Source organism: Pseudomonas sp. Marseille-P9899 (assembly GCF_903166565.1).
Classification (GTDB): Bacteria; Pseudomonadota; Gammaproteobacteria; order Pseudomonadales; family Pseudomonadaceae; genus Aquipseudomonas; species Aquipseudomonas huaxiensis.
In genome coordinates, this window is record NZ_CAESCG010000004.1 from 224,282 (window position 1) to 335,883 (window position 111,602).

Genomic DNA, 111,602 nt, shown 5'->3' on the forward strand with positions numbered 1-111,602 from the left:
TCGCTCTGGCGCAACTGCACGTTGGCCTGGGCGGCGGCGTAGTTTTCGCGGGCGCGGGTCACTTCGGCTTCGGCCTGGGCGCGCTGCGCTTCGAGGGTTCGGGTATCGATGCGGGCGAGTAACTGGCCGCGACTGACTTTATCGCCCTCGTCCACCAGCACTTCGGCGAGACGCCCAGGCACCTTGCTGGCGATCTGGACTTCGGTGGCTTCGAGCCGCCCGTTGCCCATGGCCAGGCCTTCGGGCAGGCGGTCATGCAAGGATTTCCAGTAGCCCAGGCCACCGGCCGCCAGCAACAGCGCAATCAGCGCGCCGGCGAAAATCTTGGGGGTGTGTTGACTCATCGACATGGTCCTGCATCCTGCTACATACGCGTCAGATTGTGACGTCCCACCAGCCTTGGTGGTTTGATTCGCGTCAAATGACCCCCGATCCTACGCCGATCAGCGAAGATTGAGTATTGCTGCCCACTGTTCGGCTGTGACCGGCATCACAGACAGGCGACTGCCTTTCTGCACCAGCGGCAGTTCGGCGAGGGCGGTTTGCAGCTTCAGGTAGCCGAGCCCCAGCACCTTCGGGAAAGTTTCCACATGGGCGACGTCCACCGCGCTCCACGGGTTCTTGTCAGCGTTGGCCTTGGGGTCGTGGTAATGGCTTTGCGGGTCGAGGGCGGTCGGGTCGGGATAGGCCGCGGTGCTGATCCGGGCAATACCGGCGATACCCGGCTCGGGGCAACTGGAGTGGTAGAAGAAAAACTCGTCGCCCACCGCCATCGCGCGGATGAAATTGCGCGCCTGGTAATTGCGAACCCCGTCCCAGCGCGCCTCGCCGAGGCGGGCGAGGTCCTCGATCGAGAGTTCGTCGGGTTCGGATTTCATCAGCCAGTAGGCCATGGGCTCAGCTCCAGTCAGTCTCTGAAACAACCTGTTGCATCAAACCGACAGCCGGTTGGCGTCAAGGTTTGCTTGTGGACGAGTGTTGTCGGAAAATGCGCCACCTTTAAGCTTGACGCTGCTGCACGGCCTATAAAAAGAACCGTCGCGGACATCGTGATCAGTTTGCCTTCGGGGGGCAATCGATGAATCGCAAAAAACCGGACCTGCTCTGGATTCTAGTTTTCGTGTTTGGTCTGGGCGTTGTCACGACCGGTTATGCGCAAAGCTTCTGGGAACGCAAAGTTGAAACCGCTTATCAGCAGATGCCGGTGAATCCCGCTCAGCGTTGATGCTGCGGCGCCGTTCAGTGCGCCAGATACCAGCTTTTATCCGACACAGTGCCTTGTAGCGGCACGTCCCAACTGGCTTGCGCCAGGCGTTCCACCTTCTGGCATTCATGGGCCAGCCCCAGCAGCAGGGGTTTTTTCCAGGCCTTGCGCCGGCCTTGATACGCCAGGCTGCGATCATAGAAACCGCCGCCCATTCCGAGGCGACCACCCAGCTCATCGAAACCCACCAGCGGCAGCAGGATCAGGTCCAGCGCCCAGACCGGGCGTTGCCGCGCCAGGCGGATGCTCGGCTCGGGGATGCGAAAGCGGTTGGGCCGCAGTTTTTCGCCCTGTTCGAAGCGCTGGAACGCCATCTTGGTCTTCGGCCAGGCATGCAGCACCGGCAGGTAGGTGCGCTTGCCACGGCGCTGGGCCTCGCGCAGCAGCAGGCGCGGGTCGATTTCGCTGTCGTTGGGCAGGTACAGGGCGATGTGGCGGGCGCGCCGGAACAGTGGGTGCTGTGCCAGTTGCCGATACAGGCCACGGGCGGCCTGACGTTGCTCGGCTGGGCTGAGTGCGCGGCGGGCATCACGAAGCAGGCGGCGAAGTTGAGGGCGGGTAAGCGGCGCGGTGTCGGTCATGGCACGGGCGATCCCTGGGGGCGATCATCACGCGGTGATGTCGCGGGTGCAGGCGCGCAAGGAAGATAAAGGCGCATGCAGATAGAAACAGGCTCCCCGACGAACCGCTGTCGGTGTAGCCCTTGAACCCGAAAGTTCAAGGTGGAGATTGCAGGAGGCGTTAAGGCTTTCCGTCAAGCGGACATGCACACCGGCCCCAACGTGCAACCCCCGTGGTTGTGCGTATCGGCTCAGGGACATGACCGACTGGCAAGCACTCCAGGGAGTGGGCGGGAGTATACAGAAACTCAGTTGGCTTTTGTATCCGCGTCGTCGATCAGGGCCTGGTCGACGCGGTCGAGCAGCTCGCGTACCTGCTCACGGGTGGCGCCGCCGCTCTGGGCTTCCGGGCGCTCTTGATTGTGCAAAAGGTCGTGGGTGATGTTCAGCGCGGCCATCACGGCAATGCGGTCGGCGCCGATCACCTTGCCGCTGCTGCGGATCTCGCGCATCTTGCCGTCGAGGTAGCGTGCGGCGCTGACCAGATTGCTGCGTTCTTCCTGCGGGCAGATGATCGAATACTCTTTGTCGAGGATCTGCACGGTGACGCTATTGGTAGAACTCATGAGTCTTGCTCCAGGGACTTGAGCCGCGAAATCATCGATTCGACCTTATGTCGCGCGATTTCGTTTTTTTCAATGAGGTGGGCACGTTCCTCGCGCCAGGATTTCTCCTGCTCGGATAGGAGTGTATTTTGCCGTTTTAGTTGCTCGACCCGCTCAATCAGCAGTTCGAGTCGGCTCTTCAGCGTTTGCAGCTCATTATCTTGCATTGCTCGCCACTCGATTCGGTCTGACTGTGACTGTCTGGCTACTGCGCCTCATGCGCCGGAATTGCCGCGTCGATGGTCTTGGCGCGCCTGCCGGTGCTAGGATACAAGGCCTTCATTCTAGTCATTGCGCCGTCTGGCGCCTAGTTGCCCATGCCCACTACCAATTCGCCGTACCCCGCCTTCGCCAACCTGCTCAACAGCAACGGTCATCCTGTTTCCCCCGCCGAACTGCACGGCCTGTTGCTCGGTCGTAGCTGCGCCGGCGCCGGCTTCGATGTTGACGGCTGGCTGGCCGACGCCGCTCATCTGCTGGAGACCGAACCAGTAGACAACGTTCGCAACGCTTTGATCGGTCTCCAGGAAATGGTCAAGTCCGAACTGACCGGCGAAGACATCGCCATCGTCCTGCTGCTGCCGGGCGATGACCTGCCGCTCACCGAGCGCGCGGCTGCACTGGGCCAATGGTGCCAGGGCTTCCTCAGCGGCTTTGGCTTGAACTCCGGCGGCAAGGACCTCAGCGACGAGGTCAATGAAGTACTTCAGGACCTGAGCGCGATTTCGCAAGTTCAGGACGCACTGGAAGAATCCGAAGACGGCGAAAGCGACTATATGGAAGTGATGGAGTACCTGCGCGTCGCACCGCTGCTGCTCTTCACGGAATTGGCCAAGCCGGTCGCGCCTGCCGCCAAACCTTCCTTGCACTGAGGCCAAACAGGGGTTCCCCGTGGCAACAAACCATATCCCGAAAGCGGAATACGCCCGGCGCCGCAAGGCGCTGATGGCGCAGATGGAACCCAACAGCATCGCCATCCTGCCGGCTGCCGCGGTTGCCATTCGCAACCGTGACGTCGAGCACGTCTATCGCCAGGACAGCGACTTCCAGTACCTCAGCGGTTTTCCCGAGCCCGAGGCGGTGATCGCCCTGATCCCCGGCCGCGAGCACGGCGAGTACGTGCTGTTCTGTCGGGAGCGTAATCCCGAGCGCGAGCAGTGGGACGGCCTGCGCGCCGGCCAGGAAGGCGCGATCCGCGACTTCGCGGCCGACGACGCCTTCCCTATCGCTGATATCGACGACATTCTTCCTGGTCTGATCGAAGGGCGCGACCGCGTCTATTCGGCCATGGGCAGCAATGCCGAGTTCGACCGCCGCCTGATGGAGTGGATCAACGTGATCCGTTCCAAGGCGCGCCTGGGGGCTTCGCCGCCGAACGAATTCGTTGCCCTGGATCATCTGCTGCACGACATGCGCCTGTATAAATCGGCGGCGGAAGTGAAGGTCATGCGCGAAGCCGCGGCGATCTCCTCGCGGGCCCATGTGCGGGCCATGCAGGCCAGCCGTGCCGGCCTTCACGAATACAGCCTGGAAGCCGAGCTGGACTACGAGTTCCGCAAGGGCGGGGCGAAGATGCCGGCCTACGGGTCGATCGTCGCCGCCGGGCGCAATAGCTGCATCCTGCATTACCAGCAGAACGACGCGCCGCTCAAGGATGGCGACCTGGTGCTGATCGACGCCGGTTGCGAGATCGACTGCTACGCCAGCGACATCACCCGCACCTTCCCGGTCAGCGGGCGTTTTTCGGCGGAACAGAAGGCGATCTACGAACTGGTGCTCAAGGCTCAGGAAGCCGCCTTCGCGGTCATCGCCCCCGGCAAGCACTGGAACCACGCCCACGAGGCGACGGTTCAAGTGATCACCGAAGGGCTGGTGGAACTGGGCGTGCTCAAGGGCGATGTGGCCGAACTGATCGAAACCGAGGCCTACCGGGCCTTCTACATGCACCGGGCCGGACACTGGCTGGGCATGGATGTACATGATGTCGGCGAGTACAAGGTCGGCGGTCAATGGCGCGTGCTCGAACCGGGCATGGCCCTGACGGTCGAACCGGGTATCTACATTGCCGCAGACAACCAGAGCGTCGCCAAGAAGTGGCGCGGTATTGGTGTACGGATCGAGGACGACGTAGTGGTAACCAAGCAAGGCTGTGAAATCCTGACCTCCGGTGTGCCGAAAACGGTCGCCGAAATCGAAGCCCTGATGGCCGCCGCCAGAAGCCAGGCCGCATGAGCCGGGTCAATCTGGCGATCATCGGCGGCGGCCTGGTCGGCGCCAGCCTCGCGCTGGCCCTGCAGGCCGGCGCCAAGGCCCGGGGCTGGAAGATCCTGCTGATCGAACCGTTCGCCCCGGGCGACAGCTACCAGCCCAGTTATGACGCGCGCTCTTCTGCGCTGTCGTTCGGCACCCGGCAGATCTATGAGCGACTCGGCCTGTGGCAGGTCATCAACCGCCGCGCCGAGCCGATCCGGCAGATTCAGGTGTCCGACCGCGGGCGCTTCGGCGCTACCCGCCTCGATGCCCTGGAAGAAGGCGTTCCAGCGCTGGGCTATGTGGTCGAGAACGCTTGGCTCGGTCAGTGCCTGTGGCAGGGCCTCGATCCCGAAGTGGTGAGCTGGCGCTGCCCGGCGGAAGTCACCGCGATGCAGCCACTGGGCGATGGCTATCGGTTGTCGCTCAATGACGACACCGTGCTCGAATGCGACCTGGCCGTGCTCGCCGATGGCGGCCGCTCCGGCTTGCGCGAGCAACTGGGCATTCACGTCAGCCAGCGCCCGTACAACCAGAGCGCGCTGATCGCCAACATCACCCCGAGCGAAGCCCACTGCGGCCAGGCGTTCGAGCGCTTCACCGATGAAGGCCCGATGGCCCTGCTGCCGCTGCCGGAAAACCGTTGCGCGCTGGTCTGGACCCGCGCCGGGATGGATGCCAAGCGCTTGGCGGAGCTGGACGAACGACGCTTCCTCGACGAGCTCCAGAGCATCTTCGGTTACCGCCTCGGCGCTTTGCGCCAGGTTGGCGCGCGGCACCTTTATCCGTTGACGCTGGTGGAAGCGCAGGAGCAGGTGCGTCCGCATCTGGTGGTGCTCGGCAACGCCGCCCACAGCCTGCATCCGATTGCCGGGCAGGGCTTCAACCTGTCGCTGCGCGACGTGCAATCGCTGGCCGATGGCCTGCTTGCCGGCCCCGAAACACCCGGCGACCTCGGCACGCTGTTGGCCTACCGTGAACGCCAGCGTCTGGACCAGGACCTGACCGTCGGCTTCTCCGACAAGATCACCCGCCTGTTTGGCACGGCCCAGCCGTTGATCGCCACCGGCCGCAACCTCGGCCTGCTTGGCCTCGATCTGCTGCCCCCGGCCAAGCGCTGGTTCGCCCGCCAGGCCATGGGCCTCGGCACTCGCCCTGACCTTCAAGGCAAGGCATGACCCCTTTTTTCTATTACCCGGAACAGGCTTGAAGCATGGACATGCGCGCGGATCTGTTGATTGTCGGTGCCGGTATGGTCGGCAGCGCTCTGGCCCTGGCCTTGCAGCACAGCGGCCTGGAAATCCTCTTGCTGGACGGCAGCTCCCTGTCCGTCCCGCGCTTCGATGATGCCGCGCCGTTCGAGCCCAGGGTCAGCGCCCTGTCGGCGGCCAGCCAGCGCATTCTCGATCGCCTCGGCGCCTGGCAGGGCATTTCCGAACGGCGTGCCAGCCCTTACTCGGACATGCAGGTCTGGGACGGCAGCGGCACCGGGCAGATCCACTTTTCCGCCGCCAGCGTTCACGCCGATGTGCTGGGTCATATCGTCGAGAACCGCGTGGTTCAGGACGGCCTGCTGGAACGCCTGCACGACAGCGAAATCGGCCTGCTGGCCAATGCCCGCCTGGAACGCATGCGCCGTTCCGGTGACGAGTGGCTGCTGACCCTCGCCGACGGCCGCAACCTGCGGGCACCGCTGGTGATCGCCGCCGACGGCGCCAACTCGGCGGTGCGCCGCCTGACCGGTTGCGAAACCCGCGAATGGGATTACCTGCACCACGCCATCGTCACCAGCGTGCGCTGCGCCGAGCCGCACCAGAACACGGCCTGGCAGCGTTTCACCGATGAAGGTCCGCTGGCCTTCCTGCCGCTGCAGCGCGACGGCAAGCAGGATTGGTGCTCGATCGTCTGGTCGACCACGCCCGAGCGGGCGGAAAAACTCATGGCATTGCCGGACGAGGCGTTCTGCGCCGAGCTTGAGCGCGCGTTCGAAGGCCGCCTCGGCGCGGTGCTGCACGCCGACCCGCGCGTCTGCGTGCCGCTGCGTCAGCGCCATGCCAAGCGTTACGTCGCCGAAGGCCTGGCGTTGATCGGCGATGCTGCGCACACCATTCACCCGTTGGCCGGCCAGGGCGTGAACCTGGGCTTTCTCGATGCCGCGGTGCTGGCCGAAGAACTGCTGAAGGCCTACGAGCGCGGCGAGCGACTGGCCGACGTGAAGGTGCTGAGCCGCTTCGAGCGCCGACGCATGCCGCACAACCTGGCGCTGATGGCCGCGATGGAGGGCTTTGAGCGCTTGTTCCAGGCCGACCCGCTGCCGCTGCGCTGGTTGCGTAACAGTGGCCTGAAATGGGTCGAACAGATGCCCGAGGCCAAAGCGTTGTTCGTGCGTCAGGCGCTGGGCTTGAGTGGTGATCTGCCGGAACTGGCGAAGGCCTGAAAGGCCGGCAACATCTGGTAACTCCTCGGTGAAGCGTTCGGTTTGTGATGCCAAATGACATTAACTACCATTTGCGCCTCATTTGAATTTCCGAGGAGCGCTACCGATGTCGCCACGCAAGCATTTACTGGCCGCCCTGACCCTCACGCTGTTTGGCGGTGCTGCCCAGGCGGCGGACGAGGTGGTGGTGTACTCCTCGCGCATCGATGAGCTGATCAAGCCGGTCTTCGACGCCTACACCGCCAAGACCGGGGTGAAGGTCAAGTTCATCACCGACAAGGAAGCCCCGCTGATGCAGCGGATCAAGGCCGAGGGCGAGAACGGCGTGGCCGACCTGCTGCTCACCGTCGACGCCGGCAACCTTTGGCAGGCCGAGCAGATGGGCATCCTCCAGCCGATCAAATCCGCCGTGATCGACGCCAACATCCCCGCGCAATACCGTGCTTCGTCCCATGACTGGACCGGCCTGAGCCTGCGTGCGCGGACCATCGTCTACTCCACCGACCGGGTCAAACCCGAAGAACTGAGCACCTACGAGGCGCTGGCCGACAAGCAATGGGAAGGCCGCCTGTGCCTGCGCACGGCGAAGAAGGTCTACAACCAGTCGCTGACCGCCACCATGATCGAAACCCATGGTGCCGAGAAAACCGAAGAGCTGGTCAAGGGCTGGGTCAACAACCTGTCCACCGACGTGTTCTCCGATGACAACGCCGTGATCCATGCCATCGCAGCCGGCCAGTGCGACGTGGGCATCGTCAACACCTACTACTACGGCCGCCTGCACCAGGAAAACCCGAAACTGCCGGTCAAGCTGTTCTGGCCTAACCAGGCTGATCGCGGCGTCCACGTGAACCTGTCGGGCATCGGCCTGACCAAACACGCACCGCACCCGGAAGCTGCCAAGGCGCTGGTCGAGTGGATGACCGGTGAAGAAGCACAGAAGATGTTCGCGGGCATCAACCAGGAATTCCCGGCCAACCCGAAAGTCGCGCCGTCCGACGAAGTCGCGGCCTGGGGCAGCTTCAAGGCCGACAGCCTGCCGGTGGAAGTTGCCGGCAAGCGCCAGGCTGAAGCGATTCGCTTGATGGATCGGGCTGGCTGGAACTGAGTTTCAAGCCTTATTCTTGCTGCGCCCTCAAGCCCGCCCTGGCATCGCGCCGGGCGGGCTTTTTCATTGACTGCCGCCCGTAGAGACTTTCTCCTTGCCGCACCCCGTCCAACGCCGCTGGTATCCCCTGGTCTACGCCATCGCCGCGCTGGTGATGCTGCCGCTCAGTGTCTTGTTGTTGTCCTGGCAAAGCGTGGACATGCAGATCTGGTCGCACCTGCTCGATACCCAGATGAGCCGCCTGTTGAGCAACACTCTGACGCTGGTGGTTGGCGTGGGGGTGGGCGTTACTCTGCTGGGCGTCAGCCTGGCCTGGCTCACCAGCCTCTGCGAGTTTCCCGGCCGGCGCTGGCTGGACTGGGCGCTGATGCTGCCGTTCGCGATTCCCGCCTATGTGCTGGCCTTCGTGTTCGTCGGCTTGCTGGATTTCTCCGGGCCGGTGCAAACGCTGCTGCGCGAGTGGTTCGGGCCGATGCGCCTGCCGCGGGTGCGTTCCACTGGCGGGGTGATCATCGTTCTGGTGCTGGTGTTCTATCCCTACGTCTACCTGCTGGCGCGCACCGCGTTCCTCGCCCAGGGCAAGGGCCTGATGGAAGCGGCGCGGGTCCTCGGGCTGTCGCCGCTCAAGGCGTTCTGGCGGGTCGCGTTGCCGATGGCGCGTCCGGCCATCGGTGCGGGCGTGGCGCTGGCGTTGATGGAGACGCTGGCTGACTTTGGCGCCGTCTCGGTGTTCAACTTCGATACCTTCACCACGGCGATCTACAAGACCTGGTACGGCTTCTTCAGCCTGTCCAGCGCGGCGCAACTGGCCAGCCTGTTGCTGCTGGCGGTGATCCTGGTGCTCTACGGCGAACACCGCGCCCGTGGTGCGGTGCGCGGCAGCAACGAGCGCCCGCGCGGCAAGGCGCTGTATCACCTGCGCGGGGTCAAGGCGCTGTTAGCCAGTGGCTGGTGCCTGTTGGTGTTCGCCTGTGCGTTCGTCATTCCGGTGCTGCAATTGCTGGCGTGGTTCTGGCAGCGCGGGCGCTTCGACCTCGATGAGCGTTACACCGGCCTGATCCTGCACACGCTGTACCTCGGCGCCATGGCGGCGCTGATCACCGTCAGCGCGGCGCTGTTGCTGGCCTTCGCCCGCCGCCAGTCCTCGGCACGGGGCATCCGCGTCGGCGTCAGTCTGGCCAATCTTGGTTACGCGTTGCCCGGCTCGGTGCTGGCGGTGGCGATCATGCTGGCGTTCAGTTACCTCGATCGCGAACTGGTGATTCCGCTCTCCGGCTGGCTCGGCGGGGCGGGCAAGCCGCTGTTGCTGGGCAGCCTGTCGGCGTTGTTGCTGGCGTATCTGGTGCGCTTCATTGCCGTGGCCTATGGTCCGCTGGAAAACAGCCTCGGGCGTATCCGCCCATCGTTGCCGGAAGCGGCGCGCAGCCTTGGGGTCAGTGGCCCGGGATTGTTTTTCAAGGTGTATCTCCCGTTGCTGGTGCCCGGTGCGTTGAGCGCAGCGCTGCTGGTGTTCGTCGATGTGCTCAAGGAAATGCCGGCGACCCTGCTGATGCGCCCGTTCGGCTGGGACACGCTGGCGGTGCGGGTCTTCGAGATGACCAGCGAAGGCGAGTGGGCGCGGGCGTCGTTGCCAGCGCTGACACTGGTTCTGGTGGGGCTGCTGCCGGTCATCGGACTGATTCGGCGTTCTGCCCGTCACCCCGGTCAAAGTCGCTGAGGATGTAACCCGGCCGCCTTGCGGATACAATGCGCGGCATTCGCTGCGGCCGGCCACTGGCTGGGTAGCAGGAACGCTGCCGTCTGCCGCAGCTTCGCCACGCCCGGAAGGAGAAACCCATGGGACAGCGTACGCCTCTGTATGACCTGCACCTGGCGCTTGGCGCCAAGATGGTCGATTTTGGCGGTTGGGATATGCCCCTGCATTACGGTTCGCAAGTCGAGGAGCACCATCAAGTGCGTCGCGACTGCGGAGTTTTCGACGTTTCGCACATGACGGTGATCGACATCAGCGGTGTCGATGCCACCGAATGGCTGCGTCATCTGCTGACCAACGATGTCGCCCGCCTCGGCGAGATCGGCAAGGCCCTCTACAGCACCCTGCTCAACGATGAAGGCGGTGTGATCGACGACCTGATCGTCTATCGCCTGGCCGACGGCTATCGCCTGGTGGTCAACGCCGCGACCCGCGACAAGGACCTGGCCTGGCTCGAAGCGCACAAGAGCGGCTTCGAAGTGCAGTTCCGCGAGCGCCCTGAGCTGGCGATCCTCGCGATCCAGGGCCCGCAGGCGCGGGAGAAGGTTGCCGAGCTGCTCAGTTCCGCACGCGCCGAGCTGATCCGCAGCCTCAAGCCGTTCGAAGGGCAGTTCGAAGGTGACTGGTTCATCGCCCGCACCGGCTACACCGGTGAAGACGGTCTGGAAATCATCCTGCCGGCCTTGCAGGCGCCCGCATTCTTCAACGATCTGGTCGGCGCCGGCATCGCCCCGAGCGGCCTCGGCGCCCGCGACACGCTGCGCCTGGAAGCCGGGATGAACCTGTACGGCAACGATATCGACGAGGCGCATTCGCCGCTGACCTCGAACCTGGCCTGGAGCATCGCCTGGGATCCCGCAGGGCGTGATTTCATTGGCCGCCAGGCGCTGGAAGCGGAAAAAGCCCGTGGTATTTCGCAGAAACTGGTGGGCCTGGTGCTGGAAGAACGCGGCGTCCTGCGTGCCCATCAGGTGGTTCGTGTTGCTGAAATTGGCGAAGGGGAGATAACCAGTGGTAGTTTCTCTCCTACGCTGAGCAAGGCAATTGCTCTGGCGCGCCTTCCAATGGCGACCGCCGACCGTGCCGAAGTGGAAATCCGCGGCAAGTGGTACCCGGTGCGGGTGGTCAAGCCGACGTTCGTGCGTCATGGCAGGATCCTGATCTGAATTCATTCCGGCGGGCCGACCGCTGACCTGTTGAGGAAAAACAATTATGAGCAATGTTCCCGCCGACCTGCGTTTTGCCGAAAGCCATGAATGGGCGCGGCTTGAGGCCGATGGCACCGTGACCGTCGGTATCAGTGATCACGCCCAGGAAGCCCTGGGTGACGTGGTATTCGTCGAGCTGGCGGAAGTGGGCAAGGTGTTTGGCCAGGGTGATGCGGCTGGCGTGGTGGAATCGGTCAAGGCCGCTTCGGACATCTACGCCCCGGTTGGCGGCGAAGTCATCGCCGTGAACGAAGACCTGGCCGACAGCCCGGAGCAACTGAACGAAGACCCGTACGGCGCGTGGATCTTCAAGCTGAAGCCGTCCAACCCGGCTGAGCTGCAAAAGCTGCTGGACGCGGCGGGCTACAAGGCTGCTATCGGCGAGTGATGTTTTGGGGGAGGCTGATCGCGGCGGACCGTCGCGATGCGCTCCCCAAAATTCCCACGCAATCGGTAATCCCTTCCTAGACTCAATAGGCCCCGGCCTACCTCGGGGCTTGGTCTAGGAAGAGAGAGCCGCTATGTCCTTGTTGCCGTCCCTGAGCCAACTGCAAGACCCCAATGCTTTCCTGCGCCGCCACCTCGGCCCCGATGCCGCCGAGCAGCACGCCATGCTCGATGTGCTGGGCGTTGCCAGCCGCAGTGAACTGATCGAACAGACGGTGCCACCCGGCATCCGTTTCAATCGCCCCCTCGAGTTGCCACCGGCCCTGGATGAACAGGCAGCGCTGGCGCGTCTGCGTGGTTACGCCGAACAGAACCAGGTGTGGACCAGCCTCATCGGCATGGGCTACCACGGCACGCGCACGCCCACTGTCATTCTGCGCAACGTGCTGGAAAACCCCGGTTGGTACACCGCCTACACGCCCTATCAGCCAGAAATCGCCCAAGGTCGCCTGGAAGCCTTGCTGAATTTCCAGCAGATGGTCATCGATCTGACCGGGCTGGACCTGGCCAATGCCTCGTTGCTGGACGAAGCCACCGCCGCGGGCGAAGCCATGGCCCTGGCCAAACGGGTGGCGAAATCGCGCAGCAACCTGTTCTTCGCCGACGAGCACTGCCACCCGCAAACCCTCTCGGTGCTGCAGACCCGCGCCGAAGGCTTCGGCTTCGAACTGATCGTCGACTCGCTGGAGAATCTGGGCAAGCACCAGGTGTTCGGCGCGCTGCTGCAGTACCCCAACACCCACGGCGGCGTGCATGACCTGCGCCCGGCCATCGAGCATTTGCACGGGCAGCAGGCGATCGCCTGTGTCGCCGCCGACCTGCTCAGCCTGTTGCTGCTGGCGCCGCCGGGCGAGCAGGGCGCCGATGTGGTGCTCGGCTCGACCCAGCGTTTCGGCGTGCCCATGGGCTACGGCGGGCCGCATGCGGCCTATTTCGCTTGCCGTGACGAATTCAAGCGGGCCATGCCCGGGCGCATCATCGGCGTGTCGAAGGACGCTCGCGGCAGCCTGGCGCTGCGCATGGCCCTGCAAACCCGCGAACAACACATCCGCCGCGAGAAGGCCAACTCGAACATCTGCACCGCGCAGGTACTGCTGGCCAACATCGCCGGCTTCTACGCCGTCTATCACGGCCCCGACGGGCTGCGGCGCATCGCCCAGCGCGTGCACCGGCTGACCACCATTCTTGCCGCTGGCCTGGAGCGCAACGGCGTCCAACGGCTGAACGCGCACTTCTTCGACACCCTGACCCTGGACGTCGGCGGCAGCCAGACGGCGATCATCCAGAGCGCCGAAGCGGCGCGGATCAACCTGCGTATTCTCGGTCGCGGCCACCTCGGCGTGAGTCTCGACGAGACCTGCGACGAAACCACCGTGCTGCGCCTGTTCGACATCTTCCTTGGTGCCGACCACGGCCTGCAGGTTGACGCGCTGGACGGCGAAGACCTGCCCGCCGGCATCCCCGCCGCGCTGCTGCGCCAGTCCGATTACCTGACGCACCCGGTCTTCAACCTGCACCACAGCGAAACCGAGATGCTGCGTTATCTCAAGCAACTGGAAAACAAGGACCTGGCGCTGAACCAGTCGATGATCCCGCTGGGCTCCTGCACCATGAAGCTCAACGCTAGCAGCGAGATGATCCCCATCACCTGGCCGGGGTTTGCCGACTTGCACCCGTTCGTGCCGCTGACCCAGGCGGCGGGCTACAAGGCGATGATCGATGAGCTGGAAAGCTGGCTGTGCGCGATCACCGGTTTCGATGCCATCTGCATGCAGCCCAACTCCGGCGCGCAAGGCGAATACGCCGGCCTGCTGGCGATCAGCAAATACCACCGCAGTCGTCAGCAGGGGCAGCGCGATATCTGCCTGATCCCGGCCTCGGCCCACGGTACCAACCCGGCGTCGGCGCAGATGGCCGGCATGCAGGTGGTGATTGTCGCCTGCGACACGGCCGGCAACGTCGATCTGGAAGACCTCAAGGCCCGGGCGGCGGAGGCCGGGGAGCGGCTGTCCTGCCTGATGGCGACCTACCCCTCGACCCACGGCGTGTACGAGGAAGGCATCAGCGAAATCTGCGAAGTTATCCACAGCCACGGTGGCCAGGTTTACATGGACGGCGCCAACCTCAATGCCCAGGTCGGACTCGCGCGGCCGGCCGATATTGGCGCCGATGTATCGCACATGAACCTGCACAAGACTTTCTGCATTCCCCATGGCGGTGGCGGTCCGGGCATGGGTCCGATTGGCGTACGCGCACACCTTGCGCCGTTCGTCGCCAGCCACCCGGTGGTGCCGGTGCCGGGGCCTGATCCGCAGAACAGCGCGGTCAGCGCTGCGCCGTGGGGCAGTGCGAGCATCTTGCCGATCAGCTGGATGTACATCGCGATGATGGGCCCGCAACTGGCCGATGCCAGCGAGGTGGCGATTCTTTCCGCCAACTACCTGGCCCAGCGCCTCGGCGGGGCATTTCCGGTGCTCTATCGCGGGCGCAACGAGCGGGTGGCCCATGAATGCATCCTCGACCTGCGGCCGCTGAAAGCGCAGACCGGGATCAGTGAGGAAGACGTCGCCAAGCGCCTGATGGATTACGGCTTCCATGCCCCGACCATGTCGTTCCCGGTGCCGGGAACGTTGATGGTGGAGCCCACCGAGAGTGAGCCGAAGGCCGAGCTGGACCGTTTTGTCGAAGCGATGCTGAGCATCCGTGCGGAAATCGCCGAAGTGCAGAACGGCAACTGGCCCGCCGAGGACAATCCGCTCAAGCGTGCGCCGCATACCCTCGCGGATGTGCTGGCGCGGTGGGATCGGCCCTACAGCATCGAGCAGGGCGTGGCGCCCAGTGCCCACGCCAAGGCGCACAAGTATTGGCCGGCGGTGAACCGCGTAGACAACGTCTACGGCGACCGCAACCTGTTCTGTGCCTGCGTGCCGGTGGAGGATTACCGCTGAAGGAAGACGGGCGACCCGGCCGGGTCGCCCGCAGATGTCACTCGGTGATTGCGCTGTTGCGCGCGAGGATGGCGTTGGCCAGTTCCATGTCGCTGGCGTTGAGGCTCGGGTTTTCCACGCGGGCCTGGCGCAGGGCGGCTTCAAGGAACGGACCGCGGATCGCGCCTTCGCTGGCGACGAAGCTGCCGGCATCATCCTGCGCGGCGGCGACCAGCTTGTGGTCGCGGGAGGTCAGGTAGGTCGAGGCGGTGGTCGCACCCGAAGAAATCACGTTGCGCCAGAAGGGATCGGCCATGGCCGAGGCCGAGGCGAGGGACAGCAGGGTGAGGGTGGCGATGGCAAAGGGGCGACGCATGGTTCCAGGGCTCCGGGGGATTTTGGGTAGGTCATCGCGAGCAAGCTCGCTCCTACGGGGGTGGTGTTGCTTTATGAGGCCGAATTTGGACATCGGCCCCGCAACAAGTTCCCGATGGCACTACGCCGAAACCCGATCCACCTCCACCGCGGTGGTCACCCCCGCCGCCACCTTGCGCAGCCCGTTCTCCCGCAGGTCGAACATGCCCTCGGCCCGTGCCCGCTGGCGCAAGCTCGTCAGGTCGCAGTCCCCGCTGATAAGCGCCTTGAGCCCGTCACTCACAGTCAGTACTTCATACAGGCCCGTGCGCCCCTGATAGCCGGTTTGCCGGCACTCCTTGCAGCCCACCGCGCTGGCCTCGCCCGGCGCCTTGCACGCGACACACAGCGTGCGCACCAGCCGTTGGGCGACCACGCCCACCAAGGTCGACTTGATCAAATAATGTGCAACGCCAAGCTCCAATAACCGGCCAATCGCGCCGCTGGCATCGTTGGTGTGCAGCGTGGACAACACCAGATGCCCGGTCAGTGCGGCCTGAATCGCCACTTGGGCGGTTTCCAGATCGCGGATCTCGCCGACCATGATGATGTCCGGATCCTGGCGTAGCAGCGCACGCACGCCGTTGGCAAAACCAAGGTCGATGCCGGGCTGCACCTGGGTCTGGTTGAAGGCCGGCTCGACCATTTCGATCGGGTCTTCCAGGGTGCAGACGTTGACCTGCGGCGTGGCCAGTTGCTTGAGGGCGCTGTAGAGGGTGCTGGTCTTGCCCGAGCCGGTCGGGCCGGTCACCAGGATGATGCCGTGGGGCTGGCGCAGCATGGCTTGCCAGCGGGTCAGTTCGTCGCCGTCCAGGCCCAGGCCGTTGAAGTCCTGGCGCAGCAACTGCGGGTCGAAGATGCGCATTACCAGCTTCTCGCCGAAGGTGGTCGGCAGGGTCGACAGGCGCAGTTCCACCTCGTCGCCGGCCGGGGTGCGGGTTTTGATTCGGCCGTCCTGCGGGCGGCGTTTTTCCGCAACATTCATGCGCCCGAGGCTTTTCAGGCGGCTTGTGATCGCCAGGGTCACTGCGGGCGGGAAGGGATAGGTGTCGTGCAGCACGCCGTCGATGCGCAGGCGCAGCCGGCCTTGGTCGCGGCGGGGTTCGAGGTGGATATCGCTGGCGCGTTGCTCGAAGGCGTATTGCAGCAGCCAGTCGACGATGCTGACGATGTGTGCGTCATCGGCGTCGTGCTGGCCATCGCCCAGTTCCAGCAACTGCTCCAGATCGCCGCTCGCGGGCGCGGGCATGTCCAGGTGGCTGGCGCCGCTGACCGAATGGGCGAGGCGAAAGAAGTCCTGGCTCAACTGGCGAATCCGTTCGGGGCTGGCGACAACCCGCAGCACCCGGCGCTTGAGTACCTGGGCCAGGTCCGTCTCCCAGCCGCACACATACGGCTCGGCGCTGGCGACGGTGACGCTGTCACGGTCCTGGGCCACGGCAAGAATGCCGTGCCGACGGGCGAAGGCCGCCGACATCAGCCCGGTCATTCCGGCGAGATCGATGCTTAGCGGGTCGAGGCGCAGAAAAGGTTGTCTGGCCTGCTCGGCAAGCCATTGGCAGAGGTTGTCCAGGTCGAGTGTGTGGCCGGGACGCTGCAGATCATCCAGGCGCTGGCGGGCGATGCATTCGAGGGGATGGTCGGCGTGCGTGGCACCGCTGAAGTGCTGGCGGGCCTGGGGCGCGATACGCCGTTGGGCGATCAGTTCATCGAGCAGGCTGGGAAGGGCCAGCGTGCGGTCGGGGGCGGGGGCGGGCATGCGACGTCCTTGTGTGCGCTTCGTAGCAGCCAAGGCTAGCCGTCGTGGCGCGCACCGTCGGGACGCAAGCGTTGCCGGATTTATCCGTGCCAGCCGACCCGCTGTGGGTTGGCCGGCAGCAGCGCGGTGAGCACGGCCACTTCGCAGACACACACCAGGTTGCGCATTTTTTGCGCAATCAACTGGGCGCGGTTCCAGTTCAGGCCGTCGATGGCGATATCGATGTGCAGCAGGTCGGCTTCCTGACGCATGTTTACCCCGTGCGGCATCAGGCATTGCAGGGCGAACAGGTTGAGCACCCGGCACAGGCTGTCCGACTCGGCTTCGGCTTGCAGCTGGTAGTGGTAGCGAACCTTGTTGTTCTCGTTGCAGGCAACTGTGGGTTCGAAAAGCTGCGGGGCGGCGAAGTGGTCAGGCCGTTCGAGTACGGTCATGGGTGTTCTCCAAAAACGATGGAGGAATTTTTACACGGCGTGTCGGAGATTATTTTCCTATCATTGGCCGATACGAGCTTTTTTCGAATTGTTCAATTCGTCCATGTGCAGATGAGAGAAATAATCATGCAAATCGAGCTGGACACTTACGACCGCCGCATCCTCGCCGTGCTGCAAGAGGACGCTTCGTTGTCCAGCGCGCAGGTGGCAGAGCGGGTCGGGCTTTCGCAGTCACCGTGCTGGCGACGTATTCAGCGCTTGAAGGAGGAGGGGGTGATCCGTGCGCAGGTGAGCCTGCTCGATCGCAAGAAGGTGGGGCTGAATACGCAGATCTTCGCCGAGGTGAAGCTCAATGCCCACGGGCGCTCGAACTTCGCCGAATTCACCGAGGCGATTCGCGGGTTTCCGGAAGTGCTGGAGTGTTATGTGCTGATGGGGGCGGTGGATTTTCTGCTGCGGATCGTCACCTCGGATATCGAGGCCTACGAGCGCTTCTTCTTCGAAAAGCTGTCGCTGGTGCCGGGGATTCAGGAGGTCAATTCGACGGTGGCGCTGTCGGAGATCAAATCCACCACCAGCCTGCCGCTGATGCGGTGAAGATTGGGGCCGCTTTGCGGCCCTTCGCGAGCAAGCTCGCTCCCACAGGGTTCTAAACAAGGGAACACATGTGGGAGCGAGCTTGCTCGCGAAGGGCTGCAAAGCAGCCCCAGCATAATCCGCGACCCTGGCTTATTTGCGCGCCAGTTGTTTCCAGCCGCGGCACTGGGCAACGGCGAAGGCTTGCTGGACGCGGGCGTCGAGCACTTCGTCGCTGATCGGCAGGCAGGCCAGTTGTTGCAGCTTGCTCAGCTCGCCGTAGAGGCGGTCCAGTTCTGGCACTTCCAGCACGTCGCGGGCGTGGTGCAGCCAGGCCAGCAGGCGCTCGATGCGCGGCAGTTGCTCGGCGAGGTCTTCCGGCTGCTGCTGGTACAGCGGCAGTTGCAGGGCCTTGGCCTCGTCGCCGAATTCCACGGTCAGCCAGTTGGCCAGAGGTGCTGCGCCCTGGCGGTCGCCGCGCTTGTTGCGGTCGACGGTCCAGGCACGGGCCAGCAGCCAGCGCGAGGTGTCCAGGGAGAACTGGCCCCAGCGGGTGTCCAGCAGTTCTTCGGCGAACTGCTCAGGGGCGGCGCGGCGGACGTCTTCGTCGTCATTGCCGGCCAGGACCACTGTGCGCCAGTCTTCCAGCAGGGCGTCGAGGCTGCCGCGCAGGGCACGGGTGGTGGCGCGCGGTGCCGCCTGGCCGAGGCTGCTGGCCAGGCCGCGCAGTTCGGCGAGGCACTGCACCCAGTCCTGCAGCAGGCGCCAGTGGCCGTTGTAACGGTATTGCTCGGCCAGGCGCTGGCTGCTGCCGAGCAACTGCCAGGCGATGGCGGCAAAGGCGTCGTCCAGCGTCATTTCCGGGGTCAGTTCGGCGGCGGGCAGGCTGAGCTGATAGCTGGCCGGATCAAGCAGACGGTAGCCGCGCTCGGCCTTGCTGATATCGCAAGGGAACAGCGGCAGCGTCGCCGCCAGTTCGGCAGCCAGTTCCAGCAGGGCTGCTGGCTCGCCTTCGCGCAGTTCCAGCTCCAGCTCGCAGATTTCTTCCTTCTGCTTGCCGACGATAACGGTGCCGAGGTCCAGGGCGGCCTCGATCACCACTTTGGACTTGCCGCGGCCCCAGGCGATATCAGCGTATTCGCGGACGAAATCGGTGGTGAACAGCGGCTTGATGGTTTTCTTGTCCAGCTCCGCCAGTTCGGCGGGCCAGCACTGGTCGTCGAGCTTCTTCAGGTCCAGCTTGGCCTTGGGCAGCTCCCACTGGAACTCATTGCGCTCGGACAGGCCGGCAACGCTCTGGCCGCGGGTTTTCAGAGTCTGGATCACCACGTCGCCGTCGCGGCGCAGGCGCAGGGCGACTTTGGCTGCAGCAAGATCGCGCTCTGGGGTGTCGAAGTACTGGTTGAGCAGCTCACGCTGCTGCCAGCCGGACTTGTTGCGCTTCTTCAGCAATGGGTGCTCACGCAGCGCGGCGAGGGTCTCGCGGCTGATCCGCAGTTTGATTTCGGTTTCTTTGTTCATTGCTGGGTAACCAGAAGGGCGGGGACGTCTTGGCCGTGCAGTGTACAGGACTCGACCGCTCGCGGTTTATTCAAGGTGGCCGATGGCCCTATGATGGGCCTCGTTTCCAGGAGAACGCGCATGCCGCTGCCATCGCTCAAGGACCAGTTCGCCGCGTTGATCGCCGCGCCCTCGGTCAGTTGTACCCAACCGGATCTGGACCAGTCCAACCGGGGGGTGATCGATCTGCTTGCCGGCTGGCTCGGCGACCTGGGTTTCACCTGCGAGATCCAGCAGATCACGCCGGGCAAGTTCAACCTGCTCGCCAGTTACGGCAGCGGCCCCGGCGGGCTGGTGCTGGCCGGGCACAGCGACACGGTGCCCTACGATCCGCAATTGTGGAAAAGCGACCCGCTGACGCTGACGGAAGTCGGTGATCGCTGGGTCGGACTCGGCGTGTGCGACATGAAGGGTTTCTTCCCGTTGATCATCGAGGCGGTCCGGCCGTTGCTCGATCAGCCGTTCCGCCAGCCGCTGCTGATCCTGGCGACCTGTGATGAAGAAAGCTCGATGTCCGGCGCCCGCGCCCTGGCCGAGGCGGGTCGTCCGCTGGGTCGCGCCGCGGTGATCGGCGAGCCGACCGGGCTGAAGCCGATCCGTCTGCACAAGGGCGTGATGATGGAACGCATCGATATTCTTGGGCGCAGTGGCCATTCGTCGGATCCGTCCCTGGGCCACAGCGCCCTGGAAGCGATGCACCAGGTCATGGGCGCCTTGATGGAACTGCGCCAGCAATGGCAGCGCGAGTACAACAACAGCCAGTTCAGCGTGCCCCAGCCGACCCTGAACTTCGGCTGCATCCACGGTGGCGACAACCCCAACCGGATCTGTGGTCAATGCGCCCTGGAGTTCGACCTGCGCCCGCTGCCGGGCATGGACCCGCAGGTGCTGCGCGCGGCGATTCGCGGCAAGCTGGCGCCGCTGGCCGAGCAGCATCAGGTGACGATCGACTATGCGCCGCTGTTCCCGGAGGTGCCGCCATTCGAACAGAGCGCCGATGCGGAACTGGTGCGACTGGCCGAACGTCTTACCGGTCATGTGGCCGAGGCAGTAGCCTTCGGCACCGAAGCGCCTTATCTTCAGCGCCTGGGCTGCGAGACTCTGGTCCTCGGCCCCGGTGACATCGCCTGCGCCCACCAGCCCGGCGAGTACCTTGAACTGTCACGCCTGGACCCTACAGTGCGTGTGTTGCGTGAGTTGATCCAACATTACTGCCTCAGCCCGGCCACCGGCCGCTGAGCCACCTTGCCTTGCATAGGAGAACGCGTGTGACGCCTTGCCTGCTGCGACGATAACCCTTCGAGCGCTGTTGCTGTTCCGTTCTTGTCTTCATTTCTACAGGCTCAGGTTATGCCCGAATACGTCAATTGGCTGCGTCATGCTTCGCCTTACATCAATGCTCACCGGGACTGCACTTTCGTGGTCATGCTCCCGGGCGACGGGGTCGACCACCCCAACTTCGGCAATATCGTCCACGACCTGGTGCTGTTGCACAGCCTCGGGGTTCGTCTGGTGCTGGTGCACGGTTCCCGCCCGCAAATCGAAAGCCGCCTGAGCGCTCGCGGTCTGAGCGCCCATTACCACCACGGTTTGCGCATCACCGACGCGGCGACCCTGGAGTGCGTGATCGATGCGGTGGGCCAACTGCGCATCGCCATCGAAGCGCGGCTGTCCATGGACATGGCCGCCTCGCCGATGCAGGGCTCGCGGTTGCGGGTGGCCTCGGGCAACCTAGTGACCGCGCGGCCGATCGGCGTGCTGGAAGGCGTGGACTATCACCACACCGGTGAAGTGCGCCGGGTCGACCGCAAGGGCATCAGTCGCCTGCTGGACGAGCGCTCCATCGTCCTGCTGTCGCCGCTGGGCTATTCGCCCACGGGTGAAATCTTCAACCTGGCGTGCGAAGACGTCGCGACCCGCGCCGCCATCGAACTGGAGGCGGACAAGCTGCTGCTGTTCGGTGCCGAGCCGGGTCTGCTGGACGCTACGGGGCGTCTGGTTCGGGAAATCCGTCCGCAGCAGGTGGCGCCTCACCTGGAACGCCTCGGCTCCGACTACCAGGCCGAGCTGCTGGATGCCGCCGCCGAAGCCTGCCGGGGCGGCGTGGCCCGCAGTCATATCGTCAGCTACGCCGAGAACGGCGCGCTGCTCAACGAGCTGTTCACCCGCGAAGGCGGCGGCACGCTGGTTGCGCAGGAGCAGTTCGAACTGGTGCGGGAGGCGGCGATCGAGGATGTCGGCGGCTTGCTGGAACTGATCAGCCCGCTGGAAGAGCAGGGCATTCTGGTGCGTCGTTCCCGCGAGGTACTGGAGCGCGAGATCGAGCAGTTCAGCGTGGTGGAGCGCGAAAGCGTGATCATCGCCTGTGCGGCGCTGTACCCGATTGCCGATTCCGATGCGGGTGAGCTGGCGTGCCTGGCGGTGAATCCGGAGTACCGCCATGGCGGTCGCGGTGATGATCTGCTGGAGCGCATCGAGACGCGGGCGAGGGCGTTGGGGCTGAAAACGCTGTTCGTGTTGACGACCCGGACGGCGCACTGGTTCCGCGAGCGCGGGTTTGTGCCGAGCGGGGTCGAGCGGCTGCCGGCGGCGCGGGCGTCGCTGTACAACTATCAGCGCAATTCGAAGATCTTCGAGAAGACGTTGTAGGTATTGCGCCCATAAAAAAACGCCGCCTGATCAGGCGGCGTTTTCATTTACACGGTATGCAGGTACCAGTTGTACTCGAGGTCGGAGATGGAGTGTTCGAACTCCTCCAGCTCGCTTTCCTTGCACGCGACAAAGATGTCGATGTACTTCGGATCGATGTACTTGTTGAGGATCTCGCTGTCATCCAGCTCGCGCAGGGCATCACGCAAGTTGTTCGGCAGGCTCTGCTCAACCTGTTCGTAGGCGTTGCCTTCGACCGGCTTGTTCGGCTCGACCTTGTTGGTCAGGCCGTGGTGCACGCCCGCCAGCACGGCGGCCATCAACAGGTACGGGTTGGCGTCGGCACCGGCTACGCGGTGTTCAAGACGCACAGCGTCCGGGGTGCCCGTCGGAACGCGCAGGGCCACGGTGCGGTTGTCCAGACCCCAGCTTGGTGCGTTCGGCACATAGAACTGGGCACCGAAACGACGGTACGAGTTGACGTTCGGGCAGAGGAACGCCATTGACGCTGGCAGGGTCTCGAGCACACCGCCGATCGCGTGACGCAGCGCGGCGTTCTGCTCGGGATCCTCGCTGGTGAAGATGTTCTTGCCATCTTTGTCCAGCACCGAGATATGAACATGCAGACCGTTGCCCGCCTGGCCCGGGTAAGGCTTGGCCATGAAGGTGGTGTCCATCTCATGGTCGTAGGCGATGTTCTTGATCAGGCGTTTGAGCAGAACCGCGTAATCGCAGGCCTTCAGCGGGTCGGCGACGTGGTGCAGGTTCACTTCGAACTGCGCCGGGGCGCTTTCCTTGACGATGGCGTCAGCCGGAATGCCTTGTTCCTTCGCACCCTCGAGGATGTCCTGGAGGCAGTCGACGTATTCGTCGAGGTCGTCGATCAGATAAACCTGGGTCGATTGCGGACGTTTGCCGGAAATCGGCGAGCGTGGCGGCTGTGGACGGCCGTTCACGTTCTCCTGGTCGATCAGGTAGAACTCCAGCTCGAACGCGGCGCAGATGGTCAGGCCCATCTCGTCGAACCTGGCCACGACCTGACGCAGGACTTCCCGCGGGTCGGCGAAGAACGGTGCACCTTCGATTTCGTGCATGGTCATCAGCAACTGCGCGGTAGGGCGCTTCTGCCAAGGCTCGTTGGAAAGAGTGTCGGGGATCGGATAGCAGATACGGTCGGCGTCGCCGATGTCCAGGCCCAGGCCAGTGCTTTCGACCGTGGAACCGTTGATATCCAATGCGAAGAGGGAGGCCGGCAGGTTGATGCCTTTCTCGTAAACCTTGTGGAGGCTGGTGCGCTCAATGCGCTTGCCGCGCACCACACCATTCATATCTGCAATCAGAAGGTCAACGTAGAGAACCTCAGGATGTTCCTTAAGGAACGCGTTCGCTTCGTTAAGCTGAACGGCACGCGGGGGTACCGACATGATGCAACACCTTTGTTGTTAAAAATATCAATCAATGGGGGCTTGCAGGCCCAGTCAATCGGAAAGCCCGAATGAAGTCAAGCAAGCCCCATGATGCCCTAAAAGGGCGCCATAGCGGCATTTTTGCTGCAATTCAGGGCATCCACAAGCGCTGCTTTCGTCGTGAAAGGGGTGAAACGAGTAAGCCGTATTTTATTTTTTACGGGGTGGTTGTGTAAAAAAATGAACAAGGCTAAGCTCGGTCGCAACCCATAACATCAATAATACCGGGGGTTACATGTCACGCCTGTCGATCATTGGCGACACCGGCTGCCCTGTGCGGGCGGGTCTGGATGCCATTTCCGCGAGCAGCGAACGCTATCTGTCAGTAGCGTTGGCGCCGGCCAAAATAGTTGACGGCCAAGGCGACGTGTTCCCGATCGTTTCATCTACTCATACTGCCTTTCATCACTATAGCGGGCTCCTCTGCATCACGGGCAATGCCGGTGACGCATTCTCCTCGCGCGCCTTTTGCTTTGGGCCGTCCGGGGATCCAGAATGCTGGAGACGGCCTGACATAGGCGTCTTGACTACAGTCCAGGCATTTACCTGCTGAGGTATTTATGAGTAGCAGCAATCTCGACCAGCTCACCGATTGGCTGAAAGAGCACAAGATCACCGAAGTCGAATGTCTGATCAGCGACTTGACCGGTATCACCCGGGGCAAGATCTCGCCAACCAACAAGTTCATCGCCGAAAAGGGCATGCGCCTGCCCGAAAGCGTCCTGCTGCAGACCGTGACCGGCGACTACGTCGATGACGACATCTATTACGAGCTGCTCGACCCGGCCGACATCGACATGATCTGCCGCCCCGACGAGAACGCCGTGTTCCTCGTGCCGTGGGCCATCGAGCCGACTGCCCAGGTAATCCACGACACCTACGACAAGAAGGGCAACCCGGTCGAGCTGTCGCCGCGCAACGTGCTCAAGAAAGTGCTGAAACTCTATGCCGACAAGGGCTGGCAGCCGATGGTGGCGCCGGAAATGGAGTTCTACCTGACCAAGCGCTGCGAAGACCCTGACTCCCCGCTGCAGCCGCCAATCGGCCGCTCCGGCCGCCCGGAAACCGGTCGCCAGTCGTTCTCCATCGAAGCCGCCAACGAATTCGACCCGCTGTTCGAAGACGTCTATGACTGGTGCGAACTGCAGAACCTCGACCTGGACACGCTGATCCACGAAGACGGCACCGCGCAGATGGAAATCAACTTCCGTCACGGCAACGCCCTGTCCCTGGCCGACCAGATCCTGGTGTTCAAGCGGACCATGCGTGAGGCAGCGCTCAAGCACAATGTCGCCGCCACCTTCATGGCCAAGCCCATGACCGGCGAGCCTGGCAGTGCGATGCACCTGCACCAGAGCATCATTGACGTGAAGACTGGCAAGAACATCTTCTCCAATGAAGACGGCAGCATGAGCGAGCTGTTCCTGTACCACGTCGGTGGCCTGCAGAAATTCATCCCCGAAGTGCTGCCGCTGTTCGCGCCCAACGTCAACTCGTTCCGTCGCTTCCTGCCCGACACTTCGGCGCCGGTGAACGTCGAGTGGGGCGAGGAAAACCGCACTGTCGGCCTGCGCGTCCCGGATGCCGGCCCGCAGAACCGCCGCGTCGAGAACCGCCTGCCTGGCGCCGACGCCAACCCTTACCTGGCCATCGCCGCGAGCCTGCTGTGCGGCTACATCGGCATGGTCGAAGGCATCAATGCCAGTGCCCCGGTCGTGGGCCGTGGTTACGAGCGGCGCAACCTGCGCCTGCCGCTGACCATCGAGGACGCCCTGGAGCGCATGGAAAACTGTCGTGCGCTGGAGAAGTACCTGGGCAAGAAATTCATTGCCGGCTACGTCGCCACCAAACGGGCCGAGCACGAGAACTTCAAGCGCGTGATCAGCTCCTGGGAACGTGAGTTCCTGCTGTTCGCGGTCTGATCAACCCCGGGGCCGCAGGAGCGCGGCCGCCAGAAAACGGAGAAGCACATGAGCGTCAAGAACCCGCAAACCCGCGAGTGGCAGGACCTGAGTCGTGATCATCACCTGGCGCCTTTCAGCGACTATAAACAGTTGCAGGAAAAGGGCCCGCGGATCATTACCAAGGCCCAGGGCGTGCACCTGTGGGACAGCGAGGGCAACAAGATCCTCGACGGCATGGCCGGCCTGTGGTGCGTGGCGGTTGGCTACGGCCGTGAAGAACTGGCCGATGCGGCGAGCAAGCAAATGCGCGAACTGCCGTATTACAACCTGTTCTTCCAGACGGCTCACCCGCCGGCGCTCGAACTGGCCAAGGCGATCTCCGACGTGGCCCCGGAAGGCATGAGCCACGTGTTCTTCACCGGCTCCGGCTCCGAAGGCAATGACACCGTGCTGCGCATGGTCCGTCATTACTGGGCGCTGAAGGGTAAGCCGCAGAAGAAGACCATCATCGGCCGCGTCAACGGCTACCACGGTTCCACCGTGGCCGGTGCCAGCCTGGGCGGCATGTCCGGCATGCACGAGCAGGGCGACCTGCCGATCCCGAACATCGTTCACATCCCGCAGCCATACTGGTTCGGCGAAGGTGGCGACAAGACCCCGGAAGAATTCGGGATCTGGGCGGCCGAGCAACTGGAGAAGAAGATCCTCGAAGTCGGCGTCGACAACGTCGCCGCCTTTATTGCCGAGCCGATCCAGGGCGCGGGCGGGGTGATCATTCCACCAGAAAGCTACTGGCCGAAGATCAAGGAAATCCTCGCGCGCTACGACATCCTGTTCGTTGCCGACGAAGTGATCTGCGGTTTCGGCCGTACCGGCGAGTGGTTCGGTTCCGACTATTACGACCTCAAGCCCGACCTGATGACCATCGCCAAGGGCCTGACTTCCGGCTACATCCCCATGGGCGGCGTGATCGTCCGTGACGAAGTGGTCAAGGTGCTTAACGAGGGCGGCGACTTCAACCACGGCTTCACCTATTCCGGCCACCCGGTGGCAGCGGCTGTGGGCCTGGAAAACCTGCGGATTCTGCGCGACGAGAAGATTGTCGAGCGCGTCCATGAGGAAACGGCACCCTATTTGCAGAAACGTCTGCGCGAGCTGAACGACCACCCGCTGGTGGGCGAGGTCCGCGGTCTGGGTATGCTCGGCGCGATCGAACTGGTCAAGGACAAGGCCACGCGTACCCGTTACGAAGGCAAGGGCGTCGGCATGATCTGCCGCCAGTTCTGCTTCGACAACGGCCTGATCATGCGCGCCGTGGGCGACACCATGATCATCGCTCCGCCGCTGGTGATCAGCCGCGAAGAGATTGATGAACTGGTTGAAAAGGCTCGTAAATGCCTGGATCTGACCCTCGAAGCACTGGGCTGATCAACTGCTAGGCTGGCATGGTGGCTTTGCGGCATTGCCGAGGCGGCTCTTTCCTTGAAAGAGCGCCTTGGATCTTGCCAGACTAGTGCCTGTTTCAGCCGGGAGCCGACAGGGCCGGCCGCTGAACAGATGGCTTTATAAAAATTCTGGAGCAATAACGCATGAAGAAAATGGGCAAGACGCTGTTGGCCGTTTCCCTCGCGGGGATGATGGCTAGTGCTGTTCAGGCGGACAACAAGGTCCTCCACGTCTACAACTGGTCCGACTACATCGCCCCGGATACCGTCGCCAAGTTCGAGAAGCAGACGGGCATCAAGGTCGTCTACGACGTCTTCGACAGCAACGAGACCCTGGAAGCCAAGCTGCTGGCGGGCAAGTCCGGCTACGACGTAGTGGTTCCGTCCAACAACTTCCTGGCCAAGCAGATCAAGGCCGGCGTTTACCAGGAGCTGGACCGTTCCAAGCTGGCCAACTGGAAAAACCTCGACGAAGACCTGCTCAAGGCCGTCGGCGACGCCAGCGACAAAGGCAACAAATACGCCTTCCCGTACATGTGGGGCAGCATCGGCATCGGCTACAACCCAGAGAAGGTCAAGGCCGCACTGGACGTCGACAAGATCGACTCCTGGGACGTGGTGTTCAAGCCTGAGAACATCGCCAAGCTCAAGAGCTGCGGCGTGAGCTTCCTCGATGCACCGACCGAGATGATCCCGGCCGCGCTGCACTACCTGGGCAAGCCGACCGCGAGCAAGGACAAGGCTGACCTGAAGGCCGCCGAAGACCTGTTCATGAGCATCCGTCCTTCGGTGACCTACTTCCACTCCTCCAAGTACATCTCCGACCTGGCTAACGGCAACATCTGCGTCGCCGTCGGTTACTCAGGTGATCTGGAGCAGTCCAAGGCCCGCGCCCACGAAGCCGGCGACAAGGTCAAGCTGGACTACGTGATTCCGAAAGAAGGTGCCGGCACCTTCTACGACATGGTCGCCATTCCGAAGGACGCCGAGAACGTCGACGCCGCCTACCAGTGGATGAACTTCCTGCTGCAGCCGGAAATCATGGCCGAGATCACCAACTCCGTGCGCTTCCCGAACGGCAACAAGGCCGCCACTGCGCTGGTAGACAAAGACATCTCCGGCGATCCGAGCATCTACCCGTCGGATGAAGTGAAGAAACAACTCTATGCGATCAGCGACCAGGACCCGGCCACCCTGCGCCTGGTGACTCGTAGCTGGACCAAGATCAAGTCGGGCAAGTAACCCGGCCTGACGCCCCCAGGCGCGGTGAAAGCCGCGTCCTGTGGGGGCTGCAATGCAAAATTCTTTTGCTGGTCAGGTGTATCGAAGGTAAGTTGCGCGCCGGTTTGCATGGCCGGCAGGTATTTCTGCCGTATGCCACGGGCACTAATGTAGAGGACCTCCCACTTGTCTATTTCCGTATTTCGCAAGGCCGTCATGGCTGGTGCGGGTCTGACGCTGGCTTGCAGCGTCCAAGCGGCGCCAACGGTGCACATCTACAACTGGTCGGACTACATCGGCCAGACCACACTCGCGGACTTCGAAAAGTCGACCGGCATCAAGCCGCTGTACGACGTGTTCGATTCCAACGAAACCCTGGAAGGCAAGCTCCTGGCCGGTCGCACCGGCTATGACGTAGTCGTGCCGTCCAACCATTTCCTCGGCAAGCAGATCAAGGCCGGCGCGTTCCAGAAACTCGACCGTGCGCAGTTGCCGAACTGGGAGAACCTCGACCCCGCCCTGCTCAAGCGCCTGGAGCGCAACGACCCGGGCAACCAGTACGCCGTGCCGTACCTGTGGGGCACCAACGGCATTGGCTACAACGTCGAGAAGGTCAAGGCGGTGCTCGGCACCGACAAGATCGACTCCTGGGCCATGCTGTTCGAGCCGGAGAACATCAAGAAGCTCTCCAGTTGCGGTGTCGCCTTCCTCGACTCGGCGGATGAGATGCTGCCGGCCGTGCTGAATTACATGGGGCTCAACCCCAACAGCGAAAACCCCAAGGACTATGAAGCCGCCGAGAAGAAACTGCTCGCCGTGCGTCCTTACGTAACCTACTTCCATTCCTCCAAGTACATATCCGATCTCGCCAATGGCGATATCTGCGTCGCCGCGGGCTTCTCCGGCGACATCTTCCAGGCCAAGGCCCGTGCTGAAGAAGCCGGCAAGGGCGTGGAAGTCGCGTATGTGATCCCCAAGGAAGGCGGCAACCTCTGGTTCGACATGCTGGCCATCCCCAAGGATGCCGGCAACGTCAAAGAGGCCCACACCTTCATCAACTATCTGCTCAAGCCTGAGGTCATTGCCCAGGTCAGCGATTACGTTGGTTATGCCAACCCTAACCCCAAGGCTGGCGACCTGATGGACCAGGATGTTCGCAAGGACGCGGCGGTTTATCCGCCGCAGGAAGTGCTGGACAAGTTGTACGTCAACTCTGAGCTACCGCCCAAAGTGCAACGTTTGATGACCCGCATCTGGACCAAGGTCAAGTCGGGCAAATAAAAATCCGTACCCGTCACGGCAGGGGCGGGTACAGAACATTCTGTTGGGAGTTTCACACATGGCAGTTGCCTCCGGCGCCTACAAAAAAGCCCTCGAGGGCGATCAGCAACCTAAACAGGTGCTGGTCAAGATCGACCGGGTCACAAAGAAGTTCGACGAAACCATCGCGGTGGACGATGTCTCGCTCGAAATAAAAAAGGGTGAGATCTTCGCGTTGCTCGGCGGCTCCGGTTCGGGTAAATCCACCCTGCTGCGCATGCTGGCCGGTTTCGAGCGTCCGACCGAGGGGCGTATTTTCCTCGATGGCGTCGACATTACCGACATGCCGCCCTACGAGCGGCCCATCAACATGATGTTCCAGTCCTACGCGCTGTTCCCGCACATGACCGTGGCGCAGAACATCGCCTTCGGCCTGCAGCAGGACCGGATGCCCAAGGCCGAGATCGAAGCCCGCGTGGCCGAGATGCTCAAGCTGGTGCACATGACCCAGTACGCCAAGCGCAAACCGCACCAGCTCTCCGGCGGTCAGCGTCAGCGCGTCGCCCTGGCCCGCTCGCTGGCCAAGAGCCCCAAGCTGCTGCTGCTCGATGAGCCGATGGGTGCACTGGACAAGAAACTGCGTTCGCAGATGCAGCTCGAACTGGTGGAAATCATCGAGCGGGTCGGCGTGACCTGCGTGATGGTGACCCACGACCAGGAAGAGGCCATGACCATGGCCCAGCGCATCGCCATCATGCACCTGGGCTGGATTGCCCAGATCGGCAGCCCGATCGACGTTTACGAGACCCCGACCAGCCGCCTGGTCTGCGAGTTCATCGGCAACGTCAACCTGTTCGACGGTGAAGTGGTCGACGACGCCGAAGGCCACGCGCGCATCGCCAGCCCCGAGCTTGAGCGCCACATCTACGTCGGCCACGGCATCACCACCTCGGTGGAAGACAAGCGCATCACCTACGCCCTGCGCCCGGAAAAACTCCTGGTAACGGCTCAACAGCCTACCTGCGAGTACAACTGGTCGCGCGGCAAGGTCCACGACATCGCCTACCTGGGCGGCCACTCGGTGTTCTACGTCGAGCTGCCGAGCGGCAAGATCGTCCAGTCCTTCGTCGCCAACGCCGAACGCCAGGGCTCGCGCCCAACCTGGGGCGATGAAGTGTACGTGTGGTGGGAAGACGACAGCGGCGTGGTACTGCGGTCATGAACATGCGCAAGCTCAAGCGAGCCCTCAATCGCATAACACCCGAGGGGCGCCACCTGGTCATCGGCGCCCCGTTCCTGTGGCTGTTCCTGTTCTTCATGCTGCCGTTCTTCATCGTTCTGAAGATCAGCTTCGCTGAAGCGGATGTGGCGATCCCGCCGTATACCGAGATCTACAGCTACGTCGAAGACAAGATCCAGGTGGTCCTCAACCTGGCCAACTATGGCCTGCTGACCCAGGACGAGCTGTACATCTCGGCCTACCTGGGCTCGTTGAAAATGGCCTTCTTCAGCACACTGCTGTGTCTGCTGATCGGCTACCCGATGGCCTACGCCATTGCCAATGCGCGCAAGGACATCCAGACCGTCCTGCTGCTGCTGATCATGATGCCGACCTGGACCGCGATCCTGATCCGCGTCTACGCCTGGATGGGGATCCTCAGCAACAACGGCCTGCTCAACGCCTTCCTGATGTGGCTGGGGCTGATCGACGAACCGCTGCAGATCCTCAACACCAACCTCGCGGTGTACATCGGCGTGGTCTATTCGTACCTGCCGTTCATGATCCTGCCGCTGTTCGCCAACCTGGTGAAACACGACCAGAGCCTGCTGGAAGCCGCGTCGGACCTGGGTTCGAGCACCTTCAACAGCTTCTGGAAGATCACCGTACCGCTGTCGAAAAACGGCATCATCGCCGGCTGCATGCTGGTGTTCATTCCGGTGGTGGGCGAGTTCGTCATCCCTGAGCTGCTGGGCGGCCCGGAAACCCTGATGATCGGTAAGGTGCTCTGGCAAGAGTTCTTCAACAACCGCGACTGGCCGGTGGCGTCCGCCCTGGCGGTGGTCATGCTGGCGATCCTGATCGTGCCAATCCTCCTGTTCAACCGCAGTCAGGCCAAAGAGATGGAGGGCAGGGCATGAAGCGTTTCGGATTCTCCAAGCTGATGCTGGTGCTCGGCCTGCTGTTCATCTACCTGCCGATGCTGATCCTGGTGATCTACTCGTTCAACGCCTCGAAGCTGGTGACGGTCTGGGGCGGCTGGTCGATCAAGTGGTACGTCGGCCTGCTCGACAACACCCAGCTCATGGGTTCGGTGATGCGCTCGCTGGAAATCGCCTGTTACACCGCGGTTGCCGCCGTGGCGCTGGGCACGCTGGCCGCCTTCGTGCTGACCCGCGTGACCCGCTTCAAGGGCCGCACGCTGTTCGGCGGCCTGGTCACCGCGCCGCTGGTAATGCCTGAAGTGATCACGGGTCTGTCGCTGTTGCTGCTGTTCGTGGCCATGGCACAGATGATCGGCTGGCCGCAGGAGCGTGGCATCGTCACCATCTGGATCGCCCACACCACCTTCTGTGCCGCCTATGTCGCGGTGGTGGTCTCGGCCCGCTTGCGCGAGCTGGACCTGTCCATCGAAGAAGCGGCCATGGACCTGGGTGCGCGGCCGTGGAAGGTGTTCTTCCTGATCACCATCCCGATGATCGCGCCGTCGCTGGCGGCGGGCGGCATGATGTCCTTCGCCCTGTCGCTGGATGACCTGGTACTGGCGAGCTTCGTGTCGGGTCCTGGCTCCACTACCTTGCCGATGGAAGTGTTCTCGGCGGTGCGTCTGGGCGTGAAGCCCGAGATCAACGCCGTGGCCAGCCTGATCCTGCTGGTGGTGTCGTTTGCTACCTTCCTGATCTGGTACTTCAGCCGCCGTGCCGAAGAGCGTCGCAAGCGCGCGATTCAGCAGGCGATCGAAGAGAGCGCTGCGGATTCGTGGAAACAGCCGGATGTGCGTCGCCCGGCGGCGGCTCAGGCTTGATCTGAGACCGTGATTGGGGCCGCAGAGCGGCCCCAAACTCTACCTGCTTGGTACCAACCGCAACGTCCCCTCCGTCTCCCCCGCCAGCCCCAACCACGCCCGCTGGTATTTCCCCTCGATATACGCCTTCGCCTGATCCGCATAATGCCGATCAAACAACACCCCACTCTGCCCGACCGGATTGATGCTCAACGCCGTCCCCGCATCGGCGAAATCGATCAGCCGCCGCGTCGACGGTCCATAGGTCACCGGCCATGGCGCCGCGCCGATCTTCGCCGACAGGTTGTTCGGCACCTCATGGGTCCCGGGCGCCGCGAATGGTCCGACGTTGAACAAACGGTCCAGCGGCTTCTGCATGCCTAGCGGATGGCCGTGGGTCAGGGTGTGCGCCTTGCCCCACTGCCAGCTCGCGGGGTCCGTGCCGAGGGTGTCGCGCAGGTGCGCCAGGGTCTTGTCCCAGGCGCGCTTGACCACCGCCGCGCGACTGCCGCGCTCGCTGCTGCCCTGGCTGTCCCACCACGGCGAATCGACGTCGGCGGCGAGGCGCGGCAGGGCGGCATCGATCACCCGGGTCGACAGCAGCGTCTGGAACCAGCTATCGCCCAGCTCGTCGTGCATCGCCGCGTAGGCCAGTTCATAGAGAAACTGGTTGAACAGCGTGGCGTTGACCGAAGCCAGCGGGTAGTCGCCGCGCCAGCCGGCCAGTTGCTCCACCAGCTCGCGTCCCTGCTCGTCCTGCACCACCTGGCGCAACACCCCGAGCAGCGGCCCCAAGGTGCGCGGGCCGTAATCGGTGCTGGTCCCCAGTTGCAGCGCCTGACTGTTTTGCAGATCCCATTTGACCTGCGTGTCGGCCAGTTGCCGGTCGAGTTGCTGACCACGGTCCGCGAGGTTGTAGTAACCGGGAACGACCATGCCGCTGGGTGACAGCGGCTGGAAGTTGGCGGAGACGATATAGCCGCTGGCCGGGTTCTCCGATTGCGGGTTGGCGCTGAACGGGTAGAAACCGGATTTGTCGGCCTGGGCGGTGCTGCCGTCGAGGATGAAGGCCGGGTTTACGCCGTCCGGTCGCACCGGCAGCGCTGCTGCAGCCCACCAGCCGATATCGCCCTTGGCATTGGCCCAGATGAAGTTCAGGCCCGGCGCCTGGACTTTCTGCACGGCGTTGCGCATGGCGTCCAGGGTGCTGGCGCGGTTGATCGCGTAGAAACCGTCGAGAATCGGGTTCTCGGTTTCCAGAAAGGCCCACCACATGGCGATCGGCGTCGGGCCCGCGTCCTGGCCGATCACCTTGTTGACGATGGGACCGTGGGGCGAGCGCAGCAGGGTAATGGTCTTGTCCGCCTCGCCTTTGACCTTGAGGGTCTGTTCGGTGCGGGTCAGCGTCTGCCACTGGCCACCGACCATGACCTGATCGGGGTTGTCCGGGTTGACCCGCTCGGCGATCAGGTCGATGTCGTCGTTCTGGAACATCGTCAGGCTCCAGCCGAATTCGCGGTTGTGCCCGAGGGACGCAAAGGGGTTGAGCGCCTGGTAATAGCCGTACAGGTGGAAGCCCGGCGCCGACAGCTCGGCCTCGTACCAAACAGCCGGCACCGAGAAGCGAATATGCGGGTCGCCCGCCAGCAACGGCTTGCCGCTCTGGGTGCGACGGCCGCTCACGGCCCAGGCATTGCTGCCCTCGAACTGCGGCAGGCCGGCTTCGCCGAGGGCTTGCTGGCTGACCAGCGCCAGGTGGCTCAGGCTGTTCCAGTCGGCGTCGGCCAGTGCTGGCGCCTTTTGCAGCACGCCGTCCGGGTGCCAGTCGAGGTCGAAGACCTTCAGGTAGTCGGCGCCGAGGTGGTCGCGGATGAAAGTCAGCAACGGCTCGGTGCGAAACGCCGCGGCGAAGCTGTACGCCATGAAGCCGGCGATGCTCACCGTGTCTTGGGCCGTGAACGGGCGCGGTGTGATGCCCAGCGCATCGAACTCCATGGGTTTCGGATGCGCGGCCTGCCAGGCATTCACGCCGTCGAGGTAGGCCTGCAGCGCTTTCCAGGCTGGAGACTGCTTGTCCTGCCGATCCACGTAGACCTGCGCCTGCTCGGCAATGCGCAGGCTGCGGAACAGGGTGTCGGTGTCCACCAGCTTTGGCCCCAGCACTTCGGCCAACTCACCCCGGGCCAGGCGCCGGGTGATTTCCATCTGGAATAGCCGGTCCTGGGCGTGAACGTAGCCGAGGGCGCGGTACAGGTCATTTTCGTTCTGTGCCTGGATATGCGGGACGCCGCGCTCGTCGTAGCGCACGCTGACCGGCGCCTGAAGATTCGCCAGAACCAATTCGCCGTTGCGCAGCGGCTGTTTGCCCTGCACATACCAATAGCCACCACCTGCGGCCACGGCGACGATGGCGACGGCGAGAAGGGAGAGACTGCGTTTCATCGAAGCTCCTTGCAACGGGTCCGGAGGATCTTTCTTCCAGTGAGTCGGTCATCTTTCGGACAGAGGATAGACTTTTGCAACCTAACCCATCAGCCAGGAGTTACGGCCATGGATCTCAGCGAAAAACAGAAAATGCTCACAGGCCAGTTGTACCGGGCCTCCTGCGCGGAATTACAGGCTGAGCAGATTGCCAACAAGCACTGGATGCAACGCTACAACGGCTCCGCCGACCTGCTCAACGAACAGCGCCATGAACTGCTGGCTGCGCATTTCGCCACGGTTGGTGCGGATGTGGTCATCCGTCCACCGTTCTATTGCGACTACGGCTACAACATCGACGTGGGCGCGCGGGTCTTCATGAACTTCAGCTGCGTGATCCTCGACGTCTGCCCGGTGAGCATCGGCGACGACTGCCAGATCGGCCCGGCGGTGCAGATCTACACCGCCGACCACCCCCGCGACCCGGAACTGCGCCGCAGCGGCCTGGAAAGCGGCAAGCCGGTGAAGATCGGCCGCAATGTGTGGATCGGCGGCGGGGCGATCATCCTGCCTGGGGTGACCGTTGGCGATAACGCTGTGATTGGCGCTGGCAGCGTGGTGACCCGCGATGTGCCGGCGGGAGCGACGGTGGTGGGGAATCCGGCGCGGGTGCGGTGAGGCAGGGACATCAGCGTCCTGGGCCCCAGGAGCATGTATGAGCAGCCTGACAGACCTGCCAGTTTGGTCGATGGCTTGGACGCTGTCAGGGCCAGTCCCGAACGGGGGGCTGAGGGATGATCGGGGGTGAATCCAGGTGATCCGGGAGGTGACAGCATGATTGACGTAGTGATTATGGATTGACTACTATTTGATCGTCTGCGCCTAGGCGTGAACAGGGTGGTTACAGGGATCTTCGGATCGCACCCCGCTTCTGATGAATGTCAGATGGCCCAGAGCCAGGTAACAGCGTCCTGCCCCGTCGAACGCATGCAATCGACGGCTGAGAGTCCCGCCTAGAGCGGGATTCGCCGTTTCTGGCCCTTCACTTTTACGGTTTCGGCCGATTCCGTACTTCCTTGGGGCATTGGCCCTTGGGCTTTCTTTGCGTATCCATCGCGACCTTGAAGACACTGAACCCCTTCTTGTTGATCGGGGTATCCGGTGAGCCTTCGCCAGTGCGTGCGAAATACGCGCTGGTGACGTGAATTCGCAGCAAGCGATGTTCGCGATAGAACGCCAGGCACACTTTGTACGGTTCCAGCAGGCCGGTAGCGTTGTTCAACACGCTCATGGTGAAAAACCGCTCCCCTTCCGTGTGGTAGATCGTAGCGGCGCCCAGCTTCTCTATCATGCCCTTGAGCTGCTTGGAGGCCTCGTAGCGTTCCAGGCAGACCATTTGCCCATGCCGACCGTCTTCGTACCGGTACGGGATGTTGGTGCCGCTGCCGTCTTTCGTGAAGCAGTGGAGGCCGTAAGTCACAACGAATTCATAGTCTTGTCTATCGGCCTTGAAGACCACCAGATGCGACGACAGGTGGCCGAGACCGAACTCAACGCCGTCGTGTTCGAACGACTGCCACTCTTGGATAGAGTCGACGTGAAATTTAGCCAAGCTCAGTCCTTGAGCGCATAGTAAGAGCTCGACTTCACACGAAAAAAACCGTTCCTCTGGCGAGTTGACGCGCAAGCAAAAACGTCGTGTCACTCTCAACGAATGTGGGCCAAGGCGGATGTTATCGAGCCGCCATACCTATTCCGGGCTTTGGGGAACAATGAAAAAGGAAATGCACATAGGCGCAGCAGGCTTGGCGTGCGATTTATCGAAGTGCTTGCTCAATTCTGAATCCGCCGCGATGGTCTACCCGAGCGCCTCACGCATCCTGCCCCATCGACCGAAAGTCCGTCCCCTCGACTGGTCCGCGATGCGCGTAGGAAGTGGAGCATCTGAGGCGCTGTAGATGGCGCCTTCCTAGTCCGAAATGATCCGCCCGCTTCTTGGCCTGACCCGCATAGCCTCGCGAGTTTTGAGGTAAATATGGCTGGGTAGAGTGAGGCCGGGCGTAGCGCTGTTGGCAGGCTGCTGGAGCTGTCTGCGGATGAAGCGGTTAGGCGTCCGGCGTGTCGTTCTAACCGTCGGCTAGATGATCCAGACAGAGAAGCGCCGCTATCGCACGGGGGCGACAGCGGCGTTGGGTCAGGCGGGTTTGAAGCCGGGTTTACTGTTGGCGGTGCGCCATTCCTTTATGCGTTTGACGACGCCCTCGGGGCTGTCTTCCTCGCCAGCAAGTGGGAAACAGATGAGGTTGAAGCCGTTGGGGTGCTCTGAGATAGATACCAGATGGAGCAGAATTCTGTCTTTCCAGGCACCGTACGCTTCGCCTTGCAGAGGGGAATCATTCCGGAACAGTAAGCTCACGCAGGCCAGAAATTCGGCTTCTGTGTAGTTTTCAATATTTGGCTTCAGGTCCATTAGTTTTTCCCCTTGTGAGCATCCTGATGTGCCCTTGGTGTCATGATGGCAAGGTTGTCCAAGTCATAAACTGCACCGCCTTTGGCAATCGGATGAATATGGTGCAGTTCGAACGTCAGGTGTTTTCCAACTTGGCCTGAACTTGCATAGGGTGCTTTACCTTTGCGCATGTTATCGAGGCTGATTTCAGGAAAGCTCTTGCTCAACTCTGGATCGGCAGCCGCTGCTTTCCAGATGGCCTCACGCAACTTCCCCCATCTGCTGAACTGCTTGCCCCGTAACTGATCCGCAATCTGCGTCGGAATCGGTGCTCCCTCTGGACTGGTCATTGCATCTCGCCAGCCAGGAATCGTCTGCCCACTCCCAGCGCCAACCCCCGCATAATCCCGCGGGTCCTTGAACATGACATAAACAGGCTCAAGTCCCGAGTCCGCCGGGAAGGTGATGATGTAGTCGTCGAAATGGACGTCATCCTCAGCAGGAAAAGGGAGGAACGGCGGTACGTGATCGAGGCTGATATCGCCGGGATAGAGCGGCGACACCGGTTGTTGCACCACTGGCAGGCTGGTGGAGCTGTCCGTAGGCGGTGCGCCAGGTGTCCACAGAATCGTGATCGGACCGGGGCCCTCGGTAATGAATGTGTAGGCGCCCTTTTCGGCATCCCAGGTCGCGGCCCGAACCGGTACGTCGGCGGACACCCCATCGTTGCTGGTGGGGATGATGCGGATCGTGGAATCGTCCCCGACCAATCCGGAAATCAGCCGCATCGGTAGCGCAAGGTGCTCGCCCATGCCCTCCAGCAACTGCTGGGGATCGAAATCCAGCTTCATGCTGGTGAGCGGCACGCTGAGCCCGTGACGTCCGCCTTCCTCCAGCTTCAGGGAAAACACCACCAGCGCCGCGAAATACAGGCCCGCGCGAGGCAAGCCGCCGACACGGCGGCCGGCAGAAAGCAGGGCCTTGGCTAACGCGGGACGTACCGATTCAAACGCCGCCATTGAAGACGCTTTGGGCGTCATGACCTGAGGCGCGCCCAGGCTGGCGACGGTCAAGGCATAGGTGGCCGGGCGTTGGGACGGCTCGGTGCCGCCAAGCGCTGCCAGGCGCACCAGTTCGCTGCGGGCGTCGACGAGGGCGCGTTCTATCTGCGCCTCATAGGTGGCCATCCGCTGCTGCTCTTCGGGCCAGCTTTCCTGGTGCGCGTCGAGGGTGTGCACCACCGTCTGCAACAGGGCTTCGCGATCCACGCGGTTTTGTTCAGAGGCCGACTCCGGATTGCCTGACGTGAGGCGTCTGTGCAGGAAGTTGCGTTCTATATCGAGCTTTTGAGCCTGAATCTCGGCCTCGGCGCGCGATGAGCGCGCCGCATGTCGGGCCATGAGCAGGGCGTTGATTTCTTCCGCGAGGTCTTTGGCATGAAGGGCGGCGGTCTCCTGGGTGACGCCGTCTTGCTGATGGCGCGAGAAGTGTTCGAGGCGCTCCTCCATCTCGCGCAGGTCGACATGGTGCTGAAACCTCGCCTCGTCCAGCCTCACTTGCGCCAACTCGACCCCCTGCGCCTGTTCGGTGAGGCGCTGGTCGGCGCTTTGGTGAAGACGGGCCTGCGCCTTGACCCGCTCCACCGCGACCTTGTTGGCTCGCGCGGTCAGCACATCGATGGATCGGGTCAGCAGCCGTGCTTCAAACGCGGCTTTGTAGGAGACGAACCAGGTTTGTTTCGGATCAGGGAAGCCGCCTTCACGCGTGGCAATTCGAAGAAAATCGACGGTGGTTTTGTTGACGGGATCTTCGCCGTAGAACGCCCGTGCGCTTTCCCAGATCGGGGGCAGTGCTGCGCGCTTTTCCTCCAGCAGGCTGTTGATCGCGGCGGTTTTATGGTCGTACGGCTGGAACGGGCCGCTGGTGCTCGGCGGCGCGGTGCGAGCCTTCAACTCTTCAGTCAGGCGGGTGTTCAGCTGCTTTTAATTGTCGGCGTGTTGTTGCTCGACGCTTCGCTTGTCGTCCTGGAACTCCTTGGCCAGTTCGAGAACCAACTTGCCAGGTTCAAGCTCGGTCGTGATGTAGTCGGCGGGGTTGAAGCGTTGGGGTGCGAAATGGCGGGGAAAAACGAGGTAGCGGGGGGTCAGGGTGTGTTCCAACCGCCATGGAATCCGCGTGCTGTGAACGGTTTGTGCGGGCAAAACGATAGTTTGTCTCGACATACAGGCGCTCCTTTGCGTGTATGTGCGAAACCTACGGAGCGTTGCTCTCCTGCAAGATGTAGATAGTTATCGACGTGATGCCGGGTGTTTCAGCCCTGTTCACTCATTCCACGGGCAATAACACCCCACCGCCATGGTCTGGGTCACTTTCACCGGCCGGCCTTGGGTCAGCGCCTGCAGGATCGGTTCGATAAAGCTGTTGTTGGCGTTGCAGGTCGCGCCTTCGCTGTAGGGGCCGAAGTAGGCGAGGTCGCCGTTCTGGTCCCAGATCGCCACGGCGGGACTGGCCGGCAGGTGTTCGGCGCCGGGCAGGCTGGCGATCGGCTGGAGGGCGGCAAGGGTGTTGGGCAACTGGCCGTGGCTGCCGGGTTTTTGCAGGACATGGAAGGACACGCCCTGCGGCGCGTAATGTTCGATCAGTTCGCCCAGGTGCTGCTGGTTGCCGACGTTGCACGGGCAGGCCGGGTCCCAGAAATGCACCAGGCGGATCGGGCCGGGGCCGGCCAGTTCGGCGGGCAGGCGCAGGTGGTCGCCGGCGAACAGCGCGGTCTGGTTGTCGAAGGGGCGCAGGTAGCGACTCTGGAAGCTGTCGTACGCCCACCACAGGCCGGCGGCGCAGAGCAGCAGGGTCAGGGCGGCGAGCAAATTTTTCCCAGACATCGAACACACCGGCAATCATGGAGGGCGGCTAGCTTGCCATGCCCCCGCCGACAGATGAATATCGCAGATCAATCCTTTGCACTCTCACCGGAAGCCTTCCATGTCCGCCTCGTTCCAAGCCGATTCCCTGCGTGCCAGCCTGCAACCGCTGGCGGCCCGTCAGCTGCTGTCGAGCGCGGGGCAGGCGTATCAGCGTTTCTACGGCCTGGACCTGCCCCAGCGCAAGGACGTGCAGAGCTGGCTGGGCCGCTGCGACTGCGCCGGTTTCGAGGTGGTGAGCCAGGTCTGGCTGCCCGCCGAGCCGGTGGCGACGCTGGTGTTGCTGCATGGTTTCTACGATCACATGGGGTTGTACCGGCATGTCATCGACTGGGCGCTGGAGCAGCGCTTCGCGGTGATTTCCTGCGACCTGCCGGGGCACGGGCTGTCCAGCGGAGAGCGGGCCAGCATCGATGATTTCGCGGTGTACCAGCAGGTGCTCGACCGGTTGTTCGAACAGGCTGGCGAGTTGAATCTGCCGCAGCCCTGGCACCTGTGCGGGCAGAGTACGGGCGGCGCTATTGTGGTCGATCATCTGCTGCATTGCGGGTCGGACAGCCCGGCGCAAGGCCAGGTGATCCTGCTCGCGCCCTTGGTGCGGCCGCGGGCGTGGCTGTGGTCGAGGCTCAGCTACTGGATGCTGCGGCCTTTCGTGACCGGCATCGAACGGCGCTTCAGCGAAAACACCCATGACCCGACCTTCCTGCCATTTCTCCAGGCCGACCCGCTGCAGCCGCGGCGGCTGCCCACCGCTTGGGTTGGCGCGTTGCTGGCGTGGGTCAAGCGTATCGAGGCGGCGCCGGGCAGTTCGCGTCGGCTACTGATCGTGCAGGGCGAGGGCGATATGACGGTAGACTGGCGTTACAACCTGGAAGTGCTCAAGCGCAAGTTCGATGCGCCGCAGATCTTGCTGCTGCCGCAGGCGCGGCATCATCTGGCCAACGAGCTGCCGGAGATTCGGCAGCGCTATTTCGACTTCATCGGCCAGCAGTTGGGCTGATTATTTGAGGTCAGAGGTGCTCTGGCCCACGGCCAGGCCGGCACGAATGGCGGACAGGGCGGCCTTGTAATAGGCCTGACCCTCGTTGGACTCGGCGAAGGTGGAGAACTCCTCCAATTCGGCGTCAGACAGGTCGCGGTAGACATACAGCAGGGTGTTGTTGAGGTCTTCGCCGATCTGTTCCATCAATCGCTGGCGTTGGCCATCGAGCAGGCCCTGGGCCTGACCGCCGCCAAACAGGCCGGGAATCATCTGGCTGAGGCTGTCGGCGGCGACGCCGGCGATCGCCAGGCTGACCTCGGCACCGGCCTCGCGGGCCGGCAGCGCCTGGGCCAGGTGGCCGATGATCAGCAGGCGAGTATCACTGGCCTCGACTTTCGGCAGGCCCTTGGCGTTCTTCGCCAACTGGTCGCGGCGGGTGGCCATCAGTTCGGCGGCCACGACCTTGCGGCCCAGTGGCGACTGGAAGAAGGTCAGCGCGGGCGCAGGATTTTGCAGATGGGCGCGCAGCTGGGCTTCGGCGCGTCGGTCGACGGCCTTGGCTTCGAAGCGTTGGTTGCTGTTGTCGACCAGCGCCTGGAATACCGCAGGCGGCAGGCTTTTCTGATAGCGCTGCTGGGCGGCGGCGATGGCATCGGAGAAGTGGGCGCGCTGTTCAGGCCAGCCGGCAACTTTGTAGAGCTGATCGAGGGTGTCTGCCCAGACAGGCGTGGTGCAGATCATCAACAGCAGAAAAAACAAACGGCGCATTCAGGACTCCTGTCGGCAGGCCGCTATTGTCCGTGGCCTTGCGGGGCTTTGTCGAGACGCCTGTGCAGCCATGCGACCAAGTGGCCCTGTCGAATTTTCCGACAGCCCGATACTATGCGCGCCATGCACATATCCTCCGAACACCCGCAATTGCTCAGCATCGTCGATGACCTGGCCGGCCAGGGCTGGTCGCGGCAGGAGGTTTTCCTGCCCGAGGCCCTGACCCGCGCATTGGCGGCCGAGTGCCGCCAGCGCGCGGCCGAAGGCGAGCTGGCGCCGGCGGGGGTGGGGCGAGGTCAGGGCCAGGACGTGCGCGAAGGTATTCGCGGCGACCATATCCTCTGGCTCGAGCCCGGACAGTCGCAGGCGTGCGACCAGTATCTGGCACTGATGGACAGCCTGCGTGAAGCGCTCAACCGCGACTTCTACCTCGGTCTGGAAGACTTCGAGTGCCATTTCGCGATGTACCCGCCGGGCACCTTCTACCGCAAGCACCTCGACCGCTTCCGCGACGACGACCGCCGCACCGTCTCGGCGATCATCTACCTCAATGAACAGTGGTTGCCGGAAGACGGTGGCCAGTTGCGCATGTTCCTCCAGGACGGCTCGGAGCGGGACGCATCGCCGGTGGGTGGCAGCCTGATCGTGTTCATGTCCGCCGACCTGCCGCATGAAGTGCTCCCGGCCAGCCGCGAGCGCCTGTCCGTCACCGGTTGGTTCCGCCGCCGTGGCAATGACCCGTTCTGAATTGCCGAAGGTGCTGGTGAGCGCCTGCCTGCTCGGCCAGCCGGTGCGCTACGACGGCCGCGCCAGTGGCCATCCTGATTTGTTGCAAGCCTGGCAGCGCGAAGGTCGCGTGGTGCCGCTGTGCCCGGAAGTGGCCGGCGGGTTGCCAACGCCGCGTCCGCCCGCGGAAATTCCCGGTGGGCAGGGTGGGGCGGTGCTGGACGGGGATGCGCAGGTGGTGACCATTGTCGGCGAAGATGTCAGCGCAGAGTTTCTGGCGGGGGCCCGGCTGGCGCTGGAGCTGGTGCGGCGCCACGGGATTCGGGTGGCGGTGCTCAAGTCCGGGAGCCCGTCGTGCGGTAACCGGCTGGTCTATGACGGCACGTTCAGCGGCAGCAAGGTCAATGGCGAAGGTGTGACCAGTGCCTTGCTGCGGCGTGAAGGGGTGCTGGTGTTCAGTGAGCTGGAACTGGACGAGGCTGCAAAAGCACTAGGCCGGTAAATTCAGCAGCCGTTATTACTTCGGCGCCTCGCTCGCATCCACACCGAACCACTTCTTCGACAGCTCGCTCAACCGCCCATCGGCCTTGATCCGTTGCAGGGCGTTGTCCACCGCGCTCTGGAACGCCGGGTTGCCTTTCTGGAACGGAATCGCCAGGTTCACCACCGGGCCGAGGGTGGCGCCTTCGGTCACTGGCAATTTGCTTTCGCGGATCGCGTACGGCACCAGCAGGCGGTCGCTGATGGCGGCGTCGATCTGGTCGTCGGCCACTTCCTTGATCGGCTGGATGGCGTCCTTGTAACTGCGCAGGTCCACGCCTTCCACATCTCGCGCTTGTTCGGCGAAGCTGCTGCCCTGAACCGCGCCGAGGCTGTGGCCCTTGAAGGCTTCAAGGCTGCGCAGCGGGCGTTTTTCTTCCTGGCGCACGATCAATTGGGCGCGGGTGTAGCTGTAGGGCGTGCTGAAATCCAGGCGCTCTTTCAATTCGGGGGTTGTAGCAATCTGATTCAAGGCGATGTCGTATTTGCCGCTTTCCACGCCGCTGAACAGATCGGCGGGTTCAACCACGACGAAGTCGGCATTGACGTCCAGTTCCTTGGCCAACGCCTCGCCAAGTTCCACTTCAAAACCGCTCAACTGGCCGGCGGTATCGCGGAAGTTGAAAGGTGGCGTATTGGCTTCGATGGCAATACGCAGTTCGTTGCGGTCGCTGATGTCATCCATCAATTCCGCATGTGCCCATGGGCTGAGCAGGCTGGCGGCAAATAGTGCCCCGGTAATGAAACGCATCTGAGCCCCTTTTTATCATTGGCAATTCACACAGTGTTGCCGCGACTTTCTGGAATTGCCACGGTCAAGTTGCCGCTTGTGACCGCATCGAGTGCGGAATGTTTGATTGGCCGGTAAATATTTCTGCCTTTTTTCGGCAACTTTCGCAACGCGCGGGCAAACAAAAGGGAGGCCACCAGGGCCTCCCTTTTTCACAGCATGAAGCGCTTAGAACAGAACACGGGACCGGATGGTGCCCTTGACCTGTTGCAGCTTCTCTTGCGCCAGATCCGAGTACTCGGCGTCGACGTCGATAACCACGTAACCCACTTTCTCGTTGGTCTGCAGGAACTGACCGGAGATGTTGATGCCGTTTTCAGCGAAGACTTTGTTGATCTCGCTGAGCACGCCCGGGATGTTTTCGTGGATGTGCAGCAGGCGGTGCTTGCCAGGGTGCGCCGGCAGGGCAACTTCAGGGAAGTTGACCGACGAAACGGAAGTACCGTTGTCGCTGTACTTGACCAGCTTCTCGGCAACTTCCAGGCCGATGTTGGCCTGGGCTTCGGCAGTGGAACCACCGATGTGCGGAGTCAGGATCACGTTGTCCAGGCCGCGCAGCGGGCTTTCGAACTCTTCGTCGTTGGAACGCGGCTCGACCGGGAACACGTCGATGGCGGCGCCGATCAGGTGCTTGTCCTTGATCGCTGCGGCCAGGTGATCCAGTTCGACCACGGTACCGCGGGCGGCGTTGATCAGGATCGAGCCCTTCTTCATCGCGCGGATTTCTTTCTCGCCGATCATCCACTGGGTGGACGGCAGCTCAGGCACGTGCAGCGAGACGATGTCGGCCAGGCCGAGCAGTTCGTTCAGGCTGGTGACCTGGGTGGCGTTGCCCAGAGGCAGCTTGGTCAGCGGGTCGAAGAAGAACACCTGCATGCCCAGGCTCTCGGCCAGGACCGACAGTTGGGTACCGATCGAGCCGTAGCCGACGATGCCCAGCTTCTTGCCGCGGATCTCGAAGGAGTTGGCCGCGCTCTTGATCCAGCCACCGCGGTGACAGGAAGCGTTCTTCTCGGGGATGCCGCGCAGCAGCAGGATGGCCTCGGCCAGCACCAGCTCGGCAACGGAGCGGGTGTTGGAGTACGGGGCGTTGAACACGGCGATCGCGCGATCGCGAGCGGCGCTCAGGTCAACCTGGTTGGTACCGATGCAGAAACAACCAACAGCAACCAGTTTCTTGGCGCAGTCGAAGATCTCTTCGGTCAGTTGAGTGCGGGAGCGGATGCCAATGAAGTGGGCATCGGCGATCTTTTCCTTCAGCTCGGCTTCCGGCAGGGAACCGGTGAGGTACTCGATATTCGTGTACCCGGCGGCCTTCAGGACGTCCACGGCGTTCTGGTGGACGCCTTCAAGAAGAAGGAACTTGATCTTGCTCTTATCGAGAGAAGTCTTGCTCATCTGCGTAAACCTGTGTCCCGGAGAAAAATGGCAGGGAAGTGAAGCTCTCGCGAATCGGCCGTCAGCACGATTGGCGGGGGGCGTATGCTAGCATATCGACCCCTCGCTACGCCCATCCCTGCTGCGTGAAGTGTGCTCAGGGTGACTATGAATAGTTCGAGAGTTCTATCGATGACCGATCCTGTTCTGATTGACGAGCTGATGACCCTGGTCGAGCCCGGCAAGGTACTCACTGACGCCGCTTCCCTCGACGCCTACGGCAAGGACTGGACCAAGCACTTCCCGCCAGCGCCTAGCGCCATTGTCTTCCCGAAAAACATCGAGCAGGTCCAGGCCATCGTCCGTTGGGCCAACACCCACAAGGTCGCGCTGGTGCCTTCGGGCGGGCGCACCGGGTTGTCTGCTGGCGCGGTAGCGGCCAACGGCGAGGTCGTGGTGTCGTTCGACTATATGAACCGCATCCTCGATTTCAACGAATTCGACCGCACCGTGGTCTGCCAGCCCGGCGTGATCACCGAGCAACTGCAGAACTTCGCCGAGGACAAGGGCCTGTATTACCCGGTGGACTTCGCTTCCGCCGGCTCCAGCCAGATTGGCGGCAATATCGGCACCAATGCCGGCGGGATCAAGGTCATTCGCTACGGCATGACCCGCAACTGGGTCGCCGGCCTGAAAGTGGTCACCGGCAAGGGCGATCTGCTCGAACTGAACAAGGACCTGATCAAGAACGCCACCGGTTACGACCTGCGTCAGTTGTTCATCGGCGCCGAGGGCACCCTGGGCTTCGTGGTCGAGGCCACCATGCGCCTGGATCGCGCGCCGAAGAACCTCACGGCGATGGTGCTCGGCACCCCGGACTTCGACTCGATCATGCCGGTGCTGCACGCCTTCCAGGGCAAGCTGGACCTGACCGCCTTCGAGTTTTTCTCCGACAAGGGCCTGGCCAAGATCCTCGACCGTGGCGATGTGCCGGCGCCGTTCGAGACGCCGTGCCCGTTCTATGCCCTGCTGGAGTTCGAAGCCACCACCGAAGAGGTGGCCAACGACGCCCTGGCGCTGTTCGAGCATTGTGTCGAACAGGGTTGGGTGATCGACGGGGTCATGAGCCAGAGCGAGCAGCAGTTGCGCAACCTGTGGAAACTGCGCGAATACCTCTCCGAAACCATTTCCCACTGGACGCCGTACAAGAACGACATTTCGGTAACGGTGTCGAAAGTGCCGGCATTCCTGCGGGATATCGATGTCATCGTCAGCGAAAGCTACCCGGACTTCATCGTCGTCTGGTACGGCCATATCGGTGATGGAAACCTGCACCTGAACATTCTCAAGCCGGATGACATGAGCAAGGACGAGTTCTTCGCCACCTGCGCCATCGTCAACAAGCAGGTGTTCGAAACCGTCGAGAAGTACAACGGTTCGATCTCTGCCGAGCACGGCGTGGGCATGACCAAGCGCGATTACCTTGGTTACAGCCGGTCGCCGGCCGAAATCGAATACATGAAGGCAGTCAAGGCGGTGTTCGATCCCAACGGAATCATGAATCCGGGCAAGATCTTCGCTGTCGAGTGATAACACGTCACAGATCCAACCAGCGCTCCAGGAGTCGGCAATGAGCTATCAGCACCAATACGTAGACGGAACCCGCATCCATTTCGCCTTGGGCAAAGTGGTGTGCATTGGGCGCAATTACGCCGAACACGCCAAAGAGCTGGATAACCCGATCCCCACCGAGCCCCTGCTGTTCATCAAGCCGGGCAGTTGCGTGGTCGCGCTCGAAGGTGGTTTCAAGATCCCGGCCGAGCGCGGCTCGGTGCATTACGAAGCGGAAATCGCGGTGCTGCTGGGCAAGTCGCTGTCGCCCCAGCCTTCCGAAGAAGAAGTGCTGGACGCCATTTCCGGCTTCGCCCCGGCACTGGACCTGACCCTGCGTGACCTGCAGGCGCAGTTGAAAGAAAAAGGCCTGCCGTGGGAACGCGCCAAGTGCTTCGACGGCGCCTGCGTCCTGCCGCCGTTCGTCGCTGGCAGCACCTTCAATGACCTCGCGGATATCGGCATTCGCCTGACCATCAACGGTGAAGTCCGCCAGGATGGCAACAGCGCGCTGATGCTCAATCCCATCGTTCCGATGATTCAGCACATGGCCTCGCAATTCTCGTTGCAGGCTGGCGATGTGATCCTGACGGGTACGCCAGCGGGCGTCGGCCCGTTCAATCCGGGCGATGAGCTGGTGCTGGAACTGCCAGGCGTCAGTCGCTTCGAAAGCCGCGTCCTGTAAGTGCGCAAGGGCGGCTGGTGAGGCTAATGCTGGTCAGTTAAACCTAGTGGGGCCGCAAAGCGGCCCAACATAGGCGCCAAAACGCTAACTGACAGGCATTAGCCGGCGAGTTTGCCCCTTTGCTTTGTCAAACCACTTCGTCGGCTTTTGGCATTTTTTTCACAAAATATCCGGATAATTCTTGCGCGGCCCGACCGCTCCGTCTCTCAGGCTGGAAAACAACAGGAATTCTCCAATGGCCACCCCTCTTCCTACAGGCGGTTCCTTGTCGCCCGTGCACAAGCGTCCGATCGCCCTGCGCCGTTCCACCTGGCTGCTGTTTGCGGCCGTGATCGGTTATGGCGTAGCCATCGCCATGCACTGGGATGATCGAGGTTTTCTCTGGGTGCAGGAGCGTTTCGAGTCGCAGGTTGAGCAGAAAGCCAGCGTCTGGCTGCCGGACTATCACGTCGATATCGATGCCAAAGTGCTGCCAGGCATGGAGAAGGACGAGGCCTCCGACCTTTCCTATGATCCGGTCCGCAAGACACTGTTTTCGGTGATGGGCAAGAACCCGTTCCTGGTCGAGTTGACCCTTGATGGCGACGTGCTGCGCAAGATCCCGCTGGTCGGCTGGGCCAACCCTGAAGGCGTGGCCGTCATGGCAGATGGCCGTTTGGCTATTACCGACGAACGGCAACACAACCTGACCTTCGTGACCCTTGATGACGCGACCCGCGAGCTGAACATCAAGGACTTCCCGCAATACGACCTCGGCACCTCGGAAAACCAGAACAAGGGCTTCGAGGGTATCGCCTGGGACCCGGCCCAGCAGCGCCTGGTACTGGGCGAGGAGCGCCCGCCGCGCCTGTTCGTCTGGCGTACTGATGGCAGCTCGGCGCTGACCGGCACCAAGCAGGAACTGCCCAACGACGATCTCGACCTGCGCAACCTGTCAGCCCTGGGTATCGACCCACGCACCGGCCACATGCTGGTCCTGTCGGCAGACTCCAACATGCTGCTGGAACTGAACGAGCAAGGCGAACAGGTCAGCTTCATGACCCTGCTTGGCGGGTTCAACGGTCTGAAGAAGCGTATCCCGCGTGCCGAAGGCGTGGCGATGGATGAGCAGGGCACGCTGTATATGGTCAGCGAGCCGAATCTGTTCTACCGCTTCAAAAAGGACTGATCGGCAGATTTTTCCGATAGTGGCGTTAAGATTCGATTCAGCTCGCCATGGTTGAATGCTCGACGTTCCGTTTCCCGTCGAGTCCTGTCGAATGCGTCGTTTTCTACGCCTGCCCCTGATTGCCCTTTCCGTTGGCCTGCTGCTTGCGTTGCTATTAGCGGTGGCGGGCCAGGAATACCGGCTGTTCGAGCGCGGCTGGTTCAATCTCAAGACCTGGTGGCAGCCCGCCGAGCAGAGCATCGGCCTCGACCGTTACCAGGTGGTGATCGAAGCGCGGCCGATCGAAGGGCTGGATGAAGACATCTCCGCGCTGACCTTCGATCCGGACCGCAACAGCCTGTTCACCGTCACCAACAAGAACCCCGAACTCATCGAGCTGTCGCTGGAAGGTCGGATTCTGCGCCGGGTGCCGCTGACCGGCTTCGGCGATCCGGAGGCAGTGGAGTACGTCGGGCGCGACAGCTATGTGATCACCGACGAGCGCGAGCAGCGGCTGATCCGCGTGCGTCTGACCGCTGACACACCGTTTCTCGACGCCAAGGACGCCGAACAACTGACCCTGGGCATCGGCCTCAACGGCAACAAGGGTTTCGAGGGCCTGGCGTACGACCAGAAGGGCAAGCGCCTGTTCGTCGCCAAGGAGCGCGACCCGATGCTGATCTATGAAGTCCACGGTTTCCCCCATGACAATCCCGAGCAGCCCTACGCCGTGCATGTGGTCCAGGACCGCAAGCGTGATTCGAAGCTGTTCGTGCGGGATCTGTCGAGCTTGCAGTTCGATGAACGCAGCGGTCATTTGCTGGCGCTGTCGGATGAGTCGCAACTGGTGCTGGAACTGGATGTGACGGGCAAGCCGCTGGCGAGTCTGTCGCTGCGCAAGGGCTTTCAGGGCCTGAGCCAGAGCGTGCCGCAGGCGGAGGGCATTGCGATGGATGATGCGGGGACGTTGTATCTGGTGAGCGAGCCGAACCTGTTTTATGTGTTCAGGAAGGCGGCTGATTGACCGGGGCCTGCACGGCAGGCCCCGATTTGTTCGTCAGGCCTTGAGGGACTTGACGCCTTCGGAAGTCCCCAGCAACAACAGGTCGGCTGGACGCGCCGCGAACAGGCCGTTGGTGACCACGCCGACGATAGCGTTGATCTGTGCTTCCAGCTCCACCGGGTTGGTGATCTGCAGGTTGTGCACGTCGATGATGATGTTGCCGTTGTCGGTCACCACGCCGTCGCGGTACACCGGGTCACCGCCCAGCTTCACCAACTGGCGCGCCACGTGGCTGCGGGCCATGGGGATGACTTCGACCGGGAGCGGGAAGTTGCCCAGCACCTGCACCAGCTTGCTGCCGTCGGCGATGCAGATGAAGGTCCTGGCGACCGCGGCAACGATCTTCTCGCGGGTCAGGGCAGCGCCGCCGCCCTTGATCAGGTTCAGGTGCTCGTCGCTCTCGTCGGCGCCGTCGACGTAGAACTCCAGTTCGCTCACGGTGTTCAGTTCGTAGACCGGGATACCGTGGCTCTTCAGGCGCGCAGCGGTGGCTTCGGAGCTGGCGACGGCGCCGTCGAAGGCGGTCTTGTGCTTGGCCAAGGCGTCGATGAAGCAGTTGGCGGTCGAGCCGGTGCCGACGCCGACGATGCTCTTGTCATCGAGCTTGGGCAGAATGAAATCGACAGCGGCCTGGGCAACAGCCTGTTTGAGTTGGTCCTGGGTCATGCGGGCTCCGAAGCGGGGAGTATCGTGAGGGCGCGTAGTATAGCGGCTAAAACCCCGGACTTGCTGTGGTCGCCCGACCGGGCGCTGGGGTAGACTCCGATCCCCCGTCCAGCCGCCCGTGATGCTTTCCCGATGCTCGAACAGTACGTCAAGAAGATCCTCACCTCGCGCGTTTATGACGTCGCCGTGGAAACCCCTCTGCAAGCCGCCGGGCAACTCAGCAAGCGTCTGGGCAACAACGTGCTGCTCAAGCGCGAAGACCTGCAGCCGGTGTTTTCCTTCAAGATTCGCGGCGCTTACAACAAGCTGGCGCAACTGACCCAGGAAGAACGGGCACGCGGCGTGGTCACCGCCTCGGCCGGCAACCATGCCCAGGGCCTGGCGCTGGCGGCGCGGGAAATGGGGGTCAAGGCGACCATCGTGATGCCGCGCACCACCCCGGAAATCAAGGTCGAGGGCGTGCGTTCGCGTGGCGGCAAGGTCGTGCTGCACGGCGATTCCTTCCCCGAGGCGCTGGCCTACTCGCTGAAACTGGTCGAGGAAAAGGGCTTCGTTTATGTCCATCCCTATGACGACCCGCACACCATTGCAGGCCAGGGCACCGTGGCCATGGAGATCCTGCGCCAGCACCCGGGCCGCCTTGATGCGATCTTCGTGCCGGTGGGCGGCGGTGGCCTGATTGCCGGGATCGCTGCGTACGTCAAATACCTGCGTCCTGAAATCAAGATCATCGGCGTCGAGCCAGACGACTCCAACTGCCTGCAAGCCGCCATGGCCGCGGGCGAGCGCGTGGTGTTGCCGCAGGTCGGATTGTTCGCCGACGGCGTCGCGGTAGCGCAGATCGGTCAGCACACCTTCGACATCTGCAAGGACTACGTCGATGAAGTGATCACCGTCAGCACCGACGAAATCTGTGCGGCGATCAAGGACATCTACGACGACACCCGCTCGATCACCGAGCCTGCCGGCGCCCTGGGCGTTGCCGGGATCAAGAAATACGTGGAGCAGCGCGGCGTATCCGGGCAGACCTTGGTCGCCATCGAGTCCGGTGCCAACGTCAACTTCGACCGCCTGCGCCACGTGGCCGAGCGCGCCGAGCTGGGTGAAGGCCGCGAAGCCATCATCGCCGTGACCATCCCCGAGCAGCCGGGCAGTTTCAAGGCGTTCTGCGAGGCCATCGGCAAGCGTCAGATCACCGAATTCAACTATCGCTACCACACCGGCAGCGAAGCGCACATCTTCGTCGGCGTGCAGACCCACCCGGATACCGATCCGCGCAGCGCGCTGATCCAGCACCTGACCGAGCAGGGTTTCCCGGTACTGGACCTGACCGACAACGAGCTGGCCAAGCTGCACATCCGCCATATGGTTGGCGGTCATGCGGCGGGGGTCAGCGATGAACTGGTGCTGCGTTTCGAGTTTCCCGAGCGGCCGGGTGCGCTGTTCAACTTCCTCAACAAGCTGGGCGGGCGCTGGAATATCTCCATGTTCCACTACCGCAACCACGGCGCGGCGGACGGCCGTGTGGTTGCCGGCCTGCAAGTGCCCGAGGACGAACGTCATCTGGTGCCCGCGGCGCTGGCGAAAATCGGCTATCCGTACTGGGACGAGACCGAAAACCCGGCCTACCGGCTGTTCCTCGGCTGAGCGGCTACGCTTTGAGCAATGCCTGAGGAGTTGAATCCATGGAACCGCTGATTGCCCTGAAAACCGCCCATGTCCTGGCCACTGTGCTGCTCTTGGGCAGCGCTGTGGGGCTGGCGTTGTGGACCTGGCGCAAGCGCCGCGCGGGGGATGCGGCGGTTTATGGCCAGCTGTTGCGGCGGCCGCTGGTGTTTGTCTGGCTGTTGATGGGCATTTGCCTGGTGAGCATGCCGTTCACCGGCTGGTGGCTGGTGCACCTGGTGGGCTGGCCGTTGGGGCAGACCTGGGTGCTGGGTTCCAGCGTGCTCTACACCGTCGGCGCGCTGGCCTGGTTCTGGCTGCTGGCGCGGGTCAATCGCCTGCGCACCGCGCCGGCCGTGGGTAAACCGGGGTTTACCCTGGCCCTGGCGCTGTTCAGCGGGGTGTGTTTCATCGCCATCGCCGGCTTGATGGGCGCCAAGCCGGTCTGAGGCGACTCAGCCGCGCAGGTCGAGTATCGGCCAGCCGCGTTTTTCGGCTTCGGCGCGCAGGTTCGGGTCGGGGTTGACCGCCACCGGGTTATCAACCTGCTCCAGCAGCGGCAGGTCGTTCATCGAGTCGCTATAGAAGTAGCTGCCTTCCAGGTTCAGCCCATTCTCGTCCAGCCAGCGGCGCAGGCGCGTTACCTTGCCTTCGCGGAAGCACGGCACGTCGGTGCTGCGGCCGGTGTAGCGGCCATCGACCAGTTCGCACTCGGTGGCCAGCAGGGTTTCCACCTCCAGGCGCTTGGCGATCGGCCCGGTAATGAAACGGTTGGTAGCGGTGATGATGACCAGCTTGTCGCCCGCGTCGCGGTGCTTCTTCAGCAGGGCCAGGGCCTTGGGCAGGATGATCGGTTCAACGCAGTCGCGCATGAACTCGCCGTGCCACTGGTCCAGCTGGGCCATTTCGGTGGTGGCCAGGATTTCCAGGCTGAAGTTCAGGTAGGCCTGCAGGTCTAGCTTGCCGGCCAGGTAGTCCTGATAGAAGGCGTCGTTGCGGTTCTGGTACTCCACGGGGTCGAGAATGCCGCGGGCGCAGAGGTAATCGCCCCATGCGTGGTCGCTGTCGCCGCCGAGGAGGGTGTTGTCCAGATCGAATAAAGCCAGGCGCATTGAAGAGTCACTCGCATAACATCTGAAAAGTCCCACAGAATACGGACTTTTCACAACGCTGCACATAAGGTATGGCCGGCGCGTTGCTGGCCTTGCAAGCTTTGTGGAACAATGCGGCGACATGCGTTTGCGAGGCTGCTGCCGTGATCGACCCCGATGGTTTTCGCCCCAATGTCGGGATCATTCTTACCAATGATCTTGGACAGGTGCTATGGGCTCGGCGAATCAACCAGGATGCCTGGCAGTTTCCCCAGGGGGGCATCAACCCCGATGAGACCCCGGAAGAAGCGTTGTACCGCGAGCTGAACGAAGAAGTAGGACTGGAGCGGCAAGACGTTGAAATTCTTGCCTGCACCCGTGGCTGGTTGCGTTATCGTTTACCCCAACGCCTGGTGCGGACCCACAGCCAGCCGCTGTGCATCGGCCAGAAACAGAAGTGGTTCCTGCTGCGACTGGTTTCCAACGAGCAGCGGGTGCGGATGGACTTGACCGGTAAACCGGAATTCGATGGCTGGCGCTGGGTCAGCTATTGGTATCCGCTGGGCCAGGTGGTGACATTCAAGCGCGAGGTGTACCGCCGCGCGCTCAAAGAGCTTGCCCCGCGCCTGCTGGCGCGCGACTGACGACGGAGTTCGACCCCGAGCCATGCTCAATACGCTGCGCAAGATCGTCCAGGAAGTTAACTCCGCCAAGGATCTCAAGACGGCGTTGGGGATCATTGTCTTGCGCGTCAAAGAGGCCATGGGCAGTCAGGTCTGCTCGGTCTATCTGCTCGACCCGGAAACCAACCGTTTTGTCCTGATGGCCACCGAGGGCCTGAACAAGCGCTCCATCGGCAAGGTCAGCATGGCGCCGAACGAGGGCCTGGTCGGCCTGGTCGGCACCCGGGAAGAACCGCTGAACCTGGAAAACGCCGCCGATCACCCTCGCTACCGCTACTTCGCCGAAACCGGTGAAGAGCGTTTCGCTTCCTTCCTGGGCGCTCCGATCATCCACCACCGTCGCGTGGTCGGGGTGTTGGTCATCCAGCAAAAGGAGCGTCGCCAGTTCGACGAGGGCGAAGAAGCCTTCCTGGTCACCATGAGCGCGCAACTGGCCGGGGTTATCGCCCATGCCGAGGCCACCGGCTCGATCCGCGGCCTGGGTCGCCAGGGCAAGGGCATCCAGGAAGCCAAGTTCGTTGGCGTGCCGGGCTCGCCGGGTGCGGCGGTCGGTACTGCCGTGGTCATGCTGCCGCCGGCTGACCTGGACGTGGTGCCGGACAAGACCGTCACCGATATCGATGCCGAACTGAAACTCTTCAACAACGCCCTCGAAGGCGTGCGCGGCGACATGCGCACCCTCTCGGCGAAACTGGCCACCCAGTTGCGTCCGGAAGAGCGGGCGTTGTTCGACGTCTACCTGATGATGCTCGACGACGCCGCGCTGGGTGGCGAAGTGGCAGAGGTCATCAAGACCGGCCAGTGGGCCCAGGGCGCCCTGCGCCAGGTGGTGGTCGAGCACGTCAACCGCTTCGAACTGATGGACGACGCCTACCTGCGTGAGCGCGCGTCCGATGTCAAAGACCTCGGCCGGCGCCTGCTGGCCTATCTGCAGGAAGCCCGTCAGCTTTCGCTGGTCTACCCCGACAACTCCATCTTGGTCAGTGAAGAACTGACCCCGGCGATGCTCGGCGAAGTGCCGGAAGGCAAGCTGGTCGGGTTGGTGTCGGTGCTGGGTTCGGGCAACTCCCACGTGGCGATCCTCGCCCGGGCCATGGGTATTCCCACGGTGATGGGCCTGGTCGACCTGCCGTATTCCAAGGTCGACGGCATCCAGATGATCGTCGACGGCTACAAGGGCGACGTCTACACCAACCCCAGCGAAGTGCTGCGCAAGCACTACGCCGATGTGGTCGAGGAAGAGCGCCAGTTGGCCCAGGGCCTCGACGCCCTGCGTGAACTCCCTTGCGAAACCACCGACGGCCACCGCATGCCGTTGTGGGTCAACACCGGCCTGCTGGCCGATGTGGCGCGGGCGCAGCAGCGCGGCGCCGAGGGCGTTGGCCTGTACCGCACCGAAGTGCCGTTCATGATCAACCAGCGCTTCCCCAGCGAGAAGGAACAACTGGCGATCTACCGCGAGCAACTGGCGGCCTTCCATCCGCTGCCGGTGACCATGCGCAGCCTGGATATCGGCGGTGACAAGTCGCTCTCCTACTTCCCGATCAAGGAAGACAACCCGTTCCTCGGCTGGCGCGGCATCCGCGTCACGCTCGACCACCCGGAAATCTTCCTGGTCCAGACCCGCGCCATGCTCAAGGCAAGCGAAGGCCTGAACAACCTGCGCATCCTGCTGCCGATGATTTCCGGTATCCATGAGCTGGAAGAAGCGCTGCATCTGATCCACCGCGCCTGGGGCGAAGTGCGTGACGAAGGCACCGACGTGCCGATGCCACCGGTGGGCGTGATGGTGGAGATTCCTGCGGCGGTCTACCAGACCAAGGAACTGGCGCGCCAGGTGGACTTCCTGTCGGTCGGTTCCAACGACCTGACCCAGTACCTGCTGGCGGTGGACCGCAACAACCCGCGGGTCGCCGACCTTTACGATTACTTGCACCCGGCGGTGCTGCAGGCCCTGCAACACGTGGTCACCGCGGCCCATGCCGAAGGCAAGCCGGTGAGTATTTGCGGTGAAATGGCCGGTGATCCGGCGGCGGCGGTGCTGCTGATGGCGATGGGCTTCGACAGCCTGTCGATGAACGCCACCAACCTGCCGAAGGTGAAGTGGATGCTGCGCCAGATCAGCCTCGGCAAAGCCAAGGAAATGCTGGCCCAGGCCATGGACATCGACAACCCGCAGGTTATCCACAGCACCTTGCAACTGGCCCTGAAGAACCTTGGGCTGTCGCGGATGATCAATCCGGGGCCGACGCAGAATCTCTGAACTACTCAGGGCCTGATCGCATCGATCAGGCCCTGAGCTTCACAACACCAGTTCGACCTCTCCCAGATGCCCTCCAAGCGGCCCGAAACTCCGCTCCACCAGCCTGCGCTTCCCGTCCGCCTCGACGATCAGCACCGTACTCGCCCGCGTTCCGTAGTTCTGGCTGGCAATGAACACGCTCGACAGCAAACGCTCGGTCGCCAACCCGACACGGGTATCCGGCAGCTCGCTGTCGGCAGCCTGATTATTGTCCGCCAACAACTCGAACAGCCGCGCCGGGACTGGATCGTCCAGCCGTTCGCGCAAGCCTTCGCGGGCCTTGATCAGCTTGGGCCACGGCGTATCCAGCGCGGCATTCGACAGGCCATAGACGCCCGCCTCGAGTAGCCGTGGCGCTGCATCCCCTCCGTGCAGATAACCCAATTGATGGCTGTCCCCGACCAGCAGATTGAAGCCGGAATAATGCAGCGCCTCGCCCGCGACCCGTTCCAGATAAGCCTCGACCGAAAGCTCCCCGCGCAGATAGCCCGCCACCAGTTCACCCCGCGAGCGGGCGCCCGCTGGCTGGCCGGGATCACGGATATTGGTCAGCGCGGCGAAGCGTCCCTGCGGGCCCAGGCCCAGCCAGGTGCCGCCGGCTTCGAGGTCACGCCCGGCATGCACGCCGGGCGCCTCGTCCCATTGGCTCAAGGCTAGGGTCGGGCGGGCATAGAACTCGTCACGGTTGGCCGCGACGATCAGCGGCCGGGCATTTCCCGGCCGCCAGGCGAAAACGATCAGGCACATCGTGGTTCTCGTCGATCTTGTCGGTAGTGGCGCCACTGTACCTCAGGCGACGCTGACAAGGTCTTCATCTGCCATGAGTAGAGGCAAAGGCCCACCTTCCGTTACCATGCCGGACTGATTTTTCCGGGGGCGACAATGGAATTCGTGCTCTATCTGCTGCTAGGCGCCTGCGCGGGCGTGCTGGCCGGACTGTTCGGCGTCGGTGGCGGCATCATCATCGTGCCGGTGCTGGTATTCAGCTTCACCCTGCAAGGCTTCGATGCATCCGTCCTGACTCACCTGGCGGTGGGCACTTCGCTGGCGACCATCGTCTTCACCTCGATCAATGCCGTGCGCGAGCACCATCGCAAGGGCGCGGTGCAGTGGCCGATCTTCGCCTGGATGACCCTGGGCATCCTGATCGGCGCCGGGGTTGGCGCCAAGACCGCCTCGCTGATCCAGGGCCCGCACCTGCAGAAGATCATCGGCACCTTCGCCCTGATCATCGCCGTGCAGATGGCCCTGGACTTCAAGCCCAAGGCCAGCCGCAGCGTTCCCGGCAAGGCCGGGCTGACCGTTGCCGGCAGCGTGGTCGGCTGGGCGTCGGCGATCTTCGGCATCGGTGGCGGTTCGCTGACCGTGCCGTTCCTCACCTGGCGCAGCCTGCCGATGCAGCAGGCGGTGGCGACGTCCTCGGCGTGCGGCCTGCCGATCGCCCTGGTCAGCGCCCTGAGCTTCATGATTCTGGGCTGGCACGACGAGCACCTGCCGCCCCATAGCCTGGGCTTCGTGTACTTGCCGGCGATGATCGGCATTGCCGCGACCAGCATGTTTTTCGCCCGCTTCGGCGCGCGCCTGGCGCACAAATTATCGCCACGCCTGCTCAAACGCCTATTCGCCGCGCTGCTGTTCTGCGTCGGCCTGAGCTTTTTGCTTTAACGAGAGGAGACACCATGCTGCCTTACCCGCAGATCGATCCCGTGGCATTGGCCATCGGGCCACTGAAAATCCATTGGTATGGCCTGATGTACCTGGTCGGCATCGGCGGTGCCTGGGATCTGGCTTCGCGCCGGCTCAACCGCTTCGACCCGACCTGGAGCCGCGAAAAGCTCTCGGACCTGATCTTCTGGCTGTCCATGGGGGTGATTGTCGGCGGGCGGCTGGGCTACGTGCTGTTCTACGACCTGAGCGCCTACCTCGCCAACCCGACGCTGATCTTCGAAGTGTGGAAGGGCGGCATGTCGTTCCACGGTGGATTCATCGGGGTGATGCTGGCGGCGTTGTGGTTCGGCAAGCGCAACAACAAGTCGTTCTTCGAGCTGATGGACTTCGTCGCACCAATGGTGCCGATCGGCCTGGGCGCCGGGCGTATCGGCAACTTCATCAACGCCGAGCTGTGGGGCAAGGCCACTGACGTGCCGTGGGCCATGGTCTTCCCGCCGTTCAGCGACCCGGCGCAACTGCCGCGTCACCCGTCGCAGCTTTACCAGTTCGCCCTTGAAGGCGTGGCGCTGTTCCTGATTCTCTGGCTGTATTCGCGCAAGCCGCGGCCAACCATGGCGGTGTCGGGGATGTTCGCGCTGTTCTACGGCATCTTCCGTTTCATCGTCGAATTCGTCCGCGTGCCGGATGCCCAGCTTGGCTACATCGCCTGGGGCTGGCTGACCATGGGTCAGATTCTTTGCGTGCCGATGATCGCCGGCGGCCTCGGCCTGATCTGGTGGGCCTATAATCGCAAGCCGACGGTAAAACCCGCGGTCTGAAATTCCACGGCAGGGGCGATCCCCCTGCCGTCTTCGTTACAGGAACGCTATGAAACAGTATCTGGATCTGGTCCGCGACGTTATCGAGAACGGTACGTTGCAGGAAAACCGCACCGGCGTGCGCACCATCAGCCTGCCTGGCGCCATGCTGCGTTTCGATCTGCAGAAGGGCTTCCCGGCCATCACCACGCGCCGGCTGGCGTTCAAGTCGGCGATTGGCGAGATGGTCGGCTTCCTTCGCGGCGTGAAGAACGCCGCGCAGTTCCGCGAGCTGGGCTGCAAGGTCTGGGACCAGAACGCCAACGAAAACGCCCAGTGGCTGGCCAACCCGTTCCGCCAGGGGCATGACGACCTGGGCGAGATCTACGGCGTGCAATGGCGCCAGTGGCCGGCTTACAAACGCATCCCGCTGAGCAATCCGGCCGCGATCGAGCTGGCGCAGAGCCAGGGCTTCGCCCAGATTGCCGAGTCCGAGGAAGACGGTGAAGCCTTTGTCGTGCTGTACAAGGCCATCGACCAGATTCGCCAGTGCGTCGACACCATCATCAAGGACCCGGGCAGCCGGCGTATCCTGTTCCACGGCTGGAACTGCGCCCAGCTCGATGAAATGGCCTTGCCGCCGTGCCACCTGCTTTACCAGTTCCACCCGAATGTCGAGACCAAGGAAATCTCCCTGACCCTCTACATTCGCTCCAACGACCTGGGCCTATTATACCCCCTCGACGAAACCGCACATTACGCAATGGCTGCGTAGTAAGGCTTTACCTTCCAAGCTCATTTATTGTGCCCCAATACGAAATGCACATTGTGTATAGTACGGGCCGCTTTGAAGAGAGAGGAAGCCGTGAAGGTCATCGCAGTTAGGGGCGCCCCCCTAGATTTCAGAGAGTCCCCAACCAGGCGGGACGACTCATCCGAAGAATCCCCAATTCAGGAAGCCGTGAACGTCACAGGGACAGCCGTCTTTGATGATGATGAGCGCCTCATGCCTTTGATTTCGGGTTACCTATCCCACGCGCTTCAGAAAGCCTATATATCCCAGCAGACGGCCATCACCTATGGTCGCAACCTTGGGTACACCTGCGAGTACCTGACGAACCGCCGTGAGTTTCGTGATTGCGAGCGTGACTCGGCGTTCTTGGAAATCCGCACCCACGTGATCGAGGAGTACTTCGCTCACCTGCGCGAGGACGAGGAGCTTTCCAAGAAGACGGTGCGCAACCGGGATTCGTCTTTGATGGCGTTTTTCAATGATTCTCTATGCCGGGGAGTGGACGACGCACCCGCGCCTCGTACCGCGCCTAACCCCTACACTGCCGGCTACCTGTCCCCCCGTCCCAACAAGAGCTTGGTAGTGGCTTGTTCCCTGAATGATCTCAGAGAGCTCATCCTGGCTACGCAGAGTGAGCGTGAGCGCTGCTTGCTCCAGTTCATGTACGACGCAGGCGTGCGCCGCTCAGAAGTCCCGCGAGTGACCCTCAAGGCCATTGATGATGCCCTTCGATTCCAGGACACGTTGTTCATCTCGCCTGGTGTTTCAGAACCGGTAAACGCGGACTACTGCCCGCTGCATATTGATGGAAGCAAAGGCCCTGCGGACTCATTTAAGCCCCGCCAGACGTTGGTCAGCCGCGCCACGCTGCTGCGCATCAAGAAGTACCATGCTTCGCCGCTGTACAAAATGACTAAGCGTCAATTCAAGGGGGCTGAGAACACCCCTGCTTTCCTGAATGCGGAAGGGGGTGAGTACACCCCTCGCTCGATCTCCAAGCTCTTGGAGCGCACATCCGAGCGAGCGCTGAACCTGCTGAAAATCGACAGGATGATCTCTCCCCACAAGTTGAGGCACGGGAATGCTTATGCCCTGTTGAGAACGCCAGACATTGGTAGTGATTACCTTGACCGGCTAGTGAGCGTGCAGAAGACGCTTGGTCACTCGCGCCTCAGCACGTCGGAAACCTATACCCAGATCCCCTACGACCTCTACCAGAAGCTCGTACGCCCCGGAACTGAAACCAAGACGAAAGCAGGCGAGATGGCTGAGCTTTCCCAGCAGACGCGCCTGAAAATTGATGCGGGAGATATGAAATGAGTCGGTTGACTAGCGCTCAGGCAGACGCCGTCATTGAGTCATTTGTGGCCCGCGCCACTGATGATCGGGAGTCGTTGCTGAAGGTATGTCTGAGCAGGGGGGACGAGTTGGCGGTGGCTCCTAAATACCTCATCGAACAGACTAATCTGAACCCAGGTACGATCTCAAAGCGCGTCTCAAGCTTTGAGCCGATCTTCGAGGCGATGCGCGCCGAAGGAATTATCGTACCTGGCCATCCGTCTGGCGCCTGCGATTGGCGCCGTAGGCTGCTTGCCTGGTACGAAGGCATGTCTATGGAGGAGAAGCTGGCGATTCCAGTGGCTGCCAATACCATCAGGGATCGTGGCTTCATGAGCGAGATTCCTGAATTGGCTGGCTTCAAATCAGCCAGGGCGAGCTTCGAACTGGTGCGGATCACGTTTGAGGAGATTCTCGATGATCTTCGCAAGCTTGGTGTTCTTGACCCTAACTATCAAACCGTCGAGCAGCGTATCGCCTCGAAGACGGTAGTCGAAAAGACTGAGTCATTGCGAGACGGCTTCAACGCTTTGCGCTCAGTCCGCATCCATCGCCTGTCCGACCTCGTAAGCCCGGAACCGGAGCGCCCCTTCCAGCACCTGCTGCACCTCTTCAGTGCTTCATCAATGAAGAGCAGTAGTGCGTCAGGGCAGTCGAATTTCATTGAGGCTTTCAAAAACTTCCGAGCCTATCTCAAGGATGCCAACTACACAGGCTTGGAGGACATTAGGGAGCTCGTAACCCCGTATTCCCTCCCCAAGTTCAGGGGATATCTCCAGGAAAAGATCTTGGAGCGTTCGCTGTCGACCAGCCACAGCAGTTCGATGATGAGCTCTGCTCGGAAAATGATGGCGCGCGCAGTCCAAATCGAGGGTCTCGGGCTGAGCAGCTACGTCGCAGCTACAGGCTTCGATGCTGAGCGTGAAACTGACCAGTACAAGCCTTATCCCCAGGCTGTCCGAAACCGTATTTCGCAGGTCATTGAGCAAGAAATTGATGAAACCAATCGCTTGGCCCAGGCTTACGTTCCAAGCCAGGTAGGGGAAGATCCGCTGAACGCTGACGGAAGAGTACGCCGAGGCTTTAACACTCTGGATAACGCACGGTGGATTTTTGAGAACAAACTCAACTGCAAGCCCCTAAACTTCGAATCCGTAGATAAAAACGACCTTTATCAACGGGCGTTTATGTCGATTATCTCGGCTTCGCCAATTTCGATCTTCGAGGTTTATAAAAGCTGGGGCGTGCAGTATCAGGTTGATGGTCGAGTCATTGCGCCGTACATCGCTCGGCTTGCCCAAGTTACCGGGATGAATGCTGACTCGCTGCTGGGACTGGAGCTGGATGATTTCATTGAGCGCCATGACTTAACGGATCGGCCTTGCTTGCTGTATTGGAAAGAGCGTTCTGAAGGCGCGAAGATGCTTCATCTAGATATCTTCCATGCGGAGATCTCTTGGCTGACCACCTCTCAAGGCCGTGTGGTCAAGAAAATCTTTGACGATGTGAAGCACCTGACCCGTGAGATTCGCTTGAGTGCGCCTGTCGAAGCCCAGAACAAGCTCTTCATTTACCGCTCAAGCTCTCCCAGGAAATACGGGGTTGTAGATTCCTTTGAGAACTCAGGTGGCAACCAGCTCAATAAGACCCTGGACAAGTTCTCTCAGGATCACGGGCTGCTTGACGAAGATGGTAATCCTCTCAAGCTCTCACCGTCACGTTTCCGACCTAGCTTCGTAAGCGAACTGATCGAGCGCGGCGTCTCTCCACGTGAGATCCAGGTTCTCCTGGGGCATAAGAGCCTAAGCACCACCATGGCCTATCTGGATCAGATGGACTTCAACCCCATGGCGCGCCGAATGCTGAATAAGGTTCTCCATGAAATGCAGCAAGACACGTTAGAGGAGGCTCCGAAGCTGATCCCGACCAAGACTATCGAGCCCACGCCCGAGGCGATGCCACTGCGTTCTGGCCTTGCCACATGCATGAACGTTTTTGACCCACCTGCTTTCATCAAGGCGTTGGCAAGCTATGACCCCAGCAAGCCCTGCACGCTGTTCAACATGTGCCTTTCATGCAGCAACAGCATCATCACGGTATCGCACCTGCCGGAGCTCTTCGCCATGCGGCGTGACTACCAAAGGATGATTGAAGTCAACCGGGTGCTCGATACGCCCTACGGAGCCGTCATCCTGGACAACCTTGATGTGCTAAACAACCTTCTAGATCCTGAGACATCGGACTTTTCCGCAGAAGAGCTGACCAAGGCTGAGCGCCTCTCTGAAAACCTGCAGGTCAGTGTTTTGACCGAGGGAGTAACGCTATGAACCATGCTCTGATCCCTGAACTCGCTGCGTACAAACAGTGGCGTACAACTGCTCACACCCTGCTGCTTGAGTTGCGCAGAAACATCGCCGATCCGACTCCTGTGTCGCTGGAAGCACTCTCTTGGTACCAGGCGCTGATGGCGTTGCCTGTCAGTAAGACATCCGTCTTGGGCGACGCCGTCTGGGACTTCAATGACGATCATCCGAACGCCGCCAGGAATGTCCAAGGAGCCAAGCTACGGCTCAATTTTGACTCGTACCCATTGCTCAACCAGTCGGCGGTCTTGGAGGTCAAGGTGGCCCTGTATTGCTGGCTGAAGATGCCAGCGGCAACGCGCTCGTTTGCCTCGCCAAGGAACATCAAAGCCAACACCGCCATTTCATGCATGAAGGCTGGATTGAGCTTCCTGGATACGATGTCGGGGCAGGCGCGCCAGCTGATGACGGATGAGTTCTTCGAGGTTGGACACCATGGTCTGACGTACTTTGATGCGGGTATGTACCGGGAGGCAGCGCTCATTCATCCCTACGCCTTTGGCCCTGATCTCAAGAAGTTCTTTACCTTGGTCAGGTCGCCATTTTTCGAGGAGCAGATTTTCGAAGAGCCACTGCCTTACGTTCAGCTGGAATCGCTCGCCTGGGCCAAGGTACTCAAGCACGTCCCTGATTCTGAGCGCACATACCGTATTCTGCCGAACGATGTGTTCGAGAAGGCTTCTCGCGAGGCGTCGTTCGCAGTGGTCGACTTCCTAAGCACTCTGGGGGAGCCTGTGGATGACCTGGTTGCCCTTACCCGCCAAAACGCTAGCGGCTACTCGTTAGCCAACGCTCAAGAGCTGTCGCGTTACAATTTCGAGTTGTACGTAGCGCTGAGGCTGCGGAGAAAAGGCTATGACTCCGGTGCGATGGCGAATGCACTGTCCGCAGCTTTTGGCTGCATTCCATCTACGTTCCAATCTGGCTCTGGTCGACATGATTTTAAGGCGACCGAAACGTTACTCAAGCTCTCAGATTCCAAACTGGACGATGATTTCCGTAGGTACATCAATTTCGTCTCGTACAGTGCCTGCTATCTCGTGGCGCAGTACACCGGCATGCGGCCCTCAGAGCTCTCCGAGATCCTAGTCGAGTCGTGCATGGAGCAAGAGAGCGACTACTGGTTGCTGATCAGCAACGTGATCAAGCATCGCCAAGGCTTGGCCAAGCTGTTCGACGACAAGTGGATCGCGATTCCGATTGTGCGTGACGCCATCCGTGCCGCTTGCCTCATCGCTAAGGTAAAGCAGAATCCTTACCTGTTCTCCAATGTGGATACTGTCGCGCAGGACGCCGAACCAAACTCAATGTCCTCGCTTGGAATCACTCACCAGTTCAGAGCTTTCTTCGAGGATATTCTGACGGACGAGGAGTTCGAGTCGCTGGAATTCTCGCCTTACACGTTGCGACACACCCTGGCTTACCAGATGGCCAGGGCTGAGCTTGGGCTCCCATTCATCTCTCACCAGCTAAAGCACTTCGGTGACCTTATCGGTGGTGCTGGCCAGAACAAGGCGTTCAGTGCGGTGACGCTTGGGTACGGAGCGATCGCTGAGATCTTGTCCAAGGGTGGGCGTTCATCTAGCAAGACGCCGACGCAAATGGCAGAGGAGGAGTACATCCAGAGCTACTGCGATCCCGACGGAAACTACGCCGGCCCCAATGCGGAGAGCCACAAGGCGCGGATGAAAAAGGTGTTCAGCGGGTACATGGCGGCTGGCTACACCAAAGAGCAAATCATCGCCCAGATGGCCAAGAAGCGCATGGCGATCATCAACGTGGGACAAGGCTTCTGTTATGGCGGTCAACGTGAGGTATTTGACGAGTCTCTGCCCTGCATCGGATCGCTGCGTTGCAATCCGAATCGGTGCAAAAACGCCGTGGTCACCAAGGCTCACGCTCCTAAATGGCGGGAGATCTATGTGCAGAACAGCTTGGCCTTGAGCTCTCCGAACTCAGCAGGCTCTGAGGAGGAGTTGCGAGCGGCGATGGAGGAAGCCAAGGGTGTGTTGGAGCATCTGGGTGAGGAGGTCGAGGTATGACAGTCCAGGCGTTTGATGCCAAGAATAAGCTCGACTACGACCGGAACACTGAGCTGCTGGCTCAGGGGCTTATGCAGATTGCCTCTGATCCGAAACTGAAGCCGACGATGGCGGAGCTGAGCCGCATCACAGGCATTCATCGCAACACTATCCGACAGCGCGACTTCCCGGCGCAGCGGCTTGAGGCGATCAAGGACAACCGCCGCATTGCAGTGCTCGCTCAGAGGGTCAAGGCTGAGAAGAAGCAGGATCCCAAGACGATTCTGATGCAACGCCTTGAAAAGAGTCGATTGGAAGTGCTTTATTGGTTCAATAGGTATCAGGATTCTGAGAACTCTTGTGCCACGCTCGACAAGAGATTGGACACTGTCCGCGAGTCTAGGGACTACTACCTCCAGCTCGCAGATGAGCTGCGTCAGAAGATCAAAGAGCAAGATACTGAAATTTTGAAATTGCGTGACGCACTGGATTTGGTCAGCGCGAACCTTGAGGAACCGAAATGAAGATGTACCACGATTTGCTGGCCGACGTGCTAGAGAATGGCGTCGAGAAAGGCGATCGCACCGGCACCGGCACGCTGAGTGTCTTCGGTCGCCAGTTCCGCCACAACCTGGAGGATGGCTTCCCGCTCCTCACCACCAAGAAGCTGCATTTCAAGAGCATCATCAACGAGATGATCTGGTTCCTGAATGGTGACACGAATACCAAATGGCTGAAGGAGCATGGTGTCAGCATCTGGGATGAGTGGGCAACTGAAGACGGTGACCTCGGCCCGATCTACGGCAAGCAGTGGACGGCCTGGCCTACCCAGGACGGCAAGGCCATCAATCAAATCGACTACGTCGTTCATACGCTCAAGACTAACCCAAACAGTCGTCGGATTCTCTTCCATGGATGGAACGTCGAGTACCTTCCTGATGAATCGGTGAGTCCACAAGAGAATGCCCGGAATGGGAAGATGGCATTGCCACCATGCCATTTGCTCTATCAGTTCTATGTAGCCAACAATAAGTTGTCGGCGCATCTATACATTCGGTCGTCAGACTTATTGCTCGGAAATCCCTATAACCTAGCAGGGGTTAGTTTTTTAACTCATATGTTGGCGCAGCAGTGCGATTTGGGAGTTGGCGAGGTTGTAGTTACAATGGGTGATGCGCATATTTACTTGAATCATATTGAGCAAGTTAACCTGCAACTGACTCGTGATCCGCGCCCTCTGCCTAAGTTGCAGTTCAAGCGCAAGCCGGACAGCATTTACGATTACAAGTTTGAGGACTTTGAGATTGTGGGCTATGACCCACATCCTCATATTCCTGCTCCTGTATCGATCTAACTGAGTCGATGCCTGGCTAGCCAAATTTTGGTTGGCCAGGATGGGAATTTTGAATGGTAAGCATAGGCCTCGCCTCATCGCTTTAGGCTTCGGGTTTTGCAGGACGCAATCAGGCAACCGCCAAGGAGTTCAAATGTACCTCACGATCATGAAGCCACAAGCGCTTCAGCAAATCGCTGTCTTAGCCCGTGGATTATGGATCGTTGAAGGCCCTGAAGGGTAACCGTCCGGCCATGTCATCTACCCAGCCCCGCAAAGCCAAGACATCGTGTGCACTCAAATTTAAGTGAGCACCAGATCTAGCCTTTTAAACGGGTATTTCATGCAGCCAACACTCGGTTCCTATTCCAAGGCCTTCAAAGCCCAGGTCATTCAATATGGGTGCCCAGCACGGCACTACAATTTCCAGCATCGCATTCAGCCGTAAGCGTGCCCGTGGAAGTCGCAAGGCTGGCATGACGCTTTTTTTTGTAAAATTTTTGACGATAGGATGAAGCGTACTCTTCAGAAACTGCTCGTGCCGCCGATGGCCCAGAGGAGCCAAATTCAACCTTCGGGGTTTCAATGCTAGTAAGCAGCTATAACAGCGTGTATGTGCTGTTTTCCTTCGCCGTAGCGATCCTGGCGTCTTATACCGCGCTGGACATGACTGGTCGAGTCACCCGTACCGAAGGCAAAGCATCGGCACTTTGGCTTGCCGGTGGATCTTCCGCCATGGGCACGGGCCTCTGGTCGATGCATTTTATTGGCATGTTGGCCTTCCAACTGCCCATCGAGCTGGGTTACGACCCGACGCTGACTGGCTTATCGTTGTTGATCGCCATCGCCTCCTCCGCCTTTGCTTTGTGGCTAGCATGCCAGACGGAAATGCCACTGCCGCGTTTGCTGCTTGGTGCGGTGCTCATGGGTATCGGAATTGCATCCATGCACTACGTTGGAATGGCGGCGCTGCTGATGAATCCTGTAGTGGAATACGTTCCGTCTTTGTTCGCGCTATCGGTGCTGATTGCTATCCTTGCTTCGGGCGTGGCTTTGTGGATCGCTTTCCGCCTGCGTGGCGAAGGTCAGTACATCAATCGTACACGCATCGGCGCCTCGTTAATTATGGGGTGTGCCATTGTTGGAATGCACTATACCGGAATGGCGGCTGCCCAATTTCCTATCGGGAGCGTGTGCGGAGCGGTCAATGCAGGCATTGATAGCAACTGGCTAATGGTTTTGGTGATTCTGATCACGCTGGCTGTCTGCGCTATTGCCTTGATCGTATCAATGCTTGACGTCCGCACCAGCATACTTGCCAGCTCCCTTGACCTCGCAAACAGTGAACTGGTGCAGCTAGCTCTTCACGACAATCTTACTCGCCTCCCTAACCGTATCCTCCTAAACGACCGTCTTCAGCAAGCGATTCATAAAGCCATCAGGCAGAAGAGCCACTTTGCCGTACTCTTCATGGATCTGGATGGTTTCAAAGCTGTTAACGATACTTACGGTCATCACACTGGCGACCAGTTGCTTCTGCAAGTAGCAAAGCGAATCAACGACGCCAAACGCGGCGAAGATACGGTGGCTCGCCTCGGAGGCGACGAGTTCGTTCTGCTTATCGATCCCGGCGAACCTGAAGACGCTGCGATGTTGGCGCAACGCTTGGTGGAAAATATTCGATTACCTTACGTACTTGGGCGGCAGACAGTGCATGTGTCCGCTAGCATCGGTATCGCTATATTCCCAGAAAATGGCCTAACCGAGCATGAGCTGATGGTCAATGCCGATGCGGCTATGTACCACGCCAAGGAGCAGGGCCGCGATGGCTACTGCTTCTTTGAAAAAGCTATGAACGTTAACGCTCACCTGCAGTTGGAAATGCAACAGGATCTGCGGTGCGCACTGGATCGGAATGAATTTATCCTGCACTTCCAGCCGAAGATGCTCGCCCCAAATGGCCCTATGATCGGCGTTGAAGCTTTACTGCGTTGGAACAAGCCAGGTTTTGGCTTGGTGCCGCCCGTCCGTTTCCTGCCCTTGGCAGAGCGTACTGGATTGATCGTGCCAATCGGTAGCTGGGTAATCCATGAGGCGTGCCGGCAGATGGCCGAATGGCAAGCGTTAGGCGAAGGTAAAGACGAATGGAGTATTGCGGTCAACATTTCGACGGTACAACTGGCCCATGCAAAGCTCGTTGATGTCGTGCGCAATGCCCTGCAAAGCAGTGGCCTGCCCCCCCGTTTCCTGACACTGGAAGTTACCGAATCTACGGCGATGCGGGACGCTGAAGCTGCTTTGATTGCTCTTGATCAATTGGCAGCATTGGGCGTGAATATCTCCATCGACGACTTTGGTACCGGTTATTCCAGCCTGCTTTATCTTAAGCGCCTACCAGCCAACGAACTGAAGATCGACCGAGGTTTTATCACCGAGCTGGCTAAGTGTAACGATGACGCGGCTATCGTTTCGGCCATAGTAGCGCTCGGTAAAACGCTGGGGCTGAGGATCGTTGCAGAGGGTGTGGAAACCGCTGAACAACAACAGATGCTTACCGAGTTGGGTTGCGACATTTTGCAAGGTTACCTGCTGGGCAAGCCGATGAGCGCAGAGAGGATGCTGGAAAGCTTAAGCGCGACCAAGACTCTAGCGTGATACTGCACAAGCCATAGATTCAAGTTGGTGCTTGCTGGTGCAATTTGCAGACCCGCTACATCACCTGATTTAAGCATCAGTTAAACATTCGAATTGGGATTTACGGCTTCTCCTCATTCGTCCGATAGTAAAATTCACTCTAAGGCTAATCAATGTTCAACAAGGCAATCAAGCAGACCTTGGCTGAGGCTCTGCAAAAGCTTCAGGCCGCAGAAGCAAGGGCCGTGGCCGTTGACCGTTCGACGGCAACAATTGAATTTAAACCCGATGGCACCATCATAGGTGCCAATGAGAACCTTCTTACCACCATGGGCTACCGACTGGAGGAGATCGTCGGACAGCACCATCGTATTTTCTGTTTTCCTGATTACCAGGCGAGTGCCGACTATCGTAAGTTCTGGCAGCGCCTGGCTGGTGGCGAGTACATACGTGAACGTTTCCTGAGGCGTAATAAGCAAGGCCTGGAGGTCTGGCTCGAAGCCAGCTACAACCCTATCCGAGGCGCCGATGGTCGCGTCGAAGGCGTGCTGAAGCTGGCCACCGACATTACTACTCAGGTGATCCGTGAGCAGGAGCAGAGCAGCATGGTTCAGGCCATCAGTCGCTCGATGGCTGCGATTTCCTTTAACTTGAAAGGTGAGGTTCTCGACGCCAACGAAAACTTCGAGCAGGCCATGGGCTATCGCCTGGATGAGATTCGGGGAAAGCACCACCGCATGTTCTGCACACGAGGTGAAGCGGACTCTCCTGAATACCGCGATTTCTGGGAGCGACTGAACCGTGGTGAGTTCTTCTCTGGACGCTTCCAGCGACTCAACCGGCATGGCGATACCGTCTGGCTGAGCGCAACCTACAACCCGGTATTCGATGCCAGTGGCCGGCTTTACAAAGTAGTTAAGTTTGCCCGTGATATTACGTCCCAAGTGCGCCAGCAGCAGGCAGAATCCGATGCAGCCACGCTCGCCTACAATATATCCCAGCAGACGGACAGAAGCGCTCGCCATGGTGCCAAGGTCATTAGTGAAACGGTCGAGGTGGTACAAGGCATAGCAGCCGAGCTCTCACGAGCGGCTGAAGGCATCACTGCAGTCAATCAGCAGTCAGAGATGATCCGCAGCATCGTGCAGACCATCCGAGGTATCGCCGAGCAGACCAACCTACTTGCTCTAAATGCTGCTATCGAAGCTGCAAGGGCGGGTGAACAAGGCCGAGGTTTTGCGGTGGTCGCCGATGAAGTACGAAACCTTGCAGCCCGCACGGCGCAGGCCACCGTGGAAATCGTCGATGTTGTGAAGCGCAACCATGAACTAGCGCAGGATGCTGTGGAGAGCATGCAGGCTAGTCGCCAAAAGGTCGATCAAGGCGTCGATTTGGTCAGCCAAGCCGGCTTTGTGATAGAGGAAATTCAGAGCGGAGCACGGCAAGTAGTCGACGCCGTGCGCCAGTTCGCCGAGGCAAAGGAAGAGCTCTGATGTAACTGTATCGGGCACAACCTCGTAAGGCTGTTCCAATTTCTCACGATAAGCGTGCTTGTCCAATATGACATCATCGCTGCTTACTGGGCGCAACTGAACGTTTGCATCCGAGCATCACGTCTTACGCAATTAGACCGGTTGCCAAATATGCGGCAGCAAATGATCGATTTCACTCGCCCGCTGCGTCGGCAGGCGTGTGAGCACGTCCTTCAAATAGGCATACGGATCATGACCGTTGAGCCGCGCAGACTGGATCAAACTCATGATCGCCGCCGCCCGTTTTCCGCTGCGTAGCGACCCTGCGAAGAGCCAGTTCTTGCGTCCAAGAGCCCATGGTCGGATCTGGTTCTCTGCCCAATTGTTGTCTATGGGTACAGCCCCGTCATCGAGGTAGCGCGACAGCGCTGCCCAGCGTTTCAGGCTGTAATCGAGTGCTTTGCTGATGGCTGAGCCTTCGGGCACAAGGTCGCGCTGGGCGCTCATCCAGACATGTAGCATGTCCATTACCGGGACGGCTTTTTCTTTCCGTATTCGCCGCCGTAAATCCGGCTCCAGATCGCGGACTTCGCTCTCGATTTCGTACAACAACTGGATATAGCGCAGGGCTTGCTCAGCAAGCGTGCTTTTATTCGTAGCGTGCAGCTCGAAGAATTTGCGCCGTGCATGGGCCATGCAGCCGATTTCGGTCACGCCGAGTTCGAAGCTGGCTTTGTAACCGCCAAAATCGTCACAGACCAGCTTGCCCCTCCAGCCTTGCAGGAAGTTGCGAGCATGCTCTCCGGCACGGCTGGGGCTGAAGTCATAAACCACCGCTGCCACATCCGAGAACTGGCTGGTGGCGTAGGCCCAAACATAGGAACGGTGGGTTTTCTTTGTTCCCGGCATGAGCATTTGCACGGGTGTTTCATCGGCATGAATAATCTGCTGCCCGAGTACCACTTCGCGCAGCGCATCGACCAGCGGCTGCAACTGAACCCCAGTCACGCCAACCCATTCGGCCAAGGTTGAGCGTGGAATCGCCAGGCCCGCTCGACCGAAGATCGATTCCTGACGGTAAAGCGGTAAATGGTCAGCAAACTTGGCAATCATGACGTGGGCCAGCAGCCCAGCGGTTGGGATGCCCTTGTCGATGATCTGAGCCGGAACCGGTGCCTGGATAAGCGTTTCGCAGTCATCGCAGACCCATTTGCCACGTACATGACGCTCGACGGTGAACACGCCCGGTGTGTAATCCAACTTCTCACTGACATCTTCACCGATGCGTTTCAGCGCGCAGCCGCATGGGCAGTGAGTGTTGTCAGGTTCGTGATGGATCAGTGTGCGTGGAAACTCAGCCGGCAATGCAGTGCGCTTGGGCTTCTGCTTTTTCTCGGTCGCCGCTGGCACTGTTTGCAAGGCCTGAAGCTCTGCTTCAATCGCTGCGATATCTGTATCGATCAGGTCATCGAGCAAACTGGCCTGCTCAGGATTCATCTGCTCGCTGCGCTTGGCAAATTTCAAGCGCTTGAGCTGCGCAATTTCGAAGGTCAGCTTCTCGATCACCGTCTGATCGCGGTTGATCTTCTTGCCCATGGTTTCGACCGTCTTACCCATTGTTTCGACTTGCGAGAGCAATTGCGCAGCTAAGGCACGCAGTTGGTCGGGAGTCATTTGGTCGAGATTGGGAGAAGAAGTCATGCGCCGAATTTTGCCAGAGCAGGCGCTTCGCGGCGATAGACCGATAGGCTAATGGCAGCCGTTAAAGCAGTGTGATCGAGCCGCCGGAACCTGCTCGTTGCCATGGCAGGCCCAATACCAAGGCTTGGAGTTGCTCGGTGTCCAACTGCATTTCAGAGCCATGACGAATGCTTGGCCAGTGGAACTTGCCCTGGCTCAACCGGCGCGCCGCCAGCCATATGCCGAAGCCGTCATGCACCAGCACTTTCATGCGATTGGCGCGGCGGTTGGCGAAAAGATAAGCACAGTGCGGCTGCGCCGCACCGAACACCGCAATCACCTTGGCTAATGCCGTTTCGGTACCAGCGCGCATGTCCATCGGCTCGGTGGCGAGCCAGATGGAGTCGATGCGAATCATCGCAGAAGGTCTCGAAGAAAGGTCGCGCAGGCAGCAGCATTTTCAGTGGGCCAGTTCACTGTGACGGTGCCACGCGGGTGCTGTATTTCAACGCAAATATTCGATGATGATGTGTGGGATTTCGCCCCTGCCAGCGGCACGGGTAACGGAATAAATGCAGGTTGCAGCGCTGTGCTTTTCTGCGCTTGCAGGCGAATCCATTTGTGGACGAGGTTTGCGTTGAGGTTATGGCTGAGTGCGATGCTGGCAATCGAAGCACCGGGCTGGGCACACTCTTGAATGACCTGAGCTTTGAAGGATTTGGAATAGGAACGGCGTGTTGGCTGCATGAAATACCCGCTTAAAAGGCTAGAACTGGTGCCCACTTAAATGTAAGTGCACACCATGTCTTGGCTTTGCAGGGCTGGGTAGATGACTTGGCCGTACGCATACCCTGAAGGCTTCGTGCTGGTAATCAAGGCAGGGAAAGAGCTGATCTTGGCCGCTCAGCAAAGGCGTGAATTGAAGCTTTACCTTGCGCCATACAAGGCAGGCGAAACGACGGGGCTTACGCTTCTCACAGCCTGCTTTGATGACCCACAAAGTCCGCTATTGATCAAAACCCCACTCATCCCTGGTGACCCTCTCACAGAGGCACTGCAGAGCTTCCCTGACGAATTCAGTGTGTGCTTTTTCGACGAGCACAACCGCGAGCTGTTCAGTTGTAAGGCCCAGGCGAAGCTTGGTCAGCTCCGCAAGGAGCTCGGTACACTCAGCCCCATTGGAGCAGATCACTGGCCCAAGATGTATGAGCAGGCGGAAAGATGGTTCAGCCTCACGACCTATGAGGACGACGCTCGTGCCACAACGGTGTTCCTGCAGGAAGATCTGTTCCCCTCGGACTATTTGATCACCGACCTGACCCGCCAGGACTTTCGAGGCTCCCAAGGCTTCTCCAATACGCAGTTAGAGCGCACTGAGCCGGGCACGTTTCAGGAGTTGGACATCATCTATCTTCTCCAGCGCGCATACACCTCCGAGCGGATCATCCATGGCCCCTTGAAGGTTTCCGATGGCGAGGAGCTGGCTGACGTAGTGGTGATGGGCGATGAAGTGACTTTGCTGCTGCAGGCGAAGGACAGTCCCAATACGCCAGCAATGATGAACACAACGCTTGAGAGAAAGCGAAAGAAGGCCATAAGTCAGTTGAAGAACGGCCTGCAGCAACTACGTGGCGCCATCTCAACGATCAGGCGAGAAGGCAATCCAGCCTTAGCGCTTGTGGACGGCACGCCCTTGGACATTGATCTTGCTGCACGCCCCCTGGTGGGAGTTGTCGTGGTCAGAGAGCTTTTTATCGACAACTACGATGAATACAGCGCCATGATTTTGAAATTCATGGATGAGGTCGGAATTCGCGTCCTAGCCTTCGATTACAACGAGTTCGAGGTCATGACCCGCCACTGCCCTTCGGAAGATGCACTGCTGTCAGCGTTCTTGCAGATTTCCAAATGCGCTGAGGAAAGGCGTATCTATCCCCGGCTGCGCTTCACGGATCTGCCGCCGCGCTAAATCGAATTGGAAAAGTGGAGAGCTTCTCTGCTCTCACCCCACAACTCCCTTTCTAGCCAGGCAGTTCTTTGAGCCAGTAACGCCTGACAGTCGCTTCAGGCAACCCCAGCGCTCGACCCACCTCCGCCTTCGACATGCCACTGGCCTTGAGCTCTAGTACTGCCCGGATTCGATCTGGGCTGCTGGGTTTGCCTCGCGTGCGCTTCACCAGCCCTTCACCAGCGTCCCAATGCCTCTTCAGGCCCTGCAACCCTCCCTGGGCTACGAAGCCTTCCAAGTCCTTTGAAGCCTTCGCCATGACATCGATAGGTGATGACCCATCCTGGAGGGCCTGACATAGCGCGACGAGAGCCACGAGGTCGAAATCCAGGGTGCGCGCGATCTTGCTCAGCTTGACCAAAGAGACCTGCGTTTTCCCTTGCTCCAATCGTGACAGATTGGCTTGGGAACTGATCTCGGCAAGCTCCTCCTGAGCTGATCCTCTCAGGTCGCGCAGAGCTCGGACTATTGCTGCTATCTCGTTCTGCATGCTGAGCGCTCAAAACGAAGAATAGGGCCACAGCGCCATGCGTCGATAAATATCGAAAGCTAGCAATAATGGCGATCATCGTTTATCGTGGGCCTACTGATGGCAGCTTCGCCGCGTCCGAGCGACCGGGCCAGGGAATGATCAATTTATTAGAAAGTCGACGTCAGCAGGCTTGGGATGAAGCTTCATATACTGTCTGATCTGCATTGTGAGTTCGCCGATTTCGTCCCCCCTGTGGTGGACTGTGACGTGGTCGTATTAGCCGGTGACATCCACGTGAAGTCCAGGGGGGCCATGTGGGCCAGCCTGACCTTCAGCACGCCTGTCATATATGCCATGGGCAATCATGAGCACTACAGCGGGAATATAGATCGAACCCACAGCAAGCTGCTTGACGCTGCTGAGGCGCACGTCCACGTATTGGAAAATCAGGTTTTAGAACACCGTGACGTGCAGTTTCTCTGCGCTACGGGTTGGACGAGCCTGGCCGCGACCGGAGACCCAGTAGCTGCTTCTTGGTGCGCTCGTAACTCACTGAATGACTTTCGCGCAATCCGTGTCGGTGAACAGTATCGGCGTTTGCGCCCTGATGATCTGATCGCGAGAAATCGAGAGACGAAGGAGTGGTTGGAGGGCCAGCTATCGCTGCCATTCAACGGTAAGCGTGTAGTTGTGACTCACTATCCGCCCCTTATGAAGTTCGTGAGTGACCAAGGAGCCGATCCTCACTTGCGAGCAGCCTATGGAAACAATTGGGATGGCCTGATGGATTTCAAGATCGATCTATGGATCTTTGGCCATACCCACGAAGCTGTGGATGAGGTGGTTAATGGCGTTCGGTTTGTGAGTAATCCTCGTGGTTATCCCACCGAAGAAACTGGCTTTCGGCCAGACCTAGTTGTCAGTGTATGAAGACTGATTGGGCTGCCGTCGTTTAGCTTTTTCAGTAAGTGAGTAGGTTTCAAATTCGAACGTGATGGAGAATCCATGAGTTGTCTGAATTCCCAGGACTGGATGGTTGAGGGCGTAATACGACTGCCCAGTCTGGTGTCAGCTAAGTTGGCGATCGCGCAGGCCCATGATTGGGGTGCACTAGTGGACGCGTACCTGGTAGATGCAGCTGAAGTTGGCGATCGTTTCGTTGCGTATGTGTATGGCGATCTTTCAGGGCAACTGGCTGATGGGATGACAATTGTCACACCCCCTAGTGAGGTGATAGCGGAGGTCGAAGGCATGGCGTTATTGCGGACAGTGTCAGGCAACGATCATTACGTCATGGTCAGCCGATTGCCTGCCGCCGCTTGATTGCCCCCGCGTTGTCGAGGCCGCTGTCTCAGCCTGCTTAATTAGGCCCCGCCGTCATCTAATCCATTAATAGTTAATGTGTGTTTAAGGGAGGAAGCATGTCCGAGTTAAAGAAACTGACATTGACTGTTAAGAACTATGATGCTCAAGGGAGCGGTGATCTAGACGCTCTCTATCGACGTGTTAGATACGAAGATGAGCACGGCGCTACTCTCTATTTCAAAGAGGTTGTGATGCTGAAGTACCTTGTGAAGCATGGTGCTTTGGCGACTGATGTTCCGCGAACTTGGTACTATAAGCATACCTCAAAGAAATCGATAATTGTTGTCGCTTTTGAGAAGGCTGGTGGGAAAGTTGAGTGCGACTTGGATGATCTGCGAATTATTGCAAGGTCGACTTTGGTAAAGGGTGTGGTTATTTCGCTAGCAGCGGTTCCAGCTGGGATTATTGCTGCAACGGCAACCTTTGGAGTTGGGCTTGTCATTATTCCTATGTTTTTGTGGTATGGGTACAGGAACGTCTTCAAGCTTCCGAAAATGCTGGGTCGAAAAACGCTGGTGGATGATTTTTCAAAATTTGGCGTTACTCTTCGATAGCTTAGTTTTTTGGTTGTTGAACTTGATTCTCGTTAGAGTGGCTGTCTTGCGGACGGTGACCAGCGAAGGAAACTCAGATGAAGACCAATGCCGTTATCTTTGACGCCTTCGGAACGCTGGTCGAGATTCAGCAGCCGACACATCCGTTTCGACAGTTGCTTCGAGAGGGGCGACGCCAAGGCCGCTTGCCTCGCGCTGATGACATTCGAGCGATCATGACCCGTTGCCTTTCCCTAAGCGAGGCTGCGCTGTACTTTGGTATCAAAATCTCGCCCTCCCAGCTTGCATTTCTCGACCAATGCCTGGAGGAGGAACTGGCAAGCATTCGGCCTTATCCAGACGCGGTTGAGGCCGTTGGGCTACTGCAAGCTGCAGGGCTGAGACTGGCTGTGTGTTCAAACCTGGCCATGCCTTACGGCCCCGTAGTGGAAAGGATTTTCCCGCACCTTGGGGCCTATGGTTTCAGCTATCGCATTGGTGTTATGAAACCGCAAGCGACCATCTACCAGCACATCTGCGATCTACTTGATGTTCGGCCAGGAAATGAGCTCAGTAGTCAGAGGCGGATTGTCATGATTGGCGACTCAGAAAGGTGTGATCGGGATGGGCCTGGCCAGGTTGGTATCAAGGGTTATCTGTTGCGCAGGAATGGAGGCGGGGCTTCCAATCTTTCCCATTTTGCACAATCAGTGCTGAGTGATAGGTAGCTGGGAGCAGATCTTCAATTCGATGGAAGCGTTGCGTCTGAGCTAAAGGGCCGCGCCACGAGGTGGCCCTGTCGGGATGCCCCCTGCACAGAGTACGAGCGGCGACCAGACCAGTATCACCAGAGGGTGAAGCATGAATGAGCTTAGGATTGTCGGGCGATGCGTTCGCTCCCCGATCGGCTGCTGGAGTGCTAGGCATCGCTGTTTTGAAACGCGTTACGAGCAGGTCTTCTCAATCGCACTTGAAGTGTTTGGAAGCCGAAAGAAGGCGGAGCGATGGCTCGTAAGATCTGTAGTAGGTGTAGGCCGTCAGGCACCCTGCAGGGTGCTGTGCACACCTATGGGACTCACAATTATCCATGACGAGATTATACGGCTTGACCACGGCATACGAGCCTAATGCCATCTAGCCTGTCGTTGCGTTCTATCGAGTGAGGGCCGCCGCACCAGAGACTGTGCGATTCGTGGTCTTGTGTGCTGAGCTTCACTGCCACATTTTTCCGATCTGGCTTTTCAGACTATCGGGTGGGCAGACTATAAGCCATTGACGAATGGTAACGCCTTGCACATGTAGCAAGCCGAGCCAGGGCAAAGCCCCCTGAACTGCTCCGTCTGTGAGATCAGATGCGTAATTGCATGGACTTGACCACCTGTTGCACTCGACTTGACCAGTTGTTTGCATCGAATTTGACCGGCGCACGGGTACGCCTTGACGGGCAGAAGTCGGCCAAAAGCGTACGTAGCTAATAGGCCACTGCTTTCGGTCAGTGTGCGGTCATGAAAGCAAGTAGCTGGTCGCAGGCACTCCGGTTAAGACCATCAGCGTCCTTCGATTAACTCGCCGAACAACTCCCTAACCTTCACCTTGGCATCTGCCAGCGCGGCTCGGCCTTCATCGGTAATCTCATACATGCGTCGCTCGCGGCGCCCAGTGCGTTCATGGTGCGAGCACAGATAACCCTTCTTCTCCAAACCGTGCAGCATCGGATACAGCGTGCCCGCGCTGAGCTTGTAACCGTGGTGGCTCAGCTCCTCGATGACGGCCAGCCCGAAGATGGGAGCCTCGGCAGCGTGGTGCAGGATATGCAGGCGGATCAACCCGCCGTAGAGGTCTTTGTCGGTCACTCGATGTATCTCACAGTGCAATGCTCAACAGCCCGCCCAGGACACCGCTGCCCAGCACGACCATCCACGGCGGCAGCTTCCAGAACATCAACGCCACCAGTGCCACGAGGGCCAGGCCAAAGTCTTGCGGGCCATGAATCGCACTCGTCCATACCGGCTGGTAGAGAGCAGCAAGCAGCAGGCCGACCACGGCCGCATTGATGCCCAGCAGTGCTGCCTGCGTACGCAGGTTACGGCGCAGGTGCTCCCAGAATGGCAAGGCCCCCACCACCAGCAGGAAAGACGGCGCAAAGATCGCCAGCAGGCAAATCAGCCCGCCAAGCCAGCCAGTTGGTGCTTGGTTCATCGAGGCACCGAGAAATGCTGCAAAGGTGAATAGAGGCCCCGGCACGGCCTGCGCCGCACCATAGCCCGCGAGGAATGCTTCGTTGTCGACCCAGCCTGTTGGTACGACCTCAGCTTGCAACAGCGGCAGCACCACATGCCCGCCACCGAATACCAGCGAGCCGGCGCGGTAGAAGGCATCCATCATCGCCAGTGTCTGGCTCGGGAACACAGCTGTCAGCAACGGCAGCCCAAGCAGCAGGGCAAAGAACAGGGCCAGCCAGAACAAGCCAACGCGACGCCGCACGCTGATCGGTAGTGGATCATGGGCCTCGCCCTGCTGTGGTTTGAATAGCAGCAGGCCGACGATGGCTGCAAGGATGATGACACTCACTTGCCCCCAGGCAGAGGGTACGAGCAGCACGAAGCAGGTCGCCGCTGCCATGATGGAAATACGCGGCGCATCGGGACAAAGATTGCGCGCCATGCCCCAGACAGCCTGGGCGACCACCGCCACGGCCACCACCTTCAGACCGTGCAGCACGCCAGCAGGCATGGCATCACCATAACTGGCGATGCCGAGTGCGAAGAGGATCAAGGCGATTGCGGAGGGCAAGGTGAATCCCATCCACGCGGCTAGTGCCCCGGCGTAGCCGGATCGAGACAACCCGAGCGCAATCCCGACCTGGCTACTGGCTGGCCCCGGTAAGAACTGGCAAAGGGCGACAAGATCCGCATAGCTGCGCTCGCTCAACCATTGTCGACGCACCACGAACTCATCGCGGAAATAGCCCAGGTGTGCGATTGGGCCGCCGAAGGAGGTGAACCCCAAGCGGAGGAAGATCAAAAAAACAGCCCAAGGGCTACGGTCAGTCTTGGTTATTTCAGTCATGGTCAATACCTGATCTCTGACAAGGCTGGATGAAATTATCGATATACGATAGCGTAAATCGATAATTGAGGTCGACCATCATGGAACTCGTTCTGATCGGCTTACGCCGTGCTTCAAGTGGTCAGATCCAATGCAATTGGCTGGTCAAGTCCGATGCAAACAGGTGGTCAAGTGCAATGCAAACGATTGGTCAAGTGAGGTGCAATTCCCAATCAGAGGCGGCTCAGAGTCTCGCTGGTTAGTGCGTATCCCTGCTGTTCAAAAAAGCCTGATGCAATTGTTGTCAGCAAATGAAATCGAGCGTTTCCCTGCTTCGCAGCTATTGCTTCAACGACTCGAAGCATTTCAGCTCCAACCCCTGTCGATCTGTATGCCGGCTCCACGACCAGGGAACGCAGCAATCCATCTGCCCCATGCGTTTCAAACCCTCCCCACCCAACAGTCTCACCATCCCGCGTGAATTCGAAAAAGGTTCGGTTCGGAAGATCCACATCGTCTGATGGAAGGTCAGCAGACTCCAAGGCGTCGCGAAAGCGCTGCCATTGCCCTCCGGCTATTTGCATTGTCTGGATCATCATCTCCGTCTCCACCCTGTCATTCCCTATGCCTTGCTTTGCATGACCGCTATGGCTCAAGCCTGAGCAGCGGTCATCATATTCGCTTTACCGAATATCTGCCAAAGCGTATATTCGATTTTCCATATGCATCGAGTTCAGTCATGACCCCTGCTATCAAAGTTCTTTTCGTGTGCGTTGCCAACTCAGTCCGCTCCCAGCTTGCAGAGGCGTTACTGCGGCACACCGACCCGCGCTTCGAGGCCTTCAGCGCAGGATCCCAACCGTCTGAGATTGATCCGCGCACGATTCAGGCATTGGAGGCAGTTGGAGTCGATACAGCGGGCCTGCGAAGCAAGTCCATCAGCGAGTTTCAAGCTGATCGATTCGATTACGTCATCACTCTTTGCGATAAGTCCGCCAGCGAGTGCCTATCAATGCCCAGTGCAGGTGAAGTCATTGCCTGGGATTTTTCTGACCCAGTAACGAGCGATGATCCCGGCGCATTTCGCCACACGCTCCACGACATCCATGAGCGCATCAAGCTCTTCGTTTTGGTCAAGACCAAACACCTGGAGGATCTATGACAGAACCCATGAACCCCACCACGTTATTCAAGTGCTTGGCGGATGACACCCGAGCCAAAATTTCCCTGCTTGTCGTGAGCGAAGGCGAGCTGTGTGTCTGCGAGCTGACGGCGGCACTCGACCTGAGCCAGCCGAAGATTTCTCGTCATTTGGCCCTGCTGCGTTCTGCTGGTTTGTTGATGGATCGTCGGCAAGGTCAGTGGGTGTACTACCGCCTGAACCCCGACTTGCCTGCGTGGGTAACTGCGGTTTTGAAAGAAGTCGTAGACGCCAATCAGCATTGGCTGGAAACCGAGGCTAAACGCCTGTGCGGTATGAACGACCGCCCTATCAATCAGGGCGTGTGCAGCTGATTCACGCCCCAACCGGATTACTGAAATGCTGATTGCCGTATTGATCTTTATCGCCACTATCGTGCTCGTCATCTGGCAACCCAAGGGGCTCGGGGTAGGTTGGAGCGCGACGTTGGGTGCCATCGTGGCGCTGCTGGCAGGCGTCGTTACCCTGGCTGACATACCAGAGGTTTGGCGCATTGTCTGGAATGCCACCGGGACGTTTATCGCAGTCATCATCATTAGCCTGCTGCTTGATGAAGCAGGCTTTTTCAAGTGGGCTGCGTTGCATGTAGCGCGGTGGGGTGCTGGAAGCACTCGTAAGTTGTTTGCGTTCATCGTCTTGCTGGGCGCAGCTGTGTCGGCACTGTTCGCCAATGACGGAGCAGCGTTAATCCTCACACCCATTGTGATCGCGATGTTGCTGGCGTTGCGTTTTTCTCCTGCTGCTACGTTGGCATTCGTCATGGCAGCCGGTTTTATCGCCGATACGGCGAGCTTACCGCTGGTGGTTTCCAACCTGGTCAACATCGTTTCTGCCGACTACTTCGATATCGGCTTCAACGAATATGCTTCGATCATGGTGCCGGTAAACATCGTCAGCGTGGCAGCGACATTAGCCATGCTGCTGTGGTTTTTCCGCAAAGATTTACCAAAGACCTATGACCTCGACCAACTGGACAACCCGGACGAGGCAATTCACGACCGCGCCACTTTCGTAGCCGGCTGGTGGGTGCTGGCACTACTCCTGATCGGATTCTTTGTCATTGAGCCGCTGGGTGTGCCAATCAGCGCCATTGCTACGGTCTGCGCATTCGTCCTCTATGTCATCGCGGCTCGTGGTCATGCCATCAACACAAGCAAGGTGCTCAAGGAGGCTCCATGGCAAGTGGTGATTTTTTCCCTGGGTATGTATCTGGTCGTTTATGGCCTTAAGAACGCGGGCCTGACTGATCACATCGCCCAGATTCTGAACGTATTCGCCGGTTATGGCGTCTGGGGGGCATCCCTGGGTACTGGGATGCTAACGGCATTGCTGTCGTCGATCATGAACAACATGCCCACGGTTCTGGTGGGTGCCTTATCCATTCATGCCGCCGAAGTGGATGGCGTCGTTCAGCAAGCGATGGTGTACGCCAACATCATTGGCTGCGACCTAGGCCCGAAGATCACCCCAATTGGCAGTTTGGCCACGCTGTTGTGGCTACATGTGCTGGCCAAGAAGGACATCAAGATCAGTTGGGGTTACTACTTCAAGACTGGGATCGTGCTGACCTTGCCTATCCTCGTCGCCACCTTGTCTGCCCTGGCATTGCGCCTCAGTTTCTGAATCAAGGAATCTTCTGATGAAAGTCTTGTTCATGTGCACCCACAACAGCTGCCGCAGCATCCTGTCCGAGGCGCTGTTCAATCACCTGGCGCCTGAAGGCGTAGAAGCGGTCAGCTCGGGGAGCTTTCCCAGTGGCCGGGTGAATCAAAGGGCACTGCAGACGCTTGAGGCGGCGGGTATCTCTACGGCGGGCTTAAGCAGCAAGGCTTCGGATGCTTTTGAAGGCTCGCCTCCAGACATCGTGATCACTGTCTGTGACCGGGCTGCAGGTGAGGCATGCCCAATCTTCTTTGGGCCAGCTTTGAAGGCGCATTGGGGGCTGGCTGACCCGTCTGAGGCTAGCGGGTCGGAAGCCGAGATCACCGCTGCGTTTGAAGCCACACTCGTGAAAATTCACGAGCGCGTGAGCGCATTTCTTGCGCTTCCACTGAAGACCATAAGCGCTGAACAGTTGAAAGCTGAACTGAGTCGCATCGGTTCACTTTAGAGATCAACCGAGGCGGTGCCCAACCTGGCGTCGCCGTAGGAGTTTATATGCAAGACACATTGCCGAACGTCCACGCCGACCTGATCGACATTCCTTCGTTGGAGCAACTGGCACCTCGTACGCCTTCGCTTCATAAGCCTCGAATTCTGCTTTTGTACGGATCGACGCGAGAGCGCTCTTTCAGCCGGCTGGTGACTCAGGAAGCAGCGCGCTTGTTGGAAGAGTTTGGCGCCGAAACCAAGATCTTTGACCCGTCAGGTCTCCCGCTGCCGGATGACGCTCCCGATACACATCCCAAGGTCGCTGAGCTGCGCGAGCTGATGCAATGGTCTGAGGGGCAGGTGTGGTGCTCCCCTGAGCGTCACGGCTCCATGAGTGCGGTATTCAAAGCCCAAATTGACTGGGTTCCGCTGGCGATGGGCGCTGTACGACCTACCCAAGGCAAAACCCTTGCTGTGATGCAGGTCTGTGGTGGTTCTCAATCCTTCAACGTGGTTAACCAACTACGGGTACTTGGCCGATGGATGCGGATGTTTACCATCCCTAACCAGTCTTCCGTGGCCAAGGCGTTCACCGAGTTCGATGAAGCAGGCCGTATGAAGCCGTCCTCGTACTACGACCGACTGGTGGACGTGATGGAGGAGTTGATGAAATTCACCCTGCTGTTGCGGGATCGCCAGGATTATCTGGTTGATCGGTACTCCGAGCGTAAAGAGTCCGCCGAAGACCTGTCCAAGCGCGTCAACCAGCGCTCCATCTAACGTCAGCACGAGGAAGCGATATGAGCCAGATCACGATCTACCACAACCCCGAATGCGGCACCTCTCGCAACACCTTGGAATTGATCCGCAATAGCGGGGAAGAACCGACAGTTACGGGCACTCACGCATCAGGCAATTTCTGGTAGGCAGCACGACCACGACGATGCTGCGAACATCCACTTTTCCCGTATTGCTGCTTCGCTGAGCCAGTGCCACTGGCCACAGTATTTCCAGAACTGCGGAAATGCCGTGGCCACCCTGGGCGATGACTAACTGATCTTGCCGTAACGAGAGCACATGCAACTCATAACTGAAATTGTTCACCCCGAGCTCACATCAAAGCAGGGCAGAGTATTCCGTCGACATGCAGCACGCGGCATCGTGATGCGGCATGAGCAGATCCTGTTGCTGTTTACCGAGCGCTATAACGACTTCAGCTTTCCTGGCGGCGGCCTTGACGGTGACGAGGACATTGTCACAGGCTTGAAGCGTGAGCTTGAGGAAGAGACTGGCGCCCGTGAAATACAGGTGCTCCAGCACTACGGTTACATTGAGGAGTACCGGCCCTACTGGAAGCCACAGTACGATCTGATGCACATGACCTCGCATTTTTATCAATGCGAAGTAGCGCCCCAGCTAGAGCCCGTGAGAATGGAAAGCCACGAAATCGCGAATGGTATGCGGCCTGTCTGGATCAACCTGCATGAGGCCATAACGCATAATGAAGCCGTGATGCAGCGTCAGGAGTCATCGATGGGGCAGTCAATTCAGCGCGAAACGTTCATGCTGAAAAAAGTTGTGTCCGAGTTGATGCCGCCAATCAGCCTTTGATGGGCTATCTCAGCAGCTTGTGGCGTAAAGCACGATGACCTCACTTCGCGAGACGATGTTCCAGCCACAGGATTTCTGTCAGGGAGAAACTCCGTGGCCGGCTCGCTTACGCTTATTTAGAGACCGTGGCGGCGACAATGGCGGGCCCCGCGCCGCGTCGCAAAATCAGGACTCCACCGATTGCAGCTAAGGACGAACCGATCAACACACCCACTTTTACTTCGTCGATCAGGGGAGCTGATCCAGCAAACGCCAGGTTTCCGATGAACAGGCTCATGGTGAAGCCGATGCCACACAAGAGCGCAACGCCGTAAAGCTGTGCCCAATTGCTGCCTTCCGGCAGTTTGGCCAAGCCCATACGAATGGCCAGAGCAGCTAATAGGAAAATGCCAACTTGCTTGCCCACCAACAGACCGAGCGCTACACCCAGCGGAACCGGATCGACTAGGTTTTCCATCGAAATACCGGCCAATGAAACACCCGCATTGGCGAAGCCAAAAATCGGCACCACAGCGAACGCTACCCACATATGCAGCTTTTCTTCTAGGAACAGCAGTGGAGACCGGGCTTCTTCTTCAGGCTTACCCATTGGAACACACAGCGCTACAGCGACACCTGCAAGGGTGGCGTGCACTCCCGATTGCAGCACGAAGAACCACAGCACACCACCTACCAGCAGATACGGGAACAATCGTCTGACGCCCAATCGATTCATTGTGATCAGAATGGCCAGGGTTGCGAGCGATGCCAGCAACATCGGCATGGAAAGACCAGAGGTGTAGAAAAAGGCAATGATGACTACAGCACCCAGGTCGTCAATGATCGCCAAGGCGGCGAGGAAGACCTTCAGCGACGTAGGGACTCGCTTCCCCAGCAACGACAAGACGCCCAAGGCGAATGCGATGTCGGTAGCGGCTGGGATAGCCCACCCCTTCAAAGTCTCAGAATTACCCCAGTTGATTGCGATGTAGATCAGCGCAGGCACAACCATGCCACCTAAAGCACCAAACCCCGGCAGGGCGCGCTGGCCCCAAGTGGAAAGCCCACCTGCCAGAACCTCTCTTTTGATCTCTAGGCCGACCATCAGGAAGAAGATGGCCATGAGGCCATCATTGACCCAATGCTCCACAGACATGCCCAACCAGACACTGTGCAAGGCGGCAAAATAACCTTGCGAGAGAGGCGAGTTCGCCACGATTAGGGCCGCGAGTGCTGCGCCCATCAGTACAAGACCGCCAGCGGATTCCGACGATAGGAAGCGAGCCAGAATCGCGGCTGCTCTAGGGGTTTCTGCGGGAGCTCTACTATGAGTCATCAGTGTCCTTGCGCTTTGATCCAAAGCGATTATTTTAACATCCGAGGTTTACCAGCACGGCAGGGCACATAGCCTGTAACGATTTACACCGAGCCTTAATCAGCCGTCAGTGTGTTCCCCGGCACGGGCTCGCTCATGAAACGCAGGAGCGCGCTCCAAGCACATAGCCTCACTAGGCGAGCGAGCATCGATCCTTCTTTACAGGTGTGTGGCTCCTCGGATATTTGATGATTGAAGCAACTGAGGCCCAGCATAAATGCACGCACCTCAGCGCGATCCTACGACAGTGGCATTTGAATCTGGAGTAAGCCTATTTGGGGATATACGCCGCTACCGACTTGCGAATCTCTTCCCGCGCCTCATCCGCGCTCCCCCAACGCCCCATCTTCACCCACTTACCCGGCTCCAATGCTTTGTAGTTTTCGAAGAAGTGCTGGATCTGTGCGAGGAGTAACGCAGGTAGGTCTGAGCACTCATTCACGTCGGTGTACAATGAGCTAAGTTTCTCGTGAGGCACTGCGATCACCTTGGCATCCGCTCCGGCTTCGTCAGTCATGTACATCACACCAACCGGGCGACTACGGATGACAACACCAGGTGAGACGGGATAAGGGCAAACCACCAGGACGTCCAGCGGATCACCATCGTCGCTCAGCGTGTTCGGGATAAATCCGTAGTTGGCTGGATAGAACATCGGTGTGCTGAGGAAGCGGTCGACAAAGATCTGCCCACTTGGCTTGTCCACCTCGTACTTGATCGGCGAGTGGTTTGCAGGAATCTCTATAACGGTGAAGAAGTCATCGGGGATGGCGTTGCCAGCTGGGATGTCCGCGTAGCTCATGTTCATAGCTCCGAAGTTGTGGAGGGTGTTGAGCTGGAGGGCATTTTTCCAAGGGTGCCCATCTCGACTGGCGTCTTCGTGAAAAACACCGATATTTCCTCAGAGTCCAATCGTTTGAACAATCGTTCTGCCTCATCTTCCGTGATGGCCAAGCGAATCTCCGTGGGTTGATCCGCCAGCTCAAAAAAGTGCGATGAATGCAGTTTTCCTGTGTGCCCAAACCCTTCGATTCCGGTGCAGAGCGTGGCGCCTCGCAACCCCATTTCTTTAGCCACGTCGACGATCCATTCGCCTAGCATCTTTCCCTGATAACGACGGTTTTGTTGGGTGAAGAAAACGACCATATAGCCTTTCATTTCTATCTCCTCAGCGAGTACCAATCATTTGGTAGGACAGAAGCCCCGCAGCGGTCATCGCTAACGAGCCTGCAACGTGCAACGAAATTGAGCCAAGCGCCCAGACCAGTCTGCCTTCCTGAATCAAGGCAACCGTTTCGGCTGAAAATGTAGAGAAGGTGGTAAGCCCACCACAGAAACCCGTGATGATCAGGAGACGCCACTCTGGACTGAGGGTAGGAGAAGCGGCCAAGAAGGCGATGGCCAGGCCGATGATGTAGCCCCCAACCATGTTCGCGACCACAGTACCTGGGGGAATCGTAGGAAACAGAGCATTCAGTTTCATGCCCAATATCCAGCGCAACCAGGCTCCAAGTGAAGCGCCAACGGCGATGACCATTAAAGACTTCAGCATGGCGAGCCCACCTCATCAGACCTGAGTGGACTAACTGGTAAGCGGCTCGCGCCGAAAGAAAAAGGAAACTCGGAGGATAAGATCATAGCCTGTCCTAAAATGGAGGACAGGGAGACGCACCTACGCACCCTGTCCAGGGTTCACGTAGGCATCATCAGCACGAAGGCGGTTAAAGGAGGAATGCCATCTCCTGATCTGATCCTATAGCATCAGCGCCAATGGTATCAATAGGCATCAAGAGCAGCTGCATGCAAGCGATCTGAAGGCCCTTTTGGCTAGGCAAGATGTTTGATTGTTGGCGCTGATTGAAAACTGACCCATCCTGCCGATTGAAAATTGACCCAGGGAGGATTGCTGATTTTTGTCCCAGCAATTGTGGATAGGAAGGTGAGTTGGCCGGACGGTTACAAATGATCGACATGGCCAATGTATCTGCTACTGGACGCGGTTGTAGGCGATCAAAATTCGCATTTGGTGAATCGAAACTCATAAATGTTAGCGTTTTCGCCTGTTTTAAAGCATTTTTTATAGGTTTTCGAGGATTTTTGAGTGAAAACTCAGATTGACAAATAGGCAATTTATTTACCGTTCGTCGGCAATGTCCATTTTATTTTCACCCCCCCCTCTTGAAAATTTTTAAGCGAGACGGAGTTCTTATATTTGAGAGCAAGATAAAAGCGGCAGTGGCCCAGGCACCGCTTTTCTCACAGGATTTCGCCGGCTTTTACATCTGATATTTACGGCTTCTAGATCACACGGTTTTGAGGACTGAAGGTGAATTTGAGGTTGGAATGGGTGGGCCGGGGGCCAAGGAGAAATCGCTTTACTTTGCAGCCGCAGGCTGCTGCTTACGCTTTGACGTCAAACCAATAGGGCTTTTTTGCTGGGATCAGTCCGTCTGAAATTCCACCCGTCTCGTACAACAGGCGTCTGCAAACGTCCGCCCCCGTCATATTTCTAACGAAATGCATTTGCTGACCCTTGTACGCACTTTGAAAATTCGAGCCTGTAAACCAAATTTTTACACTGTAAACTCCTGTGATTAACACGTTAAAAAATTGGTTTACAGGGTGCACCTGAATTCTGGCCGCGCTTGGGTGCTATGTTGCCAATTTATGGATAATGCGAGCCCGACATCGGATCCTATGACCCCACTGTCTGATGGTCAGCTCTGGTCTCTTGCCTGCGAAGCCTATGGGGATGATCTCCCTGTAATCCTTCGATCGCTTTTAAGCGCCTACGAGCGTCGTCCTGGGCTGAATAATCCTATCCGTGTTCACAGGTCGGTCATCGGCGTTGATGGCTTTACTGCGCTTCGAGAGGCCCTTGTTACACAGCGCTCCAATGGTTTCCATCAGCTCGACGGTTGCTTGGAAATCCGTGAACCTTTGGCTTGGCATCTCGTACGCCATCTGCAGCAGAAGCTGATCATCGATGGGCATGCCCCTGCTTCAATCCGCGACCAGCGTTTTGCGGCAGACCTGGGGCTTTGACCTTGTCCAGTTGAGACACCTACGGATTCCGGACTTGCAGAGGCTTGCAGCGGACGAGCTCATTTGTGATAGCCCAAGCGCTGAGGTTTACGGGTATAGCTTGAAGTCGCTGCCCTCATGCCACTGGCTAGGATCGATATCAGTGATTTCTAGCCCGTAGGTGCGCAGGAGCCAGCGTGTTTGCTCGCCGTATTCACTTCCAGGCTCACTGCGGCCATGCAGCGCAATGCGATTGTTTACCAAGGCGATATCACCTGGCTGCAGAGGAACAGCGATTGCGCAGTCAGCACATGCGTGTTTCAGAGCGTCCATTGCCTCCTGCGCGGACTTGTGGCCGATGTCAGCAATCTGCGTGGTGCTGTGGCTGAATCGGATCCACCAGCTTCCATTCATTTGGAAGAGAAGCTGCGCATCATCGACATCAAGTTCGTCGCCCAGGATGTCTACCATCCCATCCTGGAAGGTCAGTTGCGAACCAATGATGTACTGGGGCTTCTGGAGTTCGTCGATATGCTCTTGGCTCAAGTGCGCCATGAGGTGGTCAAGAGGCATAACCGTAGTCGGAACTTGCTTCGGGTTGCGCAGTGCCGACAAGCACACAAAGTCTGGAGAGGGTGCAATGCGTTCATTCAGGGGGTCGCGGTATCCCCGCAACGGGAAGGTCACTCCATCGGTGTGCCCACTCATCTTGTCCGCCGATTTGACTGTGAATTTACCTCGGCCAGGCGGGAACACCACCAGGTTCACGAACAGATCGCCTCCGTTCTCGGAGCCATAGGAAACCGTGGCGGAATTGATAGCCGCAAGGCACGCGATCGCAGTGACTCGGGCAATGACCGTGCCTTCTGCTTCAGGCACCGGGCAAAAATCAATAGGGGTATCGGGTAGGTCATCTGGCCGGAAGATACCCTCCAGCGTCAGGCAAGGCTGTGCCCATGCAAAGGCTTGCACCTCTGCACAGCTGCTCCCCCGGCTATTGAGCTCGCGTTCGATCGCAGGCTGCAGCTCACGCCCCAGATCGCCGGGGCGCGCCAGGTACTCAAGCACTTGCTCGTAGGTCACGTTCGCTCGCCATTCGCTGACTGCGACACGCACTGCTTCTGTAAAGATTGCCTGGATCAATTGTGTCCCTACACGCGCGAGTGATATAAAAGTGATGTATGTCAGCGTGATTATCACGCACGATCTCACCAGCGACCAAATCCGTCTATGAAAATGCCCAAGCTTCAGCCTGCCGATTATCTCCAAGGGTGCGCTAGTTTCCTAGCCTGCCTTAAGCCATTCATGCACTTGCGGGAGACCTCCCAGGGCATTGAGTGTGAGATGACACTGGCTAATGGCCAGCCTGTAGTGGTCACCGGCAAGGACGAACCGCACCTGCTGCTTGGCTTGATGTCCGTACTCGTCGAACTGATTCCTCAAGTTCCAGCCGACGAACGGTTAGCGATGCCACCTGTCTCACGCACAGTGCCTGCGGATAAGCAGACTTTGGAGGCGACCATGCAACCTACCGCTACTACCAAAATCACCGATGAACGAACACAAGCTGCCCGCTTGCAAATTGGTTTAACTACCAAGGTCTCGCTTCATGAGTTGGTAAGACGCGTAGCAAAACGCCGTGGGGTATCGCTGTCGATCGCTGCGCGAGATCTGGTGCAGGACGGGCTGACCCGGTTCGATAAAGAATCAAGGACAGTAGACCCTTCGGAGCTGCTGACTGATTACGAGCGCACTGCCAATGATTACGCAGGTGCCGATTCGGAGAGTTGGATCATCCGGGCTGACAGGCGTCTGGTGATGAGAACGCGCTTACGCGCAGGTGAATATGAGCGCTCGTTGTCATCATTCACCAACTTCCTTCTCGCCAACGCTTTGAGCCATTGCCCTCACGCTGCTGCTGTGCGTGAGGCAACGACTAATTCGATTACCCGTGATGAGGTTGTCGTAGAGGCTATCAAGGCGATCGAGCAGGTCAGTGGGGTAAAAGCCCGTGCTCTCGCTCCTCAGATCGATCTAGGTGAGCAACGCGGCCTGACCAACATGATCCTTGGTGGTTCTGTACTGGCGCCTGCGCGAGTCCTGGCGAAGCTGGCTGTCGTTTTGAAGAAGCCTTTGGATGTTGTGTCGGTAGCCTTGGAGCGTCGGTTCGCCACCCAATGCGTTCCAGCTTTCAAAGCGACTGATGGAAAACCCACCGTGCAAGCGGAACGCAAGGCGTGGAGTGTCGCAGTCAAAGAGCTTCAGCTGCCGGCTGAGGAACAAGAGCGTCTCCTGAACCTAGAGGGCTAAGTGTGAATCCATTCGACCGGGCACGTCGGCAAGCATTCGAAACCCGAGAAGCCCTGGTCGGATTGGCCGCTTCTCTAGGTGGCGTCAGCTCCTCTGGGCTCTTGGCTCATGTTGAGGACACGCTCGAAATCGCGATTGAGCGCTTACCTTTCGGGCACCCAGAGTTGGGTGGCGGCAGCGGGGTGCTCAAGCGAGAAATTCAAACCATCTACATCCGCAACGATGTGTCTCCAGGAGAAACGGCCTATCTCATCGCCCATGAGTTGGGTCACTGGTACCTCGACGGCGATCGCCCTGCACAGACGGTCGCTCATCTGACCAGCATGACGGATTCCTATGGGAGTCAGGCTACGGTGGCGGTGGAAGCATACGGTGCTCGTGAGCGCTTGGAGCTTCAAGCAAACGTGTTTGCTCGTGAGCTTCTGCTACCCCGTGGTGTCGCAAGCCAACTGTTCCATAGCGGTACTGGTGCCACGGTCATCGCGGCCACTCTGGAGGTACCGCTGGAGATCGTTCGTCTTCAGCTATTCGACGGCATTTTGCTCCCCATATTGCCTCCTGCTCCACCTCCTCCTCTGCCGCTTATGACGCAGGGGCAGCACGATGCTGCTACCGCGTCCGAAACCTTCGTCAACGTTGTTGCCGGGCCGGGTACTGGTAAAACGACGACACTGATCCATCGCATCAAGCACCTGGTCGAGCGCGGTATCCCTCCCAGCCAAATCTTGGTGCTGACCTTCACGAACAAGGCGGCTCATGAATTGGTTGAACGCCTGAAGGTGTCTGGCATCGCCGGAGCCGCCGACGTGTGGGCCGGGACTTTTCATGCATTCGGGCTCGAATTCCTTCGCAAATACCATCAGATTTTCGGCCTGGAGTCCGACGTTCGGCTCGCAGATCCGCTGATGCAAGTTCGCCTGATGGTGAGCACGCTGCCCAAGGTGCGGCTCAAGTATTATCTGAGGCTACAGAACCCGTACGATTGGCTACCTGGCGTTCTGGGCCATATCAAACGACTCAAGGAAGAATGCCTCACAGTTGCCGACTACCGCACGCGCTTGGCTGCACTTCCGCCCTGCGAGCCGGATGTAGCCAATGAGCGCGAAGACATCGCCACCCTGTTTGAAGCGTACGAAACAGCAATGCGAGCTGAGCATTTGGTCGACTACGTTGACCTCATTGCCCTCCCTGCATCCCAGGCCAAGCGGGATAGAACAAGCGTTGCTCAGTACATCGACCATTTCTCGCACGTACTAGTGGACGAGTATCAGGATGTCACCGAGGTGATGGTCGACCTCCTTCGTCAATTGGCGCTGAATGCTCAATCATTCTGGGTCGTCGGTGATGTGCGTCAGGCCATTCACCATTGGCGAGGCGCGTCGATCCGTAGCTTGATGCACTTCGACACCACGTTCTTGAGCACCATTCCAGGAGCAACGGTGCGCCGCTACGCTCTCGACCTGAATCGGCGAAGCACGCCTGAGATCTTGGAGCTATTTTCCTGCGCAGGCATCCATCATGCACTGAATGACCGGATGCCTCTGGAACCAGTCACGGCGTATCGTCCCTCGATCGGGGTCATACCTACCCTGTATGAGTGCGACTCCAAGCCCTCCCAAGCCGTCACCATCGCTCAGCGCATTGATGGGCTGGTGCAGAGGGGTGTCCCGTACAGGGATCAAGTCGTGATCAGCCGCAAATCGGCAAACGTTGAGCAAATTGTTGAAGCGCTTGAAAATCTGAATGTGCCAGTGCTGCACATCGGCGATGTCTGCCAGCGCCCTGAGATAAAGAAGCTGCTGTGCCTGATGGAACTGCTGTGTATGCGACAGCCGCGTTCACTGGTCGGGCTGATCTCTGAGCCAGCGTTTCGAATGCCGCCCCAAGACATTGAGCACCTCATATTCCTGACCCGCAAAGGCGCGGGATTGAGCATGCAGCGAGGCCGTTGGCTATGGCTGCCTACGCCAGGCCTCTCGCCCGCTGGCCAGCAAGCCAAGTCAAATTTGGCGTTGCTGTTGAGAGGGCTCAAGCGGAATTCAAGGCCTTGGGATTTTGTCGCCAAAGTACTGCTCGATCAGCGCTACGGTCTTCCAAACCCTGCTGATCAGACCATTCAGGCCCATACTCAGCGCTTGGCAACATGGCTGTTCGTCTATGCCGTACGCAATGGTGACGGAGATATCCGCCAGGCACGGCTTTCCCAGTTCCTGCTTCGCGAGGAGCTTCGCCGTAGGATTGGAGAAAAACTAGGGGATCGCGGTTTACCGCCTGAAGCGCGAGTCCTGGATGCGGTGAGCGTTATGACCGTGCATTCCAGCAAGGGGCTTGAGTACCCAGCAGTTCACGTCACCGATGTTGACGACGCGTCATACGGCGCCAATCGACCCTATGCATACGATGTGCGGGGGTTGGATCTCATCCCTCCCGAAGTTTTGAACAGCACTGGGTCAGAGTTCATGTTCGAAGAGCGGGTAGAGCGCAATAACCTGCTCTATGTCGCCCTGTCTCGGGCCCGTGATTACCTGTATCTCTATGAGATCAGTGGGTGGCCACGTCCAGTTCCGCTCAATCGCGCTGCTCCCACTAGTCTGGTTAAGCGCTTGGGGGTGAAGGTACCGCCCGCACCCATCATACCGCTGCCGTTGGCTAGCAGCACCGTGGTACCCACTGTGAGCTATGAGGCGTTCCAGGCCTACATGAGCTGTCCCCTCCAGTACCACTATCGCTATGAGCTAGCGCTCACTGCCGAGCAGGAAATCGACGTCTCGATCCGTGCTCGCTGGGCGATTATGGACATGCTGTTGGCCGTGGCGAGGGACGGCACTGACCCCAACACGGCATTCCAAGCTGCATGGGCGTTACGCGGACTTCCAGATAGGGCAGAAGACCCTGGCTTGATGGATGATGCGATTGCCGCCGCCAAGCGTGGGCTGGTGGTGGTTAACAGCGTCGGCGGTGCCGTCGAAGAAGGGATGGTTTCTGAAGTCAACGGTGTGCGCATTGAGCTCCCTTGGATGCTCGTCGATAAAGGGCAGCTGCACTGGATTCGAGCTCAGACGGGGATCCCATACACCCTGAGTCACCTACGGCCCATGATGCTCGATATCAATGGCTCTCGAAGGCCGAGTGCGAAGATCTACTCCATTATCACTGACCAGTACGTGATGGATGGCCCTTCCAAGCAGGCCGCGAGCACGTCCGTATACAAGATGGCTCAACGTTTTGCCGCAGGTGATCGATCCGCCTCCAGAGGTCGGCATTGTGGGCGCTGCGCCTATCTGAGCATCTGTGCCAGTATCCCCTGATCAACCTCAAGGGCTTCTGTGTTTCATCGCCATGGGGCTATCTCTCAGAGACGCGGAAAGCTGTGCGCTGAGATGAGACGGTAGCTTGGCCACCATTACACAAGGATAGTTTTGGGTATGACCTACATTAACTTGCCGAGTAATCAGCAAGCTGCAATCAGCGACGTAGACGAGACAGCGCTTCGGACAGCTGTGCGCAAGTGCCTGGATGAAGAGCGTATGGGGCCGATTCATGGCCTTGGGCTCAGTGACTGTGGCCCTTACGTGGGTACCAAGCTTCACGCATTCCAACAAGCGATCGCTGAGTACGGCAAGGCCAAGGCCCATGCCAAGCGCGAACGCACTCGACAGGATGCGCTGCATGCCGGCAATGACCTCATTCACGCTGTGCAGCAGATGAAGGGTCGGCTTGAAACTGAGCACAAAGAGGGGGAGCTGTTTTTCATTGATGATCAGATCAGGCCGCCTTTCCATCTCAGCAAGCGACTGTCAGTGCAAGTGTCATTCCGCTGGCGAGCGTCACCGTCTTCGGACTGGAAGCACGGGCACCTGACGTTCGTCTACGAATTCTCCCCTCAGCCCAGCTATACCTTGCCGATGCCCAAGCGCAAGCCCAGCGCGGCGGAGGCAGCCAGGGATCTAGAAGACAGTCTTAACCGAGAATGGGAGCGTTTGAAGGCTCAGGCGCTTTTCTCTATGAGAGAGTTCTTCCGCGATGGCGGCGATGGGGATGCGGTGCCAGAGGTGTTCGCGGTGAGGCCTAGTGCCTACGGCGGGGGCCTGAATAACTTCAGCTGTAATTTTTGGCAGCCCGAGAGGCCGGTACCCTGAATTCGAGCAAGCATCAGCCTAGGTTGCTATGGCTGATGTGAGCAATCGCTCGCGTACCAAGTCTGCGTGGGCCGGGGAGCATTAGGAGATTCAAGCCTCAACTGAAGTGGTTTTGCCCCTATTTTGTTGGCATCCGCTTCATCTGAAATAGCCAGCCCTCACTTCCCATCATGGGATTTCACCTTGTATAACGCAGGTCGTGACGCTATAGTGGGTGTGCGGGAAATAAGAGCAGGGCTCCGAGATCATCAGGCGAAATTGGATCTGGAGTGTGGATTGCACGGAGACGCCATCCGTGTGGTAGCGGCATCAGACTTCGGTCTGTTGGCATGTGACCCAACCCCTAGGGGTTAGCTAAGCAAGCGCTGCGACTACCATCCCGCATATCTTCTTCAGTCAAGGGCGCCAAATCTGGCGCCTTTGGCGTTTCTGGGATTTGAAAACCCTCAATCATCCCGACAGCTTTCCCGTTCGGCGTACGGTTGCGATAAGCCGTCACCACGCTGTAATAGAGCTGGTCATCGCCGATAGGCCAAGCTGCTAATACTGCACACCCTTTGCGACCCCGGAGCACGATCAGTCGCTCGTTCCCCTTCATCGAGTCAAACTCACAAACGATGTTTGAGCCATGCACGATGATGTCGGACACAAAACGCGGTACGTCATAGACCGTTGGGTAGCCCCACTTTACTAGGTCATGGCCACGCTCTTGCCAGATGTGGCGTACACCGAAGCCTTTGTGGGGCCCGATGTGCTTGCCCGCCCTGAGGTAGATATCCCCGCCAGGCTGTTGCAATAACTGGCTGGTGACCTTCACCAATCCCCAGGATTCCAGGCCTGTGGAGGGGTGAGCAATATTGAAATCTTCGTGATGGTCGAACTCGACCGGTATCGCCTGAGGCGGCGGCGCCTTGAAACGTGACATGCCAGCAATCCTTAACTACTTGATGGCTCCATTCTCACGTCACGACTGGCCGTGTCAGAACCGCACTTTCCCATTTTACAGAATTTAGTGATGCCGATGGTCATTGGGTTTCTGCGGCGAGTACTCTGGATGGAGAAGCTGAGTCGGGGTGATCCCTAGAATCGTGCAGGTGGCTCGATGACTCAAGGTGTGGGATACCTCAGAGGCCGCCGAGCACTGCTAACACGATAGCCATTAAGGCTTAGGTACTTTGCCGGCTGATTCGCAGGCCTCCATCGTCGAGTCGAGTATGAATTGGCGTGGAGACTTGTTCAGCATGTTGGCCGCTTTGTTGACTTTGTCGGTCTGGTTGACCCCAAAGGTAACCAAAATGGGTTTGCCAGCGATGGCGGGTGGAGCGGATTTGCGGCTCATTTATTTTTCCCCTGTTCCAAAACCTGTTCCGCTTTCTGCAAAGTCGCCTGCTTAATGAGCTTGTTCACGGAAATACGTTTGCCGGTGCATCGCTCCATCAAATCAAGTTGGCGGTTTACCGAATCGGCTTCCTCCTGGGTGAGTGACAGGCGTTGCTGGCGCTTCATCGTGTATTGCTCTGAGTATTCACCGGCAGCGGGGGTAGGCGCTGCTGCCTGTTGTGCTGCAGGATCTGCAGCGATGTGGGGGTTGAATGTCGTCATTCGTGAAGTCCTGTATGTGGGCTTGGCCCAGTTTTTTGCTGAATGGGTGAGCCAGTCCATGGGAGCCTGGCTCATTTGCCCTGCCAGTGCTGCGACACGTTTGCGGCGTAGGCTCGACATCGGCGGGTGAAGCAACCATAATCGTTGCTCATGGGTTTGTCACCTGTTTTGAAAAGTAAACGTTACGAGGCGTGTAAACGTGTCTGAGAGCAAAGTCAAAAAGGCAATCAGCGTCCGATTCGATCCAGTGGAGTACGCGAATTACTCGGCTATGGTCGAAAATGCGGGGGTAGCCGTGAGCGACGGCCTTCGCTACCTGGTGACGGAAAAGCTGCAGCAAGCGGAAGAGGCCGACATGAAGAAATTTCATATCAGCTTCGATTTTCGATGGAAGGAGCGTGACGTTGCTTTTCCTGAGCACGTCGGGAATATGCTGGTGACGGTAACCCCTCCCCGCGAGCTATCGGACGATTTCTTGCAGCGGCTCATTTTTGTCATCCCAGAGTTTTGGGATGACTCAGGGTCGGGATTGAAGGAGATGTTCCGTATCGACTCAGCCTATTTCCACAGAGTCACGGCAGAGCCCCACCATAGAACGAGTGCCAAGGCCTCAAGAAATGTCCTGAGCTTCCATCTCCTCAAAAGCCGATGGAGATCTGCCATATTCGACTATGGCAGCGGGTACAAAGCAGAGGAGCTAGAAGATCGAATTCGCTCAGCGGTTACGTCTCACTTTACCCAGACTATCCGGCTTTACCTTATCGATCATCTTCCAGCGTCTCGGGTACTGCCAGAGGAGCTGTTCAACGAGATGATGAGTTTTCGCGACGAAAACACTCTCGATCAGATGATGGCTTTAGGGTAGATGTCGCTTGGTGTCGCGAGAAGACGTCCCTGGCCAGCTGTGGGTGTGTACCCGTGCCAAGGATGCATCAAGTCTCTCTGGTGTATTGAGCGCCCCTGCAGGAGGCTGCGTGTGGCCGCCACTGATCATAGGACGCCGGCTCCAGCTAATTTCAGCTGTTACGCAGCCAGGTATCAATCTTGTGGTGTAGCGACTGGAGAATTGCATTCCACTTGGCCGCCCGTTTGCAAGAGACTTGACCGGCGAACTGCATGCCCTCGACCGGCTGGAGTCGACCAATAGCTGCCCTCGGCTGGGGGCAGCTAACGGCCGATTCTGTTGAAAAAGTCGGTCTGCCCAAACTGCCTGATCATTGACTGGTGAGAACGCCTTTTTTGCACGCAGCTACGTGAAATCCGAGTCCGGAAGCCCCTGCCAAAAGTAAAGATTTCAATCTCGGACGCGTACTTTTCTGATGCGCAAACCATGGCCGACTTTTTCAACAGAATCGGCCAAAAGCGGCCCTCCAGCTTTAGAAATCTAAAGCGCATGAAAGAAGCATTTCTGTCGCTGACAACATTGTGCAGCTCCTAAAGCCCTTATTTGCGCACGACCACTCCTCCTACAGTCGGACTCACCAATATCCGTGTTTCGATGCGCGGCTTCCCAAGCGCCAAGATCTTGATTAATGTAATCGTCATTACAAACTATATAGCTAACTCTACATGAATAATTGGCTGGCTCTGATTCTTGGCTTACCCACTGCCAATGCCACCGAACGCATGCGCGCCTGGCGTGCATTGAAAGCTTCTGGTGCTGCGGTTCTGCGCGATGGCGCGTATCTGCTGCCAGACACTGGCGTCTGCCGTGAAGCACTGACGTCTGTCGAGCGCGATATCCTCGCCATCAATGGCACGGCCTACGTTCTGCCGATCGTCGACCCTAGAGGTGAGCGCTTCGTCGAGTTGTTCGACCGTAGCGATGACTACGGTAGGCTTGGTGCGGAGATAGAAGAGTGCCGTGGACAGCTGAATTCTGAAAATGCCCTGGCGACGACCAAACAAATTCGTAAGCTGCGCAAAGCCCACGATCAACTGGTCAGCATCGATTACTTTCCAGGCAAGCCCAAGCAGCAAGTTGATTCGGCGTTGCAGGAGCTAGAGACGGCGGTCAGTAGAGCCCTGTCGCCGGATGAGCCACACAGCAGCAACCAACCAATAACGGCACTCAATCTCAGCGATTATCAGGGCCGTATCTGGGCGACCCGTAACCGTCCCTGGGTCGACCGGCTCGCCTGTGCCTGGTTAATCCGCCGCTTCATCGACCCGCAAGCTCAGATCGTCTGGCTGAAGACTCCACAGGACTGCCCAGTCGACGCCTTAGGGTTTGATTTTGATGATGCAACCTTCAGCCATGTTGGTAACCGCGTCACCTTTGAAACCCTACAGGCCAGTTTTCAAATCCAGATACAAGGTCTAGGTCGCATTGCTGCACTTGTGCATTACCTCGATATCGGGGGCATTCAACCCGTGGAGGCTGCCGGCATCGAACGTGTACTGGCAGGGCTGCGAGAAACCATTACCGACGACGACCAACTGCTGGCTGCCGCGTGTGCCATTTTCGACGGTCTGCTCGCCGGTTTTGTGAAAGAGGAGCAGCCCAATGAGTAAAGTTATTGCACCAGAGATTGAAGCGGATCCGTCGAGGCCTGAAGAAATTAGTCTGCGTGAGGCGTTCTGGTTCTGGTTGAAGCTCGGTTTCATTAGCTTCGGCGGGCCTGCGGGCCAGATCTCGATCATGCATCAGGAGTTGGTGGAGCGGCGACGCTGGATTTCAGAACGCAGATTTCTGCATGCCCTCAATTACTGCATGTTGTTGCCAGGGCCCGAGGCTCAGCAACTGGCGACTTACATTGGTTGGCTGATGCATCGAACGTGGGGAGGCGTGATCGCCGGCACGCTGTTTGTGCTGCCCTCACTATTCATCCTGATCGCGCTGTCGTGGATGTACATCGCGTTCGGCGAAGTACCCGTGGTAGCCGGACTCTTCTACGGCATCAAGCCCGCCGTGACGGCCATCGTGGTGCAGGCGGCACATAGGATCGGCTCTCGGGCATTGAAGAATAATTGGCTGTGGGCGATAGCGGCGGCTTCATTTACTGCGATCTTTGCATTCAATGTTCCGTTCCCGCTGATCGTCTTAGGGGCAGCATTGATTGGCTATTTCGGCGGGCGACTGGCACCTGAGAAGTTCAGAGCCGGTGGCCATAGCGCCGCCAAAAAATCCTTCGGCCCGGCCTTAATCGATGACGACACGCCGTCCCCGGAACATGCCCGCTTCAGCTGGTTGAAATTGGCCTCACTCGCACTGATTGGTGCCGTGCTATGGGCTTTGCCGATGGGTGTTTTGACCGCGCTCTTTGGGTGGGAAGGAACCCTGACCCAGATGAGCTGGTTCTTTACCAAAGCTGCATTGCTGACCTTTGGCGGTGCTTATGCCGTACTGCCGTATGTCTATCAAGGCGCAGTCGGTCACTATGGCTGGTTAACCCCGACACAGATGATCGACGGCCTTGCGCTGGGGGAAACCACGCCTGGGCCGCTGATCATGGTGGTGGCTTTCGTCGGCTTCGTCGGGGCCTATGTCTCGCAAGTGTTCGGGGCTGATCAGCTGTTTCTGGCCGGAGCTGTCGCAGCTGCCCTGGTGACCTGGTTCACCTTTTTGCCCTCGTTCCTGTTCATCCTTGCGGGTGGCCCTCTGGTTGAGTCGACCCACAACGAACTCAAGTTCACTGCACCGCTTACCGCCATCACCGCCGCCGTAGTTGGGGTGATCCTCAATCTGGCGTGCTTCTTCGGGTATCACGTGCTTTGGCCGAAAGGCTTCAGCGGCAACCTCGACTGGCCCTCTGCAGTAATCGCCATCGCAGCGGCAATAGCATTGTTCCGCTTCAAGCGCGGCGTCATTCAGGTACTGATGGCCTGTGCGCTCGCTGGTCTGGCAGTACATCTGCTGCGCTAGCTATCACGAGCGGATTAAACAGCGTCCGTCAGACACCCAGGCCCCTTCAGATCTGAAGTGACCAGCTCACACCAATGCCCAGCCTGACGCTGGGCTTTTGCCATTTAATGGCAGTGGTAGTCGTTGGTTTTATGGTTGCGATGGCAACCTTTTGAATCAGTACCGCCGCTGTGCGCGAAGGCAGCAACGGACGTAATCGAAAGTAAAGCGGCGATCAAAATGGCGGACAGTTTCATCAGGGCTTGCTCCTTGCTCATATTTTATATCCGTGAGAGGTCTCACGCCCGGCAGCGTATGGCTAAGTGCCTTCACTGAGCAAGCTACTTCTCCGGGGACTCGATCAAAGGTCGAATGCTTATTTCTTGAGCTACTTCTGGCTCTGGTTTAGGATGAATTCATATCCCCCTAGGGGGGATACAAAATCATCTGAAAACGAGAACTCGTAGTTCTTCTATCTTCGGGAAATCTCAGTGACTAGATAGGCGCACGCGTTTCCTTTTGAGATTTCTCATGCTGAAAATCCTAGCCAACCGAACCTATCGCCATCTTTTCCTGGCTCAAGTGATTGCACTCGTAGGGACTGGCCTTGCCACCGTCGCGCTCGGTTTACTGGCGTTCGATCTAGCAGGCGCCCAAGCAGGTGCCGTTCTCGGCACGGCGTTGGCGATCAAAATGACCGCCTACATTGGCGTTGCGCCCATTGCAGCGGCTTTTGCAGAGCGCCTGCCTCGCCGAGCCATGCTGGTCTCTCTGGATCTGGTGCGGGCCGTGGTCGCGCTGGCTCTCCCGTTTGTGACTGAGGTTTGGCAAATCTACGTACTGATTTTCGTCCTTCAGTCCGCATCGGCAGCGTTCACTCCAACGTTCCAAGCGACCATTCCAGACATCCTGCCGGATGAAGACGACTACACGCGTGCGCTGTCGTTATCGCGCCTGGCCTACGATCTCGAAAGCGTCGCGAGCCCGATGCTCGCTGCCGCGCTCCTGACGGTGATCAGCTTCCACAACCTTTTCGCCGGCACGGTCATCGGCTTCCTCGCTTCTGCCGCCCTAGTCGCCACGGTGTTGTTGCCAAAGGCGAAGCAAGTACCACGACGCAGCATCTATGAACGAACCACCCGTGGCATGCGCATATTCCTAGCGACGCCCCGCCTGCGAGGGCTGCTGGCTCTCAACCTGACGGTAGCGGCTGCCAGTGCAATGGTCATCGTCAACACCGTGGTTCTGGTTCAGTCGCGCTTCGCTCTGCCCCAAAGCTCAACGGCATTGGCGCTGGCTGCGTTTGGTGGTGGTTCCATGATCTCGGCCCTGGTCTTGCCTCGCCTGCTGAAAAACATCAAAGACCGAACGGCCATGTTGTTTGGCGGAGGAATACTGGTCGTAGGCTTGGCCGTCGGCATCAACCTGACCACCTACAACTTCCTGCTGCCGTTGTGGATGGTGCTCGGGGTGGGCTATTCGCTGGCCCAGACTCCGAGCGGTCGCCTGTTGCGTCGCTCGGCACATGCCGAAGATCGCCCGGCGTTGTTTGCCGCCCAATTTGCGCTGTCCCATGCTTGCTGGTTGATTACTTATCCACTGGCGGGATGGCTGGGAGCCAACATCAGCCTCACGGCGTCGTTTGTTGGCCTCGCCGTGGTGGCAGGCAGTGCACTACTGGTCAGCATCGTGATCTGGCGCCCAGCTCATGATCAGGAGTCGATCAAACACACCCATGAGAATCTGCCGGGCGATCACGCGCACATCGACGGCCAGGACGGTGTGGATCACGAACACCCATACGTGATCGATGATCAGCATCGCCGATGGCCCAATAGGTGATCGCGAATTCCTAAGATTTGCTAAAGCTGGTGACCGGTATTCAGCCAAGCAACCGTAGCGCTTGCAAAGCGGCAAGGTGGCCCGGATAGAACCAATATCCCCATTGCCGCACCGGCCAGACCTTGAAGGTGAAGGTCTGACGCAGTAGCCAGAGTCCGATCAGCGGCGCCGCGAACGCGGTGCTCAAAGCCACCAATGAATAGACCTCCAAGTCCAGCGCCTTGGTTACGATGCTACTTCGCGTATTGCTCATCAAGCATAGAGCCGCAGGCAGCAGCCAAAGAACACCAGGGCCTTTGATTGCTATTAAGACAGCCGCTGGAACAAGCGCACCGTAGAAGCCGTACATCAGTGGATCATCCAGCACGTAGGCAATCGCGGCGGCCAATAACGCCATAGCACTGCTCAACAGGGTGCGATGCTGCCATCCCCAGGCAATCACCAGTCCCAATGCCAGCGTCACCAACACGTTGAATGACCCCGAAGAACTGATGTAGCGATACGGCACTTCTGAAATGGCGGCGAACACCAGCATCAAGGCAAGGTATCGACCATTCGCCGCCGTCAACAACTCGCCCCGTTTGGAGCGCGCCACGTTGGCCGCAATGGCGACACAGAACAACGGAAAGGAAAGTCTCCCCGGAATGAACAGGTTGCTCAACTCCGGCCACACCAACCGCAAGTGATCGATAACCATGGTCAACATCGCTAGCCACTTGATCAGATCCAGGCTATTGCTTCGGCTCTTGAGTGGGGAAAGCGGGACAGTAGGCATCGTCATGCCCACCCCAGCGTGACGGCGGTCAGCACGAGATAACGCAGGCCCTTGGCCAGGGTGACAATCAGCAGGAAACTCCAGAGTGGCTCGCGCATGACTCCGGCGACGACTGTCAGCGGGTCGCCAATGATGGGCACCCAGCTCAACAACAGTGACCAGCGCCCGTAGCGCAGATACGACTGCTGGGCCTTTTCTAACTTGCTCTCGCTCACGGGGAACCAGCGCTTGTGGCGGAATCGCTCAACGGAACGGCCCAGAAGCCAGTTCAGAGCGGAGCCAAGCACGTTGCCAACAGTGGCGACTGCCAATAGCGAAGAAACAACGTACCGGTCGGAGAGCAACATCCCGACCAGCACGGCTTCAGACTGCATCGGCAATAACGTCGCGGCACCGAATGCCGCCACGAACAGACCAATGTAGCTCGTGAGTTCAAACACGAAAGACTTGCCTCAAGCGTTCAGGCCGATCCAGCCATGGAAGCCCACGTACAGACCAACACCAATGATCAGCACGCTGGACAGGTACGGAGCACGACGAGCCACGGTGCCCAGCCAAGGCCAACGGTTGGAGGCCTGCTTAGCACCAATTGCCGCAGCAGCACCGACAGTGACCAAGGTGAGCGCCAATCCTATGCTGAAACACAGGACAAGCATGCCTCCCAGCGCGACTTCTTTAACCTGAAGACATAGCAACAGAACGGTAATGGCTGCCGGACAAGGAATCAGACCCCCAGTCAGGCCGAACATAACGATCTGGCCCGTGGTGACCTCGCGATTGGTGAAGCGCTTGCGGATATCGTTGGCATGCGCACGTTCATGCGCATCCTGGTAGCCATCAATCGACAACTCTAAGCCTTCCAATTCGGAATGAGCATGCCCGTGATCGTGTTCCTGATACTGGAGATCGTAATCATGGGAGTGACCTGCATGCCCAAGACTCAAGCGAGCACTGAACTCATGTGGTTCCGGAATATCGACCTTCGACTCCAGGAAGCCGTCGCGCTCAACGAAAGAGAACGATTGGCTGCTACCGTCCGGACGAGTAGTCATCAGGCGAACATCTGAGGCAGCCCAAGCGTGCCCGGTCAGTGTCTTCAGGCGCCAGTGCGGTGGCATGCCTTCCTCGAAGATCGACAGCTCAATGCGGCCATGGCCGGTATCGATTCGATGGGTCTCATCATGATGACCATGGTCGTGCTCGCCGTGGTGATGATCATCACCTTGCTCGAACTTGAACATCTGCTCGCCGCGCCAAGTACGCCAGAGCATCCATAGCGCAATCACGATAATCAGTGCAGAAGAGGCAAGCTGGAAGTACGGCTCAGTGGTTTGCGCATCCAGGCCTTTGCCCAGGTACATGCCGCCGATGGCGACCAACCACACCACTGCGGTATGCGACAACGTCGCGGCCAAACCTAACAAAACAGCCTGTTTGACCGAGCCTCGGATGGCCACGATGAAGGCCGCCATCATGGTTTTGGAATGTCCCGGCTCCAGGCCATGCAAGGCGCCGAGCAGGATCGCGCTCGGGAAATACAGCCAGGCGTGAGCCCCGCCTTGTTGCAGCAGTTCAGCAAAATTGGGCATGACAGACCTAGAGGTACTTGGTGATTTGCTTGAAAGCTTCCAGTGGTGCGCGTTCGCCATTGCCTAGCGCCGAAACGGTGTCCTCCAGGCAGTGATCAATGTGATCCTGGATGAGCGTACGTTTGGCCTGGCACACTGCTTTTTCAACCGCATGCAGCTGCTGGGCGATGTCCACGCACTCACGACCCTCTTCGATCATGGTGATGATGCCGCGTAAATGCCCATCCGCCCGTTTGAGACGTTTGATGATCGCCTCATGACTTTGGTGGGTGTGGGGATGGCTGTGTTCGTGTTCGTGCTCACTCATGACTTGAGCCTCAGGCCTCAATGAATTACGCTGGCATCCTATCCCCCCTAGGGGGATGTGGTCAAACGCGTAAAAGCCCTATAAACCGAGTTGAAACCCTAACGCCATGTTCAGCAGAACACTGACAACTACGGTGGTAATCGCGCTGGCTCTCGCCATGTTAGTGGCTTGGGCCGGGCATACCTATTCGTTATCAGTGGCGTCGAAACAGCCAGCCTGGGAGATCACGCAAGACGCCCATCACTCCCACGGCGAAGAGGCTTCATCCAGCTATTCGAGTCTTTCAGATCACTACCATTCGCCATTGACCCCTGATCACCAGCACGAAACACCGCAACTCACAGCGGCGTTGATGCTGGCGACATCCCCAATGCTATCCATCCGGGTCGATGCGCTTCGACACTCTGTTCCCCTGCCGCCGATATTCTTGATCGAGCGTCCACCCCGTCCTTCGTTCGCATCTTGACCTTGGCCGCACTGCGGCCTTCGATCTCTGCAACGTAGGATTGATCTATGCATCCGTACTCGATGAGCGGCGCCGGCGCGTTTACTACGCCTTTGCACCGCCCCGTATTGCTGTTGTTTTTACTTGTCGCTGCACTTTTCCTGGGAATGCCCGAGGCGATGGCTCACGCCGTAGCGGAAGGTGACAAAGGCTTCATCCAGGAAAGCTCCGGCGTCATGTTGCTGCCCTTCATCTACATGGGCGCCAAGCACATGATGACCGGATACGACCACCTGCTGTTTTTGTTCGGGGTGATCTTCTTCCTCTATCGCCTGAAAGACGTGGGGCTGTATGTCACGCTGTTCGCTGTAGGCCATTCGGTCACGCTGCTGCTTGGCGTACTTACAGAGGTCAGCATCAGCTCGTACATCATCGACGCCATCATCGGCTTCTCGGTGGTGTACAAGGCGCTCGACAACTTGGGCGCATTCCAGCGCTGGCTCGGTTTCCAACCCAACACCAAGGTGGCCACGCTGATCTTCGGCTTGCTCCACGGTTTTGGTCTGGCGACGAAGATCCAGGAGTACGAGATCTCGCCTGATGGCCTGATTCCGAACCTCATCGCCTTCAACGTCGGTGTTGAGATTGGCCAGTTGCTGGCCCTCAGCGCGATTCTCATTTTGATGGGTTATTGGCGGCGCACCGGCAGTTTCTGGCGCCACGCCTATACCGCCAACGTCGCCATGATGAGTGCCGGTTTCCTGCTGATGGGTTACCAGATCACCGGCCTGTTTGTCTCCGTGTAAGGAATTCTGACCATGTTTAATACTCCGCTTCCGACTGTTAATGAATTGCCAAGCACTCGCAAACTGGTGCGCTCCACTGTTATTGCCCTGCTGACTGCGGTCGGCCTGCTGGTGACAGTGGTTATGCCTTCGGAATATGCCGTCGATCCAACGGGTGTGGGCCGAGCACTGGGACTGACCCAAATGGGCGAATTGAAGATCATCCTTGCTCAGGAAGCTTTGGCGGATGCCGCGCCACCGCAAGCTGCTACTCCAGCTCCAGCTCCAGCTCCGCAGGTTGCGCAAGTCCAGCCTATTGCGAAACCTGTTACTCAGCCGGCGCCCACACCCACTTCAGCTTTGAAGACTAATCAAATGAGCGTCACGCTCAAGCCAGGTGAAGGGACGGAAATAAAGCTCGAAGTCTTGAATGGCAAGTCTGTTAGCTACGAATGGACTGCGGTTGGCGGGCCTGTGAACTTCGATACCCATGGCGAACCTTACAACGGTGAGAAGGGTTACTTCCACAGCTACAGCAAGGGCAAGCAGGTCAAAAGTGACAAGGGTGAATTTACCGCCATTTTTGACGGCACCCATGGTTGGTTTTGGCGTAATCGCAGCAACAGCGACGTGACCATCGCACTGAAAACAACCGGCGATTACTTGAGCGTCAAACAGTAATTCGAAACAGCGATGGCTGTCCTACTGCCGAAAATTCACCGTTCAGCCTGCCCCCAGACCATTTATCAACTTTTGAAGAGTCCTTCCATGAAAACCCCAACCACTCTGGTTCGTTCTATGCTCCTGATCTGCTTCTTCGGCCTGATGACGGCATGCGGTGGTGGTGAGAAAGTAGAAACCTCCGACAAAGCTGAGCACGGACATTCCCACGAATAACCCCATAAAAACAAGGCCGCAAATGCGGCCTTGTTTTTTCTGCGTGACGAAAAATTTTTGCCTGACATCCTGCAAAAAAATGACTGTTTTGGGTCGATTGCTGGTAGTCACGTATGGCAGCTAATGGCCGATCAGGGTCGGCCAGCGGGCTGGTCAAATCCGACGCAAGCGACTGGTCAAGTCGAATGCAAATGGGTGGTCAAGTCCATGCAATTACTCAGCGGCGACAGTTGGATGCCAATAGGGGATCTGTGAGGCCCCTGGCTTATCCAAGACAATCGCCACGCTTTGCTCGGCCCGTGTGACCGCCACATAGAAATCGGCTGCGGAGAGGGGCAGGAGATACTCCCCTTTGCTGATGAACTTGCCGATAGGTTCGGTTGGATAAATCAGCACGCGGTTGAAGGTCTGCCCTTTGGATACCCCAAAGTTCATGTAGTTGAGGTCGAACTCCGTCCCCGAGCGAATGCTGTTGCGCAGGCACTGGGGTTGGAATGTCTCAACGTACTGACGGACGTGAGTCTTTCTCACGAGGAAAACGCCGTCGTGGGGTGTGATCGCGTGATTCTGTGAGGTCGTTTCCGGAAACTCCCAGATTGCCTCGAAGATGGTGTCGGAAAAGGTAGCTATTGTCTGGCAGCACCTCCATGTGACAGAGCTGTAGTTGATTTCCAGGCGGCCTGCTTTCTGCTGTTTTTTGAACCATGCAATGGATTTCGAGTAGGCAAAGGCCTTCTTCATTTGACCACGAGGATTGGTGGACAAGACTGCCTGCCGGACGTCCCCGACGAGCCGTATCTCAATGCGTGTGCCGAACAGCGCCTCCAGGATGTCCCAGTCGTAACCTGAAAGATCCTGAACCTCGTCGATGAGTATTTCGTCGTAAAGGCATTCGAGGCGTTGAATCAAGGCCCCGCCGCTTTGGCCAATCAGTTGGTGGGCCAAGCGTGCTAATTCCTTCGCATACACACTGTCCGACGAATCGAAAAATCGATTCTCACCGCTGGCATATCGTCCTGGATCACCTTCGAAATTGAAGCCCCTGCAGCGCTTGCCGGGGAAGGCGAATGGGACGAAGGGTTTGACGAAATGACGCAGCAAAAAGCTGAACCAGCCAGAGACTTCCAAGCCGGGTCGGTCTCCGGCATACCGCCTTACGCGCTCGCGCAACTCGATCTGATTGGCCTGGGCGAAGGTGATGAGCAGAACTTTGCGATCGGCTGCTAATGCTTTGCAATGCTCCACCAGGCCTTGAGTCTTGCGAGCACCCGCAACTGCCAGGGTCAGGTAGTTTTTAGCCATGAATGAACGCCGCAGCCGCAGCCATATATGGTGGCGGTGTGACCGTCTCCTTGGATTTGGCGATGAGAAGTGCTGCTTCCGTTTTTTCTCTCGACATCCATTTCTCAAGGCTGGCCCTATCAGTGGCCCCAAGAATATTGCGCAGAGACTCTTCGCTGTTGCACGCCCTCAATTGTGGTTCCAATGTCCTGCCCGCTTCCTTTGCACCAATAAAGAGTTCGCGCTTTCCTGTTTCGAGCAGTTCGCTGACAGTTTCCTTAAGGGTTTCTGGGTCTTCCCCGTCGTTGTCTCGAAGCACTGCAACTGGGCGATCGATGGCAGTACACAGTTCCAGGCAGCGCTTCAATGTCAGTCCGTGCATGCTCATCACATCAATCCCCAGCTCCATCGGGTGCTTACCGTAGAGGTCTTTGAAGAAGCGCTCAAACAAGATCTCGTCCGAGGGGCCTTCCACCAGGACGAGCTTGTGAGCCAGTACCATACGCAACGTGTCGAAGCCTGGCAGCTTTTGGAAATAGCCGACGGTGTCCGGATCAAGCGTCTCGATGTGAGATGCCTTGCCGCGATGCAGGAGGAGCAAGGAGCTCAGGCCGAGCCGATTTAGCACATAGGCACTGTGAGTCGAGATGAACAGCTGACGCTCGCCTGCAGCTTCCTCGATGCGCGACAGCAGCGTGGTCAAACTCGTATGCGACAGATGGTTTTCTGGCTCTTCGATCATCACGATGCTGGTGTGCTCGGACAGGCGCTGCATGGCCAGCGAAATCTTGATTGAGGCTTGCTGCCCTTGGCCTGCCAGCGCGAAAGGCACATGATCCACATGTGGTGTGACCGACCCCTCCCAGGAGGATTGAGCGCTTTGATCCATGGCCAGGGCCATCACCTGGTTATCCAGTGGCGCTCGAATATCCTTGAGGCGATCATTCACGCCACCCAGGGAGTTAGAGGTCATGGACTCTTTGATCTCGCGGTAATGCTGGGATATCTTGGCTTTCTCGCCCGGCTCCAAGTGGTCACTTAGGATTTGGCGCAGGTGGTAGTCGACGCCCGAGGTCGAGCGGACGGTACGGGAATCGATAGTCGCTACGGCTAGCTGCCGGGGGCGCCTAGTCAGTACTTCATCCCCAAAGGTACGCCATTCAATCTTGTAGTACTCGACGGGGATCAGCGCGCTGGGGTTGATACGCCACTGGGTAAGTTCCTCGTCATATTCAGGGTTGGGAATGACCTTGAATGAGATGCCAGGGCAGGCATTTGTCTTCCTGTCGCTATTGATCGCGCCACAGAGGAATTGCAGCTCTGGCCGATTTTCGAGGAAAAGCTCAATCAGAATTTCTGGTAGAGCTGGGTTTTCATCCCAATCGCAATTATCTAGAAATTGATTAACCAGCTCTTTGTTGAACCAATAGGGGTTCAACTCCTCCTGAGCGGAGCGACCACCGATACGCCCGTTGAGCGCGAGACCAATTGCCTCCATCAGGGTCGACTTCCCCGCGTCATTACCGCCCACAAGGATGTTGAGATCCCTGTTGGGCAGCAGCGTGAAGTCGCCGTAGATCCGATAGCCCTGGATTTTGATCTTCGTGATCATCTGCTGTCCTTACATGGAAGGGATGTCCGATTAGTCGGTGCATTACTCATAGTGGAGCTCACCAAATAGTCCGATCATGAGGTCGCCGTCCAGGATCTCAAAAGGTAGGGTGACGTACTGATCTCGATGGCGAGGTAGCGCCTTTCCATCGTGCGGTGCGTTCTTCGTGTGCCCTTGAACCTTTTCCCCGTTCTCCTTGATATAGGGAAGCACGACGATCCGGCCATGGTTCTTGGATAAGATCGTTCCCTCGTACCACAAGGTGTTTCCTTCATCGCTGCTGGACTCGCCACCCGTGTTTTTCAGCACCCACCGTGGCACCCCGTCGTCCTCATACCAGAACACGAAGCCACCGCAGACCACTACTCTCTGGCCGCGCATCCTCGCCTCGGCAAGCATTTGCTTGACGCTCGCTAACTGCAGCAGCTGATTGGCCCTGGGAAGAAGCAGTGCCCGAATCTGTGCTTTCGTTCTCCCCCAGTGATCTGCTCCCGAAAGACCGAATCCTTTGGCTGTCACCTCTCGCAGGCAAATCTGCGAGCGTTTGGGAGACAAGGCTCCGATCTGTTCCCACGTCTGGTCTTCGGTACGACGAAGGCACATGTTGAATCTCGGGATGGCAACTATCTCCAGGTAAGGAGCGCGCTCAAGCTCCTGGTAGAGGGGTTGTCGCAAGCTTTCCATCGTATTGTGCAGTTCCAGCTCCTGCATGTTGGGACGGGGCAAATGGGCGTTTCGCTTGATTGCTTCGCGCTCCATGAGCTCTTCTTCTGCGTGGATGCGACGCGCTGCTGTCAGGGCCTTCTCGACTTTTAGGGCGGTCGAGCTCTGAAGCACAGGATCCGGTACCGCCTGAGCTACCAGTTCACTGGTTCGGCTGTTGAATTCGTCCGCAGCTTCTATGGCCTCCTCGTAGGAGGTGAAAACAGCCGCCCTCGCATGGCCACTGCCGTTATCGTAGGAGTAGCGCTTCCAGGACAGCTGAGACTCGGGGAAGAGCTTGAGTGCCCGCAACTGCCATGTCCATCCGATGCTGAATTGCCGGAACGGAAGGACGGCCAGGGTGGGCATTGAGTGGTATGGCATCTGATCTAGGCGCATCGACTCTCCCTGCTTTATTGCGCCTTAGCGTCTGCGGAAGCGCTGGAGCTTAGTCTGGGGAGATAGAT

General features: G+C 59.3%; 108 protein-coding genes, 1 other RNA gene, 5 pseudogenes and 1 riboswitch (1 of these 115 cut by a window edge). Of the genes and pseudogenes, 67 read left to right on the plus strand and 47 right to left on the minus strand.

Going from position 1 to position 111,602, the window contains the following annotated elements; translation table 11 throughout:
* Both HWV67_RS20755 and HWV67_RS20760 read right to left on the minus strand, forming a co-directional pair.
* Window positions 1–350, minus strand: partial view of an HlyD family secretion protein gene (locus HWV67_RS20755; RefSeq protein WP_371929319.1) — the 5' end (the start) only. 616 nt of this gene lie to the left of the window's left edge; 350 of the gene's 966 nt are visible here — the first part of the coding sequence; its start codon is at window positions 348–350; the stop codon falls past the left edge of the window.
* 93 nt (window positions 351–443) lie between these two features.
* Window positions 444–893: an EVE domain-containing protein gene (locus HWV67_RS20760; protein ID WP_095156436.1), complete on the minus strand. Its 450-nt coding sequence runs from the start codon at window positions 891–893 to the stop codon at window positions 444–446.
* 185 nt (window positions 894–1,078) lie between these two features.
* Between HWV67_RS20760 and HWV67_RS20765 the strand changes: the two genes are divergently transcribed.
* On the plus strand, window positions 1,079–1,225 hold the full coding sequence (locus tag HWV67_RS20765) for a hypothetical protein (protein ID WP_175652615.1): 147 nt from the start codon (window positions 1,079–1,081) through the stop codon (window positions 1,223–1,225).
* A 14-nt stretch (window positions 1,226–1,239) separates the two neighbouring features.
* On the opposite strand, the gene HWV67_RS20770 is transcribed toward HWV67_RS20765, so the two are convergent.
* From HWV67_RS20770 to HWV67_RS20785, 4 genes are all read right to left on the minus strand, one after another.
* On the minus strand, window positions 1,240–1,845 hold the full coding sequence (locus HWV67_RS20770) for a 5-formyltetrahydrofolate cyclo-ligase (RefSeq protein ID WP_175652616.1): 606 nt from the start codon (window positions 1,843–1,845) through the stop codon (window positions 1,240–1,242).
* A gap of 89 nt (window positions 1,846–1,934) precedes the next feature.
* Window positions 1,935–2,113, minus strand: a non-coding RNA gene (ssrS, locus tag HWV67_RS20775) — 6S RNA.
* 19 nt (window positions 2,114–2,132) lie between these two features.
* Window positions 2,133–2,450 carry a cell division protein ZapA gene (locus HWV67_RS20780; RefSeq protein ID WP_095156434.1) on the minus strand — a complete coding sequence of 106 codons (318 nt, stop codon included), beginning with the start codon at window positions 2,448–2,450 and terminating at the stop codon, window positions 2,133–2,135.
* Window positions 2,447–2,656 carry a TIGR02449 family protein gene (locus HWV67_RS20785; protein ID WP_095156433.1) on the minus strand — a complete coding sequence of 70 codons (210 nt, stop codon included), beginning with the start codon at window positions 2,654–2,656 and terminating at the stop codon, window positions 2,447–2,449. The genes HWV67_RS20780 and HWV67_RS20785 overlap by 4 nt, the downstream gene beginning before the upstream one ends.
* Window positions 2,657–2,806: 150 nt before the next feature.
* Between HWV67_RS20785 and HWV67_RS20790 the strand changes: the two genes are divergently transcribed.
* The 9 genes from HWV67_RS20790 (at window position 2,807) to gcvP (ending at window position 14,640) form a co-directional block, all read left to right on the plus strand.
* Window positions 2,807–3,361 carry a YecA/YgfB family protein gene (locus HWV67_RS20790; protein WP_175652617.1) on the plus strand — a complete coding sequence of 185 codons (555 nt, stop codon included), beginning with the start codon at window positions 2,807–2,809 and terminating at the stop codon, window positions 3,359–3,361.
* Window positions 3,362–3,380: 19 nt separating this feature from the next.
* Entirely contained in the window at window positions 3,381–4,721 is a 1,341-nt protein-coding gene (gene pepP, locus HWV67_RS20795; RefSeq protein ID WP_175652618.1) for a Xaa-Pro aminopeptidase, read from the plus strand.
* A complete protein-coding gene (gene ubiH / locus HWV67_RS20800) occupies window positions 4,718–5,917 on the plus strand; it encodes a 2-octaprenyl-6-methoxyphenyl hydroxylase (RefSeq protein ID WP_175652619.1) in 1,200 nt (399 codons plus the stop codon). The genes pepP and ubiH overlap by 4 nt, the downstream gene beginning before the upstream one ends.
* A gap of 41 nt (window positions 5,918–5,958) precedes the next feature.
* Window positions 5,959–7,176, plus strand: a complete 1,218-nt coding sequence (locus tag HWV67_RS20805) for a 2-octaprenyl-3-methyl-6-methoxy-1,4-benzoquinol hydroxylase (RefSeq protein ID WP_175652822.1) — start codon at window positions 5,959–5,961, stop codon at window positions 7,174–7,176.
* A gap of 106 nt (window positions 7,177–7,282) precedes the next feature.
* Window positions 7,283–8,284 carry an extracellular solute-binding protein gene (locus HWV67_RS20810; RefSeq protein ID WP_175652620.1) on the plus strand — a complete coding sequence of 334 codons (1,002 nt, stop codon included), beginning with the start codon at window positions 7,283–7,285 and terminating at the stop codon, window positions 8,282–8,284.
* Between the two features lie 94 nt (window positions 8,285–8,378).
* Window positions 8,379–10,001 (plus strand): ABC transporter permease, encoded by a 1,623-nt coding sequence (locus HWV67_RS20815; protein WP_175652621.1) that lies wholly within the window; start codon window positions 8,379–8,381, stop codon window positions 9,999–10,001.
* A 119-nt stretch (window positions 10,002–10,120) separates the two neighbouring features.
* A complete protein-coding gene (gcvT, locus tag HWV67_RS20820; protein WP_175652622.1) occupies window positions 10,121–11,203 on the plus strand; it encodes a glycine cleavage system aminomethyltransferase GcvT in 1,083 nt (360 codons plus the stop codon).
* Window positions 11,204–11,249: 46 nt separating this feature from the next.
* Entirely contained in the window at window positions 11,250–11,633 is a 384-nt protein-coding gene (gene gcvH / locus HWV67_RS20825; protein WP_175652623.1) for a glycine cleavage system protein GcvH, read from the plus strand.
* Window positions 11,634–11,766: 133 nt separating this feature from the next.
* Window positions 11,767–14,640 (plus strand): aminomethyl-transferring glycine dehydrogenase, encoded by a 2,874-nt coding sequence (gcvP, locus tag HWV67_RS20830; protein ID WP_175652624.1) that lies wholly within the window; start codon window positions 11,767–11,769, stop codon window positions 14,638–14,640.
* A 37-nt stretch (window positions 14,641–14,677) separates the two neighbouring features.
* On the opposite strand, the gene HWV67_RS20835 is transcribed toward gcvP, so the two are convergent.
* From HWV67_RS20835 to HWV67_RS20845, 3 genes are all read right to left on the minus strand, one after another.
* On the minus strand, window positions 14,678–14,995 hold the full coding sequence (locus HWV67_RS20835) for a DUF2388 domain-containing protein (protein ID WP_175652625.1): 318 nt from the start codon (window positions 14,993–14,995) through the stop codon (window positions 14,678–14,680).
* A gap of 120 nt (window positions 14,996–15,115) precedes the next feature.
* Window positions 15,116–16,792, minus strand: coding sequence for a GspE/PulE family protein (locus HWV67_RS20840; RefSeq protein ID WP_175652626.1), 1,677 nt, complete (start codon window positions 16,790–16,792; stop codon window positions 15,116–15,118).
* 80 nt (window positions 16,793–16,872) lie between these two features.
* A complete protein-coding gene (locus tag HWV67_RS20845; RefSeq protein ID WP_110970760.1) occupies window positions 16,873–17,226 on the minus strand; it encodes a hypothetical protein in 354 nt (117 codons plus the stop codon).
* A 126-nt stretch (window positions 17,227–17,352) separates the two neighbouring features.
* On the opposite strand from HWV67_RS20845, the gene HWV67_RS20850 reads away from it, so the two are divergent.
* The gene (locus HWV67_RS20850) at window positions 17,353–17,823 is read left to right on the plus strand and encodes an Lrp/AsnC family transcriptional regulator (protein ID WP_175652627.1); all 471 of its coding nucleotides are present in this window, start codon (window positions 17,353–17,355) and stop codon (window positions 17,821–17,823) included.
* Between the two features lie 132 nt (window positions 17,824–17,955).
* Here HWV67_RS20850 and HWV67_RS20855 read toward each other — a convergent pair whose 3' ends face one another.
* Window positions 17,956–19,323 carry a CYTH domain-containing protein gene (locus HWV67_RS20855; RefSeq protein WP_175652628.1) on the minus strand — a complete coding sequence of 456 codons (1,368 nt, stop codon included), beginning with the start codon at window positions 19,321–19,323 and terminating at the stop codon, window positions 17,956–17,958.
* Window positions 19,324–19,443: 120 nt separating this feature from the next.
* Here HWV67_RS20855 and argE point away from each other — a divergent pair, with 120 nt between their 5' ends.
* The gene (gene argE / locus HWV67_RS20860; protein ID WP_175652629.1) at window positions 19,444–20,601 is read left to right on the plus strand and encodes an acetylornithine deacetylase; all 1,158 of its coding nucleotides are present in this window, start codon (window positions 19,444–19,446) and stop codon (window positions 20,599–20,601) included.
* 111 nt (window positions 20,602–20,712) lie between these two features.
* The gene (gene argA / locus HWV67_RS20865) at window positions 20,713–22,011 is read left to right on the plus strand and encodes an amino-acid N-acetyltransferase (RefSeq protein WP_175652630.1); all 1,299 of its coding nucleotides are present in this window, start codon (window positions 20,713–20,715) and stop codon (window positions 22,009–22,011) included.
* A 47-nt stretch (window positions 22,012–22,058) separates the two neighbouring features.
* On the opposite strand, the gene HWV67_RS20870 is transcribed toward argA, so the two are convergent.
* The gene (locus HWV67_RS20870; protein ID WP_095156416.1) at window positions 22,059–23,435 is read right to left on the minus strand and encodes a glutamine synthetase family protein; all 1,377 of its coding nucleotides are present in this window, start codon (window positions 23,433–23,435) and stop codon (window positions 22,059–22,061) included.
* Between the two features lie 602 nt (window positions 23,436–24,037).
* Between HWV67_RS20870 and HWV67_RS20875 the strand changes: the two genes are divergently transcribed.
* From HWV67_RS20875 to HWV67_RS20905, 7 genes are all read left to right on the plus strand, one after another.
* Complete coding sequence (locus HWV67_RS20875; RefSeq protein WP_175652631.1) at window positions 24,038–25,399, plus strand: glutamine synthetase family protein; 1,362 nt, start codon at window positions 24,038–24,040, stop codon at window positions 25,397–25,399.
* A gap of 48 nt (window positions 25,400–25,447) precedes the next feature.
* Entirely contained in the window at window positions 25,448–26,809 is a 1,362-nt protein-coding gene (locus HWV67_RS20880; protein WP_175652632.1) for an aspartate aminotransferase family protein, read from the plus strand.
* Between the two features lie 161 nt (window positions 26,810–26,970).
* Entirely contained in the window at window positions 26,971–28,068 is a 1,098-nt protein-coding gene (locus tag HWV67_RS20885; RefSeq protein WP_175652633.1) for a polyamine ABC transporter substrate-binding protein, read from the plus strand.
* A gap of 165 nt (window positions 28,069–28,233) precedes the next feature.
* Window positions 28,234–29,328, plus strand: a complete 1,095-nt coding sequence (locus tag HWV67_RS20890; protein WP_095156412.1) for a polyamine ABC transporter substrate-binding protein — start codon at window positions 28,234–28,236, stop codon at window positions 29,326–29,328.
* 58 nt (window positions 29,329–29,386) lie between these two features.
* Window positions 29,387–30,529 (plus strand): ABC transporter ATP-binding protein, encoded by a 1,143-nt coding sequence (locus HWV67_RS20895; protein WP_175652634.1) that lies wholly within the window; start codon window positions 29,387–29,389, stop codon window positions 30,527–30,529.
* Complete coding sequence (locus HWV67_RS20900) at window positions 30,526–31,446, plus strand: ABC transporter permease subunit (protein WP_095156410.1); 921 nt, start codon at window positions 30,526–30,528, stop codon at window positions 31,444–31,446. Before HWV67_RS20895 ends, HWV67_RS20900 begins: the two co-directional genes overlap by 4 nt.
* Window positions 31,443–32,330 carry an ABC transporter permease subunit gene (locus HWV67_RS20905; protein ID WP_110970770.1) on the plus strand — a complete coding sequence of 296 codons (888 nt, stop codon included), beginning with the start codon at window positions 31,443–31,445 and terminating at the stop codon, window positions 32,328–32,330. The genes HWV67_RS20900 and HWV67_RS20905 overlap by 4 nt, the downstream gene beginning before the upstream one ends.
* Before the next feature lie 39 nt (window positions 32,331–32,369).
* Here HWV67_RS20905 and HWV67_RS20910 read toward each other — a convergent pair whose 3' ends face one another.
* Window positions 32,370–34,751: a penicillin acylase family protein gene (locus HWV67_RS20910; RefSeq protein ID WP_175652635.1), complete on the minus strand. Its 2,382-nt coding sequence runs from the start codon at window positions 34,749–34,751 to the stop codon at window positions 32,370–32,372.
* Between the two features lie 108 nt (window positions 34,752–34,859).
* Here HWV67_RS20910 and HWV67_RS20915 point away from each other — a divergent pair, with 108 nt between their 5' ends.
* Complete coding sequence (locus HWV67_RS20915; RefSeq protein ID WP_175652636.1) at window positions 34,860–35,408, plus strand: sugar O-acetyltransferase; 549 nt, start codon at window positions 34,860–34,862, stop codon at window positions 35,406–35,408.
* 370 nt (window positions 35,409–35,778) lie between these two features.
* Here HWV67_RS20915 and HWV67_RS20920 read toward each other — a convergent pair whose 3' ends face one another.
* The 5 genes from HWV67_RS20920 to HWV67_RS20940 form a co-directional block, all read right to left on the minus strand.
* Window positions 35,779–36,342, minus strand: coding sequence for a hypothetical protein (locus HWV67_RS20920; RefSeq protein ID WP_175652637.1), 564 nt, complete (start codon window positions 36,340–36,342; stop codon window positions 35,779–35,781).
* Between the two features lie 582 nt (window positions 36,343–36,924).
* Complete coding sequence (locus HWV67_RS20925; RefSeq protein ID WP_175652638.1) at window positions 36,925–37,200, minus strand: bacteriocin immunity protein; 276 nt, start codon at window positions 37,198–37,200, stop codon at window positions 36,925–36,927.
* Window positions 37,200–39,131, minus strand: a complete 1,932-nt coding sequence (locus HWV67_RS20930; RefSeq protein ID WP_175652639.1) for an S-type pyocin domain-containing protein — start codon at window positions 39,129–39,131, stop codon at window positions 37,200–37,202. The genes HWV67_RS20925 and HWV67_RS20930 overlap by 1 nt, the downstream gene beginning before the upstream one ends.
* A gap of 30 nt (window positions 39,132–39,161) precedes the next feature.
* Window positions 39,162–39,401 (minus strand): hypothetical protein, encoded by a 240-nt coding sequence (locus HWV67_RS20935; RefSeq protein ID WP_175652640.1) that lies wholly within the window; start codon window positions 39,399–39,401, stop codon window positions 39,162–39,164.
* Between the two features lie 99 nt (window positions 39,402–39,500).
* Window positions 39,501–40,061, minus strand: a complete 561-nt coding sequence (locus HWV67_RS20940) for a DUF6436 domain-containing protein (protein WP_175652641.1) — start codon at window positions 40,059–40,061, stop codon at window positions 39,501–39,503.
* 100 nt (window positions 40,062–40,161) lie between these two features.
* On the opposite strand from HWV67_RS20940, the gene HWV67_RS20945 reads away from it, so the two are divergent.
* On the plus strand, window positions 40,162–41,100 hold the full coding sequence (locus HWV67_RS20945) for an alpha/beta hydrolase (RefSeq protein ID WP_175652642.1): 939 nt from the start codon (window positions 40,162–40,164) through the stop codon (window positions 41,098–41,100).
* Here HWV67_RS20945 and HWV67_RS20950 read toward each other — a convergent pair whose 3' ends face one another.
* Window positions 41,101–41,850, minus strand: a complete 750-nt coding sequence (locus tag HWV67_RS20950; protein ID WP_175652643.1) for a DUF2059 domain-containing protein — start codon at window positions 41,848–41,850, stop codon at window positions 41,101–41,103. It lies immediately after the preceding gene.
* Window positions 41,851–41,964: 114 nt separating this feature from the next.
* On the opposite strand from HWV67_RS20950, the gene HWV67_RS20955 reads away from it, so the two are divergent.
* Both HWV67_RS20955 and HWV67_RS20960 read left to right on the plus strand, forming a co-directional pair.
* Entirely contained in the window at window positions 41,965–42,597 is a 633-nt protein-coding gene (locus HWV67_RS20955; protein ID WP_175652644.1) for a 2OG-Fe(II) oxygenase, read from the plus strand.
* On the plus strand, window positions 42,584–43,078 hold the full coding sequence (locus HWV67_RS20960) for a DUF523 domain-containing protein (RefSeq protein ID WP_175652645.1): 495 nt from the start codon (window positions 42,584–42,586) through the stop codon (window positions 43,076–43,078). The genes HWV67_RS20955 and HWV67_RS20960 overlap by 14 nt, the downstream gene beginning before the upstream one ends.
* A gap of 15 nt (window positions 43,079–43,093) precedes the next feature.
* On the opposite strand, the gene HWV67_RS20965 is transcribed toward HWV67_RS20960, so the two are convergent.
* On the minus strand, window positions 43,094–43,867 hold the full coding sequence (locus HWV67_RS20965; protein WP_175652646.1) for a transporter substrate-binding domain-containing protein: 774 nt from the start codon (window positions 43,865–43,867) through the stop codon (window positions 43,094–43,096).
* 207 nt (window positions 43,868–44,074) lie between these two features.
* The gene (gene serA / locus HWV67_RS20970; RefSeq protein ID WP_095156398.1) at window positions 44,075–45,304 is read right to left on the minus strand and encodes a phosphoglycerate dehydrogenase; all 1,230 of its coding nucleotides are present in this window, start codon (window positions 45,302–45,304) and stop codon (window positions 44,075–44,077) included.
* 171 nt (window positions 45,305–45,475) lie between these two features.
* Here serA and HWV67_RS20975 point away from each other — a divergent pair, with 171 nt between their 5' ends.
* From HWV67_RS20975 to HWV67_RS20990, 4 genes are all read left to right on the plus strand, one after another.
* Window positions 45,476–46,873, plus strand: coding sequence for an FAD-binding oxidoreductase (locus tag HWV67_RS20975; RefSeq protein ID WP_095156397.1), 1,398 nt, complete (start codon window positions 45,476–45,478; stop codon window positions 46,871–46,873).
* A 40-nt stretch (window positions 46,874–46,913) separates the two neighbouring features.
* Window positions 46,914–47,579, plus strand: a complete 666-nt coding sequence (locus HWV67_RS20980; RefSeq protein WP_175652647.1) for a fumarylacetoacetate hydrolase family protein — start codon at window positions 46,914–46,916, stop codon at window positions 47,577–47,579.
* A gap of 235 nt (window positions 47,580–47,814) precedes the next feature.
* A complete protein-coding gene (locus HWV67_RS20985; protein WP_175652648.1) occupies window positions 47,815–48,747 on the plus strand; it encodes an SdiA-regulated domain-containing protein in 933 nt (310 codons plus the stop codon).
* A 91-nt stretch (window positions 48,748–48,838) separates the two neighbouring features.
* Window positions 48,839–49,750: an SdiA-regulated domain-containing protein gene (locus HWV67_RS20990; protein ID WP_110970286.1), complete on the plus strand. Its 912-nt coding sequence runs from the start codon at window positions 48,839–48,841 to the stop codon at window positions 49,748–49,750.
* A 33-nt stretch (window positions 49,751–49,783) separates the two neighbouring features.
* On the opposite strand, the gene rpiA is transcribed toward HWV67_RS20990, so the two are convergent.
* Window positions 49,784–50,455 (minus strand): ribose-5-phosphate isomerase RpiA, encoded by a 672-nt coding sequence (gene rpiA / locus HWV67_RS20995; RefSeq protein WP_175652649.1) that lies wholly within the window; start codon window positions 50,453–50,455, stop codon window positions 49,784–49,786.
* A gap of 132 nt (window positions 50,456–50,587) precedes the next feature.
* On the opposite strand from rpiA, the gene ilvA reads away from it, so the two are divergent.
* Both ilvA and HWV67_RS21005 read left to right on the plus strand, forming a co-directional pair.
* Complete coding sequence (ilvA, locus tag HWV67_RS21000; RefSeq protein WP_175652650.1) at window positions 50,588–52,102, plus strand: threonine ammonia-lyase, biosynthetic; 1,515 nt, start codon at window positions 50,588–50,590, stop codon at window positions 52,100–52,102.
* Window positions 52,103–52,140: 38 nt separating this feature from the next.
* Window positions 52,141–52,569, plus strand: a complete 429-nt coding sequence (locus tag HWV67_RS21005) for a DUF2269 domain-containing protein (RefSeq protein ID WP_175652651.1) — start codon at window positions 52,141–52,143, stop codon at window positions 52,567–52,569.
* 6 nt (window positions 52,570–52,575) lie between these two features.
* Here HWV67_RS21005 and HWV67_RS21010 read toward each other — a convergent pair whose 3' ends face one another.
* Complete coding sequence (locus HWV67_RS21010) at window positions 52,576–53,232, minus strand: HAD family hydrolase (protein ID WP_175652652.1); 657 nt, start codon at window positions 53,230–53,232, stop codon at window positions 52,576–52,578.
* 143 nt (window positions 53,233–53,375) lie between these two features.
* Between HWV67_RS21010 and HWV67_RS21015 the strand changes: the two genes are divergently transcribed.
* Window positions 53,376–53,855, plus strand: a complete 480-nt coding sequence (locus HWV67_RS21015) for an RNA pyrophosphohydrolase (RefSeq protein ID WP_095156495.1) — start codon at window positions 53,376–53,378, stop codon at window positions 53,853–53,855.
* Between the two features lie 22 nt (window positions 53,856–53,877).
* Entirely contained in the window at window positions 53,878–56,157 is a 2,280-nt protein-coding gene (ptsP, locus tag HWV67_RS21020; RefSeq protein ID WP_110970290.1) for a phosphoenolpyruvate--protein phosphotransferase, read from the plus strand.
* 39 nt (window positions 56,158–56,196) lie between these two features.
* On the opposite strand, the gene HWV67_RS21025 is transcribed toward ptsP, so the two are convergent.
* Window positions 56,197–56,943, minus strand: a complete 747-nt coding sequence (locus HWV67_RS21025; protein WP_175652653.1) for an NRDE family protein — start codon at window positions 56,941–56,943, stop codon at window positions 56,197–56,199.
* A 135-nt stretch (window positions 56,944–57,078) separates the two neighbouring features.
* On the opposite strand from HWV67_RS21025, the gene HWV67_RS21030 reads away from it, so the two are divergent.
* The 11 genes and pseudogenes from HWV67_RS21030 to HWV67_RS32195 form a co-directional block, all read left to right on the plus strand.
* Window positions 57,079–57,861 (plus strand): sulfite exporter TauE/SafE family protein, encoded by a 783-nt coding sequence (locus tag HWV67_RS21030; RefSeq protein WP_175652654.1) that lies wholly within the window; start codon window positions 57,079–57,081, stop codon window positions 57,859–57,861.
* Between the two features lie 14 nt (window positions 57,862–57,875).
* Entirely contained in the window at window positions 57,876–58,685 is an 810-nt protein-coding gene (lgt, locus tag HWV67_RS21035) for a prolipoprotein diacylglyceryl transferase (RefSeq protein ID WP_175652655.1), read from the plus strand.
* 49 nt (window positions 58,686–58,734) lie between these two features.
* Window positions 58,735–59,430 (plus strand): annotated as a pseudogene (locus HWV67_RS21040) (thymidylate synthase); the annotation flags it as partial.
* A gap of 240 nt (window positions 59,431–59,670) precedes the next feature.
* Window positions 59,671–60,777 carry a tyrosine-type recombinase/integrase gene (locus HWV67_RS21045; RefSeq protein ID WP_169775904.1) on the plus strand — a complete coding sequence of 369 codons (1,107 nt, stop codon included), beginning with the start codon at window positions 59,671–59,673 and terminating at the stop codon, window positions 60,775–60,777.
* A complete protein-coding gene (locus HWV67_RS21050) occupies window positions 60,774–63,122 on the plus strand; it encodes a site-specific integrase (RefSeq protein WP_020190339.1) in 2,349 nt (782 codons plus the stop codon). The genes HWV67_RS21045 and HWV67_RS21050 overlap by 4 nt, the downstream gene beginning before the upstream one ends.
* Entirely contained in the window at window positions 63,119–65,200 is a 2,082-nt protein-coding gene (locus tag HWV67_RS21055) for a tyrosine-type recombinase/integrase (RefSeq protein WP_020190340.1), read from the plus strand. Before HWV67_RS21050 ends, HWV67_RS21055 begins: the two co-directional genes overlap by 4 nt.
* Complete coding sequence (locus HWV67_RS21060) at window positions 65,197–65,703, plus strand: hypothetical protein (RefSeq protein ID WP_020190341.1); 507 nt, start codon at window positions 65,197–65,199, stop codon at window positions 65,701–65,703. Before HWV67_RS21055 ends, HWV67_RS21060 begins: the two co-directional genes overlap by 4 nt.
* Window positions 65,700–66,533: a thymidylate synthase gene (locus tag HWV67_RS21065; protein WP_020190342.1), complete on the plus strand. Its 834-nt coding sequence runs from the start codon at window positions 65,700–65,702 to the stop codon at window positions 66,531–66,533. Before HWV67_RS21060 ends, HWV67_RS21065 begins: the two co-directional genes overlap by 4 nt.
* A 564-nt stretch (window positions 66,534–67,097) precedes the next feature.
* Window positions 67,098–69,167 (plus strand): putative bifunctional diguanylate cyclase/phosphodiesterase, encoded by a 2,070-nt coding sequence (locus tag HWV67_RS21070; protein ID WP_033690316.1) that lies wholly within the window; start codon window positions 67,098–67,100, stop codon window positions 69,165–69,167.
* 152 nt (window positions 69,168–69,319) lie between these two features.
* Window positions 69,320–70,096 (plus strand): annotated as a pseudogene (locus tag HWV67_RS32190) (PAS domain-containing protein); the annotation flags it as partial.
* Window positions 70,097–70,198: 102 nt separating this feature from the next.
* Window positions 70,199–70,639, plus strand: a pseudogene (locus HWV67_RS32195) (methyl-accepting chemotaxis protein); the annotation flags it as partial.
* Window positions 70,640–70,771: 132 nt separating this feature from the next.
* Here the strand turns inward: HWV67_RS32195 and tnpC are convergent.
* From tnpC to tnpA, 3 genes are all read right to left on the minus strand, one after another.
* A complete protein-coding gene (gene tnpC / locus HWV67_RS21080) occupies window positions 70,772–72,319 on the minus strand; it encodes an IS66 family transposase (RefSeq protein WP_034128274.1) in 1,548 nt (515 codons plus the stop codon).
* A gap of 61 nt (window positions 72,320–72,380) precedes the next feature.
* A complete protein-coding gene (tnpB, locus tag HWV67_RS31805; protein WP_009682493.1) occupies window positions 72,381–72,716 on the minus strand; it encodes an IS66 family insertion sequence element accessory protein TnpB in 336 nt (111 codons plus the stop codon).
* Complete coding sequence (gene tnpA, locus HWV67_RS21090) at window positions 72,713–73,045, minus strand: IS66-like element accessory protein TnpA (protein ID WP_009682494.1); 333 nt, start codon at window positions 73,043–73,045, stop codon at window positions 72,713–72,715. Before tnpA ends, tnpB begins: the two co-directional genes overlap by 4 nt.
* An 82-nt stretch (window positions 73,046–73,127) precedes the next feature.
* Between tnpA and HWV67_RS21095 the strand changes: the two genes are divergently transcribed.
* A complete protein-coding gene (locus HWV67_RS21095) occupies window positions 73,128–74,267 on the plus strand; it encodes a hypothetical protein (protein WP_235378435.1) in 1,140 nt (379 codons plus the stop codon).
* 52 nt (window positions 74,268–74,319) lie between these two features.
* On the opposite strand, the gene HWV67_RS21100 is transcribed toward HWV67_RS21095, so the two are convergent.
* Complete coding sequence (locus HWV67_RS21100) at window positions 74,320–74,796, minus strand: helix-turn-helix domain-containing protein (RefSeq protein ID WP_042561611.1); 477 nt, start codon at window positions 74,794–74,796, stop codon at window positions 74,320–74,322.
* Between the two features lie 177 nt (window positions 74,797–74,973).
* On the opposite strand from HWV67_RS21100, the gene HWV67_RS21105 reads away from it, so the two are divergent.
* The 5 genes from HWV67_RS21105 to HWV67_RS32200 all read left to right on the plus strand — a co-directional run bounded on the left by HWV67_RS21105 (window position 74,974) and on the right by HWV67_RS32200 (window position 77,804).
* Entirely contained in the window at window positions 74,974–75,708 is a 735-nt protein-coding gene (locus HWV67_RS21105; protein ID WP_020192030.1) for a metallophosphoesterase, read from the plus strand.
* Between the two features lie 75 nt (window positions 75,709–75,783).
* Window positions 75,784–76,101, plus strand: coding sequence for a hypothetical protein (locus HWV67_RS21110; protein WP_020192029.1), 318 nt, complete (start codon window positions 75,784–75,786; stop codon window positions 76,099–76,101).
* Window positions 76,102–76,199: 98 nt separating this feature from the next.
* Window positions 76,200–76,697, plus strand: a complete 498-nt coding sequence (locus HWV67_RS21115; protein ID WP_175652657.1) for a hypothetical protein — start codon at window positions 76,200–76,202, stop codon at window positions 76,695–76,697.
* A 77-nt stretch (window positions 76,698–76,774) separates the two neighbouring features.
* Complete coding sequence (locus tag HWV67_RS21120; protein WP_020192027.1) at window positions 76,775–77,404, plus strand: HAD family hydrolase; 630 nt, start codon at window positions 76,775–76,777, stop codon at window positions 77,402–77,404.
* Between the two features lie 133 nt (window positions 77,405–77,537).
* A complete protein-coding gene (locus tag HWV67_RS32200) occupies window positions 77,538–77,804 on the plus strand; it encodes an antitoxin Xre/MbcA/ParS toxin-binding domain-containing protein (RefSeq protein WP_080574935.1) in 267 nt (88 codons plus the stop codon).
* Window positions 77,805–78,223: 419 nt separating this feature from the next.
* Here HWV67_RS32200 and HWV67_RS21130 read toward each other — a convergent pair whose 3' ends face one another.
* From HWV67_RS21130 to HWV67_RS21140, 3 genes are all read right to left on the minus strand, one after another.
* Complete coding sequence (locus HWV67_RS21130) at window positions 78,224–78,529, minus strand: PadR family transcriptional regulator (protein WP_020192026.1); 306 nt, start codon at window positions 78,527–78,529, stop codon at window positions 78,224–78,226.
* Between the two features lie 10 nt (window positions 78,530–78,539).
* A complete protein-coding gene (chrA, locus tag HWV67_RS21135; RefSeq protein ID WP_042561610.1) occupies window positions 78,540–79,745 on the minus strand; it encodes a chromate efflux transporter in 1,206 nt (401 codons plus the stop codon).
* A 212-nt stretch (window positions 79,746–79,957) separates the two neighbouring features.
* Window positions 79,958–80,323: a GNAT family N-acetyltransferase gene (locus tag HWV67_RS21140; RefSeq protein WP_020192024.1), complete on the minus strand. Its 366-nt coding sequence runs from the start codon at window positions 80,321–80,323 to the stop codon at window positions 79,958–79,960.
* A 140-nt stretch (window positions 80,324–80,463) separates the two neighbouring features.
* On the opposite strand from HWV67_RS21140, the gene HWV67_RS21145 reads away from it, so the two are divergent.
* The 8 genes and pseudogenes from HWV67_RS21145 (at window position 80,464) to HWV67_RS21180 (ending at window position 84,627) form a co-directional block, all read left to right on the plus strand.
* Complete coding sequence (locus HWV67_RS21145) at window positions 80,464–80,886, plus strand: arsenate reductase ArsC (RefSeq protein ID WP_020192023.1); 423 nt, start codon at window positions 80,464–80,466, stop codon at window positions 80,884–80,886.
* Window positions 80,883–81,239 (plus strand): metalloregulator ArsR/SmtB family transcription factor, encoded by a 357-nt coding sequence (locus HWV67_RS21150; protein ID WP_020192022.1) that lies wholly within the window; start codon window positions 80,883–80,885, stop codon window positions 81,237–81,239. The genes HWV67_RS21145 and HWV67_RS21150 overlap by 4 nt, the downstream gene beginning before the upstream one ends.
* A 25-nt stretch (window positions 81,240–81,264) precedes the next feature.
* Window positions 81,265–82,548 (plus strand): arsenic transporter, encoded by a 1,284-nt coding sequence (locus HWV67_RS21155; protein ID WP_020192021.1) that lies wholly within the window; start codon window positions 81,265–81,267, stop codon window positions 82,546–82,548.
* A gap of 16 nt (window positions 82,549–82,564) precedes the next feature.
* Window positions 82,565–83,035, plus strand: coding sequence for an arsenate reductase ArsC (locus HWV67_RS21160; protein ID WP_020192020.1), 471 nt, complete (start codon window positions 82,565–82,567; stop codon window positions 83,033–83,035).
* Between the two features lie 47 nt (window positions 83,036–83,082).
* Entirely contained in the window at window positions 83,083–83,796 is a 714-nt protein-coding gene (gene arsH / locus HWV67_RS21165) for an arsenical resistance protein ArsH (protein WP_020192019.1), read from the plus strand.
* Between the two features lie 20 nt (window positions 83,797–83,816).
* Window positions 83,817–83,909: pseudogene (locus HWV67_RS21170) on the plus strand (arsenate reductase); the annotation flags it as partial.
* Window positions 83,906–84,001, plus strand: a pseudogene (locus HWV67_RS21175) (universal stress protein); the annotation flags it as partial. The pseudogenes HWV67_RS21170 and HWV67_RS21175, both read left to right, overlap by 4 nt.
* 92 nt (window positions 84,002–84,093) lie before the next feature.
* Entirely contained in the window at window positions 84,094–84,627 is a 534-nt protein-coding gene (locus HWV67_RS21180; protein ID WP_020192018.1) for an NUDIX hydrolase, read from the plus strand.
* Between the two features lie 112 nt (window positions 84,628–84,739).
* Here HWV67_RS21180 and nhaA read toward each other — a convergent pair whose 3' ends face one another.
* The 4 genes from nhaA to crcB all read right to left on the minus strand — a co-directional run bounded on the left by nhaA (window position 84,740) and on the right by crcB (window position 87,533).
* Window positions 84,740–85,942, minus strand: a complete 1,203-nt coding sequence (gene nhaA, locus HWV67_RS21185) for a Na+/H+ antiporter NhaA (RefSeq protein WP_175652658.1) — start codon at window positions 85,940–85,942, stop codon at window positions 84,740–84,742.
* A 310-nt stretch (window positions 85,943–86,252) separates the two neighbouring features.
* On the minus strand, window positions 86,253–86,783 hold the full coding sequence (gene ppa, locus HWV67_RS21190) for an inorganic diphosphatase (protein ID WP_042561608.1): 531 nt from the start codon (window positions 86,781–86,783) through the stop codon (window positions 86,253–86,255).
* 2 nt (window positions 86,784–86,785) lie between these two features.
* A complete protein-coding gene (locus HWV67_RS21195; protein WP_020191805.1) occupies window positions 86,786–87,139 on the minus strand; it encodes a DUF190 domain-containing protein in 354 nt (117 codons plus the stop codon).
* 10 nt (window positions 87,140–87,149) lie between these two features.
* Complete coding sequence (gene crcB / locus HWV67_RS21200; RefSeq protein WP_017337059.1) at window positions 87,150–87,533, minus strand: fluoride efflux transporter CrcB; 384 nt, start codon at window positions 87,531–87,533, stop codon at window positions 87,150–87,152.
* 138 nt (window positions 87,534–87,671) lie between these two features.
* Window positions 87,672–87,733, minus strand: a riboswitch (Fluoride riboswitch).
* 945 nt (window positions 87,734–88,678) lie between these two features.
* On the opposite strand from crcB, the gene HWV67_RS21210 reads away from it, so the two are divergent.
* A complete protein-coding gene (locus HWV67_RS21210; RefSeq protein WP_143129414.1) occupies window positions 88,679–89,026 on the plus strand; it encodes a hypothetical protein in 348 nt (115 codons plus the stop codon).
* An 87-nt stretch (window positions 89,027–89,113) separates the two neighbouring features.
* Here the strand turns inward: HWV67_RS21210 and HWV67_RS21215 are convergent, their stop codons facing one another.
* Window positions 89,114–90,088 carry a TauD/TfdA family dioxygenase gene (locus HWV67_RS21215; RefSeq protein ID WP_235378434.1) on the minus strand — a complete coding sequence of 325 codons (975 nt, stop codon included), beginning with the start codon at window positions 90,086–90,088 and terminating at the stop codon, window positions 89,114–89,116.
* A gap of 261 nt (window positions 90,089–90,349) precedes the next feature.
* Here HWV67_RS21215 and HWV67_RS21220 point away from each other — a divergent pair, with 261 nt between their 5' ends.
* The 3 genes from HWV67_RS21220 to HWV67_RS21230 all read left to right on the plus strand — a co-directional run bounded on the left by HWV67_RS21220 (window position 90,350) and on the right by HWV67_RS21230 (window position 95,454).
* Window positions 90,350–91,315, plus strand: coding sequence for a hypothetical protein (locus HWV67_RS21220; protein ID WP_096144210.1), 966 nt, complete (start codon window positions 90,350–90,352; stop codon window positions 91,313–91,315).
* A 2-nt stretch (window positions 91,316–91,317) separates the two neighbouring features.
* On the plus strand, window positions 91,318–94,623 hold the full coding sequence (locus HWV67_RS21225) for a UvrD-helicase domain-containing protein (protein ID WP_042561606.1): 3,306 nt from the start codon (window positions 91,318–91,320) through the stop codon (window positions 94,621–94,623).
* Between the two features lie 117 nt (window positions 94,624–94,740).
* The gene (locus HWV67_RS21230; protein ID WP_042561605.1) at window positions 94,741–95,454 is read left to right on the plus strand and encodes a hypothetical protein; all 714 of its coding nucleotides are present in this window, start codon (window positions 94,741–94,743) and stop codon (window positions 95,452–95,454) included.
* A 343-nt stretch (window positions 95,455–95,797) separates the two neighbouring features.
* On the opposite strand, the gene HWV67_RS21235 is transcribed toward HWV67_RS21230, so the two are convergent.
* The 3 genes from HWV67_RS21235 to HWV67_RS21245 form a co-directional block, all read right to left on the minus strand.
* A complete protein-coding gene (locus tag HWV67_RS21235; protein ID WP_052491577.1) occupies window positions 95,798–96,379 on the minus strand; it encodes a hypothetical protein in 582 nt (193 codons plus the stop codon).
* A 234-nt stretch (window positions 96,380–96,613) separates the two neighbouring features.
* On the minus strand, window positions 96,614–96,793 hold the full coding sequence (locus tag HWV67_RS21240; RefSeq protein ID WP_042561604.1) for a hypothetical protein: 180 nt from the start codon (window positions 96,791–96,793) through the stop codon (window positions 96,614–96,616).
* Complete coding sequence (locus HWV67_RS21245; RefSeq protein WP_042561603.1) at window positions 96,790–97,056, minus strand: hypothetical protein; 267 nt, start codon at window positions 97,054–97,056, stop codon at window positions 96,790–96,792. The genes HWV67_RS21240 and HWV67_RS21245 overlap by 4 nt, the downstream gene beginning before the upstream one ends.
* Window positions 97,057–97,255: 199 nt before the next feature.
* Between HWV67_RS21245 and HWV67_RS21250 the strand changes: the two genes are divergently transcribed.
* The 3 genes from HWV67_RS21250 (at window position 97,256) to chrA (HWV67_RS21260) (ending at window position 100,921) form a co-directional block, all read left to right on the plus strand.
* The gene (locus tag HWV67_RS21250) at window positions 97,256–97,921 is read left to right on the plus strand and encodes a hypothetical protein (protein ID WP_052491576.1); all 666 of its coding nucleotides are present in this window, start codon (window positions 97,256–97,258) and stop codon (window positions 97,919–97,921) included.
* A 704-nt stretch (window positions 97,922–98,625) separates the two neighbouring features.
* Window positions 98,626–99,570: a chromate resistance protein ChrB domain-containing protein gene (locus HWV67_RS21255; RefSeq protein WP_042561601.1), complete on the plus strand. Its 945-nt coding sequence runs from the start codon at window positions 98,626–98,628 to the stop codon at window positions 99,568–99,570.
* Window positions 99,563–100,921, plus strand: coding sequence for a chromate efflux transporter (gene chrA / locus HWV67_RS21260; protein WP_042561600.1), 1,359 nt, complete (start codon window positions 99,563–99,565; stop codon window positions 100,919–100,921). The genes HWV67_RS21255 and chrA (HWV67_RS21260) overlap by 8 nt, the downstream gene beginning before the upstream one ends.
* 104 nt (window positions 100,922–101,025) lie before the next feature.
* On the opposite strand, the gene HWV67_RS21265 is transcribed toward chrA (HWV67_RS21260), so the two are convergent.
* A complete protein-coding gene (locus HWV67_RS21265; RefSeq protein ID WP_096144211.1) occupies window positions 101,026–101,157 on the minus strand; it encodes a YHYH domain-containing protein in 132 nt (43 codons plus the stop codon).
* Between the two features lie 274 nt (window positions 101,158–101,431).
* On the opposite strand from HWV67_RS21265, the gene HWV67_RS21270 reads away from it, so the two are divergent.
* The gene (locus HWV67_RS21270; protein ID WP_042561599.1) at window positions 101,432–102,742 is read left to right on the plus strand and encodes an MFS transporter; all 1,311 of its coding nucleotides are present in this window, start codon (window positions 101,432–101,434) and stop codon (window positions 102,740–102,742) included.
* 40 nt (window positions 102,743–102,782) lie between these two features.
* Here the strand turns inward: HWV67_RS21270 and HWV67_RS21275 are convergent, their stop codons facing one another.
* From HWV67_RS21275 to HWV67_RS21290, 4 genes are read right to left on the minus strand one after another with little or no spacing between them, the layout of a single operon-like run.
* The gene (locus tag HWV67_RS21275) at window positions 102,783–103,523 is read right to left on the minus strand and encodes a TraX family protein (RefSeq protein ID WP_080896070.1); all 741 of its coding nucleotides are present in this window, start codon (window positions 103,521–103,523) and stop codon (window positions 102,783–102,785) included.
* Entirely contained in the window at window positions 103,520–103,957 is a 438-nt protein-coding gene (locus HWV67_RS21280; RefSeq protein ID WP_042561598.1) for a YqaA family protein, read from the minus strand. Before HWV67_RS21280 ends, HWV67_RS21275 begins: the two co-directional genes overlap by 4 nt.
* 12 nt (window positions 103,958–103,969) lie before the next feature.
* Window positions 103,970–105,106 carry a nickel/cobalt efflux protein RcnA gene (locus tag HWV67_RS21285; protein ID WP_042561597.1) on the minus strand — a complete coding sequence of 379 codons (1,137 nt, stop codon included), beginning with the start codon at window positions 105,104–105,106 and terminating at the stop codon, window positions 103,970–103,972.
* A 7-nt stretch (window positions 105,107–105,113) separates the two neighbouring features.
* Window positions 105,114–105,413, minus strand: coding sequence for a metal-sensing transcriptional repressor (locus tag HWV67_RS21290; protein WP_032894820.1), 300 nt, complete (start codon window positions 105,411–105,413; stop codon window positions 105,114–105,116).
* 513 nt (window positions 105,414–105,926) lie between these two features.
* Between HWV67_RS21290 and HWV67_RS21295 the strand changes: the two genes are divergently transcribed.
* On the plus strand, window positions 105,927–106,664 hold the full coding sequence (locus tag HWV67_RS21295) for a HupE/UreJ family protein (protein ID WP_042561596.1): 738 nt from the start codon (window positions 105,927–105,929) through the stop codon (window positions 106,662–106,664).
* Window positions 106,665–106,676: 12 nt separating this feature from the next.
* Window positions 106,677–107,324, plus strand: a complete 648-nt coding sequence (locus tag HWV67_RS21300) for a hypothetical protein (protein WP_042561595.1) — start codon at window positions 106,677–106,679, stop codon at window positions 107,322–107,324.
* A gap of 42 nt (window positions 107,325–107,366) precedes the next feature.
* Here HWV67_RS21300 and HWV67_RS21305 read toward each other — a convergent pair whose 3' ends face one another.
* From HWV67_RS21305 to HWV67_RS21320, 4 genes are all read right to left on the minus strand, one after another.
* Complete coding sequence (locus HWV67_RS21305; protein WP_155401175.1) at window positions 107,367–107,651, minus strand: hypothetical protein; 285 nt, start codon at window positions 107,649–107,651, stop codon at window positions 107,367–107,369.
* A gap of 102 nt (window positions 107,652–107,753) precedes the next feature.
* Window positions 107,754–108,842 (minus strand): UvrD-helicase domain-containing protein, encoded by a 1,089-nt coding sequence (locus tag HWV67_RS21310; RefSeq protein WP_042561594.1) that lies wholly within the window; start codon window positions 108,840–108,842, stop codon window positions 107,754–107,756.
* Window positions 108,835–110,433 carry an ATP-dependent nuclease gene (locus HWV67_RS21315; protein ID WP_042561593.1) on the minus strand — a complete coding sequence of 533 codons (1,599 nt, stop codon included), beginning with the start codon at window positions 110,431–110,433 and terminating at the stop codon, window positions 108,835–108,837. The genes HWV67_RS21310 and HWV67_RS21315 overlap by 8 nt, the downstream gene beginning before the upstream one ends.
* 42 nt (window positions 110,434–110,475) lie before the next feature.
* On the minus strand, window positions 110,476–111,534 hold the full coding sequence (locus tag HWV67_RS21320) for a hypothetical protein (protein ID WP_042561592.1): 1,059 nt from the start codon (window positions 111,532–111,534) through the stop codon (window positions 110,476–110,478).
* Window positions 111,535–111,602: the final 68 nt, after the last annotated feature.

Excerpts from the sequence above, each read along its gene's own strand:
- HWV67_RS21300 (WP_042561595.1), top strand. The coding sequence starts at position 106,677 with ATGTTTAATACTCCGCTTCCGACTGTTAATGAATTGCCAAGCACTCGC.
- HWV67_RS21285 (WP_042561597.1), bottom strand. The coding sequence starts at position 105,106 with ATGCCCAATTTTGCTGAACTGCTGCAACAAGGCGGGGCTCACGCCTGG.
- HWV67_RS21140 (WP_020192024.1), bottom strand. The coding sequence starts at position 80,323 with ATGATGATCCAGACAATGCAAATAGCCGGAGGGCAATGGCAGCGCTTT.
- HWV67_RS20765 (WP_175652615.1), top strand. The coding sequence starts at position 1,079 with ATGAATCGCAAAAAACCGGACCTGCTCTGGATTCTAGTTTTCGTGTTT.
- HWV67_RS20850 (WP_175652627.1), top strand. The coding sequence starts at position 17,353 with ATGCAAATCGAGCTGGACACTTACGACCGCCGCATCCTCGCCGTGCTG.
- tnpC (WP_034128274.1), bottom strand. The coding sequence starts at position 72,319 with ATGACTTCTTCTCCCAATCTCGACCAAATGACTCCCGACCAACTGCGT.
- HWV67_RS20790 (WP_175652617.1), top strand. The coding sequence starts at position 2,807 with ATGCCCACTACCAATTCGCCGTACCCCGCCTTCGCCAACCTGCTCAAC.
- HWV67_RS20960 (WP_175652645.1), top strand. The coding sequence starts at position 42,584 with ATGACCCGTTCTGAATTGCCGAAGGTGCTGGTGAGCGCCTGCCTGCTC.
- serA (WP_095156398.1), bottom strand. The coding sequence starts at position 45,304 with ATGAGCAAGACTTCTCTCGATAAGAGCAAGATCAAGTTCCTTCTTCTT.
- HWV67_RS20880 (WP_175652632.1), top strand. The coding sequence starts at position 25,448 with ATGAGCGTCAAGAACCCGCAAACCCGCGAGTGGCAGGACCTGAGTCGT.
- HWV67_RS21050 (WP_020190339.1), top strand. The coding sequence starts at position 60,774 with ATGAGTCGGTTGACTAGCGCTCAGGCAGACGCCGTCATTGAGTCATTT.
- HWV67_RS21320 (WP_042561592.1), bottom strand. The coding sequence starts at position 111,534 with ATGCGCCTAGATCAGATGCCATACCACTCAATGCCCACCCTGGCCGTC.
- HWV67_RS21115 (WP_175652657.1), top strand. The coding sequence starts at position 76,200 with ATGTCCGAGTTAAAGAAACTGACATTGACTGTTAAGAACTATGATGCT.
- HWV67_RS21070 (WP_033690316.1), top strand. The coding sequence starts at position 67,098 with ATGCTAGTAAGCAGCTATAACAGCGTGTATGTGCTGTTTTCCTTCGCC.
- HWV67_RS20940 (WP_175652641.1), bottom strand. The coding sequence starts at position 40,061 with ATGTCTGGGAAAAATTTGCTCGCCGCCCTGACCCTGCTGCTCTGCGCC.
- HWV67_RS20875 (WP_175652631.1), top strand. The coding sequence starts at position 24,038 with ATGAGTAGCAGCAATCTCGACCAGCTCACCGATTGGCTGAAAGAGCAC.
- HWV67_RS20840 (WP_175652626.1), bottom strand. The coding sequence starts at position 16,792 with ATGCCCGCCCCCGCCCCCGACCGCACGCTGGCCCTTCCCAGCCTGCTC.
- HWV67_RS21025 (WP_175652653.1), bottom strand. The coding sequence starts at position 56,943 with ATGTGCCTGATCGTTTTCGCCTGGCGGCCGGGAAATGCCCGGCCGCTG.
- HWV67_RS20895 (WP_175652634.1), top strand. The coding sequence starts at position 29,387 with ATGGCAGTTGCCTCCGGCGCCTACAAAAAAGCCCTCGAGGGCGATCAG.
- ilvA (WP_175652650.1), top strand. The coding sequence starts at position 50,588 with ATGCTCGAACAGTACGTCAAGAAGATCCTCACCTCGCGCGTTTATGAC.
- crcB (WP_017337059.1), bottom strand. The coding sequence starts at position 87,533 with ATGCTGAAGTCTTTAATGGTCATCGCCGTTGGCGCTTCACTTGGAGCC.
- HWV67_RS21030 (WP_175652654.1), top strand. The coding sequence starts at position 57,079 with ATGGAATTCGTGCTCTATCTGCTGCTAGGCGCCTGCGCGGGCGTGCTG.
- HWV67_RS20785 (WP_095156433.1), bottom strand. The coding sequence starts at position 2,656 with ATGCAAGATAATGAGCTGCAAACGCTGAAGAGCCGACTCGAACTGCTG.
- tnpB (WP_009682493.1), bottom strand. The coding sequence starts at position 72,716 with ATGATTCGCATCGACTCCATCTGGCTCGCCACCGAGCCGATGGACATG.
- HWV67_RS21195 (WP_020191805.1), bottom strand. The coding sequence starts at position 87,139 with ATGAAAGGCTATATGGTCGTTTTCTTCACCCAACAAAACCGTCGTTAT.
- tnpA (WP_009682494.1), bottom strand. The coding sequence starts at position 73,045 with ATGCAGCCAACACGCCGTTCCTATTCCAAATCCTTCAAAGCTCAGGTC.
- HWV67_RS20945 (WP_175652642.1), top strand. The coding sequence starts at position 40,162 with ATGTCCGCCTCGTTCCAAGCCGATTCCCTGCGTGCCAGCCTGCAACCG.
- HWV67_RS21240 (WP_042561604.1), bottom strand. The coding sequence starts at position 96,793 with ATGAGCCGCAAATCCGCTCCACCCGCCATCGCTGGCAAACCCATTTTG.
- HWV67_RS21010 (WP_175652652.1), bottom strand. The coding sequence starts at position 53,232 with ATGCGCCTGGCTTTATTCGATCTGGACAACACCCTCCTCGGCGGCGAC.
- HWV67_RS21315 (WP_042561593.1), bottom strand. The coding sequence starts at position 110,433 with ATGATCACGAAGATCAAAATCCAGGGCTATCGGATCTACGGCGACTTC.
- HWV67_RS21095 (WP_235378435.1), top strand. The coding sequence starts at position 73,128 with ATGACTTGGCCGTACGCATACCCTGAAGGCTTCGTGCTGGTAATCAAG.
- HWV67_RS32200 (WP_080574935.1), top strand. The coding sequence starts at position 77,538 with ATGAATGAGCTTAGGATTGTCGGGCGATGCGTTCGCTCCCCGATCGGC.
- HWV67_RS20915 (WP_175652636.1), top strand. The coding sequence starts at position 34,860 with ATGGATCTCAGCGAAAAACAGAAAATGCTCACAGGCCAGTTGTACCGG.
- HWV67_RS21160 (WP_020192020.1), top strand. The coding sequence starts at position 82,565 with ATGAAAGTCTTGTTCATGTGCACCCACAACAGCTGCCGCAGCATCCTG.
- argE (WP_175652629.1), top strand. The coding sequence starts at position 19,444 with ATGCCGCTGCCATCGCTCAAGGACCAGTTCGCCGCGTTGATCGCCGCG.
- HWV67_RS20770 (WP_175652616.1), bottom strand. The coding sequence starts at position 1,845 with ATGACCGACACCGCGCCGCTTACCCGCCCTCAACTTCGCCGCCTGCTT.
- HWV67_RS21060 (WP_020190341.1), top strand. The coding sequence starts at position 65,197 with ATGACAGTCCAGGCGTTTGATGCCAAGAATAAGCTCGACTACGACCGG.
- ppa (WP_042561608.1), bottom strand. The coding sequence starts at position 86,783 with ATGAGCTACGCGGACATCCCAGCTGGCAACGCCATCCCCGATGACTTC.
- HWV67_RS20955 (WP_175652644.1), top strand. The coding sequence starts at position 41,965 with ATGCGCGCCATGCACATATCCTCCGAACACCCGCAATTGCTCAGCATC.
- HWV67_RS21235 (WP_052491577.1), bottom strand. The coding sequence starts at position 96,379 with ATGTCACGTTTCAAGGCGCCGCCGCCTCAGGCGATACCGGTCGAGTTC.
- HWV67_RS20845 (WP_110970760.1), bottom strand. The coding sequence starts at position 17,226 with ATGACCGTACTCGAACGGCCTGACCACTTCGCCGCCCCGCAGCTTTTC.
- arsH (WP_020192019.1), top strand. The coding sequence starts at position 83,083 with ATGCAAGACACATTGCCGAACGTCCACGCCGACCTGATCGACATTCCT.
- HWV67_RS21100 (WP_042561611.1), bottom strand. The coding sequence starts at position 74,796 with ATGCAGAACGAGATAGCAGCAATAGTCCGAGCTCTGCGCGACCTGAGA.
- HWV67_RS20925 (WP_175652638.1), bottom strand. The coding sequence starts at position 37,200 with ATGGACCTGAAGCCAAATATTGAAAACTACACAGAAGCCGAATTTCTG.
- gcvH (WP_175652623.1), top strand. The coding sequence starts at position 11,250 with ATGAGCAATGTTCCCGCCGACCTGCGTTTTGCCGAAAGCCATGAATGG.
- gcvT (WP_175652622.1), top strand. The coding sequence starts at position 10,121 with ATGGGACAGCGTACGCCTCTGTATGACCTGCACCTGGCGCTTGGCGCC.
- chrA (WP_042561600.1), top strand. The coding sequence starts at position 99,563 with ATGAGTAAAGTTATTGCACCAGAGATTGAAGCGGATCCGTCGAGGCCT.
- lgt (WP_175652655.1), top strand. The coding sequence starts at position 57,876 with ATGCTGCCTTACCCGCAGATCGATCCCGTGGCATTGGCCATCGGGCCA.
- ptsP (WP_110970290.1), top strand. The coding sequence starts at position 53,878 with ATGCTCAATACGCTGCGCAAGATCGTCCAGGAAGTTAACTCCGCCAAG.
- HWV67_RS21220 (WP_096144210.1), top strand. The coding sequence starts at position 90,350 with ATGACACTGGCTAATGGCCAGCCTGTAGTGGTCACCGGCAAGGACGAA.
- HWV67_RS20985 (WP_175652648.1), top strand. The coding sequence starts at position 47,815 with ATGGCCACCCCTCTTCCTACAGGCGGTTCCTTGTCGCCCGTGCACAAG.
- HWV67_RS21255 (WP_042561601.1), top strand. The coding sequence starts at position 98,626 with ATGAATAATTGGCTGGCTCTGATTCTTGGCTTACCCACTGCCAATGCC.
- HWV67_RS20885 (WP_175652633.1), top strand. The coding sequence starts at position 26,971 with ATGAAGAAAATGGGCAAGACGCTGTTGGCCGTTTCCCTCGCGGGGATG.
- HWV67_RS20805 (WP_175652822.1), top strand. The coding sequence starts at position 5,959 with ATGCGCGCGGATCTGTTGATTGTCGGTGCCGGTATGGTCGGCAGCGCT.
- HWV67_RS21265 (WP_096144211.1), bottom strand. The coding sequence starts at position 101,157 with ATGAAACTGTCCGCCATTTTGATCGCCGCTTTACTTTCGATTACGTCC.
- HWV67_RS21290 (WP_032894820.1), bottom strand. The coding sequence starts at position 105,413 with ATGAGTGAGCACGAACACGAACACAGCCATCCCCACACCCACCAAAGT.
- HWV67_RS21055 (WP_020190340.1), top strand. The coding sequence starts at position 63,119 with ATGAACCATGCTCTGATCCCTGAACTCGCTGCGTACAAACAGTGGCGT.
- HWV67_RS21180 (WP_020192018.1), top strand. The coding sequence starts at position 84,094 with ATGCAACTCATAACTGAAATTGTTCACCCCGAGCTCACATCAAAGCAG.
- HWV67_RS20780 (WP_095156434.1), bottom strand. The coding sequence starts at position 2,450 with ATGAGTTCTACCAATAGCGTCACCGTGCAGATCCTCGACAAAGAGTAT.
- HWV67_RS20980 (WP_175652647.1), top strand. The coding sequence starts at position 46,914 with ATGAGCTATCAGCACCAATACGTAGACGGAACCCGCATCCATTTCGCC.
- HWV67_RS20935 (WP_175652640.1), bottom strand. The coding sequence starts at position 39,401 with ATGTCGAGACAAACTATCGTTTTGCCCGCACAAACCGTTCACAGCACG.
- HWV67_RS21105 (WP_020192030.1), top strand. The coding sequence starts at position 74,974 with ATGAAGCTTCATATACTGTCTGATCTGCATTGTGAGTTCGCCGATTTC.
- HWV67_RS20835 (WP_175652625.1), bottom strand. The coding sequence starts at position 14,995 with ATGCGTCGCCCCTTTGCCATCGCCACCCTCACCCTGCTGTCCCTCGCC.
- HWV67_RS21295 (WP_042561596.1), top strand. The coding sequence starts at position 105,927 with ATGCATCCGTACTCGATGAGCGGCGCCGGCGCGTTTACTACGCCTTTG.
- HWV67_RS21045 (WP_169775904.1), top strand. The coding sequence starts at position 59,671 with ATGCCTTTGATTTCGGGTTACCTATCCCACGCGCTTCAGAAAGCCTAT.
- argA (WP_175652630.1), top strand. The coding sequence starts at position 20,713 with ATGCCCGAATACGTCAATTGGCTGCGTCATGCTTCGCCTTACATCAAT.
- HWV67_RS21120 (WP_020192027.1), top strand. The coding sequence starts at position 76,775 with ATGAAGACCAATGCCGTTATCTTTGACGCCTTCGGAACGCTGGTCGAG.
- HWV67_RS20910 (WP_175652635.1), bottom strand. The coding sequence starts at position 34,751 with ATGAAACGCAGTCTCTCCCTTCTCGCCGTCGCCATCGTCGCCGTGGCC.
- HWV67_RS21245 (WP_042561603.1), bottom strand. The coding sequence starts at position 97,056 with ATGACGACATTCAACCCCCACATCGCTGCAGATCCTGCAGCACAACAG.
- HWV67_RS21110 (WP_020192029.1), top strand. The coding sequence starts at position 75,784 with ATGAGTTGTCTGAATTCCCAGGACTGGATGGTTGAGGGCGTAATACGA.
- HWV67_RS21145 (WP_020192023.1), top strand. The coding sequence starts at position 80,464 with ATGACCCCTGCTATCAAAGTTCTTTTCGTGTGCGTTGCCAACTCAGTC.
- HWV67_RS21005 (WP_175652651.1), top strand. The coding sequence starts at position 52,141 with ATGGAACCGCTGATTGCCCTGAAAACCGCCCATGTCCTGGCCACTGTG.
- HWV67_RS20870 (WP_095156416.1), bottom strand. The coding sequence starts at position 23,435 with ATGTCGGTACCCCCGCGTGCCGTTCAGCTTAACGAAGCGAACGCGTTC.
- nhaA (WP_175652658.1), bottom strand. The coding sequence starts at position 85,942 with ATGACTCATAGTAGAGCTCCCGCAGAAACCCCTAGAGCAGCCGCGATT.
- rpiA (WP_175652649.1), bottom strand. The coding sequence starts at position 50,455 with ATGACCCAGGACCAACTCAAACAGGCTGTTGCCCAGGCCGCTGTCGAT.
- HWV67_RS21230 (WP_042561605.1), top strand. The coding sequence starts at position 94,741 with ATGACCTACATTAACTTGCCGAGTAATCAGCAAGCTGCAATCAGCGAC.
- HWV67_RS20760 (WP_095156436.1), bottom strand. The coding sequence starts at position 893 with ATGGCCTACTGGCTGATGAAATCCGAACCCGACGAACTCTCGATCGAG.
- chrA (WP_042561610.1), bottom strand. The coding sequence starts at position 79,745 with ATGACTGAAATAACCAAGACTGACCGTAGCCCTTGGGCTGTTTTTTTG.
- HWV67_RS21065 (WP_020190342.1), top strand. The coding sequence starts at position 65,700 with ATGAAGATGTACCACGATTTGCTGGCCGACGTGCTAGAGAATGGCGTC.
- HWV67_RS21150 (WP_020192022.1), top strand. The coding sequence starts at position 80,883 with ATGACAGAACCCATGAACCCCACCACGTTATTCAAGTGCTTGGCGGAT.
- HWV67_RS21310 (WP_042561594.1), bottom strand. The coding sequence starts at position 108,842 with ATGGCTAAAAACTACCTGACCCTGGCAGTTGCGGGTGCTCGCAAGACT.
- HWV67_RS20975 (WP_095156397.1), top strand. The coding sequence starts at position 45,476 with ATGACCGATCCTGTTCTGATTGACGAGCTGATGACCCTGGTCGAGCCC.
- HWV67_RS20810 (WP_175652620.1), top strand. The coding sequence starts at position 7,283 with ATGTCGCCACGCAAGCATTTACTGGCCGCCCTGACCCTCACGCTGTTT.
- HWV67_RS21155 (WP_020192021.1), top strand. The coding sequence starts at position 81,265 with ATGCTGATTGCCGTATTGATCTTTATCGCCACTATCGTGCTCGTCATC.
- HWV67_RS21210 (WP_143129414.1), top strand. The coding sequence starts at position 88,679 with ATGACCCCACTGTCTGATGGTCAGCTCTGGTCTCTTGCCTGCGAAGCC.
- ubiH (WP_175652619.1), top strand. The coding sequence starts at position 4,718 with ATGAGCCGGGTCAATCTGGCGATCATCGGCGGCGGCCTGGTCGGCGCC.
- HWV67_RS21270 (WP_042561599.1), top strand. The coding sequence starts at position 101,432 with ATGCTGAAAATCCTAGCCAACCGAACCTATCGCCATCTTTTCCTGGCT.
- HWV67_RS20965 (WP_175652646.1), bottom strand. The coding sequence starts at position 43,867 with ATGCGTTTCATTACCGGGGCACTATTTGCCGCCAGCCTGCTCAGCCCA.
- HWV67_RS20905 (WP_110970770.1), top strand. The coding sequence starts at position 31,443 with ATGAAGCGTTTCGGATTCTCCAAGCTGATGCTGGTGCTCGGCCTGCTG.
- HWV67_RS20950 (WP_175652643.1), bottom strand. The coding sequence starts at position 41,850 with ATGCGCCGTTTGTTTTTTCTGCTGTTGATGATCTGCACCACGCCTGTC.
- gcvP (WP_175652624.1), top strand. The coding sequence starts at position 11,767 with ATGTCCTTGTTGCCGTCCCTGAGCCAACTGCAAGACCCCAATGCTTTC.
- HWV67_RS21275 (WP_080896070.1), bottom strand. The coding sequence starts at position 103,523 with ATGACGATGCCTACTGTCCCGCTTTCCCCACTCAAGAGCCGAAGCAAT.
- HWV67_RS20990 (WP_110970286.1), top strand. The coding sequence starts at position 48,839 with ATGCGTCGTTTTCTACGCCTGCCCCTGATTGCCCTTTCCGTTGGCCTG.
- HWV67_RS20855 (WP_175652628.1), bottom strand. The coding sequence starts at position 19,323 with ATGAACAAAGAAACCGAAATCAAACTGCGGATCAGCCGCGAGACCCTC.
- HWV67_RS20900 (WP_095156410.1), top strand. The coding sequence starts at position 30,526 with ATGAACATGCGCAAGCTCAAGCGAGCCCTCAATCGCATAACACCCGAG.